Annotated in this window: 90 protein-coding genes, 1 tRNA gene, 3 rRNA genes and 1 pseudogene (2 of these 95 cut by a window edge); 62 read left to right on the top strand and 33 right to left on the bottom strand. The window is 71.1% G+C overall.

What is annotated here, in order from left to right:
* The 4 genes from eccB to OG373_RS12045 form a co-directional block, all read left to right on the top strand.
* Positions 1-275 carry the final stretch of a type VII secretion protein EccB gene (gene eccB / locus OG373_RS12060; RefSeq protein ID WP_405438079.1) on the top strand. Its footprint begins 1,303 nt before the window's first position, so only the last 275 of its 1,578 coding nucleotides appear in the window; its start codon lies beyond the left edge, outside the window; its stop codon occupies positions 273-275.
* An 11-nt stretch (positions 276-286) separates the two neighbouring features.
* Positions 287-1,591, top strand: a complete 1,305-nt coding sequence (mycP, locus tag OG373_RS12055) for a type VII secretion-associated serine protease mycosin (RefSeq protein ID WP_405438077.1) — start codon at positions 287-289, stop codon at positions 1,589-1,591.
* 213 nt (positions 1,592-1,804) lie between these two features.
* A complete protein-coding gene (locus OG373_RS12050) occupies positions 1,805-2,155 on the top strand; it encodes a hypothetical protein (RefSeq protein WP_189973224.1) in 351 nt (116 codons plus the stop codon).
* A gap of 42 nt (positions 2,156-2,197) precedes the next feature.
* Positions 2,198-2,503, top strand: a complete 306-nt coding sequence (locus tag OG373_RS12045; RefSeq protein ID WP_397737053.1) for a WXG100 family type VII secretion target — start codon at positions 2,198-2,200, stop codon at positions 2,501-2,503.
* Between the two features lie 82 nt (positions 2,504-2,585).
* Here OG373_RS12045 and OG373_RS12040 read toward each other — a convergent pair whose 3' ends face one another.
* Together OG373_RS12040 and eccCa are read right to left on the bottom strand one after the other, a co-directional pair.
* Positions 2,586-2,831 (bottom strand): DUF397 domain-containing protein, encoded by a 246-nt coding sequence (locus OG373_RS12040; protein WP_397737051.1) that lies wholly within the window; start codon positions 2,829-2,831, stop codon positions 2,586-2,588.
* A gap of 148 nt (positions 2,832-2,979) precedes the next feature.
* Complete coding sequence (eccCa, locus tag OG373_RS12035) at positions 2,980-6,936, bottom strand: type VII secretion protein EccCa (protein ID WP_405438075.1); 3,957 nt, start codon at positions 6,934-6,936, stop codon at positions 2,980-2,982.
* Between the two features lie 196 nt (positions 6,937-7,132).
* On the opposite strand from eccCa, the gene eccD reads away from it, so the two are divergent.
* The 6 genes from eccD (at position 7,133) to OG373_RS12005 (ending at position 14,273) form a co-directional block, all read left to right on the top strand.
* Positions 7,133-8,650 carry a type VII secretion integral membrane protein EccD gene (eccD, locus tag OG373_RS12030; protein WP_405438073.1) on the top strand — a complete coding sequence of 506 codons (1,518 nt, stop codon included), beginning with the start codon at positions 7,133-7,135 and terminating at the stop codon, positions 8,648-8,650.
* 183 nt (positions 8,651-8,833) lie between these two features.
* Positions 8,834-9,121: a 30S ribosomal protein S15 gene (gene rpsO, locus OG373_RS12025; protein ID WP_030011220.1), complete on the top strand. Its 288-nt coding sequence runs from the start codon at positions 8,834-8,836 to the stop codon at positions 9,119-9,121.
* A 305-nt stretch (positions 9,122-9,426) separates the two neighbouring features.
* Positions 9,427-11,649 (top strand): polyribonucleotide nucleotidyltransferase, encoded by a 2,223-nt coding sequence (locus tag OG373_RS12020; protein WP_405444028.1) that lies wholly within the window; start codon positions 9,427-9,429, stop codon positions 11,647-11,649.
* Positions 11,646-13,025, top strand: coding sequence for a pitrilysin family protein (locus OG373_RS12015; protein ID WP_189973219.1), 1,380 nt, complete (start codon positions 11,646-11,648; stop codon positions 13,023-13,025). The genes OG373_RS12020 and OG373_RS12015 overlap by 4 nt, the downstream gene beginning before the upstream one ends.
* A 26-nt stretch (positions 13,026-13,051) precedes the next feature.
* A complete protein-coding gene (gene dapB, locus OG373_RS12010) occupies positions 13,052-13,804 on the top strand; it encodes a 4-hydroxy-tetrahydrodipicolinate reductase (RefSeq protein ID WP_189973218.1) in 753 nt (250 codons plus the stop codon).
* 16 nt (positions 13,805-13,820) lie between these two features.
* Positions 13,821-14,273: a hypothetical protein gene (locus OG373_RS12005; RefSeq protein ID WP_397737040.1), complete on the top strand. Its 453-nt coding sequence runs from the start codon at positions 13,821-13,823 to the stop codon at positions 14,271-14,273.
* A 35-nt stretch (positions 14,274-14,308) separates the two neighbouring features.
* Here OG373_RS12005 and OG373_RS12000 read toward each other — a convergent pair whose 3' ends face one another.
* The gene (locus OG373_RS12000) at positions 14,309-14,875 is read right to left on the bottom strand and encodes a PH domain-containing protein (RefSeq protein ID WP_397737038.1); all 567 of its coding nucleotides are present in this window, start codon (positions 14,873-14,875) and stop codon (positions 14,309-14,311) included.
* A 48-nt stretch (positions 14,876-14,923) separates the two neighbouring features.
* Entirely contained in the window at positions 14,924-15,163 is a 240-nt protein-coding gene (locus tag OG373_RS11995; protein WP_052872205.1) for a hypothetical protein, read from the bottom strand.
* A 223-nt stretch (positions 15,164-15,386) separates the two neighbouring features.
* Between OG373_RS11995 and thyX the strand changes: the two genes are divergently transcribed.
* The 8 genes from thyX to OG373_RS11955 all read left to right on the top strand — a co-directional run bounded on the left by thyX (position 15,387) and on the right by OG373_RS11955 (position 25,662).
* Positions 15,387-16,127, top strand: a complete 741-nt coding sequence (thyX, locus tag OG373_RS11990) for an FAD-dependent thymidylate synthase (RefSeq protein WP_397737036.1) — start codon at positions 15,387-15,389, stop codon at positions 16,125-16,127.
* A gap of 200 nt (positions 16,128-16,327) precedes the next feature.
* The gene (gene dapA, locus OG373_RS11985; RefSeq protein WP_405438070.1) at positions 16,328-17,227 is read left to right on the top strand and encodes a 4-hydroxy-tetrahydrodipicolinate synthase; all 900 of its coding nucleotides are present in this window, start codon (positions 16,328-16,330) and stop codon (positions 17,225-17,227) included.
* A 124-nt stretch (positions 17,228-17,351) separates the two neighbouring features.
* Positions 17,352-19,037, top strand: coding sequence for a ribonuclease J (locus OG373_RS11980; RefSeq protein ID WP_189973213.1), 1,686 nt, complete (start codon positions 17,352-17,354; stop codon positions 19,035-19,037).
* 621 nt (positions 19,038-19,658) lie between these two features.
* A 16S ribosomal RNA gene (locus tag OG373_RS11975) occupies positions 19,659-21,183 on the top strand.
* A 282-nt stretch (positions 21,184-21,465) separates the two neighbouring features.
* Positions 21,466-24,588 (top strand): 23S ribosomal RNA (locus OG373_RS11970).
* Positions 24,589-24,664: 76 nt separating this feature from the next.
* A 5S ribosomal RNA gene (gene rrf, locus OG373_RS11965) occupies positions 24,665-24,781 on the top strand.
* Together the 16S, 23S and 5S rRNA genes with 1 tRNA gene alongside form the textbook arrangement of a ribosomal RNA operon.
* Positions 24,782-24,786: 5 nt before the next feature.
* Positions 24,787-24,862: transfer RNA gene (locus OG373_RS11960), tRNA-Thr, on the top strand.
* A 194-nt stretch (positions 24,863-25,056) separates the two neighbouring features.
* On the top strand, positions 25,057-25,662 hold the full coding sequence (locus OG373_RS11955; protein ID WP_405438068.1) for an HdeD family acid-resistance protein: 606 nt from the start codon (positions 25,057-25,059) through the stop codon (positions 25,660-25,662).
* A gap of 45 nt (positions 25,663-25,707) precedes the next feature.
* Here the strand turns inward: OG373_RS11955 and OG373_RS11950 are convergent, their stop codons facing one another.
* Positions 25,708-28,293 (bottom strand): SpoIIE family protein phosphatase, encoded by a 2,586-nt coding sequence (locus tag OG373_RS11950; RefSeq protein WP_405438067.1) that lies wholly within the window; start codon positions 28,291-28,293, stop codon positions 25,708-25,710.
* A 168-nt stretch (positions 28,294-28,461) separates the two neighbouring features.
* Between OG373_RS11950 and OG373_RS11945 the strand changes: the two genes are divergently transcribed.
* From OG373_RS11945 to OG373_RS11910, 8 genes are all read left to right on the top strand, one after another.
* Positions 28,462-33,999 (top strand): HAMP domain-containing protein, encoded by a 5,538-nt coding sequence (locus tag OG373_RS11945; RefSeq protein ID WP_397738684.1) that lies wholly within the window; start codon positions 28,462-28,464, stop codon positions 33,997-33,999.
* 274 nt (positions 34,000-34,273) lie between these two features.
* Positions 34,274-34,957 (top strand): two-component system response regulator, encoded by a 684-nt coding sequence (locus tag OG373_RS11940; RefSeq protein ID WP_397738687.1) that lies wholly within the window; start codon positions 34,274-34,276, stop codon positions 34,955-34,957.
* A 115-nt stretch (positions 34,958-35,072) separates the two neighbouring features.
* Positions 35,073-37,868: a DNA translocase FtsK gene (locus OG373_RS11935; RefSeq protein WP_405438064.1), complete on the top strand. Its 2,796-nt coding sequence runs from the start codon at positions 35,073-35,075 to the stop codon at positions 37,866-37,868.
* Between the two features lie 220 nt (positions 37,869-38,088).
* Positions 38,089-38,985 carry a RodZ domain-containing protein gene (locus tag OG373_RS11930; RefSeq protein WP_405438062.1) on the top strand — a complete coding sequence of 299 codons (897 nt, stop codon included), beginning with the start codon at positions 38,089-38,091 and terminating at the stop codon, positions 38,983-38,985.
* Between the two features lie 126 nt (positions 38,986-39,111).
* Positions 39,112-40,602, top strand: a complete 1,491-nt coding sequence (gene rimO, locus OG373_RS11925; RefSeq protein ID WP_030729176.1) for a 30S ribosomal protein S12 methylthiotransferase RimO — start codon at positions 39,112-39,114, stop codon at positions 40,600-40,602.
* A complete protein-coding gene (gene pgsA / locus OG373_RS11920) occupies positions 40,599-41,267 on the top strand; it encodes a CDP-diacylglycerol--glycerol-3-phosphate 3-phosphatidyltransferase (RefSeq protein ID WP_405438060.1) in 669 nt (222 codons plus the stop codon). Before rimO ends, pgsA begins: the two co-directional genes overlap by 4 nt.
* Entirely contained in the window at positions 41,264-41,830 is a 567-nt protein-coding gene (locus tag OG373_RS11915) for a CinA family protein (RefSeq protein WP_405438058.1), read from the top strand. The genes pgsA and OG373_RS11915 overlap by 4 nt, the downstream gene beginning before the upstream one ends.
* Positions 41,831-41,939: 109 nt before the next feature.
* Positions 41,940-42,320 carry a helix-turn-helix domain-containing protein gene (locus OG373_RS11910; RefSeq protein WP_030389368.1) on the top strand — a complete coding sequence of 127 codons (381 nt, stop codon included), beginning with the start codon at positions 41,940-41,942 and terminating at the stop codon, positions 42,318-42,320.
* 447 nt (positions 42,321-42,767) lie between these two features.
* Here OG373_RS11910 and OG373_RS11905 read toward each other — a convergent pair whose 3' ends face one another.
* The 4 genes from OG373_RS11905 to OG373_RS11890 form a co-directional block, all read right to left on the bottom strand.
* Positions 42,768-43,538, bottom strand: coding sequence for an SDR family NAD(P)-dependent oxidoreductase (locus OG373_RS11905; protein ID WP_397738698.1), 771 nt, complete (start codon positions 43,536-43,538; stop codon positions 42,768-42,770).
* A gap of 127 nt (positions 43,539-43,665) precedes the next feature.
* A complete protein-coding gene (locus OG373_RS11900) occupies positions 43,666-44,460 on the bottom strand; it encodes an Fpg/Nei family DNA glycosylase (protein ID WP_405438055.1) in 795 nt (264 codons plus the stop codon).
* Positions 44,461-44,925: 465 nt separating this feature from the next.
* Positions 44,926-45,597: a hypothetical protein gene (locus tag OG373_RS11895; RefSeq protein ID WP_405438054.1), complete on the bottom strand. Its 672-nt coding sequence runs from the start codon at positions 45,595-45,597 to the stop codon at positions 44,926-44,928.
* 155 nt (positions 45,598-45,752) lie between these two features.
* Positions 45,753-50,342, bottom strand: coding sequence for an ATP-dependent helicase (locus OG373_RS11890; protein ID WP_405438052.1), 4,590 nt, complete (start codon positions 50,340-50,342; stop codon positions 45,753-45,755).
* A gap of 80 nt (positions 50,343-50,422) precedes the next feature.
* On the opposite strand from OG373_RS11890, the gene OG373_RS11885 reads away from it, so the two are divergent.
* The 3 genes from OG373_RS11885 to OG373_RS11875 all read left to right on the top strand — a co-directional run bounded on the left by OG373_RS11885 (position 50,423) and on the right by OG373_RS11875 (position 52,363).
* Positions 50,423-51,265 carry an AraC family transcriptional regulator gene (locus tag OG373_RS11885; RefSeq protein WP_405438050.1) on the top strand — a complete coding sequence of 281 codons (843 nt, stop codon included), beginning with the start codon at positions 50,423-50,425 and terminating at the stop codon, positions 51,263-51,265.
* A gap of 94 nt (positions 51,266-51,359) precedes the next feature.
* Positions 51,360-52,058 carry an AzlC family ABC transporter permease gene (locus OG373_RS11880; protein WP_405438048.1) on the top strand — a complete coding sequence of 233 codons (699 nt, stop codon included), beginning with the start codon at positions 51,360-51,362 and terminating at the stop codon, positions 52,056-52,058.
* Positions 52,055-52,363: an AzlD domain-containing protein gene (locus OG373_RS11875; protein WP_397738710.1), complete on the top strand. Its 309-nt coding sequence runs from the start codon at positions 52,055-52,057 to the stop codon at positions 52,361-52,363. The genes OG373_RS11880 and OG373_RS11875 overlap by 4 nt, the downstream gene beginning before the upstream one ends.
* Here OG373_RS11875 and OG373_RS11870 read toward each other — a convergent pair.
* Entirely contained in the window at positions 52,332-53,318 is a 987-nt protein-coding gene (locus tag OG373_RS11870) for a hypothetical protein (RefSeq protein ID WP_405438046.1), read from the bottom strand. The two genes, OG373_RS11875 and OG373_RS11870, sit on opposite strands and share 32 nt — an antisense overlap.
* 81 nt (positions 53,319-53,399) lie before the next feature.
* On the opposite strand from OG373_RS11870, the gene OG373_RS11865 reads away from it, so the two are divergent.
* On the top strand, positions 53,400-53,594 hold the full coding sequence (locus OG373_RS11865; protein ID WP_030010745.1) for a DUF3046 domain-containing protein: 195 nt from the start codon (positions 53,400-53,402) through the stop codon (positions 53,592-53,594).
* A gap of 98 nt (positions 53,595-53,692) precedes the next feature.
* Positions 53,693-54,886, top strand: coding sequence for an AI-2E family transporter (locus OG373_RS11860; protein WP_397738778.1), 1,194 nt, complete (start codon positions 53,693-53,695; stop codon positions 54,884-54,886).
* Here OG373_RS11860 and OG373_RS11855 read toward each other — a convergent pair.
* Positions 54,840-55,595 (bottom strand): Clp protease N-terminal domain-containing protein, encoded by a 756-nt coding sequence (locus OG373_RS11855; protein WP_405438044.1) that lies wholly within the window; start codon positions 55,593-55,595, stop codon positions 54,840-54,842. The genes OG373_RS11860 and OG373_RS11855 overlap by 47 nt on opposite strands.
* A gap of 168 nt (positions 55,596-55,763) precedes the next feature.
* Between OG373_RS11855 and OG373_RS11850 the strand changes: the two genes are divergently transcribed.
* From OG373_RS11850 to OG373_RS11840, 3 genes are all read left to right on the top strand, one after another.
* The gene (locus tag OG373_RS11850; protein ID WP_405438042.1) at positions 55,764-56,384 is read left to right on the top strand and encodes a class I SAM-dependent methyltransferase; all 621 of its coding nucleotides are present in this window, start codon (positions 55,764-55,766) and stop codon (positions 56,382-56,384) included.
* Positions 56,385-56,489: 105 nt separating this feature from the next.
* Positions 56,490-56,945 carry a hypothetical protein gene (locus OG373_RS11845; protein WP_405438040.1) on the top strand — a complete coding sequence of 152 codons (456 nt, stop codon included), beginning with the start codon at positions 56,490-56,492 and terminating at the stop codon, positions 56,943-56,945.
* Between the two features lie 35 nt (positions 56,946-56,980).
* Entirely contained in the window at positions 56,981-57,649 is a 669-nt protein-coding gene (locus tag OG373_RS11840) for a hypothetical protein (protein ID WP_405438038.1), read from the top strand.
* 57 nt (positions 57,650-57,706) lie between these two features.
* Here OG373_RS11840 and OG373_RS11835 read toward each other — a convergent pair.
* The 3 genes and pseudogenes from OG373_RS11835 to OG373_RS11825 all read right to left on the bottom strand — a co-directional run bounded on the left by OG373_RS11835 (position 57,707) and on the right by OG373_RS11825 (position 59,366).
* A pseudogene (locus OG373_RS11835) lies at positions 57,707-58,139 on the bottom strand (transposase).
* 38 nt (positions 58,140-58,177) lie between these two features.
* On the bottom strand, positions 58,178-58,468 hold the full coding sequence (locus OG373_RS11830; protein ID WP_405438037.1) for a hypothetical protein: 291 nt from the start codon (positions 58,466-58,468) through the stop codon (positions 58,178-58,180).
* A gap of 166 nt (positions 58,469-58,634) precedes the next feature.
* Complete coding sequence (locus tag OG373_RS11825; protein ID WP_405438036.1) at positions 58,635-59,366, bottom strand: SDR family NAD(P)-dependent oxidoreductase; 732 nt, start codon at positions 59,364-59,366, stop codon at positions 58,635-58,637.
* A 94-nt stretch (positions 59,367-59,460) separates the two neighbouring features.
* Here OG373_RS11825 and OG373_RS11820 point away from each other — a divergent pair, with 94 nt between their 5' ends.
* Positions 59,461-60,312 carry a LysR family transcriptional regulator gene (locus OG373_RS11820; protein ID WP_405438034.1) on the top strand — a complete coding sequence of 284 codons (852 nt, stop codon included), beginning with the start codon at positions 59,461-59,463 and terminating at the stop codon, positions 60,310-60,312.
* Positions 60,313-60,415: 103 nt separating this feature from the next.
* Here OG373_RS11820 and OG373_RS11815 read toward each other — a convergent pair whose 3' ends face one another.
* Both OG373_RS11815 and OG373_RS11810 read right to left on the bottom strand, forming a co-directional pair.
* Positions 60,416-61,132, bottom strand: coding sequence for a cation transporter (locus OG373_RS11815; RefSeq protein WP_405438032.1), 717 nt, complete (start codon positions 61,130-61,132; stop codon positions 60,416-60,418).
* Positions 61,132-61,467: an ArsR/SmtB family transcription factor gene (locus OG373_RS11810; RefSeq protein WP_405438031.1), complete on the bottom strand. Its 336-nt coding sequence runs from the start codon at positions 61,465-61,467 to the stop codon at positions 61,132-61,134. The genes OG373_RS11815 and OG373_RS11810 overlap by 1 nt, the downstream gene beginning before the upstream one ends.
* Before the next feature lie 265 nt (positions 61,468-61,732).
* Between OG373_RS11810 and recA the strand changes: the two genes are divergently transcribed.
* Together recA and recX are read left to right on the top strand one after the other, a co-directional pair.
* On the top strand, positions 61,733-62,845 hold the full coding sequence (recA, locus tag OG373_RS11805) for a recombinase RecA (protein ID WP_397738724.1): 1,113 nt from the start codon (positions 61,733-61,735) through the stop codon (positions 62,843-62,845).
* 3 nt (positions 62,846-62,848) lie between these two features.
* On the top strand, positions 62,849-63,415 hold the full coding sequence (recX, locus tag OG373_RS11800) for a recombination regulator RecX (RefSeq protein WP_405438029.1): 567 nt from the start codon (positions 62,849-62,851) through the stop codon (positions 63,413-63,415).
* Positions 63,416-63,721: 306 nt separating this feature from the next.
* On the opposite strand, the gene OG373_RS11795 is transcribed toward recX, so the two are convergent.
* The 8 genes from OG373_RS11795 to OG373_RS11760 all read right to left on the bottom strand — a co-directional run bounded on the left by OG373_RS11795 (position 63,722) and on the right by OG373_RS11760 (position 70,074).
* A complete protein-coding gene (locus OG373_RS11795; RefSeq protein ID WP_405438027.1) occupies positions 63,722-64,111 on the bottom strand; it encodes a rhodanese-like domain-containing protein in 390 nt (129 codons plus the stop codon).
* On the bottom strand, positions 64,108-64,653 hold the full coding sequence (locus OG373_RS11790; RefSeq protein ID WP_405438026.1) for a cysteine dioxygenase: 546 nt from the start codon (positions 64,651-64,653) through the stop codon (positions 64,108-64,110). The genes OG373_RS11795 and OG373_RS11790 overlap by 4 nt, the downstream gene beginning before the upstream one ends.
* A 78-nt stretch (positions 64,654-64,731) precedes the next feature.
* A complete protein-coding gene (locus tag OG373_RS11785; RefSeq protein WP_311318651.1) occupies positions 64,732-64,818 on the bottom strand; it encodes a putative leader peptide in 87 nt (28 codons plus the stop codon).
* Between the two features lie 32 nt (positions 64,819-64,850).
* A complete protein-coding gene (locus OG373_RS11780; protein ID WP_405438024.1) occupies positions 64,851-66,479 on the bottom strand; it encodes an FAD-dependent monooxygenase in 1,629 nt (542 codons plus the stop codon).
* A gap of 188 nt (positions 66,480-66,667) precedes the next feature.
* Positions 66,668-67,561 carry an amino acid ABC transporter permease gene (locus OG373_RS11775; RefSeq protein WP_405438022.1) on the bottom strand — a complete coding sequence of 298 codons (894 nt, stop codon included), beginning with the start codon at positions 67,559-67,561 and terminating at the stop codon, positions 66,668-66,670.
* Complete coding sequence (locus OG373_RS11770) at positions 67,558-68,232, bottom strand: amino acid ABC transporter permease (protein ID WP_189972862.1); 675 nt, start codon at positions 68,230-68,232, stop codon at positions 67,558-67,560. The genes OG373_RS11775 and OG373_RS11770 overlap by 4 nt, the downstream gene beginning before the upstream one ends.
* Before the next feature lie 83 nt (positions 68,233-68,315).
* A complete protein-coding gene (locus OG373_RS11765; RefSeq protein ID WP_405438020.1) occupies positions 68,316-69,170 on the bottom strand; it encodes a glutamate ABC transporter substrate-binding protein in 855 nt (284 codons plus the stop codon).
* Between the two features lie 118 nt (positions 69,171-69,288).
* The gene (locus OG373_RS11760; protein WP_397738738.1) at positions 69,289-70,074 is read right to left on the bottom strand and encodes an amino acid ABC transporter ATP-binding protein; all 786 of its coding nucleotides are present in this window, start codon (positions 70,072-70,074) and stop codon (positions 69,289-69,291) included.
* 294 nt (positions 70,075-70,368) lie between these two features.
* Here OG373_RS11760 and OG373_RS11755 point away from each other — a divergent pair, with 294 nt between their 5' ends.
* Together OG373_RS11755 and OG373_RS11750 are read left to right on the top strand one after the other, a co-directional pair.
* Entirely contained in the window at positions 70,369-71,085 is a 717-nt protein-coding gene (locus OG373_RS11755; protein WP_405438018.1) for a response regulator transcription factor, read from the top strand.
* Between the two features lie 12 nt (positions 71,086-71,097).
* Entirely contained in the window at positions 71,098-72,510 is a 1,413-nt protein-coding gene (locus tag OG373_RS11750) for an ATP-binding protein (protein WP_397738742.1), read from the top strand.
* A 104-nt stretch (positions 72,511-72,614) separates the two neighbouring features.
* On the opposite strand, the gene OG373_RS11745 is transcribed toward OG373_RS11750, so the two are convergent.
* Together OG373_RS11745 and OG373_RS11740 are read right to left on the bottom strand one after the other, a co-directional pair.
* Positions 72,615-74,798 (bottom strand): endo-beta-N-acetylglucosaminidase, encoded by a 2,184-nt coding sequence (locus OG373_RS11745; RefSeq protein ID WP_405438016.1) that lies wholly within the window; start codon positions 74,796-74,798, stop codon positions 72,615-72,617.
* Between the two features lie 60 nt (positions 74,799-74,858).
* Positions 74,859-76,196: a glycosyl hydrolase gene (locus OG373_RS11740; protein WP_405438014.1), complete on the bottom strand. Its 1,338-nt coding sequence runs from the start codon at positions 76,194-76,196 to the stop codon at positions 74,859-74,861.
* A gap of 199 nt (positions 76,197-76,395) precedes the next feature.
* Here OG373_RS11740 and OG373_RS11735 point away from each other — a divergent pair, with 199 nt between their 5' ends.
* The 3 genes from OG373_RS11735 to OG373_RS11725 are packed head-to-tail and all read left to right on the top strand — an operon-like array spanning position 76,396 to position 82,871.
* A complete protein-coding gene (locus OG373_RS11735; protein WP_405438012.1) occupies positions 76,396-80,706 on the top strand; it encodes a glycoside hydrolase in 4,311 nt (1,436 codons plus the stop codon).
* A gap of 8 nt (positions 80,707-80,714) precedes the next feature.
* Positions 80,715-81,812, top strand: a complete 1,098-nt coding sequence (locus OG373_RS11730; RefSeq protein WP_405438010.1) for a LacI family DNA-binding transcriptional regulator — start codon at positions 80,715-80,717, stop codon at positions 81,810-81,812.
* Positions 81,813-81,839: 27 nt separating this feature from the next.
* A complete protein-coding gene (locus OG373_RS11725) occupies positions 81,840-82,871 on the top strand; it encodes an ROK family protein (RefSeq protein WP_405444027.1) in 1,032 nt (343 codons plus the stop codon).
* Between the two features lie 42 nt (positions 82,872-82,913).
* Here the strand turns inward: OG373_RS11725 and OG373_RS11720 are convergent, their stop codons facing one another.
* Entirely contained in the window at positions 82,914-83,909 is a 996-nt protein-coding gene (locus OG373_RS11720) for a TAXI family TRAP transporter solute-binding subunit (RefSeq protein WP_405438009.1), read from the bottom strand.
* 32 nt (positions 83,910-83,941) lie between these two features.
* The gene (locus OG373_RS11715) at positions 83,942-84,946 is read right to left on the bottom strand and encodes a LysR family transcriptional regulator (RefSeq protein ID WP_405438008.1); all 1,005 of its coding nucleotides are present in this window, start codon (positions 84,944-84,946) and stop codon (positions 83,942-83,944) included.
* Between the two features lie 71 nt (positions 84,947-85,017).
* On the opposite strand from OG373_RS11715, the gene OG373_RS11710 reads away from it, so the two are divergent.
* From OG373_RS11710 to OG373_RS11700, 3 genes are read left to right on the top strand one after another with little or no spacing between them, the layout of a single operon-like run.
* Positions 85,018-85,731, top strand: a complete 714-nt coding sequence (locus tag OG373_RS11710; protein WP_405438006.1) for a maleylpyruvate isomerase family mycothiol-dependent enzyme — start codon at positions 85,018-85,020, stop codon at positions 85,729-85,731.
* Positions 85,728-87,251, top strand: coding sequence for a tRNA (N6-isopentenyl adenosine(37)-C2)-methylthiotransferase MiaB (miaB, locus tag OG373_RS11705; RefSeq protein ID WP_405438005.1), 1,524 nt, complete (start codon positions 85,728-85,730; stop codon positions 87,249-87,251). The genes OG373_RS11710 and miaB overlap by 4 nt, the downstream gene beginning before the upstream one ends.
* A gap of 38 nt (positions 87,252-87,289) precedes the next feature.
* Complete coding sequence (locus OG373_RS11700) at positions 87,290-88,012, top strand: hypothetical protein (RefSeq protein WP_397738775.1); 723 nt, start codon at positions 87,290-87,292, stop codon at positions 88,010-88,012.
* A 91-nt stretch (positions 88,013-88,103) separates the two neighbouring features.
* Here the strand turns inward: OG373_RS11700 and OG373_RS11695 are convergent, their stop codons facing one another.
* The gene (locus tag OG373_RS11695; protein WP_397732329.1) at positions 88,104-88,349 is read right to left on the bottom strand and encodes an antitoxin; all 246 of its coding nucleotides are present in this window, start codon (positions 88,347-88,349) and stop codon (positions 88,104-88,106) included.
* A 23-nt stretch (positions 88,350-88,372) separates the two neighbouring features.
* The gene (locus OG373_RS11690; RefSeq protein ID WP_397732327.1) at positions 88,373-88,540 is read right to left on the bottom strand and encodes a gliding motility protein; all 168 of its coding nucleotides are present in this window, start codon (positions 88,538-88,540) and stop codon (positions 88,373-88,375) included.
* Between the two features lie 227 nt (positions 88,541-88,767).
* Here OG373_RS11690 and miaA point away from each other — a divergent pair, with 227 nt between their 5' ends.
* The 6 genes from miaA to hflX all read left to right on the top strand — a co-directional run bounded on the left by miaA (position 88,768) and on the right by hflX (position 96,848).
* Positions 88,768-89,706 carry a tRNA (adenosine(37)-N6)-dimethylallyltransferase MiaA gene (gene miaA / locus OG373_RS11685; RefSeq protein ID WP_405438003.1) on the top strand — a complete coding sequence of 313 codons (939 nt, stop codon included), beginning with the start codon at positions 88,768-88,770 and terminating at the stop codon, positions 89,704-89,706.
* A gap of 132 nt (positions 89,707-89,838) precedes the next feature.
* Positions 89,839-90,351, top strand: a complete 513-nt coding sequence (locus tag OG373_RS11680) for a hypothetical protein (protein WP_397732336.1) — start codon at positions 89,839-89,841, stop codon at positions 90,349-90,351.
* A gap of 53 nt (positions 90,352-90,404) precedes the next feature.
* A complete protein-coding gene (dapF, locus tag OG373_RS11675) occupies positions 90,405-91,280 on the top strand; it encodes a diaminopimelate epimerase (RefSeq protein WP_397732323.1) in 876 nt (291 codons plus the stop codon).
* Between the two features lie 140 nt (positions 91,281-91,420).
* Positions 91,421-93,547 carry a RelA/SpoT family protein gene (locus tag OG373_RS11670; RefSeq protein WP_405438001.1) on the top strand — a complete coding sequence of 709 codons (2,127 nt, stop codon included), beginning with the start codon at positions 91,421-91,423 and terminating at the stop codon, positions 93,545-93,547.
* A 153-nt stretch (positions 93,548-93,700) separates the two neighbouring features.
* Positions 93,701-95,215: a M1 family metallopeptidase gene (locus OG373_RS11665; RefSeq protein ID WP_405437999.1), complete on the top strand. Its 1,515-nt coding sequence runs from the start codon at positions 93,701-93,703 to the stop codon at positions 95,213-95,215.
* A 127-nt stretch (positions 95,216-95,342) separates the two neighbouring features.
* A complete protein-coding gene (gene hflX / locus OG373_RS11660) occupies positions 95,343-96,848 on the top strand; it encodes a GTPase HflX (protein ID WP_397732318.1) in 1,506 nt (501 codons plus the stop codon).
* 124 nt (positions 96,849-96,972) lie between these two features.
* Here hflX and OG373_RS11655 read toward each other — a convergent pair whose 3' ends face one another.
* Complete coding sequence (locus tag OG373_RS11655; protein ID WP_397732316.1) at positions 96,973-98,142, bottom strand: trypsin-like serine peptidase; 1,170 nt, start codon at positions 98,140-98,142, stop codon at positions 96,973-96,975.
* Positions 98,143-98,331: 189 nt separating this feature from the next.
* Between OG373_RS11655 and OG373_RS11650 the strand changes: the two genes are divergently transcribed.
* The 5 genes from OG373_RS11650 to OG373_RS11630 all read left to right on the top strand — a co-directional run bounded on the left by OG373_RS11650 (position 98,332) and on the right by OG373_RS11630 (position 106,905).
* Positions 98,332-99,804 (top strand): diaminobutyrate--2-oxoglutarate transaminase family protein, encoded by a 1,473-nt coding sequence (locus tag OG373_RS11650; RefSeq protein ID WP_405437997.1) that lies wholly within the window; start codon positions 98,332-98,334, stop codon positions 99,802-99,804.
* A gap of 21 nt (positions 99,805-99,825) precedes the next feature.
* A complete protein-coding gene (locus OG373_RS11645) occupies positions 99,826-102,069 on the top strand; it encodes an IucA/IucC family protein (protein ID WP_405437995.1) in 2,244 nt (747 codons plus the stop codon).
* A 32-nt stretch (positions 102,070-102,101) separates the two neighbouring features.
* Positions 102,102-102,827 (top strand): GNAT family N-acetyltransferase, encoded by a 726-nt coding sequence (locus tag OG373_RS11640; RefSeq protein ID WP_405437993.1) that lies wholly within the window; start codon positions 102,102-102,104, stop codon positions 102,825-102,827.
* A gap of 99 nt (positions 102,828-102,926) precedes the next feature.
* Complete coding sequence (locus tag OG373_RS11635; protein ID WP_405437992.1) at positions 102,927-104,882, top strand: IucA/IucC family protein; 1,956 nt, start codon at positions 102,927-102,929, stop codon at positions 104,880-104,882.
* Between the two features lie 52 nt (positions 104,883-104,934).
* Positions 104,935-106,905: an ATP-dependent DNA helicase gene (locus OG373_RS11630; protein WP_405437990.1), complete on the top strand. Its 1,971-nt coding sequence runs from the start codon at positions 104,935-104,937 to the stop codon at positions 106,903-106,905.
* A gap of 120 nt (positions 106,906-107,025) precedes the next feature.
* Here OG373_RS11630 and lexA read toward each other — a convergent pair whose 3' ends face one another.
* Positions 107,026-107,820, bottom strand: coding sequence for a transcriptional repressor LexA (gene lexA / locus OG373_RS11625; protein WP_052871803.1), 795 nt, complete (start codon positions 107,818-107,820; stop codon positions 107,026-107,028).
* Positions 107,821-108,289: 469 nt separating this feature from the next.
* Between lexA and nrdR the strand changes: the two genes are divergently transcribed.
* Together nrdR and OG373_RS11615 are read left to right on the top strand one after the other, a co-directional pair.
* Positions 108,290-108,802: a transcriptional regulator NrdR gene (gene nrdR, locus OG373_RS11620; RefSeq protein ID WP_405437987.1), complete on the top strand. Its 513-nt coding sequence runs from the start codon at positions 108,290-108,292 to the stop codon at positions 108,800-108,802.
* A gap of 143 nt (positions 108,803-108,945) precedes the next feature.
* A complete protein-coding gene (locus OG373_RS11615) occupies positions 108,946-111,834 on the top strand; it encodes a vitamin B12-dependent ribonucleotide reductase (protein WP_397732302.1) in 2,889 nt (962 codons plus the stop codon).
* A gap of 127 nt (positions 111,835-111,961) precedes the next feature.
* On the opposite strand, the gene OG373_RS11610 is transcribed toward OG373_RS11615, so the two are convergent.
* A complete protein-coding gene (locus OG373_RS11610) occupies positions 111,962-112,921 on the bottom strand; it encodes a DUF1152 domain-containing protein (protein ID WP_397732300.1) in 960 nt (319 codons plus the stop codon).
* Between the two features lie 120 nt (positions 112,922-113,041).
* Here OG373_RS11610 and OG373_RS11605 point away from each other — a divergent pair, with 120 nt between their 5' ends.
* From OG373_RS11605 to OG373_RS11590, 4 genes are all read left to right on the top strand, one after another.
* Complete coding sequence (locus tag OG373_RS11605) at positions 113,042-113,908, top strand: arylamine N-acetyltransferase (protein ID WP_405437985.1); 867 nt, start codon at positions 113,042-113,044, stop codon at positions 113,906-113,908.
* 32 nt (positions 113,909-113,940) lie between these two features.
* Positions 113,941-114,546: a YdbC family protein gene (locus tag OG373_RS11600; protein ID WP_030008846.1), complete on the top strand. Its 606-nt coding sequence runs from the start codon at positions 113,941-113,943 to the stop codon at positions 114,544-114,546.
* Between the two features lie 72 nt (positions 114,547-114,618).
* Positions 114,619-115,278, top strand: coding sequence for a histidine phosphatase family protein (locus tag OG373_RS11595; RefSeq protein WP_397732296.1), 660 nt, complete (start codon positions 114,619-114,621; stop codon positions 115,276-115,278).
* 11 nt (positions 115,279-115,289) lie between these two features.
* Positions 115,290-115,343 carry the beginning of an ADP-ribosylglycohydrolase family protein gene (locus OG373_RS11590; RefSeq protein WP_397732295.1) on the top strand. Its footprint extends 864 nt past the window's final position, so only the first 54 of its 918 coding nucleotides appear in the window; its start codon is at positions 115,290-115,292; the stop codon falls past the right edge of the window.

Below are 115,343 nucleotides of genomic sequence, written 5' to 3'. Positions count from 1 at the left end.
AGACGACGGCCGGCGGCTCCCTGTTCCTGGTCACCGACACCGGTCTGCGGTACGCCGTCCAGGCCAACGGCGACAGCGACTCCGAGCAGTCGAAGATCGGCGCGCCCGACCAGTCGAAGACCGGTACGGACGCCCGCCCCGAGGCCAGCCAGGCGCAGGTCCGGCTGGGCTACGGCAGCGTCAGCCCGGCCATGGTGCCCATCGCGTGGTCGGAGTTCCTCTCCAAGGGGCCGCGGCTGGACACCAACTCCGCCCGCCAGCCCCAGGGTTCGTGAGGAAGCCGCCGATGACCCACACCCACGCGTCCCGGCGGGCACTCCTGGTCGCCGCCTTCGCCCTCACCCTGGCCTCCGGCGGCGCGGGAGCCGCCGAGGCCGCCGCGGCCGCTCCCGCGCCGCAGCCCCCGTACGCGCAGTCCCCGTACGCGCAGTCCCCGTACGCGCAGTCCCCGTACGCGCTGCGCCTCGACGGCGCGGGGGAGTGCACCTTCCCGATGAAGAAGCAGATCGCCGACCGCCCCTGGGCGCTCCAGCGGCTCCTGCTCGACGAGCTCTGGGCCCAGACCAAGGGCAAGGGCAAGAACGGCGCCGGCGTCCGCGTCGCGGTCATCGACACCGGCGTGGACCGGGCGAACCCGCAGCTCAGCGCGGCCATCGACACCGGCGCCGGCAAGGACTTCGTCGACCCCAAGGGCGGCGACGGCACGACCGACACCATCGGCCACGGCACCAAGGTCGCCGGGCTGATCGCGGCGCGCCCCCAGGAGGGCACCGGCTTCGTCGGTCTGGCCCCGGACGCCACGATCATCCCGATCCGGCAGAACGACGGCCAGGGCAAGGGCAACGCACTGTCCCTGGCCCAGGCCATCGACCATGCCGTGGCCAAGGGCGCCCAGGTGATCAACATCTCCCAGGACACCGACGCCCAGCTCTCCGCCGACTCCGAGCTCGGCAAGGCGGTCCAGAAGGCCGTCGCCGCCAACATCGTGGTGGTGGCCTCGGCGGGCAACGACGGCACGACCGGCGAGAAGCGCCGTACCTACCCGGCGGCCTTCCCCGGAGTGCTCGCCGTGGGCGCCTCGGACCGCAACAACGAGCGGGCCGTGTTCTCCCAGCCCGGTGACTTCATCGGGGTGGCGGCGCCCGGCGTCGACATGGTCTCCACCGTCCCCGGCTTCGGCCAGTGCATCGACAACGGCACCAGCTTCTCCGCGCCGTACGTCGCCGGCGTCGCCGCCCTGCTGCGCGCCAAGCACGCGGACTGGTCCGCGCAGCAGATCGTCTGGCAAATCCAGAACACCGCGGAGCGCACGGTCAAAGGCCGTGACGACTACGTCGGTTGGGGAGTCGTCGACCCGGTGCGCGCGCTCTCCCACGACCAGCAGGCCCCGAAGGCCCCGGTTCCGGACCCCGGCCCGCCCCCGGCGACGGCCCCCGAGGCGGCGGCGCTCCGGCTCACCGAGACGGCCCAGGAGCGCGAGGAGAGGTTCGGCACGTACGCTCTCGGCATCGGCGCCGTCCTGATCGCCGTCATCGCGGGTACCGCGACGGTCGTCCGGGACTCCCGCAACCGCCGACGCCGTTTGCAGTGAACGGTCACAGTTCATCTACGGAAGCCCCCTACCGGTGTTGGGGCTGGGCGATGAACTGGCTAGAGTGACACCAGGCTTCACGAGTGTGATCGGGGGATCGCGTGAAGCGGAGGGGGACAACCCGGGGCGCGTGGCTCACGACCGCGCCAGGCACGTCCGCTCCGCTGCGCAATCCGCCGGTTCTGCCGGCGAATTGAGAAGTGAGGAGCTTCGATGAGCACGAACACCTTCGGACTTGCAGACGATCCGGTCGTCCAGGCGAAGAACAAGATCGAGGAGACGGGCACCGCCGTCACCAAGCAGGCCCGCGAGCTGGCCGACATCATCGCCACCGTGAGCGCCGGCTGGACAGGTGTGGGCGCCTCGGGCTTCATCACGGCCCAGTCGACGCTCAACGACAGCCACGACGAGATCCGTCGGCTGCTCGGCGTCCTGCACAACGCCGTGGCCCAGACGAAGAACCTCAGCAACGCCCAGGACGACGAGGTGCGTGCCGCGTTCAAGAACGCCGTCCAGCCGTCGCAGTCCGGCAACGGCCCCCGTTCGGGCCTCGACGGCATCTGACAGCGCCGCTTTTCAGTCGGTCACAGCGAGAAGGAGAAGAGCATGACGGCGAACGACGGTACCCGGGTCCGGTATGAGTCCGTCCAGCAGATGGCGGACCGCATCCGGATCGTCTCCGGGAACATCATCAAGGACCTGGAGCAGATGGAACAGGCCCTGAAGGTCGTCACCGACACCTGGGACGGTGAGGCGCACCGCGAGTACGTCACCCTCCAGGGCAAGTACAAGAGCAAGGCCCACACCATGCAGACGGAGCTGGAGAAGGTCGCCAAGCTCATCGAGCGCGGCAAGGACGACTACCGCGCCACCGACAAGCGGGCCTCGACCCTCTTCACCGAGGCCTACTGAGTCGGGCAGGTACCCCGGTCCCGCGAAGCCGAAGGGGCGCGCCCGTACCGGGCGCGCCCCTTCGGCGTATCCTGCCGCCCGCTCAGGGCTCGTGGCGGTCCAGGTCGAACTCGCCGTCCCTGGCGCCGAGTACGAACGCCTCCCACTCGGCCGCGGTGTAGCGCAGTACCGTCTCCCGGTCCAGCGAGGACCGCATCGCGACCGCCCCTTCCGGGAGCCGGGCGATCTCGACCCGCTCCTCGTCCGGGCTGGTCCCCGGCGGCCCTTCCCACTCCACACCGCTGATGTCGAGCGCGTACAGCTCGTCCTTCTCCTGCTGGGTGCCCATGAGCGGCCTTTCCCTCGGTGGTGCGGTCTTCCCCGCCGATTATCGGGGCTGCGCCGCCGGCCGGGACGGTTTTCCGCCCGATGCCCGAGCTCAGGCCCGGTGGACCGGGCCCGGTGGCCGGCTCCGCGGCCGGCCACCGGGCGGGGACTCACACGGCGCCCGGCATCCGGCCGAGCTGGACCAGTGACGTCCCCCGCCTGCGCGAGGCGAAGTAGGCCCGGCCCGGCGGCATCGGCCGCGGCCGCACCGTACCGACCAGGTCGCCCTCGGCCGGATCGCCTGACAGGACGATGCCCTGAGCGCCCAGCTCCTTGATCCTTTGCATGAACGACTCGTACATCGAGCGGGAGGCGCCCGCCGAGCTGCGCGCGATGATGAAGCGGACACCCGTGTCCCGGGCGAACGGCAGGTACTCCACCAGCGGCGCCAGCGGGTTGCCCTGGCTCGTCGCCACCAGGTCGAAGTCGTCGATGATGATGAACACGTCCGGGCCCGTCCACCAGCTGCGGTCGCGCAGCTGCTGCGGAGTGACGTCGGGGGGCGGCTGCCGCCGCGAGAAGACCCCGCCCAGCGCCTCCATGTGCATCTGCAGGGAGTTCGCCATCGGCGCGTACTCCAGCAGGTGCTCCTCCGGCAGCGCCCCGAGCAGGGTCCGCCGGTAGTCGCCCACGACCAGCCGCGCCTGGTCCGGCGTGTACCGCTCCGCGATCTGCTTCGCGATGAGCCGCAGCAGGTTCGTCTTGCCCGACTCGCTCTCACCGAACACGAGGAGGAAGGGGTCGGTGTCGAAGTCGATGAACACCGGCTCCAGAGCCGTCTCGTCGATGCCGATCGCGATACCGCGGTCGGGGAACTCCCCGCCCTTGGGCAGCTGATCGGAGTGGAGCAGCCGCGGCAGCAGCCGTACGCCCGGAGCCGACTGCCCCGCCCAGTTCTGCTTCACGGCGTCCACGAAAGCCGCCGTCGCCTCCGACAGGTTCCCGGCGTCGTGGGAGCCGTCGACCCGGGGGAGTGCCCCCAGGAAGTGCAGCTTCTCGGGCACCTGACCGCGCCCCGGCATCCCCTGGGGGACGTTCGCCGCGACCTTCCGGTCGAACTCGGAGTCCATGGTGTCGCCGAGCCGCAGCTCCAGCCGGCCCAGCATCTGGTCCTTGAGCGCGGCACGGACCTCCATGTACCGCGCCGCGGTGATCACCACATGGATGCCGTAGCCCAGACCGCGGGCGGCGATGTCCGTGACGACCTCGTCCAGGCCGTCGTACTCGCCGCGGAAGTTGCCCCAGCCGTCGACGATCAGGAACACGTCGCCGAACGGCTCGTGCGGAAGGTCGCCCGCCGCCCGCCGGCGCCGGTACGTACCGATCGAGTCGATGTTGTTCGAGCGGAAGAACTCCTCACGGCGGTTGAGGATGCCCCCGACCTCCGCGACCGTACGCCGTACCCGCTCCGGGTCCAGGCGCGAGGCGATCCCGCCCACGTGCGGCAGCTCGGCGACCGCCGACAGGCTGCCACCGCCGAAGTCGAGCCCGTAGAACTGCACCTCGCGCGGCGTGTGCGTGAGCGCGAACGCGGAGATCAGCGTCCGCATCAGCGTCGACTTGCCCGACTGCGGACCGCCGACCACCATCATGTGGCCCGCCGCACCCGAGAAGTCCCGGTACAGCACCTCGCGCCGCTGCTCGAACGGCTTGTCGATGAGACCGAGCGGCACGACGAGCCCACCGGGCCGCGTGTACCCCTCCGCGTGCAGGCCGCGCTCCGCGCTCGGCGCCAGCGTCGGCAGCAACTGGTCCAGCGGCGGCGCCTGGTCGAGCGGCGGCAGCCACACCTGGTGCGCCGGCACCCCCTGACCCTCCAGCCGGCTCACGATCACGTCCAGCACGGTGTCCGCGAGCGCGTCGTCCTCGCGCGACGACTGCGCCGCCAGGTACGCCGGGTCCGGGGCCGCGTACACCACCGGCACCGGGGTCGCCGTGAACAGCGCGGGCCGCCGCTCCACCGGGAACTGCCCCACCGACAGATCCGGCCCGCCCGAGCGGTAGGTGCCAGAGACGTACGCCGCCTTGAAGCGGGTCATCTCGTCCGTACCGAACTTCAGGTAGCCCGAACCGGGCACCGACGGCAGGTGGTAGGCGTCCGGCACGCCGATCGCGGTCCGGGACTCCGCGGCCGAGAAGGTCCGCAGACCGATCCGGTACGACAGGTACGTGTCCAGCCCGCGCAGCTTGCCCTCCTCCAGGCGCTGCGAGGCCAGCAGCAGGTGCACACCCAGCGAACGGCCGATGCGGCCGATCTGGATGAACATGTCGATGAAGTCCGGCTTCGCCGTCAGCAGCTCGCTGAACTCGTCGATGACCAGCACCAGCGAGGCCAGCGGCTCCAGCGGGGCCCCGGCCGCGCGGGCCTTCTCGTAGTCGTGGATGTTCGCGTAGTTGCCCGCCGAACGCAGCAGCTCCTGACGCCGCTGCAGCTCACCGCGGATCGAGTCGCCCATGCGGTCCACGAGCGTGAGGTCGTCCGCCAGGTTGGTGATGACCGCCGCCACGTGCGGCATCTGCCCCATGCCCGTGAAGGTCGCACCGCCCTTGAAGTCGGCGAGCACGAAGTTCAGGGTCTCCGAGGTGTGCGTCACCGCCAGACCCAGCACCAGCGTGCGCAGCAGCTCCGACTTTCCGGAGCCCGTCGCACCCACGCACAGGCCGTGCGGGCCCATGCCCTCCTGCGCGGCCTCCTTCAGGTCCAGCATGACCGGGGCACCGTCCTCGCCGACACCGATCGGCACGCGCAGCCGCTCGCCGGCCGACCGCGGCCGCCAGGTCCGCGCGACATCGACCGCGGCCGCGTCGCCCAGGTTCAGCAGGTCGGTGAAGTCCAGGTTGGCGAGCAGCGGCTCGTCGTCGTCCCCGCCGCCCGTGCGCATCGGCGCCAACTGCCGGGCGAGAGCCTCCGCCGCGGGCAGCGACAGGGTGTCCGGCACACCCTCGTACGCGACCCCGGCGCCCGACTCCAGCCGCAGCCGGCCCGGCCGCACCACGACGGAGAGCCCGCCGCGCGGCTCGTCCAGCTCACCCGCGACCACCTCCACGATGGTCACGCCCTGCAACCCCTCGGCCGCCGCGAACACCGAGTCCGGCGGCACCATCCCGCCGTCGAGCACGACCACCAGGTGCGGCTGGTCCAGCACCGGCGAGACCTCCCGGCTGAACCGCGGCCGCCCCTCCAGCCGCGCCGCCAGCAGCCCCTCCAGCTCGGCGAGGTGGTCCCCGAACAGCCGCTTCGTACCGGCCCCGTCGACCTGACCCGGCACCTGCGTGTGCGGCAGCCACTTCGTCCAGTCCCACGCGGGCACCGCACCCGGCGCGGCCACCACGGCCACCATCAGGTCCTCGGGGGAGTGCAGCGTCGCCAGCTGCGCCACCATCGCCCGGGCGGAACTGCGCGCCGACTCCGGCTCCCCGGACACCGTCACGTGGTAGAAGGCGCGGATCGACAGCGCCATCGGCAGCCCGTCCAGCGAGGAGTGCACCTTCAGGAAGCGCTGCATCGCGCCCGCGGTCAGCGGCTCCAGCTCGTCCACCGGCGCGGTCTCCGGGGCCACCAGCGCGGTCGCCAGGCGCTGCGCACCCAGCCCGAGCCGGGCCTGCCCGAAGTCCTGGTCGCCGACCCGCCGCTCCCACAGCCGCGAGCCCTCCGCCACCACGGACCACAACTGTTCGGGGGCCGGGTGCAGATACAGCTGCGCGTCGCGCTGCGCCCGCGCGGTCCTGCGTACCTGACGACGCGTCTGCGCAAGATATTTGAGGTAGTCCCGGCGCACATCGGCCATTTGCCCCTGCGTACCGCGCCGGTGCCGCACCAGCTGCGCGACGACCATGGCCACCGTCGACACCAGCATCAGCACACCCATGATGCGCATGAACGGAGCCGCGCCCGGCATGAAGAAGAAGACGACGGAGGAGCCCATGCCGAGCATCGGCAGGAGCTGCATCAGCATGCCCTCCTGCTGCCCGCGCGGGAGTTCGGGCGGAGCCTCCAGCCGCAGCTCCTCCGCGGGAACCTCGGGCGGCAGGGACCGCGGCGGGCGTTTGACGACGATCTGGCTCACCGGAGCATCAATCCCTCGAAAACGGACGGGACGTCGCAACCGGCGCCCCCAAGTCCCGGGCGCGAAGGGGGTCTCCCCCACGCGACGGTGATCCTACTTGCCGACAGTCGGTCATAAGCCCGGTAGGGTGGCGCGCGCAGCATGCGCATCCGCGAATCGTCCGCCGGTGCGGGCACCAACCAGGGGGGTCACACAGGTGAGTACGGCCGCAACGACGGGTTTCTGCAGGGTCACCGTCGTGGCCCCCGACAGTCGTATAGACGTCGCCCTTCCCGAGGACATCGCCGTCGCCGACGTCTACCCCGAGCTGCTGCGCCTCACCGGCCAGACCCAGCCCGTCGGCGCCCCCACCGGCTTCCACCTCGTACGCCGTTCCGGCACTGTCCTCGACGGCGCCCGCACGCTCGCCGCCCAGCAGGTCCTCGACGGCGAGGTGCTGAGCCTGCGCCCCTTCGCCGAGTCCCTGCCGCCCGCCGTGTTCGACGACGTGTCCGACGCCGTCGCCTCCGCCGTGGTCCGCGACCGGCACCGCTGGAGCGACGACATGCTGCGCGGCGCGGGCCTGGCCGGCGCCGCACTGCTGCTCGTCATGCTGGGCTTCGTCCTCTGGTACGCCGACCCGCTGCGCCACGACATGCACGGCCTGCCCGGGATCATCGCGGGCGCCGTCGGCGTCCTGCTCACTGCCGTCGCCGGGGTGCGTGCCCGTGTCTACCGCGACCGCCTCTCCGCCGTCGCGCTCGGGCTGAGCGCCCTCCCGCACCTGATGATCGCCGGCTCCGGGATCATCGCCCCGGCCGTCGGCCAGGGCCCCGGCCGCCTCCAGTTCCTGCTCGGCTGCGTCTGCGCCCTGATCGCCTCCGTGGCCCTGGTCGCGCTCACCCCCAGCGGAGACGCCCCCTTCGTCGCGGCCACCTTCGTCGCGGCCACCGGAACGATCGCCACCTTCGTGGCCATCGCCACCGAGGCCTCCGCCACCTACACCGCCGCCGTCTGCGCCCCCGTGGCCATCGGCCTCGTCGCCTTCCTCCCCGGCCTCTCCGCCCGCTTCGCCCGCCTGCCCATCGGCTACGCGGCCCCGCAGAGCGCCACGGACGAGTACACCGACTACGCGGAGACCCCGGACCGCTACGAGTCCGAGCCGTACGGTGACCAGTCCGGCGCGGAGCAGAACGAGCAGGGCACCCCGCTCGACGCCGAAGCCATCGCCGCCCAGGCCCGCCGCGGCCACGAGATGCTCCTCGGCCTGGTCGGCGGCTGCGCCGCCGTCGCCGTCGGAGCCGCCGCCGTCCTCGGCTTCTCCGACAACACCTGGGGCCGCCTGCTGGCCCTGGCCACCGGCCTCGCCATGCTGCTGCGCGCCCGCCTCTTCCGCTACACCTCCCAGGTGGTCTGCGCCCTGGCCGCGGGCCTCGCCGCCGTCGCGCTGCTGATCCTGGGCATGGCCCTGCACCCGCCGACCGACCTGCTCGAAGCCCTCCTGCTGGAGCAGGACCGCAGCGGCCTGGACCTCCGTACCATCTGGCTGACCGCCGCCGTCGCCGCCGGCGCGGCCCTCCTCGCGGGAATTGCACTTGTCATCCCCCGCAAGGGCCTGTCACCCTTCTGGGGAAGGCTGCTCGACCTCACCGAGGCGGCGGTCCTGCTCAGCCTCGTGCCCCTTACCCTGGCTGTGCTGGACGTTTACTCCCGGGCCCGCGCTCTCACCAGCTGAGACGTCGCGTCCCGGCAGCCTGGTACGCTGTGTGACGGCCGTTTGTGTACGCGTCCCCCGGATCCTGTCCCAAGGGTCTGTGGACTGCGCTCAGCGGACCCCGCCTCCCGAGTAACGGAAGCTCCCCAGAGACTCAGACCTGGGGCACTCGGTGGCAACGAAGACCTAAAACGAGGAGTACGCGTGCCGCTCGACGCCGCTACGAAGAAGCAGATCATCACCGAGTTCGGTGCCAAGGAGGGCGACACCGGCTCCCCCGAGGTCCAGGTTGCGATGCTCTCCCGCCGCATCTCGGACCTGACCGAGCACCTCAAGACGCACAAGCACGACCACCACTCCCGTCGTGGTCTGCTGATCCTGGTCGGCCAGCGTCGCCGCCTGCTGCAGTACCTGGCCAAGAAGGACATCCAGCGCTTCCGTACGCTGGTCGAGCGCCTCGGCATCCGCCGCGGTGCGGCCGGCGCCAAGTAACACGCCGTGAAGGGAGCGGTTCCCACATCAGGGGGCCGCTCCCTTTGCTGTACGTGCGCACGGGACCGGACCCTTTGTAGTCTGGAACGGACGCACGTGCGCGTCTGAGGAAGACGCGCACAACTGAAGAGGAGGAGCGCCCTCCCACGCCGCCGGTCCTCGGTAGTGGCACCCGGAATGCCCCAGGGGGGCAACGAACCGGATGCTTCGATCGAAGACCGGCCCGCACGCCAGGAGCGCTTCTCCGCAACCGTCCACCGCCACACGGGCGGCGGACGGAGACGACGAAAATGGAGAAAACGCTAGTGGAGAACGAGACCCACTACGCCGAGGCCGTCATTGACAACGGTTCCTTCGGCACCCGCACCATCCGCTTCGAGACGGGCCGCCTGGCCCGCCAGGCCGCCGGCTCCGCCGTTGCCTACCTGGACGACGACACGATGGTGCTGTCCGCCACCACCGCGTCGAAGAAGCCCAAGGACCAGCTCGACTTCTTCCCCCTGACGGTGGACGTCGAGGAGCGGCAGTACGCGGCCGGCAAGATCCCCGGCTCCTTCTTCCGTCGTGAGGGCCGGCCCTCCGAGGACGCGATCCTCACCTGCCGCCTGATCGACCGCCCGCTGCGCCCGTCCTTCAAGAAGGGCCTGCGCAACGAGATCCAGGTCGTCGCGACGATCATGGCGCTCAACCCCGACCACCTGTACGACGTCGTGGCGATCAACGCCGCCTCCGCGTCGACCCAGCTGGCCGGCCTGCCCTTCTCCGGCCCGATCGGCGGCGTCCGCGTCGCGCTGATCCGCGGCCAGTGGGTGGCGTTCCCGACGCACACCGAGCTCGAGGACGCCGTCTTCGACATGGTCGTCGCGGGCCGCGTCCTCGAGGACGGCGACGTCGCGATCATGATGGTCGAGGCCGAGGCCACCGAGAAGACCATCGCCCTGGTCAAGGGCGGCGCCCAGGCGCCGACCGAGGAGATCGTGGCCTCCGGCCTCGACGCCGCGAAGCCCTTCATCAAGGTCCTCTGCAAGGCCCAGGCCGACCTGGCCGCCAAGGCCGCGAAGCCCGAGGGCGAGTTCCCGGTCTTCCTGGACTACCAGGACGACGTGTACGAGGCCCTCGCGGCCGCCGTCAAGGGTGACCTCTCCCAGGCGCTGACCATCGCGGGCAAGCAGGACCGCGAGGCCGAGCTGGACCGCGTCAAGGAGATCGCCGCCGAGAAGCTCCTCCCGGCCTTCGAGGGTCGCGAGAAGGAGATCTCCGCCGCCTACCGCAGCCTGACCAAGGCCCTGGTGCGCGAGCGCGTCATCAAGGACAAGGTCCGTATCGACGGCCGTGGGCTCACGGACATCCGTACCCTCGCCGCCGAGGTCGAGGCCATCCCGCGCGTGCACGGCTCGGCGCTGTTCGAGCGTGGCGAGACCCAGATCCTGGGCGTCACCACCCTCAACATGCTCCGCATGGAGCAGCAGCTGGACACCCTCTCCCCGGTGACCCGCAAGCGCTACATGCACAACTACAACTTCCCGCCGTACTCCGTCGGTGAGACCGGCCGCGTCGGTTCGCCGAAGCGCCGCGAGATCGGCCACGGCGCGCTCGCCGAGCGCGCGATCGTGCCGGTCCTCCCGACCCGCGAGGAGTTCCCCTACGCGATCCGTCAGGTGTCCGAGGCCCTCGGCTCCAACGGTTCGACGTCCATGGGCTCGGTCTGCGCCTCCACCATGTCGCTGCTGAACGCCGGTGTGCCCCTCAAGGCCCCCGTCGCCGGTATCGCCATGGGTCTGATCTCCCAGGAGATCGACGGCAAGACGCACTACGTCGCCCTCACCGACATCCTCGGTGCGGAGGACGCCTTCGGCGACATGGACTTCAAGGTCGCCGGCACCAAGGAGTTCGTCACCGCCCTCCAGCTCGACACCAAGCTGGACGGCATCCCGGCCTCCGTCCTGGCCGCGGCCCTCAAGCAGGCCCGCGACGCCCGCCTCCACATCCTCGACGTGATGATGGAAGCGATCGACACGCCGGACGCGATGTCCCCGTTCGCCCCGCGGATCATCACCGTCAAGATCCCGGTGGACAAGATCGGTGAGGTCATCGGCCCCAAGGGCAAGATGATCAACCAGATCCAGGAGGACACCGGCGCCGAGATCACGATCGAGGACGACGGCACCATCTACATCGGTGCCTCCGACGGCCCGGCCGCCGAGGCCGCCCGCGCCACGATCAACTCGATCGCCAACCCGACCATGCCGGAGGTCGGCGAGCGCTACCTGGGTACGGTCGTCAAGACCACCACCTTCGGTGCCTTCGTCTCCCTGATGCCCGGCAAGGACGGCCTGCTGCACATCTCGCAGATCCGCAAGCTCGCCGGTGGCAAGCGCGTGGAGAACGTCGAGGACGTGCTCGCGGTCGGCACCAAGGTCCAGGTGGAGATCGCCGAGATCGACCAGCGCGGCAAGCTCTCCCTGATCCCCGTGATCGACGGCGAGGCCGCCGGCGACGACGCTGACAAGGACGACTCCGACAAGTGATGTCGCGTAGTTCCCGTGTGACGGCCCGCCCCTCTTCGGAGGGGCGGGCCGTCGCCCGTACCCAAACTCTCCTCAAGGGCCAGAACGGCATCGGCACCGTCCGGCGCACCGTCCTGCCCGGCGGACTGCGCGTCGTCACCGAGACGCTGCCCTCCGTCCGCTCCGCCACCTTCGGCATCTGGGCGCACGTCGGCTCCCGTGACGAGACGCCCACGCTGAACGGCGCCACGCACTACCTGGAGCACCTCCTCTTCAAGGGCACGCACCAGCGCAGCGCCCTCGACATCTCCTCCGCGATCGACGCGGTCGGCGGCGAGATGAACGCCTTCACGGCGAAGGAGTACACCTGCTACTACGCCCGGGTGCTCGACACCGACCTGCCGCTGGCCATCGACGTGGTCTGCGACATGCTCACCGGCTCGCTGATCCGCGAGGAGGACGTCGTCGCCGAGCGCGGAGTCATCCTCGAAGAGATCGCGATGACCGAGGACGACCCGGGCGACGTGGTGCACGACCTGTTCGCGCAGACCATGTACGGGGACACCCCCCTCGGGCGCCCGGTCCTCGGCACCGTCGACACGATCAACGCCCTCGGCGCCGACCGGATCCGCCGCTTCTACAAGAAGCACTACGACCCGACGCACCTGGTCGTGGCCGCCGCCGGCAACGTCGACCACAACAAGGTCGTACGCCAGGTCCGCGCCGCCTTCGAGAAGGCCGGCGCGCTGACCCGCACCGACGCCGAACCGATCGGCCCGCGCACCGGCACCAAGCGCATCCGCACCGCCGGCCGCGTCGACCTGGTGGGACGCAAGACCGAGCAGGCCCACGTGGTCCTCGGCATGCCGGGTCTCGCCCGTACCGACGAGCGCCGCTGGGCGCTGGGCGTACTGAACACCGCCCTCGGCGGCGGCATGTCCTCGCGCCTCTTCCAGGAGGTCCGGGAGAAGCGCGGCCTCGCCTACAGCGTGTACTCGTACACCTCGGGCTTCGCCGACACCGGCCTCTTCGGCGTGTACGCGGGCTGCCGGCCCAATCAGGTGCACGACGTGCTGCGGATCTGCCGCGACGAGCTCGACAAGGTCGCGGCCGAAGGCCTGGCCGACGACGAGATCAAGCGGGCCATCGGCCAGCTCTCCGGATCCACCGTCCTCGGCCTGGAGGACACCGGCGCGATCATGAACCGCATCGGCAAGAGCGAGCTGTGCTGGGGCGACCAGATGTCGGTCGACGACATGCTGGCCCGGATCGCCGCCGTGACCCCGGACGACGTCCGCTCGGTGGCACAGGATGTACTCGCCCAGCGGCCCTCGCTCGCGGTGATCGGCCCGCTGAAGGAGAAGCAGGCCGCCCGTCTCGACGAAGCGGTCGCCTAGTTCCGTACGGCAAGTAAGGAAGCAACATGAGCAAGCTGCGCGTGGCGGTCCTCGGAGCCAAGGGCCGGATCGGCGCCGAGGCGGTCAAGGCGATCGAGGCCGCCGAGGACATGGAACTGGTCGCGGCGCTCGGCCGCGGCGACAAGCTGGAGACGCTGGCCGACGCCGGCGCCCAGGTCGCGGTCGAGCTGACCACCCCGGCATCGGTGATGGGGAACCTGGACTTCCTCATCCGCCACGGCATCCACGGCGTGGTCGGCACCACCGGCTGGACCGAGGACCGCCTCGCCCAGCTGAACACCTGGCTCGCCGGCTCGCCGGAGACCGGTGTGCTCATCGCCCCGAACTTCTCCATCGGCGCCGTCCTCACCATGAAGTTCGCCGCCCAGGCCGCCCGATACTTCGAGTCCGTCGAGGTCATCGAGCTGCACCACCCGAACAAGGTCGACGCCCCCTCCGGTACGGCGACCCGTACGGCGCAGCTCATCGCGGCCGCCCGCGCCGAGGCCGGCCTCGGCGCCCAGCCCGACGCCACCGCCACCGCCCTCGACGGGGCGCGCGGTGCCGACGTCGACGGCGTCCCGGTGCACGCCGTCCGCCTGCGCGGCCTGCTGGCCCACCAGGAGGTACTCCTCGGCGGCGAGGGCGAGACCCTGACCATCCGTCACGATTCCCTGCACCACAGCAGCTTCATGCCGGGCATCCTGCTCGGCACGCGCCGAGTGACGCAGACCCCGGGCCTCACCTTCGGCCTGGAACACTTCCTCGACCTGGGCTGACCGGACTGATTTCACGATGCGCGCGAAGATCACGTACTTCCTCACGGCCGCTGTCCTGGTGGTCTACTTCGTCCTGGCCGGCAGCCGGGGCCTGATGCTGATCCAGCACGGAACCCTGCTCACGGTCACCTTCGGGGTGGCCGTGCTGATCCTGCCGGTCATCGGGGTCTGGTTCCTCTGGCAGAACACGCGGTTCGTCACGCGGGCCAATCACCTCGCGACCGAGCTGGAGGCCGAGGGCGGACTGCCCGTAGACGAGCTGGAGCGGGACACGTACGGGCGGATCCTGCGGGACTCCGCTGACGAGGTCTTCGCGCGCCGCAAGGCCGAGACCGAGGACGCGCCGGGGGACTGGCGCAGCTGGTTCCGGCTCGCCGTCGCCTACCACGACGCCCGGGACACCCCGCGGGCGCGCAAGGCGATGCAGCGGGCGATCGCCCTGCACGACAAGAAGCCCGTACAGGTCTGATCCCCGTACGGGCTTCCGCGGGCGGTTCAGGCCGCTCAGGCGGCCACGGGCCGGTGCTCGTCGGCCCAGGCCCCGACCATGTCTGCGGCCCGGTCGAAGGCCTCGGGCCGCGACAGGAAATCGGCGTCGTGGTCGGTGAGCAGCACCGGCGGCTCCGCCTCGCCCTGCGCGGACATCGTCAGCGCCTGGCCCTGTACGGTCCTCGGCAGTCCGAGCCAGCGCACCGGCTGCTGCACCGTACGGAGCTCGCCGACCTGGCTCCACGGGAGGGTGCGGGTCACGAAGAAGCCCACCCGGCGCAGCCCCGCGGGGCTCACCCACACGCCCACGCGCAGGGTCTGCACGGCCGAACCGACGACCGCGAGGGCGGCGACCAGGCAGACCACCGCTCCGCCCCAGCCGCCCGCGAAGGCGACGATCATCGTGGCCAGCAGCATGAAGGCCGACAGCAGGAGCAGCACCGCGCCGATCCCCACGCGCCAGGGTCCGGGCCGGTAGGGCCGACGCCACCGGTCCTGGTCGGCATGGGCCAGGATCTCGTCGCCGTCGCCGTCGTCATCCACATCGGATACGCCGTCGGCCGTCAGGAAGGGCAGGGGCACGGCTGGACCTCACTCACATGCACGTTCGGTTGGGCTGTGCCCGTGAGGCTACCGCCCCTGGGACGCCTCCGACTGCTGCGACTTCTCCGGCACCTTGGTCGGCTGCAGCGCGGGCATACCGAAGAGCAGTGAGCCGGCGAGCCCCGCAACCACGGTCAGTCCGACCAGGGTACGGGCGGCCAACTGGGTCCGGCCCAGGCGCTCGCGCGGCGGCGGAGTGACGTTGCTTCGGAAACGGTCGGCCTCGGAGACGAAAGCGAACGGGACGGGTTCGCGCCGGAGGAACATCAGAGCGAATCTCCTCGGGGTGGATGGGTTCGGGTTCTGTCAGGTAGGACGTACGAGCCCCTCAATCGGTGCCGGATTTCCGGACATTAGGAAAAATTCATGGCTGTGCGTCAGCTGTGCGAGACCCCGCGCGGAGGCCGCACGCCGCGTGCGTCGGCATGGGCTGCGCGAGGGGCGCCGTAGAGTGGGCGCGCCCCAGGACGCACGTTTGGAAGGACCCCCGGTGAGCGAAACCGCCGCTTCAGATCTGAAACCCAGCTTCCGCAGCGAGGTGACGGTGGAGCTGGTGAAGCACTCCGCCGCCGACTCCGACGTGCTGTGGGCCGCTCGTGTCTCCACGGCCGGCGAACAGTCGCTGGAGGAGCTGCAGAAGGACCCGGAGCGTTCCAAGGGCCTCATCAACTATCTGATGCGCGACCGCCACGGCAGCCCCTTCGAGCACAACTCGATGACTTTCTTCATCAGCGCTCCGATCTTCGTCTTCCGCGAGTTCATGCGGCACCGCGTGGGCTGGTCGTACAACGAGGAGTCGGGCCGCTACAGGGAGCTCGAACCGGTCTTCTACGTCCCGGACGCCGAGCGCAAGCTGGTCCAGGAGGGCCGCCCGGGCAAGTACGTCTTCGTCGAGGGCACCCAGGCGCAGCAGGAGCTGACCGCGCGCGTCATGGAGGACTCCTACGTGCAGGCCTACGAGGCCTACCAGGAGATGCTCGCGGCGGGCGTGGCCCGGGAGGTTGCCCGTTCGGTCCTGCCGGTCGGTCTTTTCTCCTCGATGTACGCCACCTGCAACGCGCGCTCGCTGATGCACTTCCTCGGTCTCCGCACGCAGCACGAGCTCGCGGCCGTCCCGTCCTTCCCGCAGCGGGAGATCGAGATGGTCGGCGAGAAGATGGAGCAGCACTGGGCGAAGCTCATGCCGCTGACGTACGCGGCCTACAACGGCAACGGTCGCGTTGCCCCGTAAGGGCCGATACACCCGCGGCGCACAGATGTCCGGCGTTAAGTCCTAAGTGTCCGTATTGCGACGTTTCGTAAAGTTCATCTAGGCTGATCAAACGGACCCGGCACTGCTTGAACCCCCGAGCAGGCAGTGCCGGCGTCCAACACCCCGTTGACGTCCCCCGAGGGGACACCGCGAGCATGGCAGCGAGTAGCGTGTTACCCATGGCTCCGATCTCGACTCCGCAGACCCCCTTCGGGCGGGTCCTCACCGCCATGATCACGCCGTTCACGGCGGATGGCGCACTCGACCTCGACGGCGCGCAGCAGCTCGCCGTCCACCTGGTGGACGCAGGCAACGACGGCCTGATCATCAACGGCACCACCGGTGAGTCGCCGACCACCACCGACGCGGAGAAAAACGACCTCGTACGAGCCGTGCTCGAAGCCGTCGGAGACCGCGCCCACGTGGTCGCCGGTATCGGCACCAACGACACCCGCCACACCCTCGAGCTGGCCCGCCAGGCCGAGCTCACCGGCGCCCACGGCCTGCTCGCCGTCACCCCGTACTACAGCAAGCCGTCGCAGGAAGGCCTCTTCCGGCACTTCACGGCGATCGCCGACGCCACCGGGCTTCCGGTCATGCTCTACGACATCCCCGGCCGCAGTGGTGTCCCGATCGACACCGAAACCCTGGTCCGGCTGGCCGAGCACCCCCGTATCGTTGCCAACAAGGACGCCAAGGGCGACCTCGGCCGCGCCAGCTGGGCCATCGCACAGAGCGGCCTGGCCTGGTACTCGGGCGACGACATGCTGAACCTGCCGCTCCTGTCGGTCGGCGCGGTCGGCTTCGTCTCGGTGGTCGGCCACGTGGTCACCCCCGAACTGCGCGCCATGCTGGAGGCCCACCTGGGCGGAGACGTCCAGAAGGCGACCGAGATCCACCAGAAGCTGCTCCCTGTCTTCACCGGTATGTTCCGCACCCAGGGTGTGATGACCACCAAGGGCGCGCTGAACCTGCAGGGCCTGCCCGCGGGCCCGCTGCGGCTCCCGCTGGTCGAGCTGTCCGCCGAAGAGACCGCCCAGCTCAAGATCGACCTTGCCGCCGGCGGGGTACAGCTCTGACAACAGACTTCACAACTCAATAAGCACGAACAAACGAATACAGAACAGCCAACAGCAAGTGCACGAATGACATGCGCGCCACGTGCCTTCCGGGGTACGTGGCGTGCGTGGTGAGGAGACACTTTTGAGCCATCCGCATCCGGAACTCGGTCCGCCGCCGAAGCTGCCCAAGGGCGGCCTCAGAGTCACCCCCCTGGGTGGTCTCGGCGAGATCGGCCGCAACATGACCGTCTTCGAGTACGACGGCCGTCTGCTGATCGTCGACTGCGGCGTCCTCTTCCCCGAGGAGGAGCAGCCGGGCATCGACCTGATCCTGCCGGACTTCTCGTCCATCCGGGACCGCCTCGACGACATCGACGGCATCGTGCTCACGCACGGCCACGAGGACCACATCGGCGCCGTCCCCTACCTCCTCCGGGAGAAGGCGGACATCCCGCTGATCGGCTCCAAGCTGACGCTGGCCCTCATCGAGGCGAAGCTCCAGGAGCACCGCATCCGCCCCTACACCCTCGAGGTGAAGGAGGGCGAGCGCGAGAGCCTCGGCCCGTTCGACTGCGAGTTCATCGCGGTCAACCACTCCATCCCGGACGCCCTGGCCGTGGCCATCCGTACCGGCGCCGGCATGGTCGTGGCCACCGGCGACTTCAAGATGGACCAGCTCCCGCTGGACAACCGCCTCACCGACCTGCACGCCTTCGCGCGTCTGAGCGAAGAGGGCATCGACCTCCTTCTCTCCGACTCCACGAACGCCGAGGTCCCGGGCTTCGTCCCGCCCGAGCGCGATATCTCCAACGCCATCCGCGGCGTCTTCGCGAGCGCCCAGAAGCGGATCATCGTGGCGTCCTTCGCCAGCCACGTGCACCGCATCCAGCAGATCCTCGACGCCGCCCACGAGTTCGACCGCAGGGTCGCCTTCGTCGGCCGCTCGATGGTCCGCAACATGGGCATCGCCCGTGACCTGGGCTACCTGAAGGTCCCGGCCGGGCTCGTCGTGGACGTCAAGACCCTCGACGACCTGCCGGACGACGAGGTCGTGCTGGTCTGCACGGGCTCCCAGGGCGAGCCGATGGCGGCCCTGTCCCGCATGGCCAACCGCGACCACCAGATCCGGATCGTCCCCGGCGACACCGTGATCCTGGCGTCGTCCCTGATCCCGGGCAACGAGAACGCGGTCTACCGCGTGATCAACGGCCTGACCCGCTGGGGCGCCAACGTCGTGCACAAGGGCAACGCCAAGGTGCACGTCTCGGGTCACGCCTCGGCCGGCGAGCTGCTGTACTTCTACAACATCTGCAAGCCGCGGAACCTCATGCCGGTCCACGGCGAATGGCGTCACCTGCGCGCCAACGCCGAGCTCGGCGCCATGACGGGCGTTCCGAAGGACCGCATCGTCATCGCCGAGGACGGCGTGGTCGTCGACCTGATCGACGGCAAGGCCCGGATCTCCGGCAAGGTGCAGGCCGGCTACGTGTACGTCGACGGCCTGTCGGTCGGCGACGTCACGGAGGTTCACCTCAAGGACCGCAAGATCCTCGGTGACGAGGGCATCATCTCGGTCTACGTCGTCGTGGACAGCAGCACGGGCAAGATCGTCAGCGGCCCGAACATCCAGGCCCGCGGCTCCGGCATCGACGACTCGGCCTTCTCCTCGGTCATCCCGAAGATCGAGGAATCCATTGCCCGCGCCGCGGCCGACGGCGTCGCCGAGCCGCACCAGATCCAGCAGCTCATCCGCCGCACGATGGGCAAGTGGGTCTCGGACGGCTACCGCCGCCGCCCGATGATCCTCCCGGTCGTCGTCGAGGTCTGACCCTCGCCGTAGCGACCGCACGGGAGCGGGGCAACCGGATTTGCATCCGGGGGCCCCGCTCCAGTACGTTTACGTCTCCACCTCGCACGACACCCAGGCACACACGTGTGTCCGGACGAGTCGTGCGGGCGGGTGGGAATCAAGACCCAGGGAGACCTGATAAAGTCTGGTCCGCCCGAAAGGGAAAGGCCTCTCCAACGGCCACCAATTCAAATCCGAGTCGGAATCGACACGGAAATGGTCTGGTAAGGTTGGAACCGCCGGAAAGGGAAACGCGAAAGCGGAAACCTGGAAAGCGCCGAGGAAGTCGGACACGAAAGAGTCTGATAGAGTCGGAAACGCAAGAACAGAACGAAAGCCCGGAGGAAAGCCCCAGCCGAAGTTGCTGCGGGTGAGTACAAAGGAAGCGTCCGTTCCTTGAGAACTCAACAGCGTGCCAAAAATCAACGCCAGAAGTTGATACCCCGTCCACTTCGGTGGATGAGGTTCCTTTGAAAAAGACCTGTCGGGCCTTCGGGCACTGGCAGGCAACAACACAGCGAGGACGTTGTGGCGCGTCGGTCTTATTCCGACATGACGTGCCCGCTCTAAGTGATGTGTGCACCCGATTACGGGTAAACATTCATGGAGAGTTTGATCCTGGCTCAGGACGAACGCTGGCGGCGTGCTTAACACATGCAAGTCGAACGATGAAGCCCTTCGGGGTGGATTAGTGGCGAACGGGTGAGTAACACGTGGGCAATCTGCCCTTCACTCTGGGACAAGCCCTGGAAACGGGGTCTAATACCGGATACCACTCCTGCCTGCATGGGCGGGGGTTGAAAGCTCCGGCGGTGAAGGATGAGCCCGCGGCCTATCAGCTTGTTGGTGGGGTAATGGCCCACCAAGGCGACGACGGGTAGCCGGCCTGAGAGGGCGACCGGCCACACTGGGACTGAGACACGGCCCAGACTCCTACGGGAGGCAGCAGTGGGGAATATTGCACAATGGGCGAAAGCCTGATGCAGCGACGCCGCGTGAGGGATGACGGCCTTCGGGTTGTAAACCTCTTTCAGCAGGGAAGAAGCGAAAGTGACGGTACCTGCAGAAGAAGCGCCGGCTAACTACGTGCCAGCAGCCGCGGTAATACGTAGGGCGCAAGCGTTGTCCGGAATTATTGGGCGTAAAGAGCTCGTAGGCGGCTTGTCACGTCGGATGTGAAAGCCCGAGGCTTAACCTCGGGTCTGCATTCGATACGGGCTAGCTAGAGTGTGGTAGGGGAGATCGGAATTCCTGGTGTAGCGGTGAAATGCGCAGATATCAGGAGGAACACCGGTGGCGAAGGCGGATCTCTGGGCCATTACTGACGCTGAGGAGCGAAAGCGTGGGGAGCGAACAGGATTAGATACCCTGGTAGTCCACGCCGTAAACGTTGGGAACTAGGTGTTGGCGACATTCCACGTCGTCGGTGCCGCAGCTAACGCATTAAGTTCCCCGCCTGGGGAGTACGGCCGCAAGGCTAAAACTCAAAGGAATTGACGGGGGCCCGCACAAGCAGCGGAGCATGTGGCTTAATTCGACGCAACGCGAAGAACCTTACCAAGGCTTGACATATACCGGAAAGCATTAGAGATAGTGCCCCCCTTGTGGTCGGTATACAGGTGGTGCATGGCTGTCGTCAGCTCGTGTCGTGAGATGTTGGGTTAAGTCCCGCAACGAGCGCAACCCTTGTCCTGTGTTGCCAGCATGCCCTTCGGGGTGATGGGGACTCACAGGAGACCGCCGGGGTCAACTCGGAGGAAGGTGGGGACGACGTCAAGTCATCATGCCCCTTATGTCTTGGGCTGCACACGTGCTACAATGGCCGGTACAATGAGCTGCGATACCGCAAGGTGGAGCGAATCTCAAAAAGCCGGTCTCAGTTCGGATTGGGGTCTGCAACTCGACCCCATGAAGTCGGAGTTGCTAGTAATCGCAGATCAGCATTGCTGCGGTGAATACGTTCCCGGGCCTTGTACACACCGCCCGTCACGTCACGAAAGTCGGTAACACCCGAAGCCGGTGGCCCAACCCGTAAGGGAGGGAGCTGTCGAAGGTGGGACTGGCGATTGGGACGAAGTCGTAACAAGGTAGCCGTACCGGAAGGTGCGGCTGGATCACCTCCTTTCTAAGGAGCACAGTACCGATTGCAGACAAATGTTCTGCACGGTCAGCTCATGGGTGGAACGTTGATTAGTTGGCATCTTCGGTCTGATGGTTCTCGAGTACTGCTTCGGCGTGGAAAGAGGAGACGGACGAACGGAGATGCTTGGCACGTTGTTGGGTCCTGAAGGTACGGCCGTGAGGTCATGTCTTCAGTGCCGGCCCCAGTGAACTCGCCAGCTTGTCTGGTGGGGTGATGGGTGGCTGGTCGTTGTTTGAGAACTACACAGTGGACGCGAGCATCTGTGGCCAAGTTTTTAAGGGCGCACGGTGGATGCCTTGGCACCAGGAACCGATGAAGGACGTGAGAGGCCGCGATAGGCCCCGGGGAGCTGCCAACTGAGCTTTGATCCGGGGGTGTCCGAATGGGGAAACCCGGCAGTCGTCATGGGCTGTCACCCACTGCTGAACACATAGGCAGTGTGGAGGGAACGAGGGGAAGTGAAACATCTCAGTACCCTCAGGAAGAGAAAACAACCGTGATTCCGGGAGTAGTGGCGAGCGAAACCGGATGAGGCCAAACCGTATGCGTGTGATACCCGGCAGGGGTTGCGCATGCGGGGTTGTGGGAATTCTTTTGATCGGTCTGCCGGCCGGTCGGCGAGTCAGAAACCGTTGATGTAGTCGAAGGACATGCGAAAGGTCCGGCGTAGAGGGTAAGACCCCCGTAGACGAAACATCAGCGGCTTGCTTAAGAATCTCCCAAGTAGCACGGGGCCCGAGAAATCCCGTGTGAATCTGGCGGGACCACCCGCTAAGCCTAAATATTCCCTGGTGACCGATAGCGGATAGTACCGTGAGGGAATGGTGAAAAGTACCGCGGGAGCGGAGTGAAATAGTACCTGAAACCGTGTGCCTACAAGCCGTGGGAGCGTCGCCGTTGTTCTTCGGAACAACGGTCGTGACTGCGTGCCTTTTGAAGAATGAGCCTGCGAGTTAGCGGTGTGTAGCGAGGTTAACCCGTGTGGGGAAGCCGTAGCGAAAGCGAGTCCGAATAGGGCGATTGAGTTGCACGCTCTAGACCCGAAGCGGAGTGATCTAGCCATGGGCAGGTTGAAGCGGAGGTAAGACTTCGTGGAGGACCGAACCCACCAGGGTTGAAAACCTGGGGGATGACCTGTGGTTAGGGGTGAAAGGCCAATCAAACTCCGTGATAGCTGGTTCTCCCCGAAATGCATTTAGGTGCAGCGTCGTGTGTTTCTTGCCGGAGGTAGAGCACTGGATAGGCGATGGGCCCTACCGGGTTACTGACCTTAGCCAAACTCCGAATGCCGGTAAGTGAGAGCACGGCAGTGAGACTGTGGGGGATAAGCTCCATGGTCGAGAGGGAAACAGCCCAGAGCATCGACTAAGGCCCCTAAGCGTACGCTAAGTGGGAAAGGATGTGGAGTCGCAGAGACAACCAGGAGGTTGGCTTAGAAGCAGCCACCCTTGAAAGAGTGCGTAATAGCTCACTGGTCAAGTGATTCCGCGCCGACAATGTAGCGGGGCTCAAGCGTACCGCCGAAGTCGTGTCATTGCAGCAATAGGGCCAACGCCCGCTGTGATGGGTAGGGGAGCGTCGTGTGCCGGGTGAAGCAGCAGCGGAAGCTAGTTGTGGACGGTTCACGAGTGAGAATGCAGGCATGAGTAGCGATACACACGTGAGAAACGTGTGCGCCGATTGACTAAGGGTTCCTGGGTCAAGCTGATCTGCCCAGGGTAAGTCGGGACCTAAGGCGAGGCCGACAGGCGTAGTCGATGGACAACCGGTTGATATTCCGGTACCCGCTTTGAAACGCCCAATATCGAATCAGGCGATGCTAAGTCCGTGAAGCCGTTCCGGACCCTTCGGGGAAAGGAAAGTGGTGGAGCCGACGAACCAGACTTGTAGTAGGTAAGCGATGGGGTGACGCAGGAAGGTAGTCCAGCCCGGGCGGTGGTAGTCCCGGGGTAAGGGTGTAGGCCGAGGGGTAGGCAAATCCGTCCCTCATTAAGGCTGAGACCTGATGCCGAGCCGATTGTGGTGAAGTGGATGATCCTATGCTGTCGAGAAAAGCCTCTAGCGAGTTTCATGGCGGCCCGTACCCTAAACCGACTCAGGTGGTCAGGTAGAGAATACCGAGGCGTTCGGGTGAACTATGGTTAAGGAACTCGGCAAAATGCCCCCGTAACTTCGGGAGAAGGGGGGCCATCACTGGTGATCCGATTTACTCGGTGAGCTGGGGGTGGCCGCAGAGACCAGCGAGAAGCGACTGTTTACTAAAAACACAGGTCCGTGCGAAGCCGTAAGGCGATGTATACGGACTGACGCCTGCCCGGTGCTGGAACGTTAAGGGGACCGGTTAGTGACCTTTCGGGGTTGCGAAGCTGAGAACTTAAGCGCCAGTAAACGGCGGTGGTAACTATAACCATCCTAAGGTAGCGAAATTCCTTGTCGGGTAAGTTCCGACCTGCACGAATGGCGTAACGACTTCTCGACTGTCTCAACCATAGGCCCGGTGAAATTGCACTACGAGTAAAGATGCTCGTTTCGCGCAGCAGGACGGAAAGACCCCGGGACCTTTACTATAGTTTGATATTGGTGTTCGGTTCGGCTTGTGTAGGATAGGTGGGAGACTTTGAAGCAGCCACGCCAGTGGTTGTGGAGTCGCCGTTGAAATACCACTCTGGTCGTGCTGGATGTCTAACCTCGGTCCGTGATCCGGATCAGGGACAGTGTCTGATGGGTAGTTTAACTGGGGCGGTTGCCTCCCAAAGGGTAACGGAGGCGCCCAAAGGTTCCCTCAGCCTGGTTGGCAATCAGGTGTTGAGTGTAAGTGCACAAGGGAGCTTGACTGTGAGACCGACGGGTCGAGCAGGGACGAAAGTCGGGACTAGTGATCCGGCGGTGGCTTGTGGAAGCGCCGTCGCTCAACGGATAAAAGGTACCCCGGGGATAACAGGCTGATCTTCCCCAAGAGTCCATATCGACGGGATGGTTTGGCACCTCGATGTCGGCTCGTCGCATCCTGGGGCTGGAGTCGGTCCCAAGGGTTGGGCTGTTCGCCCATTAAAGCGGTACGCGAGCTGGGTTTAGAACGTCGTGAGACAGTTCGGTCCCTATCCGCTGTGCGCGTAGGAATATTGAGAAGGGCTGTCCCTAGTACGAGAGGACCGGGACGGACGAACCTCTGGTGTGCCAGTTGTCCTGCCAAGGGCATGGCTGGTTGGCTACGTTCGGGAGGGATAACCGCTGAAAGCATCTAAGCGGGAAGCCTGCTTCAAGATGAGTATTCCCACCTCCTTGAGAGGGTAAGGCTCCCAGTAGACGACTGGGTTGATAGGCCAGATGTGGAAGCCCGGTAACGGGTGAAGCTGACTGGTACTAATAGGCCGAGGGCTTGTCCTCAGTTGCTCGCGTCCACTGTGTTAGTTCTGAAATAACGAACAGCTGTGTCCATGCCAGCGTTCAAATTTCATAGTGTTTCGGTGGTCATAGCGTTAGGGAAACGCCCGGTTACATTCCGAACCCGGAAGCTAAGCCTTTCAGCGCCGATGGTACTGCAGGGGGGACCCTGTGGGAGAGTAGGACGCCGCCGAACAACCCGCCCTTTTAGCTCAGTCGGTAGAGCGTCTCCATGGTAAGGAGAAGGTCAACGGTTCGATTCCGTTAAAGGGCTCCAAATAAGAAGGCCCCCGCCAATAGGTGGGGGCCTTTTTTTGTTTTCGCTCCGGGGGCGGGCACGGTCGCCGGGCGGGCTGGGGAGTACCTGCCTAAAGTGGATGTGAAGGGAAGATAAGGAAGGTACGTCCGGCGGCTTCGAGGTGCCAGGTATCCCCTGCCCCCAGTGGCCGTCCGGTTGGCCCAGGAGGCGTGATGACCGTACCCCCCGACGCGGCGCCGCAGCACCCGCAGCACACGCACAGCGACCCCGAGGACCTTTTCAAGCAGGTCGGAGCCACGTGGCACTGGGCTCTCGGCTTCGCCCTCGTGACCTTGATCCCCGGCATTCTGGTGCTGGTCTGGCCCGACGAGACGCTTCACATCCTGGCCGTCATCATCGGCCTCCAGCTCCTGGTGGCGGGCGTCTTCCGCTTCGTCACGGCCTTCTCGCACAGCGGCGAGGGCGGCAGCAAACTGGCGGGGGTCCTGATCGCCATGCTGGCGTTCCTGGCCGGCGTCCTGGTCCTGCGGCATCCGATGCAGACGATCGGCGCGCTGTCCTTGATCGTCGGGGTGTTCTGGTTGCTGACCGGAGTGCTCACGGCTTTCACCGCGATCGCTGACCACTCACTCGTGCACCGGGGCATGCGCTTCGGCCTGGGCGCCCTCGGCGCCGTTGCCGGCATCGTCGTGCTCTGCTTCCCCGTGGACTCCGCGGTCGCCCTGACCCGGCTGCTGGGGCTCTGGCTGGTACTGCTCGGCGTCTTCGAGCTGGTGATGGCCTTCGCGCTGCGGTCCGCCACGCGCCGCACCTCCTGAGTCCGGGCCCGTCCGGACGCAGGAGGTGCGGCCGGGCCCGCCCGGTCAGTCGCCCGTGCGCTGCTCCGGGACGCGGAAGGCCAGGATGGCCATGTCGTCCGAGGCGGGTTCGGCGGCGAAGCGTTCCACCGCGCGCAGGACGCGGGAGGCCACCGCGCCCGCGGTGAGGCCCGTACAGGTGGTGAGGACCTCGGCGAGGCCGTCGTCGCCGAGCATGCGGGTGCCCTCGCGGCGTTCGGTCACGCCGTCCGTGACGCACAGCAGGACATCGCCGGGGTCGAGGGTGAGGGTCTGCTCGTAGAGGTCCAGGTCGTCGATCACGCCCAGCAGGGGCTGCGGGTCGGCGGCCGCGTCGACCTGGCCGTTCGGGCGCAGGCGCAGTGGCAGCGGGTGGCCCGCGCAGACGACCTTCATCAGGGCGCCGCCGTCGGGCTGGGGGTGCAGCTCGCCGTAGAGGAGGGTCAGGAAGCGGCTGCGGGCGCCCTCGTCGAGGATGGCCGCGTTGAGCCGCTCCAGCACGGCCGGGCCGCCGAGGCCCTCACGGGCCAGCAGGCGCAGTGCGTGCCGGGCGAGGCCCGTGACCGCGGCCGCCTCGGGGCCGGTGCCGCAGACGTCACCGATGGCGAAGCCGTACGCGCCGTCGCGGATCGGGAAGACGTCGTAGAAGTCTCCGCCGACCTCGTTGCCCTCGCCGGCCGCGCGGTAGATGACCTCGACCTCCATGCCGGGGATCGCGGGGGAGCCGGGCGGCAGCAGGCTGCGCTGGAGGGAGCGGCTGATCGCGGTGCGCTCGGAGTAGAGGCGGGCGTTGTCCAGGGCCAGGGCTGCCCTGCGCGAGAGGTCCTCGGCGAGTTCGAGGATCTCCTGGCGGAAGTGCTCCTCCCGCGGCTTGCCGAGGGTGAGCATGCCGATCACGCGGTTGCGGGCGAGGAGGGGCAGGACCACGGTCTCGCCGCCGACCGCGAGGGTCGCCTCGGCCCAGGGGCGGGCGCCGGCCTCGCGGACCGGTTCGGGCGGGCTGACCCGGGAGAGCAGTTCCTTGAGGCCGTCGATGCGCTCCTCGTCCTCGTGGAGGACGTAGGAGAGGTACGGGTCGGAGGACTGGTCGGCGATCGTGTAGACGGCGCACCAGGTGGCGAGGGTCGGCACGGTCATCTGGGCCATCAGCGCCAGGGTCTGGTCCCGGTCAAGGGTACCGGCCAGCAGGTCGGAGGCCTCGACGAGGAAGGAGAGGGAGCCGCGGCGCAGCCGTTCCAGTTCGCCGAGGCGGGCGGACTCGACGGCGAGGGCGATGCGGTCGGCGGCGAACTGGAGGTGCAGGGCCTCTTCGTTGGAGTAGCGGCCGGGGGTTTCCGCGGCGACGCCGAGGGAGCCGGTGAGGCGGCCCTCCACCTTGAGGGGGACGGTGACGGCGGAGCGCATGCCGGTGGCCTCCAGGAGCGGTACGGCTCCCGGTGAGGCGATGAGGTCGTCGTGGACGGCGGGCATGCGGGCGGAGCCGTAGCGGTTGGTGCCGGCCTCGACGGGGACGCGGGCGAAGCGCTGGCGGGTGGAGGGCAGGCCGGTGGTGGCGCGGACCTCCAGCTCGGTCTCGTCGTCGGTGGCGAGCAGCAGGAAGGCGGCGTCGGCGTCGAGCAGGTCGCGGGCGCGCTCGACGGTGCGCTGGAGGAGCCCGTCGAGGTCGTCGGGGGCCGGGGAGCCGATGAAGACCTCGAAGGGGTCCGTGGGGCGCGGGTCGGTGAAGTGGCCGCTGTCGGAGGTGGGCACCCGTACCGGGGTCTGGAGCAGGGCGCGCTCGTCGTCGTGGACGAGGAGGCAGACGATCGAGGGTTCGCCGTGGGCGTCGCGGACCCGCAGGTGGGAGGCGAAGACGGGGATGACGCGGCCGTCGGCCCCGCGGACGCCGTAGCTGCCCTCCCAGCGGGACAGGCGCAGGGCCTCGGCGATGCCCGTGCCGGTGCCGGGGGTCTGCGGCCAGGCGGCGAGCTCGGCGAGCGGGCGGCCCAGGGCCTTCTCGGCGGGGTGGCCGAAGATGTGCTCGGCGTCCTCGTTCCAGGCGGAGATGGCGTCGTCCGAGTCGATCTGGACGACGGCGACGCGGACCCGGCTGTCGGCCAGGGGCAACAGCTGGTCGGGGACGACGGGGCCCGCGGAGCGGGTACCGACCGGCCGGTCTGGCAGGTCGAGGCGGAACCACACGTGCTTGTGCGTGGCGGTGTACTCGACGCCCCAGCGGGTGGCGAGGGCGGCGCAGAGCATCAGGCCGCGGCCGTTCTCGCGGTCGGGGTCGGCGTAGGGGCGCTCTCCGGGGTGCTGGAGCGGGAGCTCGCGCTCCGGGTACCGGTCGGCGACCTCGACCCGTACGCCGCCCTCGGCGCGCAGGCACAGGACCTCGGCCCGGGTGCCGGCGTGGACCACGGCATTGGTGACGAGCTCGCTGGTGAGGACCACCGCGTCGTCGACGATGTCCGCGAAACCCCAGCCGTGCAGGGTGTCGCGGACGAACCCGCGGGCGGCGGCGACCGAGCGCCCGAGGGGATCGAAGCTGGCAGCCGCCCGTGCCGTGATCACGAGTCTCCTTCGACGCGGTTGGACATCGGGTGCCAGGTTACTTACCTTCGCGGACGGCATGGTGCCGTCGTCGGGGATTCCACCCGCAGGGTACGGCGGGTGTGCGATGGTGCCGAAGTGTTATGGCCGGGTTCGGCCAGAGTGAAACACTGGGCAGGCTTGCAGAGCCGGCTTGTGATGAGTCAGGTGTCCGGTGGAAAAGCGGTCGACCCTTTCGGGAGGGACACGGTGGAGTCTGGCGCAGCGGTGCGGCGTACGGGAACGCGGCCGAAGGGCGGACGTTCCCGGCGCAGTGGCACGACGGAGGTCGATACCGCCGCTCTCAACCGGCTGCTCACGGCCCTGGTGTCGATGCGGGACGGGAATTTCCGCAAGCGGCTGACGGTGTCCGGCGAGGGCGTGATGGCGGAGATCGCCGCCGTCTACAACGAGGTCGCCGACCGTAACCTCCACCTGACCGGGGAGCTGTCCCGGGTGCGGCGGATGGTGGGTCGTGAGGGGAAGCTGAGCGAACGGCTGGAAACCGGTGCCTGCGAGGGTTCCTGGGCGGCCGCGATCGATGCCTCGAACCAGTTGGTGGACGATCTGGCCCGGCCGGTGTCCGAGGTGGGCCGGGTGCTGTCGGCGGTGGCCGAGGGTGATCTGGACCAGCGGATGGATCTGCGGACGCAGGCGGCCGAGGGGGCCGGGCATCCGCTGCGCGGGGAGTTCCTGAAGGTCGGACGTACGGTCAACAACCTGGTCGACCAGCTGTCCGCGTTCACCGACGAGGTGACGCGTGTGGCGCTGGAGGTGGGTACCGAGGGCAAGCTCGGTGGTCAGGCCCAGGTGCGCGGGATGTCGGGATCCTGGAAGGATCTGACCGACTCCGTCAACACGATGGCGTACCGGCTCACCGCTCAGGTGCGTGATATCGCTCTCGTCACGACGGCGGTCGCCAAGGGCGATCTGTCGCGCAAGGTCACGGTTCACGTGGCCGGCGAGATGCTCCAGCTGAAGAACACCGTGAACACGATGGTGGACCAGCTGTCGTCCTTCTCCTCCGAGGTGACCCGCGTCGCCCGCGAGGTGGGTACGGAGGGCGAGCTGGGCGGCCAGGCGAAGGTGCCCGGGGTCGCGGGTGTGTGGAAGGACCTGACCGACTCGGTCAACACCATGGCCGGGAACCTGACGGCCCAGGTGCGCGGGATCGCCCAGGTGACGACGGCGGTCGCGAACGGTGACCTGTCGCAGAAGGTACGTGTGAGCGCGCGCGGCGAGGTGGCGCAGCTGGCCGAAACGATCAATCAGATGACCGAGACGCTGCGGACCTTCGCGGACGAGGTCACGCGCGTGGCGAGCGAGGTCGGGGCCAAGGGCCTGCTGGGCGGCCAGGCGCAGGTGCCGGGTGCGGCGGGGACGTGGAAGGACCTCACCGATTCGGTGAACACGGTCTTCCGCAACCTCACGACCCAGGTGCGGGACATCGCGCAGGTGACGACGGCGGTGGCCAACGGCGACCTGTCGCAGAAGGTCACGGTCGACGTGGCCGGCGAGATGCTGGAGCTGAAGAACACCGTCAACACGATGGTGGACCAGCTGTCGTCCTTCGGCGCGGAAGTGACGCGTGTGGCCCGTGAGGTCGGCGTCGAGGGTGAGCTGGGCGGCCAGGCGCAGGTGCCGGGTGCCGCCGGGACGTGGAAGGACCTCACCGATTCGGTGAACACCGCCTTCCGCAACCTCACCGGGCAGGTCCGCAACATCGCCCAGGTGACGACGGCGGTGGCCAACGGCGATCTGTCGCAGAAGGTCACCGTGGACGTCTCCGGCGAGATGCTCCAGCTGAAGAACACCGTGAACACGATGGTGGACCAGCTGTCCTCCTTCGCCGACCAGGTCACGCGGATGGCGCGGGACGTGGGTACGGAGGGCCGTCTCGGCGGTCAGGCCCGGGTGGAGGGGGTGTCCGGCACCTGGAAGGAGCTCACCGACTCCGTCAACTTCATGGCCGGGAACCTGACGTCGCAGGTGCGCCAGATCGCCCAGGTGACGACGGCGGTGGCCCGGGGCGACCTGTCCCAGAAGATCGACGTGGACGCCCGGGGCGAGATCCTGGAGCTGAAGAACACCATCAACACGATGGTCGACCAGCTCTCGGCCTTCGCCGAGCAGGTGACCCGGGTGGCGCGGGACGTGGGTACGGAGGGCCGCCTCGGCGGCCAGGCGCAGGTGCCCGGGGTGGCCGGCGTATGGCGCGACCTGACGGATTCCGTGAACGGCATGGCCGGCAACCTGACCTCGCAGGTGCGCAACATCGCGCAGGTCGCGACCGCGGTGGCCCGCGGTGACCTCTCGCAGAAGATCGACGTGGACGCCCGGGGCGAGATCCTGGAGCTGAAGAACACCCTCAACACGATGGTCGACCAGCTCTCGAACTTCGCGGAGCAGGTGACGCGGGTGGCGCGCGAGGTGGGCACCGAGGGCATCCTCGGCGGCCAGGCGGAGGTGAAGGGGGTCTCCGGTACCTGGAAGGACCTCACCCAGTCCGTCAACTTCATGGCGAACAACCTGACGTCCCAGGTGCGCAACATCGCCGAGGTGACCACTGCGGTGGCCATGGGCGACCTCTCCAAGAAGATCACCGTCGATGCCAAGGGCGAGATCCTGGAACTGGTCACCACCGTCAACACGATGGTGGACCAGCTGTCGTCGTTCGCGGAGCAGGTGACGCGGGTGGCCCGTGAGGTGGGCTCCGAGGGCATCCTCGGTGGTCAGGCCAGGGTGCGCGGGGTGACGGGCATCTGGAAGGACCTGACCGACAACGTCAACCTGATGGCCAACAACCTGACCTCCCAGGTGCGCAACATCTCCCAGGTCTCGGCGGCGGTCGCCAACGGTGACCTGACGAAGAAGGTCACGGTGGAGGCGCGCGGCGAGGTCGCGCAGCTCGCCGACACCGTCAACACGATGGTGAAGACGCTGTCGTCCTTCGCGGACGAGGTGACGCGGGTGGCCCGTGAGGTGGGTACGGAGGGCCGCCTGGGCGGTCAGGCGCACGTGCCGGGCGTCTCGGGGACGTGGAAGGACCTCACCGACTCGGTGAACTTCATGGCCTCCAACCTCACCGGTCAGGTGCGGCAGATCGCCATGGTCACGACCGCCATCGCCAAGGGCGACATGACCAAGAAGATCGACATCGACGCCCGCGGCGAGATCCTGGAGCTCAAGACCACCATCAACACGATGGTCGACCAGCTGTCCTCCTTCGCCGACCAGGTGACCCGGGTGGCCCGCGAGGTGGGCACCGAGGGCATCCTGGGCGGCCAGGCCCGTGTCCGGGACGTCGACGGCACCTGGCGGGACCTGACCGAGTCCGTGAACGAGATGGCCGGGAACCTCACCCGGCAGGTGCGCGCGATCGCGGCCGTGGCCACCGCGGTGACCCGCGGCGACCTCAACCTGAAGATCGACGTGGACGCGGCGGGCGAGATCCAGGTCCTCCAGGACAACATCAACACCATGATCGCGAACCTGCGCGACACGACCTTGGCCAACAAGGAGCAGGACTGGCTCAAGGGCAACCTCGCCCGCATCTCCGCGCTGATGCAGGGCCGCCGGGAGCTCGACGACGTGGCCTCGCTGATCATGAGCGAGCTGACCCCGGTGGTCTCCGCGCAGCACGGTGCCTTCTTCCTGGCGCTGCCGGCCGGCGGCACCACCGAGATCGGGACGGAGGGCGGCGCGGACGGCTCGTACGAGCTGCGGATGCGCGGCAGTTACGCGTACGCGGGCGGCCAGATGCCGATCTCCTTCCGGCCGGGAGAGGGGCTGATCGGGGCGGTCGCCGAGGAGAAGCGGATGATCCTCGTCGAGAACACCCCGCCGGGCTACCTGAAGATCTCCTCGGGTCTGGGCGAGGCGCCGCCGGCGCACGTGATCGTGCTGCCGGTGCTCTTCGAGGGGAAGGTGCTCGGCGTCATCGAGCTGGCCTCCTTCACGCCCTTCACGCAGATCCAGAAGGACTTCCTCAGCCAGATCGCCGAGATGATCGGTACGAGCGTCAACACCATCAGCGTCAACTCCAAGACGGAGATGCTGCTGAAGCAGTCGCAGGAGATGACCGAGCAGCTGCGCGAGCGCTCCGACGAGCTGGAGAACCGGCAGAAGGCGCTGCAGGCCGCCAACGCGGAGCTGGAGGAGAAGGCCGAGCTGCTGGCCCAGCAGAACCGCGACATCGAGGTGAAGAACACCGAGATCGAGGAGGCCCGGCAGGTCCTGGAGGAGCGCGCCGAGCAGCTCGCGGTCTCGATGCGCTACAAGTCCGAGTTCCTGGCGAACATGTCGCACGAGCTGCGGACCCCGCTCAACTCGCTGCTGATCCTGGCCAAGCTGCTCGCCGACAACGCGGACGGCAACCTGTCGCCGAAGCAGGTGGAGTTCGCCGAGACCATCCACGGCGCGGGTTCGGACCTGTTGCAGCTGATCAACGACATCCTCGACCTGTCGAAGGTCGAGGCCGGGAAGATGGACGTCTCGCCGACCCGGATCGCGCTGGTCCAGCTCGTGGACTACGTCGAGGCGACCTTCCGGCCGCTGACCGCGGAGAAGGGCCTGGACTTCTCGGTACGGGTCTCCCCGGAGCTGCCCGCCACCCTGCACACCGACGAGCAGCGGCTGCTCCAGGTGCTGCGCAACCTGCTGTCGAACGCGGTGAAGTTCACCGACAGCGGGGCCGTGGAGCTGGTGATCAGGCCGGCCGGCGCCGATGTGCCGATGGCGATCCGCGAGCAGCTGCTGGAGGCCGGTTCGCTGCGGGAGGCGGACGCCGACCTGATCGCCTTCTCGGTCACCGACACCGGGATCGGGATCGCCGCGAGCAAGATGCTGGTGATCTTCGAGGCGTTCAAGCAGGCGGACGGGACGACGAGCCGCAAGTACGGCGGCACCGGGCTGGGGCTGTCGATCAGCCGGGAGATCGCCCGGCTGCTCGGCGGGGAGATCCACGCGGCGAGCGAGCCGGGCCGCGGGTCCACCTTCACGCTGTACCTGCCGCTGCACCCGAGCGAGCTGCCCCCGCAGGGGTACGCGCCGCCGACCCCCGGTGGTGCCCGCGGTGAGCTGTACCGCAGGTCGCTGGACGGGGGGCGGCCCGTGCTCCCCGGGAACCAGGCCGGGCAGCCCGCGTCCGTCCCGTCGGTGCAGGCGCAGCCGGTGCGGCCGGCGCTGTCGGCCGCCGAGCCGGCCGCGCAGGGGCAGGGCGGCGGGGCCGCGCTGTTCCGGCGGCGGCGCAAGACGGCGAGCGATCTGGAGCCGCGTACGGCGGTGCCCGGGCAGCCGAACGTGGTGGGGGCCGAGGACGGCTGGGGCAGCGTGGACGAGGAGCTTCCGGTGGTGCCCCGGACGTACGACTTCCACGGCGAGAAGGTGCTGATCGTCGACGACGACGTACGCAACGTCTTCGCGCTCACCAGCGTGCTGGAGCAGCACGGGCTGGCCGTGCTGTATGCGGAGAACGGCCGGGAGGGCATCGAAGTCCTGGAGCAGCACGACGATGTGACGGTCGTGCTGATGGACATCATGATGCCCGAGATGGACGGGTACGCGACGACCTCGGCGATCCGGCGGATGCCGCAGTTCGCCGGGCTGCCGATCATCGCGCTGACGGCGAAGGCGATGAAGGGGGACCGGGAGAAGGCGATCGACTCCGGGGCTTCCGACTATGTCACCAAGCCGGTCGATCCCGACTACCTGCTGTCGGTGATGGAGCAGTGGATGCGCGGCAAGTGATCGCGGGGAGAGTGGACGGAGGCCCGTAGCTGACTCGCTGTGCCCGAAGCGGTATGGAAGAGCGGTGAACGGGGAACCTTCTGCTCTCCCACCACGTTTCTGCTTCGTGCACAGTGACATCTTGGTGACAGGGTGTGGCGATCTCGGGACTGGGGCTACGATGACCGGCACAAGGACGGACGGCGCAAGGATGCCGTCCTCTGGGGCGGGGCCCGGCGCACAGGCCGGAGCCCGGAGCCGGGGAGGCCCCATGCCGGGGCGAGGAGGACAGGGCATGGTGCAGAAGGCCAAGATCCTCCTGGTCGACGACCGGCCGGAGAATCTGCTGGCGCTGGAGGCCATCCTCTCCGCGCTCGATCAGACACTGGTCCGGGCGTCGTCGGGGGAGGAAGCGCTCAAGGCGCTGCTGACGGACGATTTCGCGGTCATCCTGCTGGATGTCCAGATGCCGGGCATGGACGGATTCGAAACCGCCGCGCACATCAAGCGGCGGGAACGGACCCGGGACATCCCGATCATCTTCCTCACCGCGATCAACCACGGTCCGCACCACACCTTCCGCGGTTACGCGGCGGGTGCGGTCGACTACATCTCGAAGCCCTTCGACCCGTGGGTGCTGCGGGCCAAGGTCTCGGTCTTCGTGGAGCTGTACACGAAGAACTGCCAACTGCGCGAGCAGGCGGCCCTGCTGCGGCTCCAGCTGGAGGGCGGCAACGCCAACGGCGTGGACGCCAGCAAGGAGACGGCCGGGCTGCTGGCCGAGCTCTCCGCACGGCTCGCGGCGGTCGAGGAGCAGGCCGAGGCGCTGACCAAGCAGCTCGGCGAGGACTCGGCCGACGCCGGGGTGGTGGCGACCGCGGCGCACTTGGAGCGCAAACTCACCGGGCTGCGGCGGGCACTGGACGCCCTGGAGCCCGGGACCGCCGGAGGGGCTCCGGCCCTGCCCGCGCAGAACTGACCGTACGCGGGTCGGTACTGGCGGTGCGTCAAAGTGCCTACGGAGCCGACGACACAAACGGGTGAAGGGGTGGGCACGCGTGTCCACCGGCGTGCGCACCGGTAACCTCGGCCCCATGGCCTCACGTACGTCCGGTAAGGGTTCCCAGAGCACGGCGGGCACCGCGAAGGGCCGCACCGGCCGTACGGCGGCCCCGGCGAAGAAGGCCGCGCCCGCCCGCAAGCCCGCGGCGAAGAAGGCCGCGGCCGCCAAGCGGGCCCCGGCCAGGAAGGCGGCGGCGAAGCCCGCGCCGTCCCCGACCGGGGGTGTGGTGCGGCTGGTGCGCGCCCTCTGGCTCGGCTGCGCCCACGCGGTCGGCGCCGTCTTCCGCGGGATCGGCCAGGGGGCCAGGAACCTCGACCCGGCCCACCGCAAGGACGGCCTCGCGCTGCTGCTGCTCGCCCTCGCGCTGATCGTCGCCGCCGGTACCTGGTCGAACCTGAGCGGGCCCGTCGGGGATCTCGTCACGATGCTGATCACCGGCCTCTTCGGACGGCTGGACCTGCTCGTACCGATCCTGCTCGGCGTCATGGCGGTGCGTTTCATCCGCCATCCCGAGCAGACCGACGCCAACGGGCGCATCGGCATCGGGCTGTCCGCCCTCGTCATCGGGGTCCTGGGCCTGGTCCACATCGCCTGCGGGGCGCCGGGCCGGGACGAGGGCACGACCGCGATGCAGAACGCGGGCGGGCTCATCGGCTGGGGCGCCTCCAAGCCGCTGATCTTCACCATGGGCGCGCCGCTGGCCGTGCCCATGCTGGTGCTGCTCACGATCTTCGGGCTGCTCGTGGTCACCGCGACCCCGGTCAACGCGATCCCGCAGCGGCTGCGCAGGCTCGGCATCCGGCTCGGGATCATCGCCCCGAACGAGTACGACGAGGGCTACGGGGAGGCCGAGGGCGCCGCCGGGGAGCGGCACGACCCGGAGCAGTGGCGGGCCCGCACCGGAGAGGGCTCCGGCTCGGGCGACCCCGCGGACGAGGCCGAGGAGGCGGCGCTCGCCCGGCGCCGCCGGCCGCGCAGGGCCGCGTCCCGGCCTGGCATGGAGCGGGAGATGGACGCCGTCGACGTGGCGGCGGCGGCCGCCGCCGCGCTGGACGGGGCGGTCTACGGCGGAATGCCGCCCTCCCCGCTCGTCGCCGACCTCACGCAGGGGATCAGCGCCGAGCGGGAGGGTGCGGAGCTCACCGCTCCGGTGCCGACGGCCCGCGGGGAGCGTCCCGTACCGGACGACTCGCCGGGGGGCGCCCTCGAGGCGGCGCCGGAGAACCTCGCCGGGAAGCCGCACGCCACCACCGCGGCGGCCTCCGGCACGCTGTCGGTGCCCGATCTGACCAAGGCCCCGCCGCAGACCCAGGCGCTGCCGCCGCGCGCCGAGCAGCTCCAGCTGCGTGGGGACATCACCTACGCGCTGCCCTCGCTCGACCTCCTGGAGAAGGGCGGGCCCGGCAAGACCCGCAGCGCCGCCAATGACGCGGTGGTCGCCTCGCTGCGCAACGTCTTCACCGAGTTCAAGGTCGACGCGGACGTCACCGGGTTCACCCGCGGCCCGACCGTCACCCGGTACGAGGTCACCCTGGGCGCCGCGGTCAAGGTCGAGCGGATCACCGCCCTGACCAAGAACATCGCCTACGCCGTTGCCTCGCCGGACGTCCGGATCATCAGCCCGATTCCGGGCAAGTCCGCGGTCGGCATCGAGATCCCGAACACCGACCGCGAGATGGTCAACCTGGGTGACGTGCTCCGCCTCGCGGACGCGGCCGAGGACGACCACCCGATGCTGGTCGCGCTCGGCAAGGACGTCGAGGGCGGCTACGTCATGGCCAACCTGGCCAAGATGCCGCACGTGCTGGTCGCCGGCGCCACCGGTTCCGGCAAGTCCTCCTGCATCAATTGCCTCATCACCTCCGTCATGGTCCGGGCCACCCCGGAGGACGTCCGGATGGTGCTCGTGGACCCCAAGCGCGTCGAGCTGACGGCGTACGAGGGCATCCCGCACCTGATCACGCCGATCATCACCAACCCCAAGCGGGCCGCCGAGGCGCTCCAGTGGGTGGTGCGCGAGATGGACCTGCGCTACGACGACCTGGCCGCCTTCGGCTACCGGCACATCGACGACTTCAACCGGGCCATCCGCGACGGCAAGATCAAACTGCCGCCGGGCAGCGAGCGGGAGCTCAGCCCGTACCCGTACCTGTTGGTGATCGTCGACGAGCTGGCGGACCTGATGATGGTCGCCCCGCGCGACGTCGAGGACTCGATCGTCCGCATCACCCAGCTCGCCCGCGCGGCCGGCATCCACCTGGTGCTCGCCACCCAGCGGCCCTCGGTGGACGTGGTCACCGGCCTGATCAAGGCGAACGTGCCCTCGCGCCTCGCCTTCGCCACCTCCTCGCTCGCCGACAGCCGGGTCATCCTCGACCAGCCGGGCGCCGAGAAGCTGATCGGCAAGGGCGACGGGCTGTTCCTGCCCATGGGCGCCAACAAGCCGGTCCGGCTCCAGGGGGCCTTCGTCACCGAGGACGAGATCGCCGGGATCGTCCAGCACTGCAAGGACCAGATGGCGCCCGTCTTCCGGGACGACGTCACCGTCGGGCAGAAGCAGAAGAAGGAGATCGACGAGGACATCGGCGACGACCTGGACCTGCTGTGCCAGGCGGCGGAGCTGGTGGTCTCGACGCAGTTCGGGTCCACCTCGATGCTCCAGCGCAAGCTGCGGGTGGGCTTCGCCAAGGCCGGGCGGCTCATGGACCTCATGGAGTCGCGGGGAATCGTCGGCCCGAGCGAGGGTTCGAAGGCTCGCGACGTCCTGCTGAAGGCCGATGACCTGGACGGAGTGCTCGCCGTCATTCGCGGTGAGGCCCATCCGTAATGAAATCGCGGGCAACCGTTTCCCTTGGGCCCGCGTCAAGTTGAAGAGAGGTGGCGGTACCGCGCACGCGCTCGCGCACAGCGCCGGGCCGCCGCACCGGGGAGGGCCTCCCTTCGCCATTCGGATGGCGTAGGAAGTGCACCCTCCGGTTGCTCCACCCTTTCGTCACCCCCCTAGACTGGACATCCAGCAGGTGGCTACACGCTCGAAAGGCGCCCACGTGTCCATCGGCAACTCCAACTCCCCCGAAGAAGAGCGGCCTTCGACCGACGACCGGTCCGAGGACCGCATCGTCGAACGTCCCGTCGAAGGCCCGTCCATCGGGACGGCCCTCAAGAAGGCCCGGATCGCCGCCGGGCTCACCGTCGACGAGGTCAGTTCCACCACCCGCGTGCGCATCCCGATCGTGCACGCGATCGAAGAGGACGACTTCACGCGGTGCGGCGGCGACGTCTACGCCCGCGGTCACATCCGTACGCTCGCCCGCGCCGTGGGCCTCGATCCGGCACCGCTGGTCGAGAGCTACGACGCGGCCCACGGCGGCCGGCCGGCACCCACGCCCGCCGCGCCGATGTTCGAGGCCGAACGGATCCGCCCCGAACGGCAGCGGCCCAACTGGACCGCGGCCATGGTCGCCGCCATCGTCGCCGTGATCGGCTTCGTCGGCTTCACCGCCTTCAGCGGTGGCGACGAGAAGGACAAGCGCCCGGTGGCGGAAGGTTCCGCCTCGCCCAAGCCCGCACCCAAGCAGAGCGGCGCCAAGCCGGTCGGCCAGCCCCCGCAGACCCCGCAGGCGCCCAAGCCGGAGCCCTCGGACAGTGCGATCGCCGCCGCGCCCAAGGACCTCGTCACCGTGGTCCTGACGGCCGACAAGGGCGAGAGCTGGATCTCCGCGAAGGACTCCACCGGCCGGCTGCTCTTCGACGGCACCCTCGCGCAGGGTGAGTCCAAGACCTTCACCGACAAGGAGTCCGTCGACCTCGTGCTCGGCGACGCCGGCGCCGTGAAGCTGTTCGTGAACGGCAAGGAGATCAAGGACGACTTCCAGTCCGGTCAGGTGGAGCGGCTGAAATACACGAAGGCCGACCCTCTCCAGGATCAGCCCCAGGCGGGCTGACGCGGGACCGCCCTAGGGCGGAAGGCTTGAATCCGGATCCCCGGGGTGCTGCGCCGCACCCCGGGGATCTTGCTGTACGGGGACTTGCGGCAGGGGCCGACGCCGGGACGAAGTAGTCTTGAGTCCATGCCCGAACGCCGTACCGTCGCCCTTGTCACTCTTGGCTGCGCCCGTAACGAGGTGGACTCGGAGGAGCTCGCAGGCCGCTTGGCGGCGGATGGCTGGGAGCTCGTCGAGGACGCCGCCGATGCGGACGTAGCCGTCGTCAACACCTGCGGCTTCGTCGAAGCCGCCAAAAAGGACTCCGTAGACGCCCTCCTGGAAGCCAACGATCTCAAGGATCACGGCAAGACCCAGGCCGTCGTCGCCGTCGGCTGTATGGCCGAGCGCTACGGCAAGGAACTCGCCGAAGCGCTCCCCGAGGCCGACGGAGTCCTCGGTTTCGACGACTACGCCGACATCTCCGACCGCCTCCAGACCATCCTCAACGGTGGCATCCACGCCTCCCACACCCCGCGCGACCGGCGCAAGCTGCTGCCGATCAGCCCGGCCGAGCGCCAGGCCGCCGAGGTCTCCCTCCCGGGCCACGCCCAGGAGCCGGTCGCCGAGGCCCCCGCCGACCTGCCGGACGGGCTCGCGCCCGCCTCGGGTCCGCGCGCGCCCCTGCGCCGCCGCCTGGACAAGAGCCCCGTCGCCTCGGTCAAGCTGGCCTCCGGCTGCGACCGGCGCTGCTCCTTCTGCGCCATCCCGTCCTTCCGCGGCTCCTTCATCTCCCGCCGCCCCAGCGACGTGCTGGGCGAGACCCGCTGGCTGGCCGAGCAGGGCGTCAAGGAGATCATGCTGGTCTCCGAGAACAACACCTCGTACGGCAAGGACCTCGGCGACATCCGGCTGCTGGAGACCCTGCTGCCCGAGCTGGCCGAGGTCGACGGCATCGAGCGCGTCCGCGTCAGCTACCTCCAGCCCGCCGAGATGCGGCCCGGCCTGATCGACGTACTCACCTCGACCCCCAAGGTCGTGCCGTACTTCGACCTGTCCTTCCAGCACTCGGCCCCCGACGTGCTGCGCTCCATGCGCCGCTTCGGTGACACCGACCGCTTCCTGGAGCTGCTGGACACCATCCGCTCCAAGGCCCCGACGGCCGGCGTCCGCTCCAACTTCATCGTCGGCTTCCCCGGCGAGAAGGAATCGGACTTCGCCGAGCTGGAGCGTTTCCTCACCCACGCGCGCCTCGATGCCATCGGCGTCTTCGGCTACTCGGACGAGGACGGCACCGAGGCCGTCACCTACGAGAACAAGCTGGACGAGGACACCATCGCCGAGCGGCTGGCCCACATGCAGCGGCTCGCCGAGGAGCTCACCTCGCAGCGTGCCGAGGAGCGCATCGGGGAGACCCTGGAGGTACTCGTCGAGACCGTGGAAGCGGTCGACGAGGACGGCGAGGGCGCTTACGGGCGCGCCGCGCACCAGGCGCCCGAAACGGACGGCCAGGTGGTCTTCACCGACAGCACGGGCCTCGTCCCGGGGCGTATCGTCACGGCAAAGGTGGTCGGCACCCTGGGCGTGGACCTGGTGGCCGAGCCGCTCGGCATGGATCTTGAGGAGGCGGCCGGATGACCGGAGTCCCGGCATCTGCGGCGGGCGAGGCCGGCCGCCGGCCCGTACCCGGCGCGAAGCTGGGGGCCGCGGCGGTCAATCAGGCCAGCCTGTGGAACATTGCCAACATCCTGACGATGATCCGGCTCGTGCTGGTGCCGGGCTTCGTGTTCCTGCTCCTCGCCGAGGGCGGCTACGACCCGGCCTGGCGGGCCTGGGCCTGGGCCGCCTTCGCCGTCGCCATGATCACGGACATCTTCGACGGGCACCTCGCCCGGACGTACAACCTGGTCACGGACTTCGGCAAGATCGCCGACCCCATCGCCGACAAGGCGATCATGGGGTCGGCGCTGATCTGCCTCTCCTGGCTCGGTGACCTCCCCTGGTGGGTGACCGGGGTGATCCTCGGCCGGGAGCTCGGAATCACGCTGCTGCGCTTCTGGGTCATCCGCTACGGAGTGATTCCGGCCAGCCGCGGCGGCAAGCTGAAGACCCTGGCCCAGGGGACGGCCGTGGGCATGTACGTACTCGCGCTGACCGGGGCGCTGGCGAGCATGCGCTTCTGGGTGATGGCGATCGCCGTCGTGCTGACCGTCGTCACCGGTTTGGACTACATCCGGCAGGCGGTCGTGCTGCGCCGCCAGGGTCTCGCCGCGGAGCGGGCTGCGGAGCGGGCCGCGAGGTGACGTACGCGGCGGGGGATTCTCCGGGGGCCGCATCCGGTTCCGGAGCGGCGGATGCGACCGGAGCGGCTGCGGAAGCGCTGCGGCTGCTGACGGAGAGTGACCAGACCCTCGCCGTGGCGGAATCCCTGACCGGCGGCATGGTGGCCGCCGACCTCACCGCCGTCCCCGGCGCCTCCCGATCCTTCCGTGGCTCGGTGACGGCCTACGCGACGGAGATCAAGCACCTGGTCCTCGGGGTGGACGCGGGGCTGCTGGAAGCCGAAGGCGCGGTGAACGCGCAGGTGGCGGCCGAGATGGCGGCCGGCGTTCGGCGGGTCATGGGCGCTTCGTGGGGAATCGCGACCACCGGGGTGGCCGGTCCGGAGCCGCAGGACGGGCAGCCGGTGGGCACCGTTTTCGTCGCGCTGGACGGTCCGGGGGGCAGGAAAACGGTCCGTCTGAGGTTGAAAGGCTCCCGCGCGGAAATTCGTAGGGAGAGTGCACGCACAGTGCTCGGGCTTCTCGCGGACCAACTCCGTGAGAATGCGCGGAGGCAGGATACGGAACAGAACGGGGGGATTTGATGTTTGCAGCCCTGAGTGAACACGACATCGCTCCCCGCACGGCCGCGGCGCGAGGCGGTACGGTGGGGCGTGAAGGATGCGGCTACACGGTCAGAGGAGGGAGCCACCGATGATTCTGCTCCGTCGCCTGCTGGGTGACGTGCTGCGTCGGCAGCGCCAGCGCCAGGGCCGTACTCTGCGCGAAGTCTCCTCGTCGGCCCGAGTTTCTCTCGGCTATCTCTCCGAGGTGGAGCGGGGGCAGAAGGAGGCATCCTCCGAGCTGCTCTCCGCGATCTGCGACGCGTTGGACGTACGGATGTCCGAGCTGATGCGCGAAGTCAGTGACGAGCTGTCGCTGGCCGAGCTGGCACAGTCGGCCGCGGCAAGCGAACCGGTGAGTGTGCCGGTCCGCCCGATGCTCAATTCGGTCTCCATGGCTTCGGTCGCGGGTGGACCGGAGCGGGTGACCATCAAGGCGCCTGCGGAAGCGGTGAATGTCGTAGCCGCGTGAGCGAGCACGTGCGTGTTTGAGCGTGGCCGGAGCCCCGGCCGGTGCCCTGTGCACCGGCCGGGGCTCCCGGCCGTTCTGGGTGCGGGGGCGCGGGGGGTGCGGGAGGATGGGGCCGTCCGGGTCCCGGCCCCTGGGAGGTGGCCGTGCGGCGGTTGCTGCGCGTACCTGCGGTGTCGGCCCTCGCACTGACGGTGGGGGTGCTGTGGTGGTGGGCCGTACTGCGCCTGGTGCTGGCGCCTGCCGAGTCCGGGGCCGTTGAGGGCGCGGTGGCGGTGGGCGGCTGGGGGCTGGGGCTGCTGCCCGTGCACTGCGTGCCGGGCCCGGTGCGCAAGGCGCGGCGGAGGGCGCTGCGGGCGGCCGGCGGGAGCGAGGGCGCCGACGGGGCTGACGGCGCCGACGGGAGCGGCGGGGGCGGCCTGGGCGACGGGGGCGACCGGAGCCGCGGGGCTACCACGGCATGGACACCCCACCGTTCGGGCGAAGGATCTGACCGGTCATGAAGGACGAGGCGTCCGAGGCCAGGTAGAGCACCGCCCGGGCGATGTCCTCGGGCTCGCCGACCCGGCGCAGCGGGGACATCCGGACCATCGCCGCCTCGGTCTGCTCCTGGACCTCGGGGCTGTGGCGGCCGGTCATCGGGGTGCGGATCCAGCCCGGGGCGACGGCGTTGACCCGTATGCCGTGCGGGCCGGCCTCGGTGGCGAGGGTCTTGGTCAGCTGGACCACGGCGGCCTTGGCGGCGCTGTAGCAGAGCAGGCCGGGCTGGGCGGCGTCCACGGCCCCGGAGGCCATGGTGACGATCGAGCCCGGGCGGCCTGACGCGATCATGGCGCGGGCGGCCTCCTGGCAGGTGCGCAGGACCCCCTTGAAGTTGATGTCGAGGATCCGGTCGAGGTCCTCGTCGGCCGTCTCCAGGACGCTGCTCGTGTGCATGACCCCGGCGATGGCCGCCGTGATGTCGAGCGGGCCCGCCGCGGTGACGGCCGCCCGGAGCGCGGCCCGGTCCGTGACGTCGAGGGGGTGGACGGTTGCGGCGCCGCCGGCCTTGGTGACGAGGGCGGCCGTCTCGGCGAGTCCCTGCTCGTCGCGGTCCGCGCAGTGCACGTGGGCTCCCGCCTCGGCGAGGAGGACGGCGGTGGCCCGGCCGATGCCGCTGGCGGCGCCGGTGATCAGGGCGGTGCGGCCGGTGAGTCCGTACGGGGCTGTGGGTGTGGGCATGCCGGGACCGTACGACCGGATCTGACGGAGCGTCAATCGTTGTGCCCGTCGCGTTCTGCCGCGGCGTTCATGGCAGGTTCCGTCCCGCCGAGTTCCGTCCCGGCGCGTCCTGTTGCCTGGACAGGCTCTACGGCGTCGGGCCCGACTGGCAGCGGGGGCACCAGTAGGTGGGGCGGCCGTCCTGGGGGGCCTCGCGGACGGGGGTGCCGCAGCGCAGGCAGGGGCGGTGGGCGCGGCCGTAGACGAAGAGGTCCTGGCCGGGGTGACGACTGCCGGTCGTGTTGCGGGGGCCGGGCCGTTCGCCGGTGTTCGCGGACAGCAGGCGGTGGGCGGCGGAGGCCAGCCGGGGGAGGGCCGATTCGGGGAGCGTGCCGACCGGGGTCCACGGGGTGACCTGGGCCAGGAAGCAGAGCTCGGCCTTGTAGATGTTGCCGATCCCGGCGAGGTTGCGCTGATCGAGCAGGGCCTCGCCCAGGGGGCGCTCGGGGGCAGCGAGGAGGTTGGCGGCGGCGCGGGCGGGATCCCAGTCCGGGCCGAGGAGATCGGGGCCGAGGTGGCCCACGGCGCGGTCCTCCTCGGCGGTGCGGATCAGTTCCAGGACGGGGAGGCGGTAGCCGACGGCGGTGTGGTCGGCCGTGCCGAGGACGGCCCGGATCTCGTGGGCCGGGCCGCCGTGCCACTTCTCGCCGGCGGCGAAGACGTGCCAGGCGCCGTCCATCCGGAGGTGGCTGTGCAGGGTGAGGCCGCCCTCGAAGCGGGCGAGGAGGTGTTTGCCGCGCGGGGTGACGTCGAGGGTGAGGCGGCCGGTGAGGTCGGCGGTGGCGAAGCGGGGGACGCGCAGGTCGCTGCGGGTGAGGGTGCGGCCTGCCAGGGCGGTGTGGAGCCGGGTCGCCGCGCGCCGGATGCTGTCGCCTTCGGGCATGCCCTCATTGTGCGCTCCCGGAGCCCCGCCCCGGCGCGTGCCTCCGCTTCGCGCGGGTCGGCGGCGCGAGGGCGCGTGGCGGCCCGGCTGCGGCGCTCCACGCCGTCCTCGAGGTCACCGCCGGGCGGGCTCTGGGCGCGCTCCGCGCGCGGCCTGCGGGGCCCGCGGGGCGAGGGCGTGGCCCGGGCCCCGGACCGCCGGCCCGGTGCCCGGCTGCGGCGGAGTCCACGGCTCTCTCGCCGGCCGACGCGGGAAGGCGCTTCGCGTGGCGCCGGCCCTGGACCGAAGCCGCATCCGCAGCCGGGACCGGTCCGAGCCGCCGGAGGCCGGCTGCGGCTTCGAGGCCGGGGCCGCCCTGCGGGCGGCCTCCGGCGGCGTGGCCTCCGGCGGGGCGGGGTGCGTGGAGCTCGCGCCGGGATGTCACGCCCGGCGGTGGGGGCCCGCAGGCTGCGGGCCCCGGCGGGGCTACTTCCAGGTGATGCCCTTGCCGTTGCTGATCGAGTTGTACGGGTTGCCCCAGTACTCGGCGCCGGCGACCTTCACCTGGGCCGACGGGGCGAGGGCGATCGCACAACTCGTCTGCGTCTGGCCGTTGGTGAAGCCCTTCGGCATGGACTCGTCCTTGCACTTCTCGAACTTGCCGATGACGGCCAGGCTCTGGGCCTCGCCGCCGTCCCCGAGCAGGCCCCTGACGTGGCCGACCGAGGCGTACGACATGTCCGTGGTGCCGATGTTCTTGACCGTGTAGCGGATGTAGTACGGGACCTTGCCGTTCGCCTTGTCGCCGAGCTTCAGCCCCTCCAGGTCGGCGGGCGTGCCCTGTTCGACCGCGGTGACCGTGAGGGCGAGCCGGCTGCCCTTGAAGTCTCCGTAGTCGTAGGGGATCTCCGCCGCCTCGCCGATCTTGAAGGCCTGGCCGGACTTCGCGGTGCCCGCGGCCCCGGCGGGGGCGCCGCTGCTGCCGGTCGACGGGCCGGCCGGGGCGCCGGAGGTGGCCGGGGCGCTGCCCGGGGTGGATGCGGCCGGCTGCGCCGGGAGTTCTTCGTTGCCGTTCTTGCAGCCGGTCAGGGCCAGGCTGCCGACGACCGCCAGACCGACCGCGCCGAGGGCGGTGTTGCGCATGCTGATGGTGCTCACTCTTCTGCTCCCCCATGAAGGTGCATTGCCAATGCAACGCCTGTGATCATCTTAATAAAGGATCAGTAAGCGAATGCGCCAGCTGAGGAGCCTTCGGGGGCCGTTCTGTGACATGTCCAGGACGCAAGTGGAACACTCGGGGCCGTTTGCGTCTGTCAGGAACGCATACGCAAACCCCTCGGGGTGGCATGGAAACCGGCCGCCTCCAGCGCCGGGCCCAGAGGGGAGGTCAGGGCCGCCTCGGCATTGATCCGCTCCACCGTGAGGGCCGGGAGCGTGCCCGCGCGGGAGGCGGCTGCCAGGGCGGCCGTGGCCGCCGCGAGCCGGGGGTCCTCGGGGGCGGGCCAGGCCAGCAAGGTCTTGCCGCCGCGCTCCAGGTACACGGTGAGCTCCCCGTCGACCAGGACGACCAGGGAGCCCGCCTTGCGGCCCGGTTTGTGGGTGGCCCCGGCCGGGGGCTCGGGCCAGGGCAGGGCCGCCCCGTACGCGTTCGCCGGGTCGGCGGCGGCCAGGACCACCGCCGCCAACGGCGGCGGGGTCCGCTCGGCGGCCCGGAGCCGGTCCACCGCCCCGTCCATCGCGAACTGGGCCGCGCCCAGTCCCTCGACCACATAGCCCCGGCGGGCCTGGCCGCTGTCCTCGAAGGCCGACAGGACGCGGTAGACCGCGCTGAAGCCGCCCTCCACCCCTTCGGCGGCGACCGCCCCGCGCGTCACCACCCCGTGCCGGTCCAGCAGGGTGCGGGCCAGGGCGTGGGCCCGGTGGGTCGGGTCGGGTGCCGTGGCCGGCAGCAGGGACCAGCGCCCGGAGACCGTGGGCGGGCCGGTACGGGACACGGTCGCGCCGAGCGTGCCGTAACGGCCGCGGGGAACCGTACGGCGGGCCCGGTGGGCCGTCGAGCCCGCCGTGCGGCCCGAGCCGAGCAGCGAGCGCAACGGGCCCAGGGTGTCGTTGGTGAGCCGGCCCGACCAGGCAAGGTCCCACACCACCTCGGAGAGCGCGACGTCGGACACCTCGGGGAAGTCGGCGCGGATCGACTGCGCGATCTGCCGGAAGAACAGGCCGTACCCGCCCGCGAGCGATGCCAGGACCGCCTGGTGCAGGGGGCTCTGCTCCAGTGGATGCGGCGGGGGCAGGAGCAGCGGCGCCGCCTCCGCCAGGTAGAGCGAAACCCAGCCGTCCTTGCCCGGGAGGGCTCCGGCGCCCGCCCAGACGACCTCGCCCGCCGTGGTCAGCTCGTCCAGGAGTCCGGGGGAGTACCCGGTCACCCGGGACGGGAGGATCAGGCGCTCCAGCGCCGAGGCAGGGACCGGGGCGCCCTGGAGCTGCTCGATCGCCCGGGCCAGGCCGTCGAGGCCGCGCAGCGCTCCGCCCAGGTGCTGCCACTGCGGGAGGAAGGTGGCCAGCGAGGTCGGCGGGACCGGTTCCAGCTCCTGGCGGAGCGCGGCGAGCGAGCGCCGGCGGAGGCGGCGCAGCACCGTGGCGTCGCACCACTCCTGGCCGATGCCCGCCGGGTGGAACTCGCCCTGCACGACCCGCCCGGCCGCGGCCAGCCGGTGCAGGGCGCCCTCCGTCACTGCCGTGCCCAGGCCGAAGCGGGTGGCGACCGCCGTCGTGGTGAAGGGCCCGTGGGTGCGGGCGTACCGGGCCAGCAGGTCCCCGAGCGGGTCCTTGACCGGCTCGGTGAACGCCTCCGGGACACCGACGGGCAGCGCCGTGCCCAGCGCGTCCCGCAGCCGGCCCGCGTCCTCGATCGCCGCCCAGTGGTCCGCGCCGCCGATCCTGACCGGGATGACACGGCGGGCCGCGGCGAGCTCCTGCGCCCAGGCCGGATCCGCCCCGCGCTCGGTCAACTGGTCCCGCGTCAGCGGTCCCAGCAGGCGCAGCAGGTCGGCCACCGACTCGGGATCCTTGGCCCGCCGGTCCTCGGTGAGCCACTGGAGCTCCCGCTCCAGCTCCTCCAGCACCTGTGCGTCGAGGAGTTCGCGCAGCTCGGCCTGGCCGAGCAGCTCGGCCAGCAGCCGGGAGTCCAGCGACAGCGCGGCCGCCCGGCGCTCGGCCAGCGGCGAGTCGCCCTCGTAGAGGAACTGGGCCACGTACCCGAAGAGGAGGGAACGGGCGAAGGGGGAGGGCTCCGGTGTGGTGACCTCCACCATCCGGACGCGCCGCGCCTCGATGTCACCCATCAGCTCGGTCAGGCCGGGCACGTCGAAGACGTCCTGGAGGCACTCGCGTACGGCTTCCAGCACGATCGGGAAGGAGCCGAACTCCGAGGCCACCTGGAGCAGCTGGGAGGCGCGCTGGCGCTGCTGCCACAGCGGGGTGCGCCGACCGGGACTGCGGCGCGGCAGCAGCAGGGCGCGCGCCGCGCACTCGCGGAAGCGGGAGGCGAACAGCGCGGAGCCGCCCACCTGGTCGGTGACGATCCGGTTGATGTCACCGTGGTCGAAGGCGACGTCGGCCGCGCCCAGCGGAGCCTTCTCGTCGTCGAACTCGAACGCGTGCGGAGCGGCCGGGTCGTGGTCCAGCAGGTCCATGGAGAGCAGGTCCAGGTCGGGCAGGCGGAGCACGATCCCGTCGTCGGCGTGCATCACCTGCGCGTCCATGCCGTACTTCTCGGCGAGGCGGGCGCCCAGTGCCAGCGCCCACGGGGCGTGCACCTGAGCGCCGAAGGGGGAGTGGACCACGACCCGCCAGTCGCCCAGCTCGTCGCGGAACCGCTCGACCAGGATGGTCCGGTCGTCGGGGACGTGGCCGCAGGCCTCGCGCTGTTCGGCGAGGTACGACAGGACGTTCTCGGCGGCCCAGGCGTCCAGGCCGGCCGCCACCAGCCGCAGCCGGGCGTCCTCGTCACTCAGACCGCCGAGCTCACGGAGGAACGCACCGACCGCGCGGCCCAGTTCGAGCGGCCGGCCGAGCTGGTCGCCCTTCCAGAACGGCAACCGGCCCGGCACCCCGGGGGCGGGGGTGACCAGGACCCGGTCGCGGGTGATGTCCTCGATCCGCCACGAGGTGGTGCCGAGCGTGAACACGTCCCCGACGCGGGATTCGTAGACCATCTCCTCGTCGAGCTCGCCGACCCGGCCGCCGCCCTTCTTGGGGTCGGAGCCCGCCAGGAAGACACCGAAGAGACCGCGGTCCGGGATCGTGCCGCCCGAGGTGACCGCGAGGCGCTGGGCCCCCGGCCGGCCCGTGATCGTCCCTGCCACCCGGTCCCAGACCACGCGCGGCCGGAGCTCGGCGAACGCGTCCGACGGATAGCGCCCGGCCAGCATGTCCAGCACCGCCGTGAACGCCGACTCCGGCAGCGCCGCGAAGGGTGCCGCCCGCCGCACCAGGGCCAGCAGGTCGTCCAGCTGCCAGGTGTCCATCGCGACCATCGCGACCAGCTGCTGCGCCAGCACGTCGAGGGGGTTGGAGGGGATCCGCAGGGACTCGATCGCCCCCGTGCGCATCCGCTCGGTGACCACCGCCGCCTGCACCAGGTCGCCGCGGTACTTGGGGAAGACCACCCCGGTGGAGACCGCGCCCACCTGGTGCCCGGCCCGGCCCACCCGCTGCAGCCCGGAGGCCACCGAGGGCGGCGACTCCACCTGCACCACCAGGTCCACCGCGCCCATGTCGATGCCCAGCTCCAGGCTGGAGGTGGCGACCACGGCGGGCAGCCGGCCCGCCTTCAGGTCCTCCTCCACCAGCGCGCGCTGCTCCTTGGACACCGATCCGTGGTGCGCGCGTGCCAGCAGGGGCGGGGCGCCCAGAGCGGCGCCCGACTGGGCCATGATCTCGGCCGGCGGCTTGCCCTCCGGCAGTTTCTCGCCCACGGCCCGCTCGTACGCGATCTCATTGAGCCGGTTGCACAGCCGCTCGGCGAGCCGGCGGGAGTTGGCGAACACGATCGTCGAGCGGTGGGCCTGCACCAGGTCGGCGATCCGCTCCTCCACATGCGGCCAGATCGACGGCTTGTCCCCGCCCTCCTTGCCCTCGGTCGCGGGGGAGCCGCCCAACTCGCCCATGTCCTGCACCGGGACGACCACCGACAGGTCGAACTCCTTGGCCGACGGGGGCTGGACGATCTCCACCCTGCCGCGCGGCGCGAGGTACCGGGCCACCTCGTCCACCGGCCGGACCGTCGCCGACAGACCGATCCGGCGCGCCGGGCGGGGCAGCAGCTCGTCCAGCCGCTCCAGGGAGAGCGCGAGATGGGCGCCGCGCTTGGTCCCGGCGACCGCGTGCACCTCGTCCAGGATCACCGTCTCGATCCCGGTCAGAGCCTCCCGGGCCGCCGAGGTCAGCATCAGGAACAGGGACTCGGGCGTGGTGATGAGGATGTCCGGCGGCCGGGTGGCCAGCGCCCGCCGCTCGGCGGGCGGGGTGTCGCCGGAGCGGATTCCCACCCGGATGTCCGGCTCGGGCAGGCCCAGGCGGACCGACTCCTGGCGGATCCCGGTCAGCGGGCTGCGCAGATTGCGCTCCACGTCGACGGCCAGGGCCTTCAGGGGCGACACGTACAGCACGCGGCAGCGCTTCTTCGACTCCGCGGGCGGCGGGGTCGAGGCGAGCCGGTCGAGGGCGGCGAGGAACGCGGCCAGGGTCTTGCCGGAGCCGGTGGGGGCCACCACCAGCACGTCGGAGCCCTCCCCGATCGCCCGCCACGCGCCCTCCTGCGCGGCCGTGGGCGTGACGAAGGCCCCCGTGAACCACGAGCGGGTCGCGGGGGAGAACGAGTCGAGCGCAGCGCCTGCCATGCCCCCATCGTGCACCCGGCCACTGACAACGGGCCGGACCTGGGGAAACGCGGGACACGGGCGGGGCGCAGAATGGGGGGATGGGGACGGACGGGGGTGCCGAGGGGCGCCGGGAGTGGGCACGGCACTGGCAGTACGCGGAACTGCCCGGGCTCGACCTGCTGCGCGCCCACTACGTACGTCACACCTTTCCGCGCCACGCCCACGACGGATACGTCATCGCGGCCGTCACCGGAGGCATCGAGGAGATAGGACTCCCCGGGCACGTGGTGCGCGCCGGGCCCGGCAGCGTGGTCCTGATCAACCCCGAGGTGCCGCACTCCGCGCGCGCCGGGGTGCCCGAGGGCTGGGCGTACGCCACCCTCTACCCGTCCAGCGAGCTGATCGCCGAGGTCGCCGACGAGATCGGCACCCTGCGCGGCACCCCCGGCTTCACCGCCGACATGGTCGCCGATCCCCGGGGTGCGCAGGCGATCACCGAGGTGCACCGGGCCGCCGAGGCGGGCAACGCGCTGGCCGCCGACACCCTGCTGCGGAGCGTGGTCGCGCGGATGCTGACCCGGCACGCCGGATCGCTGCCCGCCCGTACGGTCCGTGGCGCGGGCGGTGCCGACGCGGTGGCCGCCCGGGCCGTACTGCAGGAGCGGATGGCCGACCCGCCGTCGCTGGAGCAGCTCGCGGCGGAGCTGGGCACGAGCCCCTTCGCCCTGCTGCGGGCCTTCCGCGAGCGGTACGGGATGCCGCCGCACACCTGGCTGACCGACGCCCGGGTCCGGCAGGCGCGCCGGCTCCTGGACGCGGGCACGGCCCCCGCTGAGGCGGCCGTCACCGTCGGGTTCACCGACCAGCCGCATCTGAACCGCCACTTCACCCGCATCGTGGGGGTGCCCCCGGGCGCGTACCGGCGGGAGCGGGCGGGCTAGACGGTCACTCCCGGATCCTGCCGGGCGCGCAAGAACGTACAAGACCCGGGTGCCCCGGCCTGCGTAGTTTCGGGGCGTGGGAGAACATCAAGCAGTGATACAGGAGACCCCCGACGGGGTCGCCGACGGCCGGCCGCGGGCCGCCGTCGTACGCGACGCGCTCGGGGTCGGGGTGGCCGTCGGGCTGTCCGGGTTCGCGTTCGGAGTGACCGCCGCCGGGGCCGGCATCAGCACCCTCCAGGCCTGCGTGCTGAGCCTGCTCGTCTTCACCGGGGCCTCGCAGTTCGCCCTGGTCGGAGCGCTGGCGGCGGGCGGGAACCCGTTCACCGCCGCCGCCGGGGCCTTCTTCCTCGGGACGCGCAACGCCTTCTACGGGCTGCGGCTGTCCCAGCTGCTCAAGCTGCCGCGCGCGGTACGCCCGCTCGCCGCGCACTGGGTGATCGACGAGACCACCGCCGTCGCGCTGGCCCAGCCCGACCGGAAGTCGGCCCGGCTGGGCTTCACCGTCACCGGGCTCACCCTCTACGCGCTGTGGAACCTCACCACCCTGCTCGGCGCGCTCGGCGCCGAGGCCATCGGGGACACCAGGGCGTGGGGGCTGGACGCCGCCGGACCCGCCGTGTTCCTGGCGTTGCTGGCGCCGATGCTGAAGACCTTCACCGAGCGGGCCGTCGCCGCCCTCGCGCTGGTCCTCGGGCTCGGCTTCCTGCCCGTGCTGCCCGCCGGCGTGCCCGTGCTGATCGCAGCCCTGGCCGCTCCCGTGGTGCTCTGGATGAAGGGACGCCGCCCGTGAACGTCTGGATCGCCATCGGGATCACCGTCGTCGGCTGCTACGCCGTGAAGCTCGCCGGTCTGCTCGTCCCCGCCGGGGCCCTGGAACGGCCGCTCGTGCGCCGCCTGGCCGCCCTGCTGCCGGTCGCGCTGCTCGCCGCGCTCACCGCCCAGCAGACCTTCAGCACCGGCTCCGCCCTCGTCGTCGACGCCCGCGCCGCGGGGCTCGCCGCCGCCGGGCTGGCACTGCTCCTGCGCGCCCCCTTCCTGATCGTGGTCGCGGCCGCCGTCGTGGTCACCGCGGGGGTACGGGCCCTGGGCGGCTGACCCCGTCCTGCCGCCCGTCCGGCAGGCGCCCGTACGCCCGCAGGGTCAGCAGGGCCTCCAGGGTGGCGATCGGCCGCCGCTCCAGCGTGCTTCCCGGGGCCCAGTCCCGGCGCTGCACCGGCCAGCCGCCGTCGGGCTGCTGCTCGGCGGCCAGGAAGTCCAGCGAGCGGTCCAGCTCCTCGTCGGTGAACCAGCCGCGGGCCAGGGATTCGGGCCGCCGCGCGAAGTCGTGCGGGAACAGCTGCTCGCCCGGCGCGTAGCCGGGGACCGGCGGGTACTCCGCGCGCCGCCCGGGATCGAGCACCACGAGCCGCTGCTCGCGCACCAGCCGGCCCAGCCGGTCGGCGGCCGACGCCGCGCGCGCCCGGTCGGGGATGCCGTCGAGGAAGGCCACCGCGCTCTGGACCTCGTACGGGTGCGAGTGGCGCAGGTTCTCGATCCGGTCCCAGCAGAAGTCCGTGGCCCGGAAGAGCCAGGCGTGCCAGACCCGGTTGCGGTGCAGTACGCCGACGACCGGGCCGGTGGTCAGGAGCTCGCCCGGCGGGTCGTCGTGCATGGGGTGGTAGGGGGCCGCGGGGTAGTCCCGGGGGGCGGGGAAGACCACCGGGAGCGCGCCGTCCGTGGTGGAGACCCCGGTCAGGTGGCGGCAGAGCCGCTCGATGCGCTGTCCGGAGCAGCGGCCCAGGCTGTCCAGCACGCGCAGGGCGTGGGCGGTGTGCAGGGGCTGGCTGAGCGGACCGCGCAGATCCGGATCGAGTGCGTGACCGTAGCCTCCGTCTCCGTTGAGGTACGAACCGAGGGCCGTGTCCACCGGGTCGGCGTCCCCGCCGAGGAAGTGGAACGCGAACCGCCGCTGCTCCAGCACGCGGGCCGTGAGCCAGATGAACCCCTCGGCGCGAGCCAGTGGGGCCGTCGGGGTCTGTGGGGGGTGCGGGGAAGCTTCGTCTCCGGGCATGCCAGCAACGTAGGACCCGGCGGTGCGTGGGGGAGGGCCGAACGCGGGCGGTGCACTCTCCCGGGGCGGGATACTGGGGGCATGCGGTTGACGATTTTCTGGGAACGGATGGCGGAGCACTTCGGCGAGGGCTATGCGGACTCCTTCGCACGGGACCACGTCATGACCGAGCTGGGCGGGCGCACCGTCCACCAGGCGCTGGACGCGGGCTGGGAGACCAAGGACGTGTGGCGCGCGGTGTGTTCGGCGATGGACGTGCCGGCTTCGCTGCGCTGACCAGCGCGCTGTTTCGCGGTGGCGGGCGCGGGTGGGACAGACTTGGCGCCGTGGCAGCCAGCGAAGAGACGACCGATCAGTCCGCCGAGGCGCGAGGAGTGACACCGCCGGCGCAGGCGGCGGAGCCGCCCGGTCCGCCGGGTCCGCCCGCGCCGCCGGCTCCACCGCCGTCCGGTGCGGCCCCCGCCGAGCAGGACGCGCGGATGCCGCGCTGGCTGCCGCGCGCCGTGATCCTCGTACTGGCCCTCGTGGCCTGCTTCCAGCTCGGCAGCTGGGCCTTCCACCAGCTGATAGGCCTCCTCGTCAACATCCTGATCGCGTTCTTCCTCGCGCTCGCGATCGAACCGGCGGTGGCCAGGATGGCGGCCGGCGGCATGCGCCGCGGGCTCGCCACCTTCTTGATGTTCCTCGCGGTGTTCGTCGTGACGGTCGGCTTCCTCGCGCTGCTCGGCTCGCTGCTCGCCGGGCAGATCGTCGCCATGGTCGAGGGCTTCCCCGGCTATCTCGACGCGGTGATCAAAGCGATCAACTCCACCTTCCACACCGAACTGTCCCGGCTGGAGATCCAGGAGAGCGTGCTGCGCTCCGACTGGCTGCGCAAGTACGTGCAGAACAGTGCGTCAGGCGTGCTCGACGTCTCCGCCACGGTGCTCGGCGGACTCTTCAAGCTGCTGACGATCGGGCTGTTCTCCTTCTACTTCGCCGCCGACGGACCGCGGCTGCGGCGCGCGCTGTGCTCCGTACTGCCGCCCGCGAAGCAGGCCGAGGTGCTGCGCGCCTGGGAGATCGCCGTTGCCAAGACGGGCGGGTACCTCTACTCGCGCGGGCTGATGGCGCTGATCTCCGGTGTCGCAACCTACATCGTGCTGGCGGTCCTCGGCGTGCCGTACGCCCCCGCGCTCGCGGTGTGGGTGGGGCTGGTCTCGCAGTTCGTCCCCACCATCGGTACCTATCTCGCGGGCGCGCTGCCGGTCCTGCTCGCCTTCACCGTGGATCCCTGGTACGCGCTGTACGTACTGGGCTTCGTGGTGATCTACCAGCAGTTCGAGAACTACGTCCTCCAGCCGAAGCTGACCTCGAAGACCGTGGACATCCATCCGGCGGTGGCCTTCGGATCGGTCGTCGCGGGCACCGCCCTGCTGGGCGCGGTCGGGGCGCTCATCGCGATCCCGGCCGTCGCCACCCTGCAGGCCTTCCTCGGCGCGTACGTCAAGCGCTACGAGCTGACCCGCGACGCGGATTCCTCTACTTCTCGTCCGCGACGACGCGTACGACTGCCAAGGCTTCGCTGACGGTCGCCTCGACGGCGGCCTTGTCCAGGCCGAGGCCGCTCAGCGGACCCTCGCCGTTCTCCAGCTCCAGGAGCGCGAGCAGGACGTGCTCCGTGCCGACGAAGTCGTGGCCGAGACGCAGGGCCTCGCGGAAGGTGAGCTCCAGGGCCTTCTTCGCGGAGCCGTCGAAGGGGACCAGGTCGGGGACCTCCGGCCGGGCCGGGGGCAGCAGGGCGGTCACGGCGGCGCGTACGTCGTCCGCCGCGACCCCCTGGGCGCGCAGGGCGTACCCGGCGAGGCCCTCGGGTTCGGCGAGGAGGCCCAGGACCAGGTGCTCGGTGCGGATCTCGGTGTTGCCGGCGGCGCGCGCCTCGTTCTGCGCGGTCATGACGATGTTGCGGGCGCGGGGGGTGAAGCGGCCGAAGCCCGCGTTCGGGTCGAGGCCGCCGGCGCCCTCCTTGTCCGCCTTGGGGACGAAGCGCTTCTGGGCCGCCTGGCGGGTGACGCCCATGCTGCGGCCGATGTCGGTCCAGGAGGCGCCGGAGCGGCGGGCCTGGTCGACGAAGTGGCCGATGAGGTGGTCCGCGACGTCCCCGAGGGCCTCTGCCGCGACGACGGCGCCGCTGAGCTGCTCCAGGGGGTCGGTGTGGACCTTGTTGATGGCCTCGATCAGGTCGTCGAGGCGTACCGGGTTGGTCATGCGAACGGGTTCCACCGAAGGGTTCGTCATAGGTGCAACCGTAGGTTGACACCTCGGAGAGTGTCAACCCTGGGTTGTCACTCGGGTGGATCGTGCCTGCGGCCGGGCGCGGCGGTGCGGGGGCGGCGTGTGGGCGGCCCTGCGACGGGCCGCGATGCCATGCTGAGCTCAGGGGAGCAGCGAGACGCGGAGGCCGCCATGGGGTTCTATGCCGATCAGGTCGTGCCGCGGATCCTCAACGCCGCCTGCGGAGCCAGGACGGCCCGGCCGCTCCGGCGCCGGGTCTGCCGAGGGCTGGTGGGCGAGGTCGTCGAGATCGGCTTCGGCGCCGGGCACAACGTCCCCTTCTACCCGCCGGGCGTCACGGCGGTGGCGGCGGTCGAACCCTCCGACGTCGCGTGGCGGCTGGCCGGGGAGCGGGTACGGGACACCCGCGTACCGGTGCGGCGGGCCGGCCTGGACGGCCAGTCGCTGCCCTTCGAGGACGGCGGCTTCGACTCCGCGCTGTCGACCTGGACGCTGTGCACCGTCCCGGACGCCGTGGCGGCACTGCGCGAGCTGCGGCGCGTACTCAAGCCCGGCGCGAGCCTGCACTTCCTCGAACACGGCCTCGCCCCGGAAGGGGACCGGAGCGTGCGCCGGTGGCAGCGACGGCTCGAACCGCTGAACATGCGGCTCCTGGGCGGCTGCCACCTCACCAGATCGGCCCCGGAGCTGCTGACTGCGGCGGGGTTCACGATCACCTCCCTCGACGTCTTCTACGACGTGGGACCGAAGTTCCTGTGCGCCGACTCCCTCGGGACGGCGGTCTCCCGCTGACGGACGGCCCGTCACGAAACCATCACGAGGGGCACGGGCCCGGAAGGTCCCTGGCAGCATCGGTCGGACCGATCCAGGGGGGTTCCAGGTTCCATGCCATTACGTGTGCGTGTCCCCGTACCGACCCGCGTCACCGTGTCCGTCACGGCCGTCGCGTCCGTCGCCGTGCTGCTCGGCGGCTGCTCCAGCACTCCGGCCGAGCAACTGCAGGACTGGTACAGCTCCGGGGGCGAGGCACGGATAAGGAAGCTGACCGAGGACGCCGGCCGGGTGAACGAGGTGAGCATGCGCACGATCGACGTCCAGGGGCCCGCCTGCCAGGACCTGTTGGCCCAGACCGCCAAGGCCGAGAAGCTCGATCCGATCCCGGACGACGCCACCCAGCGGTACTGGAAGGAGGCCCTCGGAGGATTCCGCCGAGGGGCGGCCGAGTGCGCGGACGGAGCCGCGAAGAACGAAGCGGGCCAGGTCTCCCGGGGCATCACGACGGTCCAGACCGAAGGCCTCCCCAAACTGGTGAGCACGGTCACGCTGCTCAAGGCGGCCCTGGCACACAAGTGACGAGCCTTGTCAGAGGGAGCCGGTTGGATGAGCCCGTGACTGTCCATGACGCGGCCCGCCGGCTACCCACCATCGCTGACCTGCGCGACCTGTGCCGCTCGCTCGAAATGCTCGACGCGATCCTGAGCCCGGACTGGGAAAGCCGGTACTACTCCTTCAACGCCACGTGGGCCGAAGGCGAGGAGATGGCCTCGATGCGCAACGGGTCGGGCGACGAGTACTCCATCGTGTTCTCGGCGGCAGGGGCCTATGTCCGTGGCTTCGGCCACGAATCGCGGATGAGCCCATACGGCCACGACGGCGAGCCCTGGCCGGGAGTGATCGACGACGTTGCCGAGGTCTTCAAGCCCTTTGTCGAGGAGCCGGCGTTCACCGACGAGGACGGCGTGCCCGTCGTGACGGCCTGCTTGTGGCGGGAGGGGACGGATGATCAGTGGCGCCACGGCACGATCGACTTCCCCGCGCACGATACCGACCCCGATGGGGCGACGGGCCTGTTCCCGCTGCTGGTCGACCGCTCACCCGAAGCGTTCCGGCGCTTCGCCGAGGACTATTACGAGGTCACTGTGGACCTGGAAGCGGTGAGTGACGTGTATGCCTTGCGGCCGCTGGACCAGGAACTCGTGTCGTCGTTGAACGCGGAGGTCACCCTGGCGGACCTGGCCCAGGACATCTCCGAAATCGGATATCCGCAAGCCCGCTGAGAGCCGACGAAGCCTCCCGCCCCCACCGGATCCGGACGGGCGTCCGCCAACGCCTCGTCACCGCCGACCGGCTCGTGCAACGCGAGGTGGGGCTTGGCAGTGGCGGGCTCGTTCGTCGTAGCGGGTGGCGAGGGCTTTGTTCCGCTTGAGCTTGTTGAAGCAGCGCTCGACGACGTTGCGGCGTCGGTGGACGGTGAGGTCGAGGCGGCAGAGGCTCTCTCCTCGCCGATCGCGTCCGAGTGCTGCTGGACACGGGCCAGGAGCCGGTCCCAGGTTCCGTCGGCGGACCAGCGGTGGAACCGTTCGTAGACCGTCTTCCACGGCCCGTACCGTTCCGGCAGGTCCCGCCAGGCGGCACCCGTGGACAGCTTCCACAGGATCCCGTTGAGGACCTGACGCCGGTCCCGCACCGGACGACCCATCCTCGGCGAGCCAACAGCGGCCCGATGACTTCCCGGGCCTGATCAGTCAGTTCATGTCGTCCCACCACGAACGGAGCAGCGACCGACCGGCATTGCGGTCACAGCACTACGCGTCCCGCGGGCCGGCGTTCGCCACGGCCGAGAGGAAGGCGAGGCCGCTGTCGACCGGGAAGTCGATGAGCATCCAGCGGCGCTTGGACTCCACCCACTCCCGCATGTGCGGAAGCTTCTGAGGCCAGTCCGCGTTGCTCTCGCCGATGTCCTGGCAGCAGGTGAAGGTGTCGAACCCGCACTCCCGGATCGCCTGGATCGTGGGTGCGAGCTGCTCGTCGATCTGTGCGTGCCGGTCGCCCACCCGGACGAGAGCGGTGGGGTGAGTACCTTCGTAAGACGTCACCGAGCGAGCATGTGAGCGAGGTACGACACAGGTCCGGGAGGGTGTCGCACCGTCCGAGGTCCCGCACCTCGGCTCACGGCCCGAGCCGGGACACGGGAGTCGGAACCGCGAGGGAGTGGCGAGCCGGCGGTTTGGGCCACCCCGGCGGGCGATGGCGGTCCTGCGCTCACCAGGGAACAACGCCGGCGTCGTTGAAGAACTGTCCGGTGGGGCCGCCGTCGGGCAGGGTCGCGAGTTCGACGGCGATCGCCGCGCCCTGCTCGGGGGTGCGCACGCCGCGGAAGCCGTTGAGGTCGGTCGCGACGTAGCCGGGGCAGCCGACGTTGATCAGGATGTTCGTGCCGCTCAGCTCCCGGGCGTACTGGAGGGTGACGGCGTTCAGGAACGCCTTCGACGGCGCGTACGCCGCGGACACCGGACCTGTCGTCTGCTCGGCGGCGGGTCCTGACTGCCGGGTGAGGGAGCCGACGCTGCTGGACATGTTCACGATCCGTGGTGCGGCGGAGCGGTGCAGCAGCGGCAGCATCGCATTGGTGACCCGAATGACGCCGATCACGTTGGTCTCCACCACCGTCCGGATGGTGGCGGGATCGACCCGGGTGGGTTCCTGGGGCATGCCGCCGGTGATGGCGGCGTTGTTGACGAGCACGTCGAGGCGTCCGGCCTGTTCCTCGATCAGCCGTGCGGCGGCGGTCGCGCTCGCGTCGTCGGTCACGTCCAGGGGTACGCCGAATGCCTCGACGCCGGCCGCGCGCAGTCTGTCCACCGCGGCGTTGCGGCGCTGTTCGTCGCGGGCGCCGACGCCGATGCTCCAGCCGAGTGCGCCGAGGCTCGCCGCGATCTCGTAGCCGATTCCCTTGTTGGCGCCGGTGACCAGCGCAATCGTTCGTTCGCTCATGGGGATCATGCTGCTTTCTGGCCCCGCCGGGGTCCAACACCGATCGGGTGGGCAGCGATACCGTCCGGGTATTGATCCGGGATACCGTGGCGTTATGGAGACCCGGGAACTGCGGTACTTCGTCGTCGTCGCCGAAGAGCTGCACTTCGGGCGCGCCGCACAGCGGCTCGGGATCGCGCAGCCACCGTTGTCCCGGGCGATCCAGCAGCTCGAACGCCGGCTCGGGGCAGTGCTGTTGGATCGGACCAGTCGCACGGTCACGCTGACCGAGGCCGGCTCGGTGCTGCTGGTCGAGGGCCGGGCGGCCCTCGACGCGGTCGACGCCGCCGAGCGGCGGACCCGCCGCGCCGCCCTGCCCTCGACCGACCGTCCCGGCCTGGTCCTGGTCACGAAGGCCAGCGCGTCCAGCGAACTGCTGGCGAAGCTGCTCGACGCGTATGCCGCCGAACCCGGCGCGGTTCCCGTGGAGGTCATTCTGTGCGGTCCGGCCGAGCAGGTACGACTCCTGCGCGAGGGCCGGGCCGACGTGGCGCTGCTGCACCGGCCGTTCGACTCGACGGCCGGGTTCCACACCGAAGAGCTCAGCACGGAGGGCCAGGTCGTGGTCCTGCCGGCCGGGCATCCGCTCACCGTCCGGGCCCATGTGCACATGGCCGACATCACCGGGTTGCCAGGTCTGCCTCTGCCACGCTGGCCGGAGCCCGACGGCACCTACCTGCCCGGCTCCGGCCCGCAGGTCCGCGACCACGCGCAGTTGCTGCAGCTGGTCGCGCTCGGCCGTGCCTGCGCGGTCTCACCGCAGTCGTGCCGAGCCCAACTGCACGGTGACCTGGCCGCCGTGCCCGTGCTGGACGCGCCCCCGGTCACCACCGTGATCGCCTGGCCACCGCACAGCCGGTCCAGGGCCGTCGCCGACCTCGTCCGGACTGCGACACGTCTCCACTAGTTCGCACATGCCTGGCCAGGTTCCACCTGTCGTGGCCCGGCTCATGGCCGAGCACGATGGTTGGCCGCAAGTCCGGGCGCTCCGGCTGCGGCCGCTGGGTCGATCAACCGCAGCAGTCGCAGCCGGGGCGGCAGCCGCAGGAGTCGCGTTCCTGTTGTGCGGGCCGAGAGGGAACGTCTGGAGCCGGAGCGGCGCAGCAGCCCTTGCCCTGCCAGGCGTCGCGTCCTTCCTTGAGGGCGATGGCGGCGATGACCAGGGCGGCGATCGGGTCGGCCCAGGACCAGGCGAGAGTGGCGTTGAGGACCAGGCCGACCAGGAGTACCGCGGAGAGGTACGTGCACAGAAGGGTCTGCTTGGAGTCGGCGACCGCGGAGGCGGAGCCGAGTTCGCGGCCGGCCCTGCGCTGGGCGGCGGACAGGAACGGCATCACCGCGAGGGAGAGGGCGGCGATGACGATGCCGGGGACGGAACGTTCGGCCTCGCCGGTGCCGGTCAGCGCGCGGACCGCGTCGACGGTGACGTACGCGGCGAGCGCGAAGAAGGAGACGGCGATGATCCGCAGGGTGCGCTGCTCACGGGCCTCACGTACGGCGTGCTCGCGGGCGGAGAACTGCCAGGCGACCGCGGTGGCGGAGGAGACCTCGATGACGGAGTCCAGGCCGAAGCCGATCAGCGCGGTGGAGGAGGCGATCGTCCCGGCGGTGATCGCGACGGCCGCCTCGATCACGTTGTAGGTGATGGTCGCGGCGACCAGGAGGCGTATCCGCCGGGCGAGCACCTCACGCCGCGCCGGGGTGGGCCCCAGGGATATCGCGGTCATCAGCAGCAGCCCTTTTCGTCGGCCTCGACGCACGTGCGGTCGGTCTCGACGGCGATCACGGCGGTGCGCAGGTCGTCCAGCGCATGGCCGAGGCGGTCGTCGGCGAGTTCGTAGCGGGTGCGGCGTCCGTCGGGCACGGTGACGACCAGGCCGCAGTCGCGCAGGCAGGCGAGGTGGTTCGACAGGCGCGTGCGGGAGATCCCGAGAGCGTCGGCGAGGTCGGAGGGGTAGGCCGGGGCTTCGCGCAGGGTGAGCAGGAGCTGGCAGCGGATCGGGTCGGCGAGCGCGCGGCCGAAGCGGGCCAGCACCTCGATTTCAGGGGCAACGGTCAGCACACCACAACAGTACAGAGAAGGCTGAATTCAGGAAACCGTGGATCGTGCTCGGACCGGCCGACTGTCACGCTCGCCGGCCACCTGCGACGCTCGGTCGCAATCACGCCGGGCGGTGGGCGGTGGGCGTGGTGCGCTTGACACGGAAATCGAACATCCATTCTGATGAGTTATCCACAGCCGAAACGCTCGTGGAGGCGCATTGTCAGTGGCAGGCATTAGCGTCAGTGGCGTGAAGCGATCGACTCAAGCAAACCGGGTGGAACCCATGGCAGGCACCGACCGCGAGAAGGCTCTCGACGCCGCTCTCGCACAGATTGAACGGCAATTCGGCAAGGGTGCGGTCATGCGCCTCGGCGACAAGCCGAACGACCCCATCGAGGTCATCCCCACCGGGTCGACCGCGCTGGACATCGCGCTCGGCGTCGGCGGGCTGCCGCGCGGCCGTGTGATCGAGGTGTACGGCCCGGAGTCCTCCGGTAAGACGACCCTGACCCTGCACGCCGTGGCCAACGCACAGAAGGCCGGCGGCACCGTCGCCTTCGTGGACGCCGAGCACGCCCTCGACCCCGAGTACGCCAAGGCCCTCGGCGTCGACACCGACAACCTCATCCTGTCCCAGCCGGACACCGGCGAGCAGGCGCTGGAGATCGTGGACATGCTCGTCCGCTCCGGTGCCCTCGACCTGATCGTCATCGACTCCGTGGCGGCGCTCGTGCCGCGCGCGGAGATCGAGGGCGAGATGGGCGACTCGCACGTGGGTCTCCAGGCCCGACTGATGAGCCAGGCCCTCCGGAAGATCACCGGTGCGCTCAACCAGTCCAAGACCACCGCGATCTTCATCAACCAGCTCCGCGAGAAGATCGGTGTGATGTTCGGCTCGCCGGAGACCACCACCGGTGGCCGCGCGCTGAAGTTCTACGCCTCCGTGCGCCTCGACATCCGCCGCATCGAGACCCTCAAGGACGGCACGGACGCGGTCGGTAACCGCACCCGCGTCAAGGTCGTCAAGAACAAGGTCGCGCCGCCGTTCAAGCAGGCCGAGTTCGACATCCTCTACGGCCAGGGCATCAGCCGCGAGGGCGGCCTGATCGACATGGGCGTGGAGCACGGCTTCGTGCGCAAGGCCGGTGCCTGGTACACGTACGAGGGCGACCAGCTCGGCCAGGGCAAGGAGAACGCCCGTAACTTCCTGAAGGACAACCCCGACCTCGCCAACGAGATCGAGCGGAAGATCAAGGAGAAGCTGGGCGTGGGGGTCCGCAAGGACGCCGCCGCTGCCGAGGCCGGTGCCGACGCGACCGATGCCGCGGCCACCGCCGTGCCCGCCCCGGCAACGAAGGCCAAGACGACGGCCAAGGCCGCCGTGGCCAAGAGCTGACCCGTGCGCGAGCAGGAAGGGGGCGGCGAGCGCCGAGGCGGCCGTGAGGGCCGTACGGAGCTGCCGCCCCAGAGCCCCGAGGAGCAGGCGCGGGCGATCTGCCTGCGCCTGCTCACCGGGAGCCCGCGCACCCGGCGCCAGCTCGCGGACGCCCTGCACAAGCGGGGCATCCCCGAGGAGGTGTCGCAGCAGGTCCTCTCCCGGTACGAGGAGGTGGGCCTGATCGACGACGCGGCCTTCGCCGGAGCCTGGGTCGAGTCCCGGCACCGCGGCCGGGGCCTGGCCCGTCGGGCGCTGGCCCAGGAGCTCCGGACCAAGGGGGTGCACGCCACCCTCGTGGAAGAGGCCCTGGAGCTGCTGGACTCCGACCAGGAGGAGCAGACCGCCCGGGAGCTCGTGGAGCGCAAGCTCCGCTCCACCCGGGGCCTGGAGCGGGACAAGCGGATCCGGCGCCTCGCCGGGATGCTCGCCCGCAAGGGATACCCGGAAGGCATGGCCCTGCGGGTGGTGCGCCGCGCGTTGGAGACGGAGGGCGAGAACGCCGACGACCTCGGGTACCCGGGGGAGTGAGCCGGTGGGCCCGGGGTGAGTCGGCCCCCGGGACCGGACGCCGGGGCACGTCGATGTCAGGCGCCGTGTACGGCGGCGGAGTCGGCCGCATGATGCTGCGTTACGCCCGTGCCGGCCCGCGCCCCGCGTCGAGCGGGCCGGACCCGAGCCCACCTCCCAGACCGTTCCGCCGATCAAGCCACCCGAGCCCCGTGCACCCAAGCCCTCCCACGGGCATGCCTGAACCTCCACCGCCCTCACCCCCTCCACCCACGCCGAGGGCCGCGCCCCCGTGAAAGGCCGGCCGGGCCGAGAGGCGCGGGAGCGTCAGGCGGGCGTGACCGGGAGGCCGGACGACTTCCAGGACTGGAAGCCGCCGGTCAGGTCCGTGGCGCGGTGGAGGCCGAGCGCGTGCAGCGAGGCCGCGGCGAGGCTGGAGGCGTATCCCTCGTTGCAGATCACCACCACCTGGAGGTCGTGGCTCGTGGCCTCGGGGACGCGGTGGCTGCCCCGCGGGTCCAGCCGCCACTCCAGCTCGTTGCGCTCGATCACCAGCGCGCCCGGGATCAACCCGTCCCGCTCGCGCAGGGCCTGGTACCGGATGTCCACCAGGACGGCCCCGCCGCGGGAGGCGGCGTACGTCTCCTGCGCGTTCAGTCGCGTGTAGCCCGCGCGGATCCGCTCCAGCAGTTCGTCGATGCCGATCGGGGCGCTCACTGCCAATCCGCCGGACGCTCGACGTGCTCCAGGCTGAGCACCGGGCCGCTGCGGCTGTAACGGCGGATCAGCGGCAGCGGCGGGTAGTAGGCGTGCACGGAGACCGCGTGCTCGGCCTGCGACTCGTTGAGGACCTCGTGCACGTGGTGCTCCCGGAAGGCCCGTCCCGAGCCCGCGGTCAGGGTGCGGTGGCGGTCGACGTCCGGGGCCAGCTCCAGGGACTTCCAGCCCTCCGAGGGCAGGCGCACGGTCAGCGAGTTCTCGGTGAGCCGGCCGCGGGCGGTGGCGAACGCGCCGCGCGATTCGGCGTGGTCGTGCCAGCCGGTGCCGGTGCCCGGCGGCCAGCCGATCAGCCACGCCTCACTGCCGCCCGGCCCGTCCAGCCGGATCCAGGTGCGGCCCTCGGGGTCGAGCGGAAGCGAGGCCACGATCGCGGCGTCGGCCGCCGTGCGGAGGGCGAAGTCGAGGAGTTCGGCGGCCGTGGGGCCCCCGGCGGGCAGCTGCTCAGCGGCGTGCGCGGGTGCGGATACGGGTGCAGACATGAAAGAGGACCGTTCCTGGGTTCGCGGAGGTGCGCGCAGGCCGGTGGACGGCACGGGGCGCGCGGAGGGAAGGGCGAATCAGCAGGAAGGGCGACACACGCAGCCCGCGTAGCGGAGCAGGTCCATATGGACCCTCCGCCACAGGCGTACGTCGTTGCCGGTCATTCCGCGAGTGAACCACGGAGTCCCGGAGACGGTCAATCGATCACCACGATCGGTGTCGTGGTCGCCGACGTGTTCGTGTGCGTGGGTGACGGCGCGGACGGCGCGGACGGCGCGGAGGGTGCCGGCAGCCGGGACGCGGGTGCGCCCGCCCGAACCGTGTCCGCCGCCTCGTAGAGCTCCGCCGGGCGGACCCCCGCGAAGGTCGCCGCCAGATGTCCGTCCGGCCGCACGAGCAGCACGGTGTGCGCCGGGGCCCCCGGGTAGCTGTCCGCGACGAGCAGGTCGGTACGGACCGGGAGCGCGCTCACCGCAGCGGCGAGGCGGGGCATCAGCCCGGCGCCGAGCCAGTGGCGCCGGTCCCACACCCCGGTACCGGGAGCGACCAGGACCACCAGCAGTCGGCCCTGCCCCAGCAGGTCCCGCAGCGGCACCGTGGCCCCGTCCGGGGCGGTCACCGGGACGTCGGCCACCGGAGCACCCGGCTCCGTGGCCGTCGGGACCTCCCGTACGGCGACCGGCGGGGCATAGGCGGGTTCCGCGCCCAGGGGCCCCCGCCCCAGGTGGCCGTCGGTGAGGAGGGACTCGGCGGAACGCGCGGCCCCCGGAAGGTAGCTGCGCAGCCCGTTGCCCGCCCGTAGCGTCGGCATCGCCTGGTCGGCCGCGCGCAGTCGGGAGGCGACCGCCGTGCGCCGCTCGCCCTCGTAGCTGTCCAGCAGGGCCTCGGAGGCTCCCTGGTGCCAGGCCAGGGAGAGCTTCCACGCCAGGTTCTCGGCGTCCCGGAGCCCCTCCTCGACGCCCTGGGTGCCGAGCGCGCCCAGCAGGTGCGCGGCGTCACCGGCCAGGAACGCGCGACCGTCGCGCCAGCGCCGGGCGAGGCGGTGGTGCAGGGTGTGGACCCCGGTGTCGATGAGGTCGTACGGGGGTGTCGTCCCGCCGCACCACACCGCCAGGGTGTCGCGGATCAGGGTCACGAGCGCGTCGGGCGTCACGAGCTCCCCGCGGGCCGGAAGCAGCCAGTCCAGCCGCCACACCCCGTCGGGCAGCGGCCGGGAGGTGACCTCCTGGGGCGGGCTGCGGTACAGCAGGGCCTCGCCGGGCCAGGGCAGTTCGGTGCGCAGAGCGGCCACGGCGTGCCGTTCCACGGCGGTGCGGCCCGGGAAGCGGATGCCGAGCAGCTTGCGGACGGTGGAGCGGGCGCCGTCGCAACCGACCAGGTAACTCCCGCGCCACCACGTGGTTTCGGCGCCCTGGGTGTGCGCGGTGACGCCCCGGTCGTCCTGCTCCAGGGAGTCCAGTCTGCTGTCGGTGACCAGCTGGACGAGCGGGTGGGCCACGGCGGCGGCGCGCAGTCCGCGCGTCAGCGCGTGCTGGGGCACGTGCAGTGGGGCCGGATGGTCCTCGAAGGTGATCCGCCGGTCGTCCTGGCGCCGGCGCATGGTGCGCCAGGCGGCGAAGTAGGCCCCCTCGTCGCGCAGCGTCGTACACCCCAGGCGGTGGACCATGGCCGCCGTGTCGGCGTGCAGGACGACCGTGCGGGCCGGGCGGACCTCCTCCTTGCCGGGCCCTTCGTCGAGCACGACGGAGGGCACGCCCGCGCCCGCCAGGGCGAGCGCCAGGGACAGTCCGACGGGCCCCGCGCCGACGACGATCACCGGGTCCATGGCGCGGCTCCCGATGTCCGGTATGTGATCACAGAACGTATGCAACCCATTGGAGGTGTCTGCGTCAAGTGACACCCGAGGGCGCAACGCAGCGTGGTGCGGCGGATGAGTTCCGCCGCACCACACTTGTTGCGCACTACGACTGACCGGATGTCAGTCCCGGGAGGCCGTCCGAAGGGGCTCCGGCGTCAGGCTCCGGCCGCCGTGTTCGCACCGGGAACCGGGTCGTCGATCTCTTCGGCGCCGAGCACGGCGCCGGTGCCCTTCTTCGACTTCCGCAGCCGGCCCTCCAGCTGGGAGGCGAGGCTGGTGAGGGCGAAGTTCACCACGATGTAGATCAGGGCGATCACGAAGAGGGTCGCGATCGTGTTGCTGTAGTTGGCCGAGATCTGCCGGTTCATGGAGAGCAGTTCCGCGAAGCCGAGCAGGGCGCCACCGAGCGCGGTGTCCTTGAGGATCACCACGAGCTGGCTGACCAGGGCCGGCAGCATCGCCGTGACGGCCTGCGGGATCAGCACGTAGGCCATGGTCTGACCCTTGCGCATGCCGATCGCCTTGGCCGCGTCGGTCTGGCCGCGGGGCAGGGAGAGCACTCCGGCCCGGACGATCTCGGCGATGACCGCCGAGTTGTAGAGGACCAGACCCGTGACGACGGCCCAGAACGGCCGGGTGTCGGAGGGGACGTCCATGAACTGCGGCGAGTACAGCGCGGAGCTGAACAGCATCAGCATCAGGACCGGGATGGCACGGAAGAACTCCACCCACGTACCGACCGGCCCCCGCACCCAGGCGTGGTCGGACAGTCGGCCGATGCCCAGCACCGCTCCCAGCGGGAGGGCGATCACCATGGCGAGCGCCCCGGCCTTGAGGGTCTCCAGGAGGCCCGGGATCAGGTACGTCGTCCAGACCTGGCTGTCGGTGACGAAGGGCGTCCACTTGTCGGCGGCGAGCTGGCCCTTCTCCGCCATGAGGGACAGCGCCCACCACATGACGAGACCGAACAGGACGACGAAGATCCCGCTGTAGATCCAGTTGCGCACCTTGGCCCTGGGGCCGGGGGCGTCGTACAGCACGGAGGTCATCGCTTCACCGCCACTCGCTTGGCCACCCAGCCCAGGAACAGGCCGGTCGGCAGGGTCAGCAGGACGAAGCCGAGGGCGAAGATCGCGAAGACGGCGAAGAGGGCCTGCGCCTCGTTCTCCATCATTTCCTTCATCAGCAGGGCCGCCTCGGCCACGCCGATGGTGGCCGCCACCGTGGTGTTCTTGGTGAGCGCGATCAGTACGTTGGCGAGCGGTGCGACGACCGCCCGGAAGGCCTGGGGGAGCACGATCAGGGTGAGCACCTGGAAGAAGCTCAGACCCAGTGCGCGCGCCGCCTCGGCCTGACCCACGGGCACGGTGTTGATGCCGGAGCGCAGCGCCTCGCAGACGAAGGTGCCGGTGTAGGCGATCAGTCCGAGGACCGCGAGCCGGAAGCCGGTCTCCTTGAAGGTGTCGCCGCCCAGGTTGATGCCGAGGGTCTGGCTGAGACCCAGTGAGCAGCCGATGACCAGCAAGGTGAGCGGGGTGTTGCGCACCAGGTTGACGTACGCGGTACCGAAGCCCCGCAGCAGCGGGACCGGGCTGACCCGCATCCCCGCCAGGACGGTGCCCCAGATCAGGGACCCGACCGCCGAGTAGAGGGTGAGCTGAACCGTCACCCAGAAGGCTCCGAGCACGTCGTACTGCCCGGAATCAAGAAAATCGAACACGATGCCCTGCGCTCTCCCCAGGATGGCCGGTGAGGTGCGCCGCCGCCCGCGGCAGGCGGGCGGCGGCGCTCCTCACCGATGAATCAGCTGCCTTCGGTGATCTGCGGGGCAGGCTCGCTCTTGAAGTTGGCCGGGCCGAGGTTCTTGTCGACGGCCTTCTGCCAGCTGCCGTCCTCGACCATCTTCTTGAGCGCGGCGTTGATCTTGGTCTGGAGCTCCTTGTCGCCCTTCTTCAGACCGATGCCGTAGTTCTCGTTGCTCAGGCTCAGCCCGACCAGCTTGAACTTGCCCTTGTTCTTCTCCTGGGCCGCGTAGCCCGCCAGGATCGAGTTGTCCGTGGTCAGCGCGTCCACGGCCTTGTTCTCCAGGCCGGTGAGGCACTCGGAGTAACCACCCTGCTCGAGCAGGTCGGCCTCGGGGGCCAGCTTGGTCTTGACGTTCTGCGCCGAGGTGGAGCCGGTGACCGAGCAGAGCTTCTTCTTGTTCAGGTCCTCGGCCTTGGTGATGCTCGAGTCGTCGGCGCGGACCAGCAGGTCCTGGTGCGCGAGGAAGTACGGGCCGGCGAAGTCGACCTTCTCCTTGCGCTTGTCGTTGATCGAGTAGGTCGCGACGACGAACTTGACGTCGCCGTTCGCGATCAGGTTCTCGCGCTCGGCGCTGACGGCCTGCTTGAACTCGATCTGGTCGGGCTGGTAGCCGAGCTCCTTGGCGACGTAGGTCGCGACGTCGACGTCGAAGCCGGTGTACTTGCCGTCCGGGGTCTTCAGGCCCAGGCCGGGCTGGTCGTACTTGATGCCGACGACGAGCTTGTCCTTCTTGGCGCCGCCGGACGCACCGCCGTCAGTGGCGGCGTCCTGCTTGCTGCCGCCACACGCGGTCGCGGTCAGGGCAAGGGCGACGGCGACGGCCGCGGCCGCAGCGGCCTTGGAGATCTTCATGGTGAACTTCCCTCGGATGAGACGTTGTTGAACGACGAGCGACGCTTACGGCGCACGCACGGCCGACAGGAACCGATCCGGTGGTGATCCGCATACGGATGACTACCAGACGGAAACCTCAGTGGTGCAGGATCTTCGACAGGAAGTCCTTCGCCCGATCACTGCGCGGGTTGCTGAAGAACTGCTCGGGAGTCGCTTCTTCGACGATCTTTCCGTCGGCCATGAAGACGACCCGGTTGGCGGCGGAGCGCGCGAAGCCCATCTCGTGCGTGACCACCACCATGGTCATCCCCTCGCGGGCGAGCTGCTGCATGACCTCCAGCACCTCGTTGATCATCTCCGGGTCCAGGGCCGAGGTCGGCTCGTCGAAGAGCATCACCTTCGGCTCCATGGCCAGCGCCCGGGCGATCGCCACGCGCTGCTGCTGGCCACCGGAGAGCTGCGCCGGGTACTTGTCGGCCTGCGTGCCGACGCCGACCCGCTCCAGCAGGGCCACCGCCTTCTCGCGAGCCGCCGCCTGGTCGGTCTTGCGGACCTTCTGCTGGCCCAGCATGACGTTCTGCAGCACCGTCTTGTGCGCGAAGAGGTTGAACGACTGGAAGACCATGCCGACGTCGGCACGCAGCCGGGCGAGTTCCTTGCCCTCGGAGGGCAGTTCCTTGCCGTCGAGCGTGATGGTGCCCGAGTCGATGGTCTCCAGGCGGTTGATCGTCCGGCACAGCGTGGACTTGCCCGATCCCGAAGGACCGATCACCACGACCACCTCACCGCGGGCAATGCTCAGATCGATGTCCTGAAGCACGTGCAGCGCGCCGAAGTGCTTGTTGACGTTGCTCAGTACGACCAGGTCGTCTGCGGCACCGGCCGCGTCCTGCACGTCCTTGGTCACTGATACTCCGCTCATCGGCTTCTTGCTCCGTCCTCCTCGGTTGGGAGGACAGTAGTGACGTGACGCGCACAACGTCATCACATCTGAGGGAGAATTGAGGATAACGATCCGGCCTCTTCCGGATACGCTCCGTGCGCGACACCGATCTGGTCGATCATGTACGCGTACCGGGTGCATAACGGAAGGCGCGCCGGAGCGGGACCCCCTTGACGTGGGACTCCTCATGGGCGTGGATGCATGGTGGCCCGGCGTGTGACCATTCCGGGTGCAGCCCGAGCCAGAAGCGAGAGAAAGAGGAGAGGGGGACCCATGAGACTGCTGCTCGTCGAGGACGACGACCACGTTGCGGCGGCCCTGTCCGCGATCCTCTCCCGCCACGGCTTCCAGGTCACCCATGCCCGCAACGGCGAGGAGGCCCTGCAGGCGCTGCTGCCCGCCGGTGCCCCGGCCGGCCCCCAGCCCTACGGCGTGATCCTGCTCGACCTCGGCCTGCCCGACCAGGACGGCTACGAGGTGTGCGGCAAGATCCGCAAGCGCACCGCCACCCCCGTGATCATGGTGACCGCGCGGGCCGACGTACGCTCCCGCATCCACGGCCTGAACATGGGCGCCGACGACTACGTGGTCAAGCCCTACGACACCGGCGAGCTCCTCGCCCGTATCCACGCCGTCGCCCGGCGCACCGGCGCCGCCGAGGAGGCCGCCGCCCCCGGGGCCGGTACGCCCGCCACGGTCCGGCTCGGCCCCGTCAGCATCGAGCTCCCCACCCGCCGGGTCAGCGTGGACGGCGCCGACGTACCGCTCACCCGCAAGGAATTCGACCTGCTGGCCCTGCTCGCGCAGCGGCCCGGAGTCGTCTTCCGCCGCGAGCAGATCATCAGCGAGGTGTGGCGCACGAGCTGGGAGGGGACCGGCCGCACGCTGGAGGTCCACGTCGCCTCGCTGCGCTCCAAGCTGCGCATGCCCGCCCTCATCGAGACCGTCCGAGGGGTGGGCTACCGGCTCGTCGCCCCGGGCGCTCCCTAGGGGTCCCCTGCCGTGCGTGCCCGTTTGCTCCCGCTGCTCGTCATCCTGATGGCGGGCACGCTGCTCGCCCTCGGTTTCCCGCTCGCGGTGAGCCTGGCCGCCGGGCAGCAGCAACGGGTGGTCGTCGACCGGATCGACGACAGCGCCCGCTTCGCCGCCCTCGCGCAGTTCTTCATCGACGCCCAGGGCTCCGGAGCCACCGGCGCCGAAGAGCGCAGAGAGACGCTCCAGCTCGAACTCGCCCGCTACCAGACCCTGTACGGAATCCGGGCCGGCATCTTCTACCGCGACGACAACGCCCTGGTCCGGTCCCCGAGCTGGTGGCAGCTCCCGGAATCCCGCGAGGGGCGCCGCGCCTTCCAGGATGCGCTGGCCGGCCGGCGCAGCCACGATCCCCCTCAGGTGTGGCCCTGGCAGACCCACGGCAAACTGCTCGTCGTCTCGCCGGTGGTCCTCGACGGCGATGTCGTCGCCGTCGTCGCCACCGAATCCCCGACCGACGAGATGCGCGCCCGGATCCTGAAGGGCTGGCTGCTGATCGCCGGCGGGCTCGCCGCCGCCATGCTGGTCGCTTTCGGCGCCGCCCTCAGGCTCACCAGCTGGGTGCTCAAGCCCGTGCAGACCCTGGACGCCGCCGCCCACGGCATCGCCACGGGACGGATGAACTCGCGGGTAGCCGCCGCCGGCGGGCCCCCGGAACTCCAACGCCTGGCCCACTCGTTCAACGAGATGGCCGACAACGTCGAAGAGGTCCTGGAGCAGCAGCGGGCGTTCGTCGCCGACGCCTCCCACCAGCTGCGCAACCCGCTCGCGGCGCTGCTCCTGCGGATCGAGCTGCTCGCCCTGGAACTGCCCGAGGGGAACGAGGAGATCGCCTCCGTCCGCACCGAGGGCAAGCGCCTCACCCAGGTCCTGGACGACCTGCTGGACCTGGCGCTCGCCGAGCACGCCTCCGCCGAGATCAGCCTGACCGACATCGGGGCGCTGACAGCCGAGCGGGTCGCCGCGTGGCGCCCCTACGCCGAGGAGAAGGGCGTACGACTCACCGAGACGGGCCGGACCGCCGTCACCGGCTGGGCCGACCCCATCGCCCTGTCCAGCGCGCTCGACGCCGTCATCGACAACGCCCTCAAGTTCACCCCCACGGGTGAGGAGGTCGAGGTCTCGGTCTCCACCGCCGGGCGCTCCGTCCGCGTGGTCGTCGCCGACCGCGGGCCCGGCCTCACCGAGGAAGAGCTGCTCCGGGTCGGCGGCCGCTTCTGGCGCAGCGGCCGCCACCAGAACATCAAGGGCTCCGGTCTCGGCCTGTCGATCTCCCGGGCCCTGCTCGCCGCGGGCGGCGGGTCCCTCTCCTACGAGACGAACCCGCCGCACGGGCTGCGGGTGACGGTGGCGGTCCCGCGCACCGACCCGCAGGGCGCGTAACCCGCAGGGCGCCCGGCCCGGGCCACTGCCCACGGCCGCCGCCCCGGGTGCCCGCCCGGACCGCTGCCCCGGGTGCGCCCGGCCCCACGTCACTGCCCCCGCCGCTACCAGGTGAGCGAGACCCGCGCCGGGGCCGACACCGCGTACAGCTCGTCGACGGCCCGGACCTCGAAGGCCGCCGCCCGCTCCCGCCCGGCGCGCGGGACGGCGGGCAGGTACAGGGCGGTGCCGCAGGTGCCCCCGAGGAAGCGGCGGCCGCCGCCCGGCAGGATCCGCCACACCTCGTAGTGGCGCGGACGCCCGCCCGGACCGGCGGCCGCCCGCCAGGACAGGCGCAGCCACGCCCGGCCGTCCTGCCGGGCCGAGGCGTCCACGACCGGAGCCGTCGGCGGTGCCGGGCGCCGGGTGCGGGGCTCGTCGTGCACCGAGACGGCGCCGATCCGCCACGCCACCGGCTTCGTCCCGGGCGCGGTGATCCGTACCGCCAGCCCGTACGCGGTCCTGCCCGCCAGCGGCGCGAGCCCGGCCCGTGTCGTGCGCCAGCCCTGCCCGCTGTCCCGGCTCCGGGCCGGCAGCCACGTGTACGGGACCGGCTCGCCGGGGGCCGACGGCTCGCGGACGGCCACCCCGACCTCCACCGCGACCGGCTCCGGCCCGGAGGCGTGCACCAGCTCCAGGACCGACCCGCGGGTCAGCGGCAGCCGCGTGGAGTGCAGCCCGATGACCACGGGAGCGGTCAGGGCGCCCTCGACCAGCAGACTGGAGCCGCCGCGCCAGGCGTTCTCGAAGTCCAGGGTGACCGACGGGCGCCCCCCGGCGGTGTCCATCGCCCAGCGGCGGCCCGGCAGCCGGTCCTGCAGCCCGAGGTGGTTCCAGGGCGTGTCGGAGGCGACCTTGCCGTCCTCGTACCAGCGCAGCCCGTGCCCGGTGTTGAAGGAGCAGGCGAAGGGGAGCCCGGTGACGGTGGACCGGTCGGCGACGGCCGTCGCGGGGGCCCGCCAGCGGGCCGCGGGCGCGGGGCGGGCCGGGTCCAGGGACTCGCCCGTCCAGAACCGGTCGTCGGCGCGGTGGAAGGCCCCGGGGGAGCGGTCGGTGAGGTGGTTACGGGTCCACTCGGGCCGGTAGAAGCCGTAGCTGACGACATGGTCGCGATCGCGCGGGACGATCGCGTCCCAGTCGACGGGGGAGTCCCAGCCGCGCGACTCGGTGTCCACGGCGGCCCACAGGTCGTGGCGGGAGCGGCCGAGGCGGTCGGCGAGGGCGCCCGAGGCGGCCAGGCTGTCCGGGGTCCAGCGGAAGTCCACGAACATCGTGTCCGAGACCTTCCCGGCCCGGTCCTCGAAGAACTCCTGGTTGAGCGCGTTGAGGGCGCCCTGCCAGCCCACCCGGCCGGTGCTGTTCATGGCGTCGTACCAGGTGATGCGCAGACCGTGGGGCTCGCCGGCCGCCCGCAGGGCGCGCAGGAACTCCCGCATCCGGGTGGCGAGCGCGCTGTCCCCGCCGTCGGTCTCGGCGTTGACGAACCAGCCGTCGAAGCCGTACGTCCGCGCCACCCGGACGAGCTTGTCCGCGAGCGGAAAACGGCCGAGGGCGTCCCGCCGCACCAGGTCGCGGGTCCACCGGAGGTCGCCGCCGTAGGCGACGGGCGGCAGGAACACGTTGCCCAGCACCCGGACCCCGTTGCGGTGGGCGGCGTCGACCACGGGCGCGTTCGGGGCGAGCACGATCCCCTCGCCGGCGGAGCCGCCCCAGAAGACCAGCTCGTCGATGTACGCCCAGTGCGTGAGCGCGTAGTGGTCGGCGGTCGGGGAGCCCTGGGAGGGGTTTCCGGCCGTGGGCCCGAAGGAGACGAGGGAGGAGATCCGGGCCTGGCCGGCGCGGGCGTCCCGGTTCGCCGGGACCGGGGTGAACCGCTCCGCCAGGGGCACGGTCGCGGTGTTGTGGGCCAGATCGGGGTCGCTGCCGGGGGTCCACCGGCTGAGCGAGCGCCACACGATCCCGGGGCCGGGCGTCCCCGCCGGGAGGGAGTCCGGGAACCAGTACGAGGCGTACGGGGCCAGGTCGGCCGGGGCCGGAGCCGGGGCCGGCGCGGAGGCCGGCGCCCCCGCGGGTGACGGCGCGGCGGCGGCCCGGGCGCGGCCCGCGAGGCCCAGCAGCGCGGCGGCCCCGGCCCCGGTGGCCAGCACTCTGCGCCGGGTCGGCCGTATCGCGGCGGGCGGCGTCGTACGCGGATCGACGCCGCTGTCGCTGTCGCTGTCGGGGCCGGTGTCGTGGCCGGTGTCGGGCATGCGGGGCTCCTCACGAGGCGATCGGGATCAAGGTCGGGATCGGGATCGGGACCGGTCAGGTCACGTCACGTCGTGCACGCGCAGTACCTCGGTGATGCCGCGCGCGGCCAGGTGGGCCGGGTCCGCGGCGTGCTCCGCCAGCACCACCGCGGGTCGCACCCCCCGGGCCGCGAGCGTGGCCCAGGCTTCGAAGAACGCGCCGCCGGGGGCGCACACGGAGCGCCCCGGCGCCGCTTCCGCCGCCCCGCCCGGACCCCGGCCGTTCCCGCCGGGCCCGCCGTCGACGTCCACCGTGATGCCCGCGGTGAGGTCCTCGCCGAGGTCCTCGCGGGCGTCCACGGCGAGCGCGGTCGTCCGCGGGGCCGGGCGGTGCGCGCGCCCCCGCCACTCCTCGGTGATCCGGGCGATGGCGGCGCCGGCCGGCTTCGTCCGGCGGTCGTTGGTGAGCAGGCCGAGGCCGTACTCCAGCTCCGGGAAGTCCGCGAGCCCGCGCGACACGTCGTGCGAGCACCACCAGGTCACACCCCACACGTCCGGACAGTCCAGCGCGTTCGCGACCGTGGCCTCGGTGAACCGCGCCGCCCGATCGGGCGGGATCAGCGGCGCCGGCGCGCCCACCTCCTGGAGCCACACCGGGCGGTGCGGATCGAGGGCCCAGGCCTTGGAGAGCTCGATCAAGTACGCGGCATGGTGCTCGGTCGCCGCCCCGCTCCCGCCGTGGCGCTGGGCGGTGCCGTTGAACACCCAGGAGTGCACGGCGGTGGCCGCGCCCATCCGGGCCGCCTGGGCGGCGGTGAAGGGGTGCCCGTCCTGGTACCAGGCGGCGTCGTACTCGGCGTGCAGATGGAGCCGCCCGGGCGCGCCCTCCTCGCAGGCGGCGAGCATCCGCTCCAGCCACCGGGCCGCCTGGTCCGGGGTGATCCGGTCGGGGTCGGGATGCGGGGCGTCGGAGAACTGGTTGATCTCGTTGCCGACGGTCATGCCCAGGAAGTTCGGCCGGCCGGCGAGGGCCGCGGCCAGCGTGCGCAGGTACTCCTCCTGCCCGGCGACCACGTCCGGGTCGGTGAAGATGCTGCGCCGGTGCCAGGTCCGGGTCCAGGCGGGCAGGAAGTCGAAGCTCGACAAGTGCCCCTGCAGGCCGTCCACGTTGACGTCGAGCCCGCGCTCGGCAGCCGCGTCGGCGAGCGCGACGAGCTGCTCGACGGCGCGCGGCCGGATCAGCGTCCGGTTCGGCTGGAAGACCGGCCACAGCGGGAAGACGCGGATGTGGTCCAGCCCGAGCGCGGCGATCGAGTCGAGGTCGGCCCGGACCTCGTCGAGGTCGAAGTCCAGCCAGTGGTGGAACCAGCCGCGGGCCGGCGTGTAGTTGGCGCCGAAGCGGAGCGCGTCATCGTGCACAGGGCGTCCCGGGGTTCTGGAGTTCTGCAGGAATTCAGCGGATGCGCCACAACCTGCCGGTGCCGAAGAGGAAAGTCAACAAGGCCTCACATCCTCGTGCTTATGCGCTTCAGCCCAGTTGACACAAGGGTCGTGTTCGGCGGAATCTTGGCTGACTAATGCGCTTTAGTTGTGGCTGGCCACAGGGAAGTGTGTGGAAATGGACAGCGGTATTTCGGTCACGGCGATCACCACTCCGGCCCTGTTTACCGGACCGCCCGGAGCGCCCGCGCAGGTGGTCCGCGTACGGATCCGCAGGGACGGTCCCGCCGGACCGCTCCACGTCACCGTGCACGGCGCGGGCCTCACCACGCCGCACCCGCGCGTCCTGCGCGCGCACCAGCGCGCACCGGATTCCACCGTCGAGGTCGCCGTCCGTACCGGAGCCGCAGCGCCGGGCGAGGTGCTGGCCGCCACCGCCCGCGTCGCCACCCCCGACGGGCGTTCGCTCGCCGAGCTGCCGTTCGCGCTGACCGTCGCCGAGCCCGGCTGGACCGTCCGGCTCGTCCCGCACTTCCACTACGACCCGATGTGGTGGAACACCCAGGCCGCCTACACCGCCCTGTGGGACGCCCCGCTGCGGCCCGGCGAGGCGGAGCGCGGCTGGGAGTACGAGGGCGTCCCCGCCTTCACCCTGATCCCGCTCCACCTCCAGCAGGCGCGCGAGGACCCGGCGTACCGCTTCGTGCTCTCGGAGGTCGACTACCTCAAGCCGTACTGGGACACCCACCCGGACGACCGGGCCGAACTGCGCGCGCTGATCGCCGAGGGCCGGGTAGAGATCGTCGGCGGCACCTACAACGAGCCGAACACCAACCTCGTCTCCGCCGAGACCACCCTCCGCGGCGCGGTCCACGGCCTCGCCCTGCACCGCGGCACCCTGGGCGCCGACCCGCGCACCGCCTGGCAGCTCGACGTCTTCGGCCACGACCCGTCCTTCCCCGCCCTGATGGCGGGCTGCGGACTCGACTCCGCCGTCCTCGCGCGCGGCCCCCACCACCACTGGGGCCCGATGATGCACCGCTGGGGCGATCCCCTGCGGGCACCCGCAGCGATGCAGCTGCCCGCCGAGTACGAGTGGATCGCGCCCGGCGGCGACGGACTGCTGCTGCACTACCTGCCCGCGCACTACTCGGCCGGCTGGCCCTCCCACCGGGCGCCCGACGCCGGGGCCGCCGCCGAGCAACTGCTCGACCTGTACGAACTGCTGCGCACCTGCGCCGCGACCCGGAACGTCCTGATCCCGATGGGCACGGACTTCTCCTGGCCGCACCGCTGGGGCCTGGACGTCCAGCACGCCTGGAACCGGCGCTACTGCTGGCCCCGCATGGAGCACTCCGGTCCGCGCGCCCACTTCGACGCCGTCCGGGCCGAGTTCGCGGCGCGGGGCGAGCGGCCGCTACCGGTCACCCGGGAGATGGGCCCCGTCTACACCGGCAAGGACGTCACCTACATCGACGTGAAACAGGCGCACCGGGCCGCCGAGAACCTCCTCGAACAGGCCGAGGCCTTCGCGGCCCTGGCCTGCGCGCAGGGACTCCTGGACCACCCGGCGCAGACGCTGGGCAAGGCCTGGCGCCACCTCGTGCACGCCGCACACCACGACGCCGTCACCGGGACCTTCTCCGACCAGGTGTACCTGGACCTGCTGCCGACCTGGCGGGAGGCGTACGAACTGGCCGCCGCCGTACGGGAGGAGGCGCTGGCCGCACTGACGGACGCGGCGGACACCAGGGGGCCGGGGCCCGTGCCGGGGCCGCGGCCGGAGTCGGGGCTGCTGGCCGTGACCGTGTACAACCCGGTGTCGTGGCCGCGGACCGACCTGGTCCGGGTGTCGCTGGACGCGGCCGCGACGGCCGTCGCGGGACTCGCGGGGGTCACGGCCGCGCCGGCGCACCGGATCACCGTCCGCGACGCCGGGGGCCGGTGCGCGCCCGTCCATGTCGAGGCCGCGGCCGGCGAGCGGGCGGAGTTGGTCTTCCTCGCCGAGGAGGTGCCCTCGCTCGGGTACCGGACCTGGTGGCTGGCGGCCGCCGGGGACCAGGGCGCCCCGGACCGGGGGCTTCCGGCCTCGGGCGGCTGGGAGCCGGCGGAGGGCCTCGTCGTGGAGAACGAGGCCTTCCGTGCCGAGGCCGACCCGGCACGCGGCGGCGGACTCGCCCGCTTGCTGGACCGGCGCTCGGGGCAGGAGCTCATGAGCGCCGGGGAGGTGGACGAACTGCTCGTGCAGGACGAGTACGACCGACACCCCTTCTTCGAGGAGGGGCCCTGGCACCTGCTCCCCAAGGGCCCGGGCACCGGCTCCGGCTCCGCGCCCGCCACCTCCTGCCGGGTGGAGCGCGGTCCGCTCGGGGCGCGGATCGTCGCCACCGGGCGCACCGGGCCGGTCCGCTGGACCCGCACCACCACCCTGTGGCGGGGCCTCGACCGGGTCGAACTGACCACGCGCATCGACGGGTTCACCGGCGCCGACCAGCTGTTGCGGCTGCGCATACCGGCCGACGTGCCGGGTGCGATCCCGGTCGCGGAGACCGCTGCCGCCGCTGTGGGGCGCGGCTTCGCCTTCCCCGAGGCGGATGCCGGGGCCGACCACACGCGGGCCCCGTGGACCCTGGACAGCCCCTGCCTGAACTGGTTCGCGCTCTCGGCGCCGCTGGTCGGGCCGGACCGGGCGCTGGGCGCGGCGGAGATCGTGCTGCCGGACGCGGGAACTCCCGACGGGCTGCGGGAGTTGGTGACCGCGCTGGGCCGCCACGGGGTCACCGCGACCCCCACCCGGCCCGCCGGTCCGCGCTGGGGCGACCTGGCGGCGGACAGCAGCCTCCCGGACTTCCGGATCGCCCTCGGCGGCCCCGGGGCCAATGCCTTTACGGCGGCGGTGCTGGCGGCGGCCGATCCCGCGCACGAACAGGCCGTACGAGAACACGCCCGGGTCTGGATCCCGGCCCGGGCCCCGCTCCGCGCGCTCTGGAGCCCCGGCTGCGACCTCACCGGGATCCGGGACCTGCCGGTCCTGGTGCACACCGGGTCACCGGCGGAACTGGCCCGGGCCGTCGCCGCTTCGGGCCGCCTGGAGGCCGCCGGGCAGCCGGCCGGGGTGGCCGGGCGCGAAGTTCCGTACGCGCAGCGGACCGTCGGGATCCTGGTCCGCGGCACGCCCGGCTTCGCGGTGGACACGGCGGGCCGCCTGCACAGCAGCCTGATGCGTTCTTGCACCGGCCGGCCCGCCGGGGAGTGGATGGACCCGCCCCGGCGCACCGCCCCGGACGGCAGCTCCTTCCAGCTCCAGCACTGGACGCACGTCTTCGAGCACGCGCTGGTCGCGGGCGAGGGGGACTGGCGGGCGCTGGATCTGCCGCGCCGGGGACGGGAGTTCAACAAGCCCCTCACCGCCGTGGTCACCGTCCCGACGGGCGGTCCGAGGCCGGCGACCCGGTCGCTGCTCGGAGTGGAACCGGCCGACCGGGTCCTGGTCGAGGCCGTGAAACGGGGCGAGGAGGGCGGCCTCGCTGTCCGGCTGCGCGAGACGCACGGCCGCGCGGCGGAGCCCGAGGTGCGCGGCCCCGGTGCCGGTCCTGGTCCCGGTCCCGGTCCTGGTCAGGCGGCAGATCCGGTCGTCGAGGCGGACCTCATGGACCGGCCGCGCGGCGCCTTCACGGCGGGCATCCGGGGCGCGGCCACCACCACACTGCTGCTGCCCACGGCCTCGGGCATGCCGTTGCGGAAGGGGGAACGGGAGCCGCACCAGCCCGTGTTCAGCCGCTACTGGCTGCACAACACGGGGACCGCGCCACTGGGGGACGCGCCGTACACGGTGACATGTGACGGAGACCCGTCCGCCGCGACGGTCACCGTCTCCTCCCACGGTGGCGCGGGCGGCGCCGTAGTGCTGGAGGTCCGCGCCCCCGACGGCTGGCAGGCCTCCTGGACCCGGCGCGTCGTGGAACTGGCCCCGGGTGGGCACGAGCGGATCCCGCTGAGCGTGGTTCCCGCGGGCGGGGCGGGAGCCGGGACCGGCCCCGGACCCGGCCCCGGCGAACACCTGGTCAGGATCCTCGCCGTCACCCCTGCGGGGGAGTTCGAGGACGTGCTGACGGTGACCGTGCCGGGCGGCTCCGTCCCGGCCGGGCTGTGGGTGGAGGCGCCCGAGCCGGCCGTGACCGTGGCGCCGGGCGCGCGGGGGCGCGTACGGGCCCGGATCGGCGCCACCGGCGTGCGGACCGCGCTGATGGGGCTGGCCCACGCCGTCTCCCCGTACGGCACCTGGGGGTTGATCGGCCCCGCGACAAGGCCCCTGCACGTCCCGGCGGACGGGGTGGCCGAGGTGGAGTTCGAGCTGCGGCCGCCGCTCGACACCCCTCCCGGGGACCACTGGATGCTCGTCAAGGCGGTCTGTCAGGGCAGGATCGCGTACGGTCCGGCCATTGCCCTCCGTATTCCGCCACGCGTGACGTACTCGAAGGACGAATGAGACAGGCCATGGCCCGCAGACCCACGATCAAGGACATCGCCCGGCAGGCCGGGGTGTCGGAGAGCGCCGTTTCCTTCGCGCTCAACGACCGGCCGGGCGTCTCGCAGGACACCCGGGCCCGGATCCGCCGCGTCGCCGAGGAACTCGGCTGGCAGCCCAACAGCGCCGCCCGGGCCCTGTCCGGCGAACGGTCCGGCGCCGTCGGCCTGGTCCTCGCCCGGCCCGCGCACACGCTCGGCGTCGAGTCCTTCTTCCTCCAACTCGTCTCCGGCATCCAGGAGGTGCTCTCCGCCGCCCGGACCGCCCTGCTGTTCCAGGTCGTCGAGGACATCGACGCCGAATGCGCGGTCTACCGCCGCTGGTGGGCCGAGCGGCGGGTCGACGGTGTCCTCGTGGTCGACCCGCGTACGAGCGACCCGCGCCCGGCGCTCCTGGAGCAACTGGCCCTGCCCGCCGTCACGATCGGCGAGTCGGCGCCCGTGGGAGACGGGGGGCCAGGGGCAGGGACAGGGGCAGGGGTCGGGGTCGGGGGCGCTCCGTCCGGGACCCTCTCCTCCGTCCGGGCCGACGATGCCGGTGCCATGGCCCAGGTGCTCGACCACCTGCACGAGCTGGGCCACCGCCGCATCACGCACATCGCCGGACTCCCCGGCCTCGCCCACACGGTCCGCCGGATGGAGTCCCTGCGGACCGAGGCGGCCCGGCGCGGGCTCGGCCCGGAACAGGTGCGTTCGGTGGTCACCGACTACTCCGACGCCGAGGGCGCGGCGGCCACCCGCCGGGTCCTCGCCGAGCCGCTGCCGCCCACCGCGCTCGTCTACGACAACGACGTGATGGCCGTCGCCGGGAGCGCGGTCGCCGCCGAGCTGGGCATCCCCGTCCCGGGCCGGCTGTCGATCGTGGCCTGGGACGACTCCGCGCTCTGCCGGGTCACCCACCCCCGGCTCACCGCGCTCGTCCGGGACACCGCCAGCTTCGGCCGGCTGGCCGCCGAGGAACTCCTGGCCGTCCTCGCGGGCAGCCCGCCCGGGGTCCGGATCAGCGAGCAGCCGCGCCTGGAGCCTCGCGAGAGCACGGCGCCGCCTCCGGCGCATACTGAATCCTGAACCCTTCCTGGAGCCGCCACCGTGATCATTCCCACCGCCCCGTTTCCCGCACCGCGAGCCGCCGCAGCTTCCTCCGGCCATACGGTGGCGATCGACATCGGCGGTACGAAGATCGCCGGGGCGCTGGTGCACCCCGACGGCACGATGACGGCCACCACCCGCCGCCCGACCCCGCGCGGCGTGGACGGGGACGGCGTGATGGCGGCGGTCGCCGAGGTCGTCGCCGAGCTGTCCGAGTCGCCGCTGTGGGCCTCGGCCGTCCGCTGCGGGATCGGCAGCGCCGGGCCCGTGGACGCGTCCCGGGGCACGGTCAGCCCGGTCAACATCGGCGCGTGGCGGGAGTTCCCGGTCCAGGAGCGGGTCGTGGCGGAGCTCGCGGCGCACGGAGCCGATCTGCCGACCGTGCTGGCCGGTGACGGGGTGGCGATGACCGCCGCCGAGCACTGGCTGGGCGCGGCCCGCGGGCACGCGAACGCGCTGTGCATGGTGGTCTCCACCGGCGTCGGCGGTGGCCTGATCCTGAACAACCAGCTCCACCCCGGCCCCACGGGCAACGCGGGGCACATCGGTCACATCAGCGTGGCCTTCGACGGTGAACCGTGCGTCTGCGGCGGCCGCGGCTGCGTCGAGTCGATCGCCTCCGGCACGGCGATCGCCCGCTGGGCGCTCGAGCAGGGCTGGACCCCGTCCGACGCCGCGCCGGACACCGCATCGGGCACCGCGGGAGGCGGAGGCGATGCCACGGCGGCGGGCGTGGCCGCCGCCGCCGCGGCGGGCGACCCGATCGCCGTGGCCGCGTTCGACCGGGCGGGTCGCGCGCTGGCCGCCGCCATCGCGGCCACCGCGACCCTCGTCGAGACGGACATCGCGGTCATCGGCGGTGGAGTGGCGACCGCCGGGGACACCCTCTTCGCCCCGATCCGCCGCCACCTCGCGGCCTACGCCACGCTCTCCTTCGTCAAGGACGTCCAGGTGGTCCCGGCGATGCTGGGCACCCACGCGGGGCTGATCGGCGCGGCCGCGGCGGCAACGATGCTGCTGCCCTCGTCGTCCTCGTGAACCCCGGGGGCTCTCCGGTTGCCCTCCCGGTCCTCGGCGGCCTCAGGGCTTGACGGACCGGTAGTACCGGCGGGCGCCCTCGTGCAGCTCCAGGGGGTCGGTGTAGATCGCCGTCCGCAGGTCCACGAGCTGCGCCGCATGCACCTCGCGCCCGACGATGTCGCGGCTGCCGATCACCGTCCGCGTCAGCTCCTCGGTCAGCCGGGGGTCGGCCCCCGCCGTGGTGACCAGCAGGTTCGGCACGGCCAGGGTCGCCACCGAGCTGGTGTTGCGCGCGCGTGTGTACGCGTCCTGCGGCATGACCGCCGTCCGGTAGTAGCGCGCCGGGCTGCCGCTCTCCTGGAGCTGTTCCACCAGGTCGCCGAGTTGCACGAGCCGGATGTCGAAGCGCTCCGACAGCTCGCGGACGGCGTTCGTCGGCAGGCCGCCGGACCAGAAGAAGGCGTCGATCCGGCCGGCCTCCAGCTCGCCCGGCATGGTGTCGATGCCGATGGACACCGACGTGATGTCCAGCACCGGGTCGATCTCGGCCGCCTTGAGCAGCCGCTCCGAGACGAGCCGCACCCCGGAGCCGGGCTGGCCTATGGCGACCCGCTTGCCGCGCAGGTCACGGGCCGACTGCACCGGGGAGTCGGCCGGGACCACCAGCTGCACGTAGTCGTCGTAGAGTCGCGCTACCCCTTGCAGCCGGTCCGCGCCGGGCTTCCCGTCGAGCCGGTACTTGGCCACCGCGTCGGCCGTCGCCACTGTGTAGTCCGCCTCACCGGTGGCCAGCCGCTTGAGGTTCTCCTGCGAGCCCTCGCTGGTCTCCAGCCGTACGTCCACCTCGGGCATACCCTGCCCGAGCGCCTGCTCCAGCAGCTGCCCGTACCGGTGGTAGACCCCGGTCCGCGCGCCCGTGCTGAAGGTCAGCTCGCCCCGCAGTTCCGGCTGCCCGAAGGGCTTCAGCCACCAGGTGAGGATCCCGAGGACGGCGAGTACGGCCACCAGGACCCGCAGGGCGTGGCGCCTGCTGATCCGGGGCGGTACGAGAGGCATGGCCGCGATCCTGCCACCCGGCCGCCGTCCTGTCACGGCGCGGTCCGTCCGGGGGCTCCGGAGCGGAGCCGTCGCAGCAGCTCGTGGGCGGCCGGGCCGGGCGGCCCGTCGGTGCGCCAGGCCAGGGCGACCCGCCCGCTCAGCACGGGCTCGGTGATCCGCAGCGCGCACAGTCCGTTGCTGTTTCCGCTGCTGCTTCTGCTGCTTCTGCTGCCGTCGGTGCCGGTGCCGGTGCCGGTGCCGCTGCCGCTGCCGGTCCGCGGGTCCGCCGCCGACTCCGCACCCGAGGGGACCACCGCCACCCCCAGCCCCCGTGCGGCCAGCCGTACCAGGACGGCGGGCGCCGCCGCCTCGAAGTCCACCCGCGGGGCGAATCCGGCCTGCGCGCACGCCCGCTCCAGCACCCCGCGCATCCCGGTCCCGCGCGGCAGGCTGATCAGGGGCCGGCCGCGCAGGGCGGAGAGCGGGACCGCGCCGTCCACGGCGGCCGCCACCAGGGGATCGTCCGCCCGTACCGCCGCGACCAGGGGCTCGTCGAGGACCACCTGCACGCGGACGCCCGGCGGCGGCTCCCCGCCGAGGCCCACCACCGCCAGGTCCAGCTCCCCGCGCAGCAGAGCGGCCAGCATCCGCTCCGAGGTGTCCTCGGACAGTGCGATCTCCACTCCCGGGTGCTCGTCGTGGAAGCCCCCGAGCACCTCCACCACGTCGAACCCGTCGACCACCGCCCCGGCCGCCCCCGGGACCAGCCCGAGGGCCACCCGCCCGCGCAGCAGGCCGGAGAACTCCTCGGCCGTGCGCCGTACGCCCTCCACCGCCGCCAGCGCGGCCCGCGCGTACGAGAGCACCGCCCGGCCCGCCTCGGTCGGGGTGACCCGCCGTCCGGACCGGTCGAGGAGCCGCTGCCCCAGCTCCCGTTCCAGCTGCCCGATCTGGGCGCTCACGCCGGGCTGTGACACGTGCAGCCGCGCCCCCGCCCGGGTGAAGCCGCCCTCCTCCACCACGGCCACGAAATAGCGCAGCTGAGCCAGTTCCATAAGCGCGGATTCTAGATCGCAGAAGCACCCGCTCTTGGACTTATGGCAGGCACCGCCCCGACCCTGAAGCCATGAGCCGATCAGAGCCCGCCCCCGGCCCCGGCCCGGTGCCCGGACCCACGCCCCGCCCCGTACCCGTCCCCGCCGTGAGCCGCCGTACGATCGCCGCGGCCGTCGCCGCCGAACGCCGCGAGCTGGCCGACGTACTGGACGCCCTCTCCCCGGAGCAGTGGGACGCCCCGTCGCTCTGCGCCGGCTGGCGCGTCCGCGAGGTCGCCGCCCACATGTCCCTCGGGTTCCGCACGTCCCTCCCCGGCTTCGCCGCCGAGCTGCTGTGGGCCCGCGGGAGCCTGCACCGGATGACCGACCGCACCGCCCGCCGCGACGCCGCGGCCCTCGGCCGGCGCGAGCTCGCCGCGCTGCTGCGCGAGAACGCCGGCCACCCCTGGAAACCGCCCGCCGCCGGTCCCACCGGGGCCCTCGCCCACGACGTGGTGCACGGCCTCGACATCACCGTCGCGCTGGACCACCCGCGCCGCGTCCCCGAGGACCGGCTGCGGCTCCTCCTCGACGCGGTCACTCCCCGCTCCCTGCGCTTCTTCGGGGTGGACCTGACCGGCATCCGGCTGTGCGCGGACGACCTGGACTGGTCCTACGGAGAGGGAACCCCCGTGCACGCGGAAGCCCAGGACCTGCTGCTCCTCCTCTTCGGCCGCCGCCTTCCGCCGGGTCGGCCGAACGGGGGACCGGAGGGCCACCGGGTACCGCCTACCCTTATTGCATGACCAGCAGCGACCGGAGCCAGGCAGTGGACGAGAAGCGAAGCTACGAGGTGCGCACCTACGGGTGCCAGATGAACGTGCACGACTCGGAGCGGCTCTCCGGTCTGCTGGAGGATGCCGGCTACGTCCGGGCGCCCGAGGGCGCCGACGGCGACGCCGACGTCGTGGTCTTCAACACCTGCGCGGTCCGCGAGAACGCCGACAACAAGCTGTACGGCAACCTCGGCCGGCTGGCCCCGATGAAGACCAAGCGCCCCGGCATGCAGATCGCCGTCGGCGGCTGCCTCGCGCAGAAGGACCGCGACACGATCGTCAAGCGAGCCCCCTGGGTCGACGTCGTCTTCGGTACGCACAACATCGGCAAGCTCCCCGTGCTGCTGGAGCGCGCGCGCATCCAGGAGGAGGCGCAGGTCGAGATCGCCGAGTCGCTGGAGGCCTTCCCCTCCACGCTCCCGACCCGCCGCGAGTCCGCCTACGCCGCCTGGGTCTCGATCTCCGTCGGCTGCAACAACACCTGCACCTTCTGCATCGTCCCGGCCCTGCGCGGCAAGGAGGAGGACCGTCGGCCCGGCGACATCCTCGCCGAGGTGGAGGCCCTCGTTGCCGAGGGCGTCTCGGAGATCACCCTGCTCGGCCAGAACGTGAACGCGTACGGCTCGGACCTGGGCGACCGCGAGGCCTTCAGCAAGCTGCTGCGCGCCTGCGGCACGATCGAGGGCCTGGAGCGGGTCCGCTTCACCTCCCCGCACCCGCGCGACTTCACGGACGACGTGATCGCGGCGATGGCCGAGACCCCGAACGTGATGCCCCAGCTGCACATGCCGATGCAGTCCGGCTCGGACCCGATCCTCAAGGCGATGCGCCGCTCGTACCGGCAGGAGCGCTTCCTCGGCATCATCGAGAAGGTCCGCGCCGCGATCCCGCACGCCGCGATCTCCACCGACATCATCGTGGGCTTCCCCGGTGAGACGGAGGAGGACTTCCAGCAGACGATGCACGCGGTGCGCGAGGCCCGCTTCGCGAACGCCTTCACCTTCCAGTACTCCAAGCGGCCCGGCACCCCCGCCGCCGACATGGACGGGCAGATCCCCAAGGACGTCGTGCAGGACCGCTACATGCGCCTGGTCGCCCTCCAGGAGGAGATCTCCTGGGAGGAGAACAAGAAGCAGGTCGGCCGCACGCTGGAGGTCATGGTCGCGGAGGGCGAGGGCCGCAAGGACGGCGCCACGCACCGCCTCTCCGGCCGCGCGCCCGACAACCGCCTGGTCCACTTCACGAAGCCGGAGGCGGAGGTCCGCCCGGGCGACGTGGTCACCGTGGACATCACCTACGCGGCTCCCCACCACCTGCTGGCCGAGGGGCCGACGCTCACCGTGCGCCGCACCCGCGCCGGCGACGCCTGGGAGAAGCGCAACGCGGCCCCGGCCCAGCCCGCGGGCGTCATGCTCGGCATCCCGACGCTGGGCGTCCCGGCGCCGCTGCCGACCGTCGCCTCCGGCTGCTCGGTGCCCGCCTCCTCCTGAGCGGCACGGGTCCCGCACCTGCGGCTAGGCTGCGGATCATGCTCGTAGCCGCTGCCGTCTGTCCCGCCCCGCCGCTGCTCGTGCCGGAGGTCGCCGCGGGGGCCGCCGCCGAACTCGGCGCCGCCCGCACCGCCTGCTCCGACGCGCTGGCGGTGCTCGCCGCGTCCCGGCCCGACCTGCTGGTCGTGGTCGGGGCAGCCGCCGAGGGCGGCGCGTACGACCAGGGCACCCCCGGCAGCTTCGCCGGGTTCGGCGTGGACCTGACCGTCACCCTGGGCCCCGACCCGGGCGAACCGCCGAGCGGCCACGCCACCGGGGTCACCCTCCCGGCTTCCCTCGCGGTGGCCGGCTGGCTGCTCGGCCGGGCCCGCTGGGCGGCCGCCCCGGTCGCCGGAGTGGCCGTCGCCGCGGACCTCGCCCCGAGCGGCTGCGGTCTCCTCGGCGCGGACCTGGGCGGTTCCGCCGAACGCGTGGCCATGCTGGTGCTCGGGGACGGCAGTGCCTGCCGCACCCTCAAGGCCCCCGGCTACCTCGACGAGCGGGCCGCCGCCTTCGACGAGGCCGCCGCCCGCGCGCTGGGCGCTGCCGACGTGACCGCGCTCGCCGGCCTGGACGCCGGGCTCGCGGCCGAGCTCCAGGCCGCCGGACGGGCCCCCTGGCAGGTGCTGGCGGGCGCCGCGGAGGGCGCGGGGCTGGCCGGGCGCCTGCTGTACGAGGACGCGCCGTACGGCGTGGGGTACTTCGTCGCCGCCTGGTCCTAGCGGGCCGGAGCCGGCTGCGGGGCCGCCCGAGGAACGGCGAAGGGGCGCGGGACCGGCCGGTGCCGGTCCCGCGCCCCTTCCGCGGACCGCGTCAGGAAGCGGCCGGCGGCGTGGTCCCGCCGGGAGCGTCCTTGTGCGCGATCTTTCCCAGAGCGTCCTTCGCCTTGCCCGTCCCGCTCGTGATCGGGCCGCTGTACTTGCCCTTGGTCCTGGAGTCCACGGCCTTGGCCACCTTGTCGAGACTCTCGCCGATCCTGCCCTCGTGCTGCTGGGCGAGGTCGCCGACCTTGTCCTTCGCCGGACCGAGCTTGGCCTTCAGATTGTCCAGCAGGCCCATGGGTCACCTTCCGTTGGCGGTCGCTACGTGCGGGCGCCCTCGCCGGTCTCGCTGTCCGCGGCCACCTCGGCCGACTGCTGCTTCGGAATCTCCACGGCTTCCGCCGCCGGAGCCTCCTCGGCAACAGGGGTGGCCTCGTCGGCCGTGCCGGACTTCGCCGTCAGGTCCTCCGCCGCGACCTCCGTGGTCACGGCCTCGTCCTTACGACGAAAAAACCGATCAAAAACGCCCATGTCTACTCCCGTAACGTTACGCGTGCGAGTGGAGTTCCGCGTTGGCCGGACCGGCCTGCGCCGGGCGTACGCGGGGCGTATGTCCGGCCGGAACCTCGCCAGGGCAACGACCCCGACCGCACCCCGTCACGTAACTCGATCGGGTACATGGCCGTGTCTTGACCAGGGGCTGAGAGACTGTGGCGGTGAGGAAAGCAGCCCCCGCCCCGCGGGTCATCGCCGTCGTAGGTCCCACCGCGGCAGGAAAGTCCGACCTGGGCGTAGCCCTGGCCCGCCATTTCGACGGCGAAGTCGTCAACGCGGACTCCATGCAGCTGTACCGGGGGATGGACATCGGCACCGCCAAGCTGACGGCCGAGGAGCGCGGCGGTGTTCCGCACCACCTCCTCGACATCTGGGACGTCACCGATACCGCCAACGTCGCCGACTACCAGCGACTGGCCCGCCTGGAGATCGACAGACTGCTCGCCGAGGGCCGCACCCCCGTGCTCGTCGGCGGATCCGGCCTGTACGTCCGCGGCGCGCTGGACGTCATGGAGTTCCCCGGCACCGACCCCGAGGTCCGCGCCCGGCTGGAGGAAGAGGTCACGCTGCGCGGCCCCGGCGCCCTGCACGCCCGGCTCGCCGCCGCCGACCCGGCCGCCGCCCGGGCGATCCTGCCCAGCAACGGCCGCCGCATCGTCCGCGCGCTGGAGGTCATCGAGATCACCGGCCGCCCCTTCACCGCCAATCTGCCCGGCCACGAGTCCGTCTACGACACCGTGCAGATCGGCGTCGACGTGGCCCGGCCGGAACTCGACGAGCGGATCGCGCTGCGCGTGGACCGGATGTGGGAGGCCGGGCTGGTGGACGAGGTCCGCGCGCTGGAGGCCCGTGGACTGCGCGACGGAATCACTGCCTCCAGGGCGCTCGGCTACCAGCAGGTGCTGGCCGCCCTGGCGGGCGAGTGCACCGAGGACGAGGCCCGTGCCGAGACCGTCCGGGCGACCAAGCGGTTCGCCCGCCGGCAGGACTCCTGGTTCCGCCGCGACCCGCGCGTGCACTGGCTCAGCGGGGCCGTCGCCGACCGGGGGGAACTCCCCGGACTCGCGCAGTCGTTGGTCGAACGAGCGGTTACAGCCTGATCACGTGATGGCATCGGGACGCCTCACGCGCCCGTAGGGGGGCCGGGGGCGTGCCATCATCAAACTTCAGCGGGTGCGATCACCTGCGATGAACGGCGGCGTACTGAGTCCGAGTGGGGAGGGCGCGTGGCGATGGAGGCCGGCCCTCGTGACACCGGGCGGGACGACACCCGGAGGGAAGCGGACCCGATGCTTCTGGACGGGACGGACGGGCCCGCAGGGCTCGGGTTGCCCGCCGACCCGGCGCGCCTGACCCCCGACGGCCCGGACGCCCCGGACTCGGCCGAGGCGGAGGCTGCTGCCGGACCCGAGTTCGAGGTGGAGCTGCGTCCGCAGCGCCGCCTGCGCCTGTGGCAGATCGCCCCGATCGCGATGCTCGCCGCCACCGGTTCGCTGATGTTCGCCTTCCCGCTCGCCTTCGAGTTCGGTGACGGCGGAGCCGTGGTCGCGATGCTCGGCTTCCTGATCAGCTGCTGCGCCGGAGGCTGGGGAATGATGGCCGCCCGCCGGGTCGGCTACACCTGGCCCGGCCTCCCGGCCCGGGGGAGCGGCCGCCGCCCCGACTGGCGCATGGCCGCGCTGTACGCCGTGGTCGTACTGGCCGTCGTAAGTCTGGCCGTGTACCGGGTCGCCCGGCTCCGCTGACCGCCCCTCGGACGGCTCCACCCCTCTGAGCAGGGGCTGGGTACCATGGGCGGGTGACGCAGACCACCCTCCCCTTCCTCAAGGGCCACGGCACCGAGAACGACTTCGTGATCGTCCCGGACCCGGACAACGCCATCGAGCTGCCCGCGTCCGCCGTCGCGAAGCTGTGCGACCGGCGGGCCGGAATCGGCGCCGACGGCGTGCTGCACGTCGTCCGGTCCGCCGCGCACCCGGAGGCGGCGCACCTGGCCGACGAGGCGGAGTGGTTCATGGACTACCGCAACAGCGACGGCTCCATCGCCGAGATGTGCGGCAACGGCGTCCGCGTCTTCGCCCGCTACCTCCAGCACGCCGGACACGTCGAGCCCGGCGACCTCGCCGTCGCCACCCGGGGCGGCGTCAAGCGGGTGCACCTCGACAAGAAGGGCGACGTCACCGTCTCCATGGGCCGCGCAGAGCTGCCCGCCGGCGAGGTCACGGTCGGCGTCGACGCCCGCAGCTGGCCCGCCCGCAACGTGAACATGGGCAACCCGCACGCGGTGGCCTTCGTCGAGAGCCTCGACCACGCCGGGAACCTGTACGCCGCCCCCGCCTTCAGCCCGGCGTCCGCCTACCCGACGGGCGTCAACGTCGAGTTCGTCGTCGACCGCGGCCCCCGCCACGTCGCCATGCGCGTCCACGAGCGCGGCTCCGGCGAGACCCGCTCCTGCGGCACCGGCGCCTGCGCCGTCGCCGTGGCCGCCATCCGCCGCGACGGCGCCGACCCGGCCGCCACCGGCGAACCGGTCGCGTACACCGTCGACCTCCCCGGCGGAACCCTGATCATCACCGAACACCCCGACGGGCAGATCGACATGACCGGACCGGCCGTGATCGTGGCTGCGGGTGAATTCGACGAAGCCTGGCTCACCGAAACGGCTTTCGGCTGAAGCTTCCCTCTAATGGGTGATCCGTTTCACGCTGAGCGAGAGGTGGACTGCGCCACGTGGTGGGGTCGGTAACATCAGGCACCGGCCCTGAGGGCTCACCCCATGCCCGCCACCGCCGGTCGAAGCCGCCGGAGGTGCCCATGAGTGCAGAGGCCACGAACCCCGAAGCACACCCCGAAGCGCGCCCTGAGCTCCGCAGACGTGGTCGGACCAGGCTCGATCTGCGTCGGCTCGGGCGTGCCGCCCTGCTCGGGCCGACGTCCCGGGACCGGCTCCCGGACGCGATCGGCCACGTGGCCGAGGCGCATCGCGCCCACCATCCGGACGCCGATTTGTCCATTCTGCGCCGCGCGTATCTCCTTGCGGAGACCTCGCACCGAGGCCAGATGCGAAAAAGTGGTGAGCCGTACATCACACATCCGCTCGCCGTCACCCTGATCCTCGCCGAACTCGGCGCCGAGACAACCACCTTGACGGCCTCTCTGCTGCACGACACCGTCGAGGACACCGACGTGACCCTCGATCAGGTCCGCGCGGAGTTCGGGGACGAGGTCTGCTTCATCGTCGACGGCGTCACCAAGGTGGAGAAGATCGACTACGGCGCCGCCGCCGAACCCGAGACCTTCCGCAAGATGCTCGTCGCCACCGGCAACGACGTCCGCGTCATGTCCATCAAACTCGCCGACCGGCTGCACAACATGCGCACCCTGGGCGTGATGCGCCCCGAGAAACAGGCCCGCATCGCCAAGGTCACCCGCGACGTCCTCATTCCGCTGGCCGAACGCCTCGGCGTCCAGGCCCTCAAGACCGAGCTGGAAGACCTCGTCTTCGCGATCCTGCACCCCGAGGAGTACGAGAGCACGCGCGCGCTCATCGCCGCCCACGCCGGTGAACGCGACCCGCTCCCCGCCATCGCCGACGCCGTACGGGGTGTGTTGCGCGACGCCGGGGTCGCCGCCGAAGTACAGGTACGGCCGCGGCACTTCGTCTCCGTGCACCGCATCGCCCGTACCCGCGGCGAGCTGCGCGGGTCCGACTTCGGCCGGATCCTCGTCCTCGTCGGCGAGAACGCCGACTGCTACGCCACGCTCGGCGAGCTGCACACCTGCTTCACCCCGGTCATCTCGGAGTTCAAGGACTTCATCGCCACCCCGAAGTTCAACCTCTACCAGTCGCTGCACACCGCCGTCGCCACGCCCGAGGGGTACGTGGCCGAGGTCATCGTGCGGACCCGGCAGATGCACCGCGTCGCCGAGGCCGGTGTGGTGGCCCTCGGCAATCCGTACGCCACCGCGACGCCCGACGCGACCGCCACGTCCGACGCCACCGCCACCCTCGACGCCGCCACCGACCCGGACGAGGAGCGCGTGGACCCCACGCGGCCCGGCTGGCTGTCCCGGCTGCTCGACTGGCAGCAGTCCGCGCCCGACCCCGACACCTTCTGGACCGTGCTCCGGGCGGAACTCGCCCAGGACCGGGAGATCACCGTGTTCCGGGAGGACGGCAGCGCCACCGGCACGATCAGCCTGCCGGCCGGGGCCAGCTGCATCGACGCCGCCTACGCACAGCACGGCGAGGCCGCCCACGGCTGTATCGGCGCCCGGGTCAACGGGCGCCTCACCTCCCTGTCCTCCCCGCTGTCCGACGGGGACACCGTCCAGCTCCTGCTCGCGCAGGACGCCTCCTCCGGACCCGCCGCCGAGTGGCTGGACCACGCGCGGACCCCGGCCGCCCGGATCGCCATCAGCAGCTGGCTCGAAGCCCATCCCGACCGGGCCATGGCCACCACCTCGGCCGCACGGGCGCCGCTCTCGGTGGTCGGGGCCCGCGGGGGCGGCGGCAACGCCGTCGCCGACCTGCCGGACGCCACTGTGCGACTGGCCGGGTGCTGCACCCCGGTGCCGCCGGACGCCGTCGCCGGGTTCCTGGTCCGCGGCGGGGCCGTCACCGTGCACCGCATCCACTGCGCGGCGGTGGCACAGATGCGCGCCGTGGGGCGTACCTCCGTCGCCGTGCACTGGCGGGCGACGGCGGACTGCCGGGTCACCCTGCTCGCTGAATCGTTCGGCCGCCCGCACCTGCTGGCCGACCTGACCGAGGCCATCGCCCGCGAGGGGGTCGAAGTGGTCTCCGCGACCGTGGAACCCCCGGTCGAGCAGCGGGTCCGGCACACGTACACCCTGCAGCTGCCCGACGCGGCCGGGCTGCCCGCGCTGATGCGGGCGATGCGGGACGTGCCGGGCGTGTACGACGTCCGCCGGGCGTAGCCAGGGCCCTCGCCGCGCGTAGCCACGGCCGTCAGCGCCGCGTGGCCCGGCGTCAGCCGCGCGTAGGCCGGGACGACTCCGGAAGGCCCCGTTCGGGTGGACCCGTCGCGCGCCGTACGCGGCCGTGTGGCGGGCGCTGGTAAGCGGTGGTGGATGCAGCTCTCCTCCCCGCGCCTGCGCGCCGCCCTGCTCGCCGCGGCCTCCCTCACCCTCGTCGCCGCCGTACTGCCCCCACCGACGCCGCTGGGCATCGGCGACCGGCTCTTCCCCGAGCTAGGGAACCCCGGGTACGACGTGCTCTCGTACGACCTGTCCTTCGCCTACAAGGACAACCTGAGCCCGCTCGACGCGGTCACCGTCATCGACGCCCGCGCCCTGCAGCCGCTGGAGCGCATCAACCTGGACTTCACCCACGGCAAGGTGGCGTCCGCCGAGGTCAACGGGGAGCCGGCGCGGTTCGAGAGCGTGGGCGAGGACCTCGTCCTCACGCCCGCGCGCCCGGTGGCGGACCGCATGCCCCTGCGCATCACCGTCCGGCACACCAGCGACCCCCGCGGCCGCGGGGACGGCGGCTGGGTGCCCACGGAGGACGGCCTGGCGATGGCCAACCAGGCGGACGCCGCGCACCGCGTCTTCCCGTGCAACGACCATCCCGCCGACAAGGCGTTCTTCACCTTCCGGATCACCGCCCCGGCCGGTCTGACGGCCGTGGCCAACGGCGAGGCGGTGACCCCCGCCCGGCGGCTCGGTCCCACGACGACCTGGACGTACCGGACCCGGCACCCCATGGCCACCGAACTGGCCCAGGTCTCGGTGGGCCGCTCCGAGGTCGTGCACGGCACCGGACCGCACGGGCTGCCGCTGCGCGACGTGGTGCCGGCCCAGGACCGCAAGCGGCTGGACCCCTGGCTGAAGAAGACCGCGGGCCACATCGAATGGATGGAGGAGCGGGTCGGCCGCTATCCCTTCGAGAACTACGGCGTGCTCATCGCGCGGGCTACGACCGGCTTCGAGCTGGAGACGCAGACCCTCTCGCTCTTCGAGAGCAACCTGTTCTCGGGCGACGGCTACCCCGACTGGTACGTCGAGTCCGTGATGGTCCACGAGCTCGCCCACCAGTGGTTCGGCGACAGCGTCTCCCCGCGGACCTGGTCCGACCTGTGGCTCAACGAGGGACACGCCACCTGGTACGAGGCCCTGTACGCGGACGGGCTCGGCAAGTACTCCCTGGAGCGGCGCATGCGCGAGGCGTACCAGCGCTCCGACCAGTGGCGGGCGGCGGGCGGACCCCCGGCCGCCCCGAAGGCCGCCGCGCCGGGCGAGAAGATCGGCCTGTTCCGGCCGGTGGTCTACGACGGGGCCGCGCTGATCCTCTACGCGCTGCGCCAGGAGGTCGGCGTACAGGCCTTCGACCGGATCGAGCGGCGCTGGGTCGCGGAGAACCGGGACGGGGTCGCGGGAACGGCCGACTTCGTACGCCTGGCCTCGCAGGAGGCGGGCCGGGACCTCGGGGCCTTCCTGGAGCCCTGGCTGTACGGGGCCACGACCCCGCCCATGCCGGGGCACCCGGAGTGGAGCGGCAAGGCCGCCGCGGCTTCCGGCAATGCGGCCTCCGCCCCCGGCAATGCCGCCTCCGGCAAGCCCGCGGCGGGCGGGAGCGCCCAATAAAGGGTGTGACCGGTGAGGAACGGGCATGTCACCATCGACAGGGCCGCTCGGGGAATCCCCCGGCTGTGTGACACGTTGGACGTGACAGCTAACGTGACACTGCTATTCGAATCGACGTAAGGATCCAATGACCTCCTCTTCTTCCCCTTCCCAGGACGCGCGGGACGCACAGGACGTGCGGGACTCGCAGAGCTTCACCGAGAGCCTTCGGGCCGATGCCCTGATGGAAGAGGACGTCGCCTGGAGCCACGAGATCGACGGAGACCGGGACGGCGAGCAGCTCGAACGCTCGGAACGCGCGGCCCTGCGCCGCGTGGCCGGCCTCTCCACCGAGCTCGAAGACGTCACCGAGGTCGAGTACCGGCAGCTGCGCCTGGAGCGCGTCGTGCTCGTCGGTGTCTGGACCTCCGGCACGGTGATCGACGCGGAGAACTCCCTCGCGGAGCTCGCCGCCCTCGCCGAGACGGCGGGTGCCCTCGTACTCGACGGCGTGATCCAGCGCCGTGACAAGCCGGACCCGGCCACCTTCATCGGCTCGGGCAAGGCGCGCGAGCTGCGTGACATCGTCATGGAGAGCGGCGCCGACACCGTCGTCTGCGACGGGGAGCTCAGCCCCGGCCAGCTCATCGCCCTCGAAGACGTCGTCAAGGTGAAGGTGGTCGACCGGACCGCCCTGATCCTCGACATCTTCGCCCAGCACGCCAAGTCCCGGGAGGGCAAGGCACAGGTCGCGCTCGCGCAGATGCAGTACATGCTGCCGCGACTGCGTGGCTGGGGTGCCTCGCTGTCCCGGCAGATGGGTGGCGGCGGCGGTGGCGGCATGGCCACCCGAGGCCCCGGTGAGACCAAGATCGAGACCGACCGGCGCCGGATCCGCGAGAAGATGGCGAAGATGCGCCGGGAGATCGCGGAGATGAAGACCGGCCGTGACATCAAGCGGCAGGAACGGCGCCGCAACAAGGTGCCCTCGGTCGCCATCGCCGGTTACACCAACGCGGGCAAGTCCTCGCTGCTCAACCGCCTCACGGGCGCGGGCGTGCTGGTGGAGAACGCGCTGTTCGCCACCCTCGACCCGACCGTGCGCCGAGCCGAGACGCCGAGCGGCCGGGTCTACACCCTGGCCGACACGGTCGGCTTCGTCCGGCACCTGCCCCACCACCTCGTCGAGGCCTTCCGCTCCACGATGGAGGAGGTCGGGGACTCCGACCTGATCCTGCACATCGTGGACGGCTCGCACCCGGCGCCGGAGGAGCAGCTGGCGGCGGTGCGCGAGGTGATCCGCGAGGTCGGCGCGGTGAACGTGCCCGAGATCGTCGTGATCAACAAGGCGGACGCCGCGGATCCGCTCGTCCTGCAGCGACTGCTGCGGATCGAGCGGCACTCGATCGCCGTCTCGGCGCGCACGGGCATGGGCATCGAGGAACTCCTCGCGCTCATCGACTCCGAGCTGCCGAGGCCCGAGGTCGAGGTGGAGGCCATGGTGCCGTACACGCGCGGCTCGCTGGTCGCCAAGGCGCACGCCGAGGGCGAGGTCATCTCCGAGGAGCACACCCCGGACGGCACCCTGCTCAAGGCGCGGGTCCATCAGGAACTGGCGGCCGACCTGGCGCCGTACGCGCTGGCGAAGCGCTGACCGGTCCGACCGGGCCGACCCGGCCCGACGGTTCGATGGTCTGACGGCTGAGGCCCCCCTGCACCTGCAGGGGGGCCTCAGCCGTTCGGACTTGCTCCGGCTCCGCGGAGCCGGGGAGCCGGGACTACTTGAACTTGCGGCTGACGGCGTCGAAGATGCCCTTCGCCTCCGGACCCAGCCGGGGTCCGGCCAGCCAGCCCGCCTTGGCCGGGCCGATCGAGGTGTTCGACACCAGCGCCGGCTTGCCGTCGGCGCCCGCCGCGACCCAGCCGCCACCGGAGGAACCGCCGGTCATGGTGCAGCCGATGCGGTACATCACGGGGTCGGTCGCGTTCAGGGACAGCCGGCCCGGCTTGTCCGTGCACTGGAACGCGCGCTGCCCGTCGAACGGAGCCGCCGCCGGGTAACCCGTCGCCGTGATCCCCGCGACCTTCGGCACGGGCTGAGCGTTGAACTCCACGGGGAGCGCCGAACCGACCGTCTCCTCCAGGGACTTGCCGCTGCCCTTCTCGGGCGTCACGTGCAGCACCGCGAAGTCGTACGGGGCACCCGCGCCGCCGGTCGGGCCGCCCGTCGCGATCCACTGGTCGGAGGTCTGGGCCCAGTCGCTCCACCAGACGCCGTACGGGGCCACCTGCTCGCGGGGCGCGCCCTTGAGCTGCGCCGCAGGCTTGCCCGCGTTGTTGTAGGACGGGACGAAGGCGATGTTGCGGTACCAGCCGCCGGCCTTGCCCGCGTGCACGCAGTGGCCCGCCGTCCAGACCATGTTGGACTTGCCGGGGTGGGCCGGGTCCTTGACCACGGTCGCCGAGCAGACCATCGAGCCCTCGGGGCCGTCGAAGAAGACCTTGCCGGACTCCGGAACGCTCTGGTGGTAGGGCGGGTTGGCCTGCTTGGCCGCCACCGGCGCCGGGGTCGGGTCCGTGACGCCCTGGTCCTTGCCCGCGTCCGGGTCGACGGCCGGGCGCTGCGGCTGCTCGGCGTCACGCATGCGGTCCGGGTCCCACAGGTCCTCGATGATCGGGTTGATGTAGTCGCCCGCCTCGCGGAGCCAGTCCTCCTTCTTCCAGTTCTTCCACTCACCGCCCTTCCACTTCTCCAGGTCGATGCCGTGTTCCTTGAGCTTGTCCTTGAGCTGGTCCGGGATCTTGATCCCGTCCGTGTTCGGCAGGCTCGCCGCCACGGTGGGCTTGGCGTCGCCGCCGGCCTCCCCGTCGCCGGGGCCGCAGGCAGCCGCGGTCAGCGCGAGCGTGGCCGCGCACAGGATCGCGGTGACCGGTCGGTTCGGTCGCATGTCTTTCGTCCCCCTGGGAGTTCGAGCGCGTGGAGTGCGTCCCCCACTATGCCGCTGCCGCCCAGGACGACACAGGCCGGGGCCGTGGTTCCTGGCGCTCGGCCCTTGCGGGACAAGGATCTTGAGTCAACCCGTGATCCCTCGCCGTCACCGTCGTTGGTACGTACGGGGGATGGGGGAGCAGCGTTCATGTTCGAGACGCAATCCGGAAGAGCAATCAGTGCGGGAGGACCGACACTCGTGGCTGTCACCGAGCCGGCCGCGGCGGCGGCCGCGACAGAGATCCCGCCGCAAGCACCGTCTCCAGCGGCGCCCCAAGTGCCGCCGCAGGGAGACCGGGTCCCGGGCACGGGCGGGCCGGGCGGCTCCGTCGCCCCCGAGGGGATCCTGCGCAGGCAGGCGCAGCGGGAGTCGGCGGCACGGACGTACGCGCGCTCGCTGCCCATCGTCCCGGTGCGGGCCCGCGGGCTGACCATCGAGGGCGCCGACGGGCGGCGCTACCTCGACTGCCTCTCCGGCGCAGGCACCCTCGCCCTCGGGCACAACCACCCGGTGGTGCTCGAAGCCATCCGGGGCGTCCTCGACTCGGGGGCCCCGCTGCACGTGCTGGACCTCGCGACCCCGGTCAAGGACGCCTTCACCACCGAGCTGTTCGCCAACCTGCCGCCCGCGCTGGCCGCCGACGCGCGCATCCAGTTCTGCGGGCCGGCCGGTACGGACGCCGTGGAGGCCGCCCTCAAACTGGTGCGCACCGCGACCGGACGCCCCGGGCTCCTCGCCTTCACCGGGGCCTACCACGGCATGACCGCCGGTGCGCTGGACGCCTCGGGGGGCGCCCCCGAGGTACGGGTGACCCGGCTTCCGTACCCGCAGGATCTTCGCTGCCCGTTCGGCGTCGGCGGTCCCGAGGGCGCCGAACTCTCCGCGCGCTGGACGGAGAACCTGCTGGACGACCCGAAGGGCGGGGTGCCCGCCCCCGCGGGCATGATCGTCGAACCCGTGCAGGGTGAGGGCGGGGTGCTTCCCGCCCCGGACGGCTGGCTGCGCCGGATGCGCGAGATCACCGCGGCGCGGGGGATCCCGCTGATCGCCGACGAGGTGCAGACGGGGGTCGGCCGGACCGGCGCCTTCTGGGGAGTCGACCACGCCGGGGTGGTGCCCGACGTGATGGTCCTCTCCAAGGCGATCGGCGGCAGCCTGCCGCTCGCGGTGATCGTGTACCGGGCCGACCTGGACGTCTGGACCCCCGGGGCGCATGCGGGCACCTTCCGCGGCAACCAGCTGGCCATGGCCGCCGGCACCGCAACGCTCGCCTTCGTCCGCGAGAACCGGCTCGCCGAGCGCGCCGCCGCTCTGGGGGAGCGGATGCTGGCCGCCCTGCAGGGCCTGGCCTGCGGCCAGCCCTGCATCGGTGACGTCCGGGGCCGCGGACTGATGATCGGCGTCGAACTCGTCGACCCCGACACCGGGGCCGCCGCGCCGGCCCTCGCCGCCGCCGTCCGCCAGGAGTGCCTGGACCGCGGGCTGATCGTCGAGCTCGGCGGCCGCCACGGCGCCGTGGTCCGCCTGCTGCCCCCGCTGACCCTGACCGACGAGCAGGCCGCAGCGGTCCTCGACCGCCTGGCCGACGCCATCCCGGCCGCCGTCCGGCGGACCCACTGACCCGCACCCCGAGGACCCGCGATGCCAGACCCGCACCAGTCCAGCCCCGTCACGGGGGCCCAGCCCGACCCGTCACAGGCGGGGCCGGTCCCCGACCGGTCCGCCGCCGGGCCGGGCCCGGCGCGGCCGGAGCCGTTCCCGGACCCCGGGTCCACCGCGCCGACGCAGACCGCACCCCCGTCGGGCGCAGCCCCCGTACGGGAGCCCGCCGAGCCGCCGTCCCCGACGCCGCGGCCCGACACGAGCGAGGCGCGGGGCGTCGGGCTCGCGGTCGGCCCGTCTGCGCGGCCCGTACCGGCCGAGGACAGGCAGGCCCCGCCCCCGGCCGGAACACCGGCCCACGCCGACGCGGCCACGGCGGAGCATCCACCGCCGACCCCGGCAAGAACACCCGGCGCACCGGCCGAGCAGCCCCCCGCGGCCATGGCCGCCACCGAGGCGGCGGCGACCGTCCCGCGGCAGAAAGACGGCACACCCCGGCTCCGCACCGTGTGGACGAGCCCCCTCCGGCTGGAGCCGACCACCCTGCCCGACCTGCTGAACCACCCCGACCCGGCCGTCGCCGCCGAGACCGCGGCGGTGGAGAACCTGCTCCGCTGCTGGGTCCGCGAATCCGGACTCGGCCGCCCCGACGCCCCCGCCGCGACTCCGCTGCGCATCCCCCTCCCCGCCTCGGGAACAGCCCTGCTCGTTCCCGTCCGCCACTGGTCGCACGCCGGCTGGCACCGCTTCGGACCGGCCCGACTCGAAGGCACGACCGCCGCCGCCCCCTCGCTCGACGCCGTCACCGTCGCCGCGCTCATCGCCCGTGAGGGCACGAGCGGCGGCCGCGGCGCCGCCGACCTCGTCGGCCGGGTCGCCGACTCGGTTCGGCGCACCGCCGAGTTCATCGCCGACCGGCGAGAACGCCCCACCGCCCCGGCCCCCGTGGGCGCGGACCGCTTCCTCACCGCCGAACAGTCACTCCTCCTCGGTCACCCCCTCCAACCGGACCCCAAGAGCCGCGAAGGACTCTCCGAGGCCGAATCGCGCCGGTACTCACCCGAACTGCACGGCTCCTTCCCCCTGCACTGGTTCGCCGTCGAACCCGCCGCCCTCGCCGGCGAATCGGCCTGGACCGAGAGCGGCCGCCCCGTCTCCGCACCCCAGCTCCTCGGCCGGCTCGCCCCCGGGCTCCCGCTGCCCCCCGGCACCACCCCTCTCCCCCTGCACCCCTGGCAGGCCCGCGACCTGCTCCAGCGCCCCGCCGTCGCCGCCCTCCACGACGCGGGACTCCTGCACGACCTGGGCCCGCACGGTGAACCCTGGTACCCCACATCCTCCGTCCGTACCGTCCACCGCCCGGGCGCCCCCGCGATGCTCAAGCTCTCCCTCGGGCTGCGCATCACCAACTCCCGCCGCGAGAACCTCCGCAAGGAACTCCACCGCGGAGTCGAGGTGCACCGGCTGCTCCGCACCGGCCTCGCCGAGCAGTGGCAAGCCGCCCACCCCGCCTTCGACATCGTGCGCGACCCCGCCTGGGTCGCCGTGGACGCCCCGGACGGCACCCCCGTCACCGGCCTGGACGCCCTGCTGCGCCACAACCCCTTCCGCTCGGGCGACGACCCCGTCTGCATCGCCGCACTCACCGCTCCCCGCCCGTGGCCCGGCCGGACCACCATGAGCTCGCGCCTCGCCGAGCTCGTCACCGGCCTCGCCACCGCCACCGGACACACCACGTCCGCCGTCGCCGCCGAGTGGTTCCTGCGCTACCTCGACCACGTGGTCCTGCCCGTGCTCGCCTTCGACGAACTCGCCGGTATCGCCCTCGAAGCGCACCAGCAGAACACTCTGGTCCTCCTCGACCCGGCCGGCTGGCCCATCGGCGGCCGCTACCGCGACAACCAGGGCTACTACTTCCGCGAATCCCGCCGCGCGGAACTGGAGCACCGGCTCCCCGGCATCGGAAGCGCCAGCGACACCTTCGTCTCCGACGCCGTCACCGACGAACGCTTCGCCTACTACCTCGGCATCAACAACGTGCTCGGCCTCATCGGAGCCTTCGGATCCCAGCGGCTCGCGGACGAACGCGTCCTGCTCGCCGCCTTCCGCCGCTTCCTCGCCAAGGCCGCAGGCCTCGGCCCGCTCCCCACGCGGCTGCTCGACTCGCCCACCCTGCGCTGCAAGGCGAACCTGCTCACCCGCCTGGGCGGTCTCGACGAGCTGGTGGGACCCGTCGACACCCAGTCCGTCTACGTCACCATCACCAACCCCCTCCACGATTGACGCGTCGGCTCCGACGCGGAGAAGAGCCCCCGATGCCCACCACCGCCACCCCGGCCCCCGCCGCCGGATCCGCCCACGCCACCTACACCGCCTACGCAACCCGCGCCGCCACCGGCGTCATGGAACATCTCGAAGGCAGGCCTGAACCACGCCTCAACGCCCACCTGTTGCCCCTGCTCGCCGAGGCCGACCTGCTCGACTCCCCGGCTACCTGGGGCAGCATCACCACCCCCGCCGGAGCCTTCCGCCTCGAACCCGTACGACCGGGCCGTGATCTGGAACTCCTCACGGGCTGGATGAACGACCCCGAGGTGGCCGCCTACTGGGAGCTCGCCGGCCCCGCCGCGGTCACCGCCGCGCACCTGCGGGCGCAGCTCGACAGCGACGGCCGGAGCATCCCCTGCCTCGGTCTTCTCGACGGCAGGCCGATGAGTTACTGGGAGATCTACCGGGCCGACCTCGACCGGCTCTCCGGTTACTACCCGGCACGCCCCCATGACACGGGTATCCACCTGCTCATCGGAGACGGCACGAACCGCGGCCGCGGACTGGGAACGGCTCTGCTGCGCGCCGTCGCCGACCTGGTCCTGGGCAACCGCCCCCGCTGCACACGCGTCGTCGCGGAACCGGACATCCGCAACACCCCCTCCGTATCAGCCTTCCAGAGCTCCGGCTTCCGCTGTTCCGCGGAAATCGACCTTCCCGAGAAGCGGGCCGCCCTGATGATCCGGGAGCGGGTGCTGCGCAATCTCCTCTGAGTGCCGCCCCGCAAGCCCCGACCGTCGTCGGCCGCTTCGCACCTCTCCCTTCGATAACTCTGCGTGACGAAGCAAAGTTCCCGATCTCCGAGGAGTCCCGTGCCGAACTTCCCCGCAGCCCCCGACGCCGCCGGACCCGTAGTGCCTCCCTCCCCCCAACACCCCTGCACTCCGCCCGAACTCAACCACGAGACCTGGGACTTCGCCGCCCGGCGGCTGCTCGCCAAGATGCTCGGCGAGTTCGCATACGAGGAGGTCATCCGGCCCGTCCCCGCACCGGCCGCCGCCGGCGACGCCTGGACCCTGACCCTCGACGACGGCAGCATCCTCGGCTTCCGCGCCCGCCGCCGCTCGTACGGCAGCTGGCACGTCACCCCGGACACCATCACCCTCACGCCACCGGCGGCCTCACCGACGACTCCGGCCTCACCGCCGTCACCGAGCGTGCCGAGCGTGCCGAGCAGACTGGGCGCGCCGAGCGGGCCGGGCCTGTCGGACGGACCGGGCGACTTCGGGAGCCCGACCTCCTTCGGGGACCCGTACGCCTTCCTCATCCGGGCCCGCACCCTCCTCGGCCTCGACGGACCCACCCTCGGTCACCTCGTCCGCGAGCTCAGCGCCACCCTCACCGCCGACGCGCGCCTCGACCACAACGCGCTCACCGCCGACGTCCTCGCCGACCTCGACTACGCCGCCCTCGAAGGCCACCAGACCGGGCACCCCTGGCTCGTCCCCAACAAGGGCCGCATCGGACTCTCCGCCGCCGACACCGCCGCCTGGGCCCCCGAGGCCCGCACCCGCCAGCGGCTGCCCTGGCTCGCCGCCCACACCTCGCTCGCCACCTATCGCGGTACCGCCGGCCTGGAGGACCCCTCCCGCCTCTACACCGCCGAGCTCGACCCCGTCACCCGCGCCACCTTCGACCGGACCCTGCGCGACCGCGGCCTCGACCCGCTCCACTACCTCTACCTCCCGGTCCACCCCTGGCAGTGGGACGAGGTCGTCCTCCCCCTCTTCGCCCCGGCGCTCGCCTCCGGCGCCCTGGTGCCGCTCCCCGCCGATCCCGACCTGCGCCTCCCGCAGCAGTCGGTCCGTACCTTCCTCAATCTCAGCCGGCCCGACCGGCACAGCGTCAAGCTCCCGCTCTCCGTCTTCAACACCATGGTCTGGCGCGGACTACCCAGCGACCTCACGCTCGCCGCCCCCGCCGTCACGGCCTGGATCCACTCCCTCCGCGACGCAGACCCCTTCCTGCGCGACGAATGCCGGGTCGTCCTGCTCGGCGAGGTTGCCTCCGTCACCGTCCGCCATCCCGTCTACGACGTGCTGCCCGAGGTCCCGTACCAGTACAAGGAGCTCCTCGGCGCGATCTGGCGCGAGCCCCTCACCGGCCTGCTGGCACCCGGCGAGCGAGCCCGCACCCTCGCCTCGCTCCTCCACACCGACCCGCGCGGCCGCTCCTTCACCGCCGAGCTCGTCGCCCGGTCCGGCCTGACCCCCACCGTGTGGCTGCAGCGCCTCTTCGCCGCCCTCCTGCCCCCGCTGCTCCGCTTCCTCTACCGCTACGGCACCGTCTTCTCCCCGCACGGCGAGAACGCCGTCGTGATCTTCGACGAGCACGACGTGCCGGTCCGGCTCGCGGTCAAGGACTTCGTGGACGACGTCAACATCAGCGACGAACCCCTGCCCGAGCTGGCGTCCCTGCCCGATGAGGTCAGGGCGGTGCTGCTCACCGAGCCCGCCGACTTCCTGCCGCAGTTCATCCACTCCGGGCTCTTCGTCGGCGTCTTCCGCTACCTCTCGGCCCTGTGCGAGGACCGCCTCGGTGTCCCGGAGAGCGATTTCTGGTCCCTCGTGCGGGCGGAGATCCTTCGCCACCAGGCCCGCTTCCCGGAGCTCAAGGAGCGCTACGAGCTCTTCGACCTGCTCGGGGAGCGCATCGGCCGGCTATGCCTGAACCGGAACCGGCTCTACGAGGACGGCTACCGCGACCGCTCCGACCGCCCGCACGCCGTGCAGTACGGCACCGTCCCCAACCCCTTGTACCGGCCATGATTCCTCGCCGATGCGCCCGCTGTCAGTGCGGCCCCGTAGGGTTGGCAGTGCTATGACGAAGCCCTCCCTCCCCGACCTGCTGCACGCCGCCGTCTCCGCCGTCGGCGGCACGGAGCGCCCCGGCCAGGTGGCCATGGCCGAAGCCGTCGCCGAAGCGATCGACGACAACTCCCACCGGCTCATCCAGGCCGGTACCGGCACCGGTAAGTCCCTCGGCTACCTGGTGCCGGCCCTCGCGCACGGCGAGCGCGTGGTCGTCGCCACGGCGACGCTCGCCCTCCAGCGGCAGCTCGTCGAGCGCGATCTGCCCCGGACGGTGGACGCCCTGCATCCGCAGCTGCGCCGCCGCCCGCAGTTCGCCATGCTCAAGGGCCGTTCCAACTACCTCTGCCTGCACCGCCTGCACGAGGGCGCTCCGCAGGACGAGGAGGACGGCCTCTTCGACCAGTTCGAGGCGGCCGCACCCACCAGCAAGCTCGGCCAGGACCTGCTGCGCATGCGGGACTGGGCGGACGAGACGGAGACGGGCGACCGGGACGACCTGACCCCGGGTGTCTCCGACAAGGCCTGGTCCCAGATTTCCGTCTCCTCCCGCGAGTGCCTGGGCGCGACGAAGTGCGCGTACGGCGCCGAGTGCTTCGCGGAGGCCGCCCGTGAGCGGGCCAAGCTCGCGGACGTGGTCGTCACCAATCACGCGCTGCTCGCCATCGACGCCATCGAGGGCGCCCCGGTGCTGCCGCAGCACGAGGTGCTGATCGTGGACGAGGCCCACGAGCTGGTCTCCCGGGTGACCGGGGTCGCCACCGGCGAGCTCACTCCGGGGCAGGTCAACCGGGCTGTGAAGCGTGCCGCGAAGCTGGTCGACGAGAAGACCGCGGACTCCCTGCAGACCGCCTCCGAGACCTTCGAGCGGGTCATGGAGCTGGCGCTCCCCGGCCGGCTGGAGCAGATCCCCGAGGACCTCGGCTACGCGCTGATGTCCCTGCGGGACGCTGCGCGCAATGTGATCTCGGCGATCGGCGCGACCCGGGACAAGTCCGTCCAGGACGAGGACGCGGTGCGCAAGCAGGCGCTGGCCGCCGTCGAGAGCATCCACGGGGTGGCCGAGCGGATCACCAACGGCTCCGAGTACGACGTCGTCTGGTATGAGCGCCATGACCGCTTCGGCGCCACCCTCCGGGTCGCCCCGCTGTCGGTGTCCGGGCTGCTGCGCGAGAAGCTGTTCGAGGACCGCTCCGTGGTGCTGACCTCCGCCACCCTCAAGCTGGGCGGTGACTTCAACGGGGTCGCGGCCTCCCTGGGGCTGTCCCCCGAAGGCGTCGAGGGGGACGACGTGCCCGTCTGGCGAGGCCTCGACGTCGGCTCGCCCTTCGACTACCCGAAGCAGGGCATCCTCTACGTCGCCAAGCACCTCGCCACCCCGGGCCGCGAGGGGACCCGCGGCGACATGATGGACGAGCTCGCCGAGCTGATCGAGGCGGCCGGCGGCCGCACCCTCGGCCTCTTCTCCTCCATGCGCGGTGCCAAGGCCGCCGCCGAGGAACTGCGCGGCCGACTCGACAACCCGATCCTGCTCCAGGGCGAGGAAACCCTCGGCGAGCTGATCAAGTCCTTCGCCGCCGACCCCAAGACCTGCCTGTTCGGGACGCTGTCGCTCTGGCAGGGCGTGGACGTACCGGGCCCCAGCTGTCAGCTCGTGATCATGGACCGGATCCCCTTCCCGCGCCCCGACGACCCGCTGATGAGCGCCCGCCAGAAGTCGGTCGAGGAGCACGGCGGAAACGGCTTCATGGCCGTCGCCGCCACGCATGCCGCCCTGCTGATGGCCCAGGGCGCGGGCCGTCTCGTACGGGCCTCGGGCGACCGGGGCGTCGTCGCGGTGCTGGACCCTCGGCTGGCAACGGCCCGGTACGGGAGCTTCCTGCGGGCCACGCTGCCGGACTTCTGGTACACCACGGACCGCAACCAGGTCCGCCGCTCCCTGGCGGCGATCGACGCGACGGCCAAGGCCGACGGCAAGTAGTCCGCCGACGGCACGTAGCCGACCGGGCCGGTGCAGTCGCCCGGCCCGCCGGTTCCGGGGCATGGAACAACCCCCGGGACCGGCGCAGTGGATCCCGGGGGCTGTATGGGGGCGGCGGGGTCAGACCCGACGCAGTACCGCGACGACCTTGCCGAGGATGGTCGCCTCGTCGCCGGGGATCGGCTGGTAGGCGGCGTTGTGCGGGAGGAGCCAGACATGGCCGTCCTCGCGCTTGAAGCGCTTGACGGTGGCCTCGCCGTCGAGCATCGCGGCGACGATGTCGCCGTTCTCCGCGACCGGCTGGCGACGGACCGTGACCCAGTCGCCGTCACAGATGGCGGCCTCGATCATGGAGTCGCCGACGACCTTCAGGACGAAGAGCTCGCCGTCGCCGACGAGCTGCCGGGGGAGGGGGAACACGTCCTCGACCGACTCCTCGGCGAGGATCGGACCGCCGGCGGCGATACGACCGACCAGGGGAACGTAGGAGGCGGCGGGCTTTCCGGTGGTGTCCGTCGGCTGCGAGCTGGGCTGGTCCGAGCCGCGCACCTCATAGGCGCGTGGGCGGTGGGGGTCGCGGCGCAGGAAGCCCTTGCGCTCCAGGGCCATCAGCTGGTGGGCGACGGACGACGTGCTGGACAGGCCGACCGCCTGGCCGATCTCCCGCATCGACGGCGGGTAACCCCGCCGCTGCACGGAGTCGCGAATGACCTCGATGACCCTCCGCTGCCGGTCCGTGAGTCCGGAGCTGTCGGCGCGGATGCCTGGAGGTCGACCTGGCAGCGAGCGTGCGGGGCGTACTACGGGCTCCGCCTCCGGGTTCAGGTTTGCGTCGTTCATGGCATGCACCGGCTCGAGTCGGCTCTGGGAGCGGTTCTGGGCAGTGATGGCGGCACTGTCTGCGGTGGTGGTCACGTCGGCCCCTCTCGAAATGTTCTCCCTAGCTGGACAACGGTAGTTGCTTTCGAAAGGTTGCGCCAAACACACGTTCGAGTGAAAAATCGCAGATCGTCCTGCGTGGGCATATCGAGAGGTGTATGGACGATCGGTTCGCCGAACGCGGGTTCGGCTCGCCGTCCGCCGCTTACGGTACCCTTCCCGGTCGGGCGGCCGCCGTCCGGGCCTGTGTCCAGTGTGGCACCGGGAGGCCTCGCGTCCGCTCATCGGACGCCGCGACACGCGGAGTCGCGCAAATCCGCCACAACCCAAGATCTAGTGGTTGGATGAGCGCTGCCGCCCAGAAGTTGTGGTCCTTGGGTCTCCCGAGGGTCCCGGCATCGCATATGCTGGTGGCTGCTTCACGAGCCCCCGACGGAGTCCGCCTCCGCCGTTCAGGGGCTCCGTGGGGTGGTTCAGTCGTGCCAAGAGGGAGGGTGAGGGAACCATGCACTGCCCCTTCTGCAGGCACCCCGACAGCCGCGTCGTCGACAGCCGCACCACGGACGACGGCACGTCGATCCGCAGGCGCCGTCAGTGCCCCGACTGCTCCCGTCGTTTCACGACGGTGGAGACGGCCTCGCTGATGGTGATCAAGCGCAGCGGGGTGACGGAACCCTTCAGCCGTACCAAGGTCATCTCCGGCGTGCGCAAGGCGTGCCAGGGACGGCCGGTCACCGAGGACGCCCTCGCCAAGCTCGGCCAGCGGGTCGAGGAGGCGGTGCGCGCCACCGGGAGCGCCGAGCTGACCACCCACGACGTGGGTCTGGCCATACTCGGCCCGTTGCAGGAGCTCGACCTGGTCGCGTACCTGCGGTTCGCCTCCGTTTACAAAGCGTTCGACACCCTTGAAGACTTCGAGACCGCCATCGCGGAACTCCGCGTGTCCCGGCCTCACCCCGAGGAGTGCGGGCTCGGTGGGACCGCCCAGGTCCCCGTGCCGGCCTCCGCCGCCGACTGACCGGACACCCGTGCCGCGGCGCTCACGCTCCGTGGCACGGCCGGTCGGCCGGGCGAAGAGACGTAGATACAAGACACAGCACCGTGCCGCGGAATATCGCTGGCACTTTAGGGCGTTTTTGCCCGCATATGGGAGGAAGCGGCATGACAGAGACGGCGAGCGGCTCGGCACGTGGTTCCCGCGCCAAGGGGACCAAGGCTGCCAAGGGCGGCCTGCGTATCGAGCGCATCCACACCACCCCGGGCGTGCACCCCTATGACGAGGTGAGCTGGGAGCGCCGTGACGTCGTCATGACCAACTGGCGCGACGGCTCGGTCAACTTCGAGCAGCGCGGCGTCGAGTTCCCCGACTTCTGGTCGGTGAACGCGGTCAACATCGTCACCAGCAAGTACTTCCGTGGCGCGGTGGGCACCCCGCAGCGCGAGACCGGTCTGAAGCAGCTGATCGACCGGATCGTGAAGACGTACACGAAGGCCGGCGAGGACTTCGACTACTTCTCGTCGCCCGCCGACGCGGAGATCTTCGAGCACGAGCTCACCTACGCCCTCCTGCACCAGATCTTCAGCTTCAACTCCCCGGTGTGGTTCAACGTCGGTACGCCCCAGCCGCAGCAGGTCTCCGCCTGCTTCATCCTGGCCGTCGACGACTCCATGGAGTCGATCCTCGACTGGTACAAGGAAGAGGGAATGATCTTCAAGGGCGGCTCCGGCGCCGGCCTGAACCTCTCCCGCATCCGTTCCTCCAAGGAGCTCCTCTCCTCCGGCGGCAACGCCTCCGGCCCGGTCTCCTTCATGCGCGGCGCCGACGCGTCCGCCGGAACGATCAAGTCGGGCGGCGCCACCCGCCGCGCGGCCAAGATGGTCGTCCTGGACGTGGATCACCCGGACGTCGAGGCCTTCATCGAGACCAAGGTGAAGGAGGAGGAGAAGATCCGCGCCCTGCGCGACGCGGGCTTCGACATGGACCTGGGCGGCGACGACATCACGTCCGTCCAGTACCAGAACGCCAACAACTCCGTCCGTGTGAACGACGAGTTCATGACGGCCGTCGAGAACGGCACCGAGTTCGGCCTGCGGGCCCGGATGACCGGCGAGGTCATCGAGAAGGTCGACGCCAAGGCGCTCTTCCGCAAGCTCGCCGAGGCCGCGTGGGCCTGCGCCGACCCGGGCATCCAGTACGACGGTGTGATCAACAACTGGCACACCTGCCCCGAGTCCGGCCGGATCACCGCGTCGAACCCGTGCAGCGAGTACATGCACCTGGACAACACGTCCTGCAACCTCGCCTCGCTCAACCTGATGAAGTTCCTGAACGACGACGGCAAGGGCAACCAGTCCTTCGACGCCGAGCGCTTCGCCAAGGTCGTCGAGCTCGTCATCACCGCGATGGACATCTCCATCTGCTTCGCGGACTTCCCGACGCAGAAGATCGGCGACAACACCCGCGCCTTCCGCCAGCTGGGCATCGGCTACGCCAACCTCGGCGCCCTGCTGATGGCCACCGGCCACGCGTACGACTCGGACGGCGGCCGCACCCTCGCCGCGTCGATCACCTCGCTGATGACCGGCACCGCGTACAAGCGCTCCGCCGAGCTGGCCGCCATCGTCGGTCCGTACGACGGCTACGCCCGCAACGCCGACTCGCACAAGCGCGTCATGAAGCAGCACGCCGACGCCAACGCCGTCGCGCCGCGCACCGAAGACCTGGACAACAGCATCTGGGCCGCGGCCACCGAGGCCTGGCAGGACGTCCTGCGCCTCGGCGAGAAGAACGGCTTCCGCAACTCCCAGGCCTCCGTCCTCGCGCCGACCGGCACCATCGGTCTCGCGATGTCCTGCGACACCACCGGTGTCGAGCCGGACCTGGCCCTGGTCAAGTTCAAGAAGCTCGTCGGCGGCGGCTCGATGCAGATCGTCAACGGCACCGTCCCGCAGGCCCTGCGCCGCATGGGCTACCAGGAGGAGCAGATCGAGGAGATCGTCTCCCACATCGCCGAGCACGGCGTGGTCGTCGACGCCCCGCACCTGAAGACCGAGCACTACTCGGTGTTCGACTGCGCCATGGGCGAGCGTTCCATCTCCGCGATGGGCCACGTCCGGATGATGGCCGCGATCCAGCCCTGGATCTCCGGCGCGATCTCGAAGACGGTCAACATGCCGGAGACGGCGACCGTCGAGGAGATCGAGGAGATCTACTTCGAGGCGTGGAAGATGGGCGTCAAGGCGCTCGCGATCTACCGCGACAACTGCAAGGTCGGCCAGCCCCTCTCCGCCAAGAAGAAGGAGGAGGAGAAGGAGGAGGTCACCGCCAAGGCGGAGGAGACCATCCGCGCCGCGGTCGAGAAGGTCATCGAGTACCGCCCCGTCCGCAAGCGCCTCCCCAAGGGCCGCCCGGGCATCACCACCTCCTTCACGGTCGGTGGCGCCGAGGGCTACATGACGGCGAACTCCTACCCGGACGACGGTCTGGGCGAGGTCTTCCTGAAGATGTCCAAGCAGGGCTCGACCCTCGCGGGCATGATGGACGCCTTCTCGATCGCCGTCTCGGTCGGCCTGCAGTACGGCGTTCCGCTGGAGACCTACGTCTCGAAGTTCACGAACATGCGCTTCGAGCCGGCCGGTATGACGGACGACCCGGACGTGCGGATGGCGCAGTCGATCGTCGACTACATCTTCCGCCGCGTGGCGCTCGACTTCCTGCCCTTCGAGACCCGCTCGGCCCTCGGCATCCACTCCGCCGAGGAGCGCCAGCGCCACCTGGACACCGGTTCCTACGAGCCCCTCGAGGACGAGCTGGACACCGAGTCCCTGACGCAGGCGACCCCGCTGACCGCGGTTCCGTCGGCCCCGAAGCCGGTTGCGGCCGTGTCCGTCCCGTCCCCCAAGACGGCACACAGCAGCGCCGAACTGGTCGAGATGCAGCTCGGTGTCTCCGCCGACGCCCCGCTCTGCTTCTCCTGCGGTACGAAGATGCAGCGCGCAGGCTCCTGCTACATCTGCGAGGGCTGCGGCTCCACCAGCGGCTGCAGCTGATACCCGGCGAAGCGGCGACGGAAGCGGCAGTGAGCATCAGCTGCTGAGCGCGCCGAACCGCACATGAGAGAGGGTGCCGACCACAGGTCGGCACCCTCTTCGGCGTCTCGGAGGACGTACGGGGGCGTCAGTGGGGGATGCGGCGGGGTGGGCGGGTGACGAGCTCGTCGCGGAATTCGGCGATCCGGGAGTGGACCTGGCGCATCAGCAGGGTGTCCTCGATACGGTCCAGATAGAGGCAGCGCGCGGCCAGCCCCGGCAGGTCGAAGGCGAAGCACAGCGACATCAACGGGTTCACGAACAGCTCGCTGCCCCGGGTGCGGGTGGTGAACTGCACGTCGCCGAAGGAGCCCCGGACGGCTGCGGCGATGGAGCCGTTCACGATGCTGGGCCGGTCCGGGGTCTGCTCCTGGGCATGGGCGACCGCGTCCAGGAACAGAGCGCCTTCCTCGGTGGCGCGCGGTATGGAGAACGCGCCGAGGTATGCGCCCGCGCGCTCCAGCGCCGCGATGTTCTCCAGCACGAGTGCGTGACTGACCCCGTGGTACGCGTCCACGCCGAAGCCCACCGACACGACGAGGCGTTCCCGTACGTCGTCCAGCGCGGCCAGTGCCGCGACGCTGGTCAGGTCCTCCTCGGGGGTGCCGAGGCCCGATTCGTCGCCCCGCATCAGGATGTCCGTACCGCCGTCGACCAGGACGATCGCGTCGATGCGGTGGAGGTCGACCAGCTCGCGGTAGGCGGCGCGCAGCGGCTGCACCCCGGTCTGGGGGAAGGCGTACACGGTGGCCGGGTAGCCGTGCGCGGCCAGCCACTGGGCCAGGGTCCGCTCGGGGAAGTAGGACAGGTGGGGTGCGGAGTCCGGGGTGACGGCGGCGAGGTCCGGTGCCACCCAGTCCTCGACGGGCAGTCCGGCGAGCGAGCTGAAGGAGAGGTTCGCCAGGTGGACCCGCTTGCCCTGGTGCATGAGGGAGAGGGCCACGGGGAGGCCGGCGTAGATGTCGAAGCCGCCGCCGGCGCCTGCGACCAGGATGCTTTCGGCGTCGGCGAGGCGGTCGAAAAGCGGGTTGGTGTGCAGGGCGGTCATGGCGATCATTGTGCGGGGTGACTGCGCCTGCCCGCCTCGGGATTTTCCGGCAGTGCGAGGGCGGGCCAGACGGGGTGAACGGGTGAACGGGCGGACGGGTGGACGGGGAGATGGTCAGCCATGTGGAGCGGTGACGAGCTGGACCTGGACGCCTATCTGGCACGGATCGGATTTCCCGGGGGTTCGGGGGGTTCGGGCGATGCGGCGGATGTGGGGGAGACCCGGGAACTCCGGCCGGATCTCGAGACGTTGTACGCAGTGCACCGGGCCCACACCGCCGCCATCGCCTTCGAGAGCCTGGATGTCCTGCTCGGCCGCCCCGTCGCGCTGGACCTCAAGTCCATAGAGGCCAAGCTCGTGCACGACCGTCGCGGCGGCTACTGCTACGAGCAGAATTCGCTGCTGGCCGCTGCCCTGGAGCGGATCGGCTTCGAGGTTTCCGGACGCGGTGCCCGCAACCGCACCCGCGGGGACTCCGTGACGGCCGTGACGCACGCCGTCCTCGTCGTGACCGTCGAGGGCGAACCGTGGCTGTGCGACGCCGGATTCGGTCACCAGGGGCCTCGCGAGCCGCTCCCGCTGGGACGGCCGGGGGCCGAGGTGCGGCAGGGGGAGTGGGCGTACCGCGTCCGCGAGGAGGAGGGCGGCGTCCTCGTCCTGTGCCTGCTGCGCGGAGACACCTGGCGGGACCTGTACGCCTTCTCCCCGCAGCAGTACCACCCCGTCGACTACGTCGTGCTCAACCACTACAGCTCCAGCCATCCCGCCTCCTCCTTCGTCGGGCGGCTCATCGTCCAGTACCCGGGCGACGGCGTCCGCCGGGCGCTCGTCGGGCGGGAACTGACCCGGCTGCATCCCGACGGGCGGGCCGAGCGGGAGACCGTCGGCGCGGACGAACTGCTCGCGGTGCTCGACCGGGAGTTCGGGCTTCGGCTGCCCGATCGGGACGCGGCGGAACTGGTGCGGATCCACCGCGCCGGGGACTGACCGGGGCCCCGCCCGGCCCGTACGATGGCGCAGTGCTGGTCAAGTGGATTCGCTGCACGGTGACGGACCGACGCGGGTTCGAGCGCGGGCAGCGAAAATGGGCGGGGCTGCCCGGCGAGCCGGGATTCCGGGGGCAGGGCGGCGGCTGGAGCCGGGGCCGGCAGGGGGTCGCGCATGTCTTCGCGTTCTGGGAGAGCCGGTCCTTCTACGACTCCTTCATGGCCCGCTCGCACGACCGGCTGGCCGCCTCGCAGAACGGCACGTACACCGATCTGCGGGTCACCCTCTTCGACCACCGCTTCGACGTGAAGACCGGCTTCGAGCCGCGCTTCACCGATGCCGACGTCGTACGGGTCGCGCACACGCGGGTCCGGGAGGGCCGGGTCGACCACTTCGCCCTCATGCAGGAGAAGGTGTGGAATCCCGCCATGGCGGGCTCGCCCGGGATGGTTCGCGGCCTCTTCGGGGAGGCCCCGGGCCGCGAGTTCCTGGTGCTGTCGATGTGGCACGCCGCCGCCGAGCACGGCAAGTACCGGCAGGAGCGGGTCGAGCGGCTCTCCCTTCGCGCCCAGATCCAGGCCGATGTCGAGGCCCTCACCGGTGATGTCGTCGACCTCGAACCCTCCTGGACGGTATGACCGTACGATGACCGCCGGGCCGACCGGCGAGCCCGGTCGGCGCTCCGCCCGACGGCCGAATAGGGTCGTGGAATGGTTCGACCACGGCGCATCGTCCTTGTCCGACACGGGGAATCGGAGGGGAACGCCGACGACACGGTGTACGAGAGGGAGCCCGACCACGCCCTGCGGCTGACCCGAAACGGGCGCGAGCAGGCCTCTGCGGCCGGCGCCCGGCTGCGCGAGCTCTTCGGCGACGAGACGATCAGCGCGTACGTCTCCCCCTACCGCCGGACCCTGCAGACCTTCCGGGAGCTGCGGCTGGATCCCACACGGGTGCGGATGCGCGAGGAGCCGCGGCTGCGCGAGCAGGACTGGGGGAACTGGCAGGACCGGGACGACGTACGGCTGCAGAAGGCGTACCGGGACGCGTACGGGCACTTCTTCTACCGCTTCGCCCAGGGCGAGTCGGGGGCGGACGTGTACGACAGGGTCGGGTCGTTCCTGGAAAGCCTCTACCGCAGTTTCGAGGCCCCCGACCATCCCGAGAACGTGCTGCTCGTGACGCACGGGCTGACGATGCGGCTCTTCTGCATGCGCTGGTTCCACTGGTCCGTGGCCGAATTCGAGGCCCTGTCCAATCCGGGCAACGCCGAATACCGTGTCCTCCTGCTCGGCCCGGACGGCAGGTACCGGATGGACCGCCCGTTTGAGCGGTGGACCACACCCGAGCCTTATGACCTGGACGGTTAGAGTTGCCCGCGATGACGCCTGATTCCACTCCCGAACGGCGCTACGCGCGCGCCATGGCCAGCCTG

Origin of the sequence: Streptomyces avidinii (assembly GCF_045161815.1) — a bacterium.
Lineage (GTDB): Bacteria > Actinomycetota > Actinomycetes > Streptomycetales > Streptomycetaceae > Streptomyces > Streptomyces avidinii.
The sequence above is the reverse complement of the archived record's forward strand: the minus strand, read 5'-3'. Positions and strand labels throughout refer to the sequence as shown.

Excerpts from the sequence above, each read along its gene's own strand:
- OG373_RS11655 (WP_397732316.1), bottom strand. The coding sequence starts at position 98,142 with ATGCGACCGAACCGACCGGTCACCGCGATCCTGTGCGCGGCCACGCTC.
- OG373_RS11940 (WP_397738687.1), top strand. The coding sequence starts at position 34,274 with ATGGTGCAGAAGGCCAAGATCCTCCTGGTCGACGACCGGCCGGAGAAT.
- OG373_RS11715 (WP_405438008.1), bottom strand. The coding sequence starts at position 84,946 with ATGGAACTGGCTCAGCTGCGCTATTTCGTGGCCGTGGTGGAGGAGGGC.
- OG373_RS11910 (WP_030389368.1), top strand. The coding sequence starts at position 41,940 with ATGATTCTGCTCCGTCGCCTGCTGGGTGACGTGCTGCGTCGGCAGCGC.
- pgsA (WP_405438060.1), top strand. The coding sequence starts at position 40,599 with ATGACCGGAGTCCCGGCATCTGCGGCGGGCGAGGCCGGCCGCCGGCCC.
- OG373_RS12040 (WP_397737051.1), bottom strand. The coding sequence starts at position 2,831 with ATGGGCACCCAGCAGGAGAAGGACGAGCTGTACGCGCTCGACATCAGC.
- OG373_RS11765 (WP_405438020.1), bottom strand. The coding sequence starts at position 69,170 with ATGAAGATCTCCAAGGCCGCTGCGGCCGCGGCCGTCGCCGTCGCCCTT.
- miaB (WP_405438005.1), top strand. The coding sequence starts at position 85,728 with ATGACCAGCAGCGACCGGAGCCAGGCAGTGGACGAGAAGCGAAGCTAC.
- OG373_RS11955 (WP_405438068.1), top strand. The coding sequence starts at position 25,057 with ATGACCGTACCCCCCGACGCGGCGCCGCAGCACCCGCAGCACACGCAC.
- OG373_RS11780 (WP_405438024.1), bottom strand. The coding sequence starts at position 66,479 with ATGGACCCGGTGATCGTCGTCGGCGCGGGGCCCGTCGGACTGTCCCTG.
- OG373_RS11730 (WP_405438010.1), top strand. The coding sequence starts at position 80,715 with ATGGCCCGCAGACCCACGATCAAGGACATCGCCCGGCAGGCCGGGGTG.
- OG373_RS11640 (WP_405437993.1), top strand. The coding sequence starts at position 102,102 with ATGCCCACCACCGCCACCCCGGCCCCCGCCGCCGGATCCGCCCACGCC.
- OG373_RS11850 (WP_405438042.1), top strand. The coding sequence starts at position 55,764 with ATGGGGTTCTATGCCGATCAGGTCGTGCCGCGGATCCTCAACGCCGCC.
- OG373_RS11755 (WP_405438018.1), top strand. The coding sequence starts at position 70,369 with ATGAGACTGCTGCTCGTCGAGGACGACGACCACGTTGCGGCGGCCCTG.
- OG373_RS11645 (WP_405437995.1), top strand. The coding sequence starts at position 99,826 with ATGCCAGACCCGCACCAGTCCAGCCCCGTCACGGGGGCCCAGCCCGAC.
- OG373_RS12045 (WP_397737053.1), top strand. The coding sequence starts at position 2,198 with ATGACGGCGAACGACGGTACCCGGGTCCGGTATGAGTCCGTCCAGCAG.
- OG373_RS11760 (WP_397738738.1), bottom strand. The coding sequence starts at position 70,074 with ATGAGCGGAGTATCAGTGACCAAGGACGTGCAGGACGCGGCCGGTGCC.
- dapA (WP_405438070.1), top strand. The coding sequence starts at position 16,328 with ATGGCTCCGATCTCGACTCCGCAGACCCCCTTCGGGCGGGTCCTCACC.
- OG373_RS11890 (WP_405438052.1), bottom strand. The coding sequence starts at position 50,342 with ATGGCAGGCGCTGCGCTCGACTCGTTCTCCCCCGCGACCCGCTCGTGG.
- OG373_RS11665 (WP_405437999.1), top strand. The coding sequence starts at position 93,701 with ATGCAGCTCTCCTCCCCGCGCCTGCGCGCCGCCCTGCTCGCCGCGGCC.
- OG373_RS11825 (WP_405438036.1), bottom strand. The coding sequence starts at position 59,366 with ATGAGCGAACGAACGATTGCGCTGGTCACCGGCGCCAACAAGGGAATC.
- nrdR (WP_405437987.1), top strand. The coding sequence starts at position 108,290 with ATGCACTGCCCCTTCTGCAGGCACCCCGACAGCCGCGTCGTCGACAGC.
- OG373_RS11790 (WP_405438026.1), bottom strand. The coding sequence starts at position 64,653 with ATGTCTGCACCCGTATCCGCACCCGCGCACGCCGCTGAGCAGCTGCCC.
- OG373_RS11745 (WP_405438016.1), bottom strand. The coding sequence starts at position 74,798 with ATGCCCGACACCGGCCACGACACCGGCCCCGACAGCGACAGCGACAGC.
- dapB (WP_189973218.1), top strand. The coding sequence starts at position 13,052 with ATGAGCAAGCTGCGCGTGGCGGTCCTCGGAGCCAAGGGCCGGATCGGC.
- OG373_RS11995 (WP_052872205.1), bottom strand. The coding sequence starts at position 15,163 with ATGTTCCTCCGGCGCGAACCCGTCCCGTTCGCTTTCGTCTCCGAGGCC.
- OG373_RS11820 (WP_405438034.1), top strand. The coding sequence starts at position 59,461 with ATGGAGACCCGGGAACTGCGGTACTTCGTCGTCGTCGCCGAAGAGCTG.
- OG373_RS11865 (WP_030010745.1), top strand. The coding sequence starts at position 53,400 with ATGCGGTTGACGATTTTCTGGGAACGGATGGCGGAGCACTTCGGCGAG.
- rimO (WP_030729176.1), top strand. The coding sequence starts at position 39,112 with ATGCCCGAACGCCGTACCGTCGCCCTTGTCACTCTTGGCTGCGCCCGT.
- OG373_RS11900 (WP_405438055.1), bottom strand. The coding sequence starts at position 44,460 with ATGCCCGAAGGCGACAGCATCCGGCGCGCGGCGACCCGGCTCCACACC.
- OG373_RS11670 (WP_405438001.1), top strand. The coding sequence starts at position 91,421 with ATGAGTGCAGAGGCCACGAACCCCGAAGCACACCCCGAAGCGCGCCCT.
- OG373_RS11815 (WP_405438032.1), bottom strand. The coding sequence starts at position 61,132 with ATGACCGCGATATCCCTGGGGCCCACCCCGGCGCGGCGTGAGGTGCTC.
- OG373_RS11695 (WP_397732329.1), bottom strand. The coding sequence starts at position 88,349 with ATGGGCCTGCTGGACAATCTGAAGGCCAAGCTCGGTCCGGCGAAGGAC.
- OG373_RS11905 (WP_397738698.1), bottom strand. The coding sequence starts at position 43,538 with ATGCCCACACCCACAGCCCCGTACGGACTCACCGGCCGCACCGCCCTG.
- OG373_RS11935 (WP_405438064.1), top strand. The coding sequence starts at position 35,073 with ATGGCCTCACGTACGTCCGGTAAGGGTTCCCAGAGCACGGCGGGCACC.
- OG373_RS11735 (WP_405438012.1), top strand. The coding sequence starts at position 76,396 with ATGGACAGCGGTATTTCGGTCACGGCGATCACCACTCCGGCCCTGTTT.
- OG373_RS11870 (WP_405438046.1), bottom strand. The coding sequence starts at position 53,318 with ATGCCCGGAGACGAAGCTTCCCCGCACCCCCCACAGACCCCGACGGCC.
- hflX (WP_397732318.1), top strand. The coding sequence starts at position 95,343 with ATGACCTCCTCTTCTTCCCCTTCCCAGGACGCGCGGGACGCACAGGAC.
- OG373_RS11785 (WP_311318651.1), bottom strand. The coding sequence starts at position 64,818 with ATGACCGGCAACGACGTACGCCTGTGGCGGAGGGTCCATATGGACCTG.
- OG373_RS11605 (WP_405437985.1), top strand. The coding sequence starts at position 113,042 with ATGTGGAGCGGTGACGAGCTGGACCTGGACGCCTATCTGGCACGGATC.
- OG373_RS11885 (WP_405438050.1), top strand. The coding sequence starts at position 50,423 with ATGGGGACGGACGGGGGTGCCGAGGGGCGCCGGGAGTGGGCACGGCAC.
- OG373_RS11650 (WP_405437997.1), top strand. The coding sequence starts at position 98,332 with ATGTTCGAGACGCAATCCGGAAGAGCAATCAGTGCGGGAGGACCGACA.
- OG373_RS11710 (WP_405438006.1), top strand. The coding sequence starts at position 85,018 with ATGAGCCGATCAGAGCCCGCCCCCGGCCCCGGCCCGGTGCCCGGACCC.
- OG373_RS11700 (WP_397738775.1), top strand. The coding sequence starts at position 87,290 with ATGCTCGTAGCCGCTGCCGTCTGTCCCGCCCCGCCGCTGCTCGTGCCG.
- OG373_RS11680 (WP_397732336.1), top strand. The coding sequence starts at position 89,839 with ATGGAGGCCGGCCCTCGTGACACCGGGCGGGACGACACCCGGAGGGAA.
- OG373_RS11720 (WP_405438009.1), bottom strand. The coding sequence starts at position 83,909 with ATGCCTCTCGTACCGCCCCGGATCAGCAGGCGCCACGCCCTGCGGGTC.
- OG373_RS11630 (WP_405437990.1), top strand. The coding sequence starts at position 104,935 with ATGACGAAGCCCTCCCTCCCCGACCTGCTGCACGCCGCCGTCTCCGCC.
- recA (WP_397738724.1), top strand. The coding sequence starts at position 61,733 with ATGGCAGGCACCGACCGCGAGAAGGCTCTCGACGCCGCTCTCGCACAG.
- OG373_RS11615 (WP_397732302.1), top strand. The coding sequence starts at position 108,946 with ATGACAGAGACGGCGAGCGGCTCGGCACGTGGTTCCCGCGCCAAGGGG.
- OG373_RS12050 (WP_189973224.1), top strand. The coding sequence starts at position 1,805 with ATGAGCACGAACACCTTCGGACTTGCAGACGATCCGGTCGTCCAGGCG.
- OG373_RS11950 (WP_405438067.1), bottom strand. The coding sequence starts at position 28,293 with ATGCCGTCCGCGAAGGTAAGTAACCTGGCACCCGATGTCCAACCGCGT.
- OG373_RS11610 (WP_397732300.1), bottom strand. The coding sequence starts at position 112,921 with ATGACCGCCCTGCACACCAACCCGCTTTTCGACCGCCTCGCCGACGCC.
- OG373_RS11775 (WP_405438022.1), bottom strand. The coding sequence starts at position 67,561 with ATGACCTCCGTGCTGTACGACGCCCCCGGCCCCAGGGCCAAGGTGCGC.
- mycP (WP_405438077.1), top strand. The coding sequence starts at position 287 with ATGACCCACACCCACGCGTCCCGGCGGGCACTCCTGGTCGCCGCCTTC.
- OG373_RS11855 (WP_405438044.1), bottom strand. The coding sequence starts at position 55,595 with ATGACGAACCCTTCGGTGGAACCCGTTCGCATGACCAACCCGGTACGC.
- OG373_RS11595 (WP_397732296.1), top strand. The coding sequence starts at position 114,619 with ATGGTTCGACCACGGCGCATCGTCCTTGTCCGACACGGGGAATCGGAG.
- OG373_RS12005 (WP_397737040.1), top strand. The coding sequence starts at position 13,821 with ATGCGCGCGAAGATCACGTACTTCCTCACGGCCGCTGTCCTGGTGGTC.